Origin of the sequence: Devosia sp. Root685 (assembly GCF_001427875.1) — a bacterium.
Lineage (GTDB): Bacteria > Pseudomonadota > Alphaproteobacteria > Rhizobiales > Devosiaceae > Devosia.
Genome location: NZ_LMHK01000001.1, coordinates 1,363,280 through 1,478,622 on the forward strand (window position 1 = coordinate 1,363,280; position 115,343 = coordinate 1,478,622).

Annotated in this window: 106 protein-coding genes, 1 tRNA gene and 3 pseudogenes (2 of these 110 running past the window's edge); 52 read left to right on the forward strand and 58 right to left on the reverse strand. The window is 62.2% G+C overall.

Annotated elements, in window-relative coordinates; translation table 11 throughout:
- Positions 1-1,148, reverse strand: the 5' portion of a protein-coding gene (locus ASD83_RS06530) for a molybdopterin-dependent oxidoreductase (RefSeq protein ID WP_244489115.1). Its footprint begins 934 nt before the window's first position; only the first 1,148 of its 2,082 coding nucleotides appear in the window; it begins with the start codon at positions 1,146-1,148; its stop codon lies beyond the left edge, outside the window.
- A gap of 163 nt (positions 1,149-1,311) precedes the next feature.
- Positions 1,312-1,929 carry a hypothetical protein gene (locus tag ASD83_RS06535; RefSeq protein ID WP_056309007.1) on the reverse strand — a complete coding sequence of 206 codons (618 nt, stop codon included), beginning with the start codon at positions 1,927-1,929 and terminating at the stop codon, positions 1,312-1,314.
- Positions 1,930-2,266: 337 nt separating this feature from the next.
- On the opposite strand from ASD83_RS06535, the gene ASD83_RS06540 reads away from it, so the two are divergent.
- Entirely contained in the window at positions 2,267-2,905 is a 639-nt protein-coding gene (locus ASD83_RS06540; RefSeq protein WP_056309009.1) for a YqiJ family protein, read from the forward strand.
- A complete protein-coding gene (locus ASD83_RS06545; RefSeq protein ID WP_082560986.1) occupies positions 2,905-4,773 on the forward strand; it encodes a flotillin family protein in 1,869 nt (622 codons plus the stop codon). Before ASD83_RS06540 ends, ASD83_RS06545 begins: the two co-directional genes overlap by 1 nt.
- A gap of 219 nt (positions 4,774-4,992) precedes the next feature.
- On the opposite strand, the gene ASD83_RS06550 is transcribed toward ASD83_RS06545, so the two are convergent.
- Entirely contained in the window at positions 4,993-6,570 is a 1,578-nt protein-coding gene (locus tag ASD83_RS06550) for an MDR family MFS transporter (RefSeq protein ID WP_056309011.1), read from the reverse strand.
- 141 nt (positions 6,571-6,711) lie between these two features.
- On the opposite strand from ASD83_RS06550, the gene ASD83_RS06555 reads away from it, so the two are divergent.
- Positions 6,712-7,320 carry a MarR family winged helix-turn-helix transcriptional regulator gene (locus ASD83_RS06555; protein ID WP_056309942.1) on the forward strand — a complete coding sequence of 203 codons (609 nt, stop codon included), beginning with the start codon at positions 6,712-6,714 and terminating at the stop codon, positions 7,318-7,320.
- A gap of 58 nt (positions 7,321-7,378) precedes the next feature.
- On the opposite strand, the gene ASD83_RS06560 is transcribed toward ASD83_RS06555, so the two are convergent.
- Positions 7,379-7,705 (reverse strand): hypothetical protein, encoded by a 327-nt coding sequence (locus ASD83_RS06560; protein WP_056309012.1) that lies wholly within the window; start codon positions 7,703-7,705, stop codon positions 7,379-7,381.
- Between the two features lie 165 nt (positions 7,706-7,870).
- Here ASD83_RS06560 and ASD83_RS06565 point away from each other — a divergent pair, with 165 nt between their 5' ends.
- Positions 7,871-9,088: an MFS transporter gene (locus ASD83_RS06565; protein ID WP_082560987.1), complete on the forward strand. Its 1,218-nt coding sequence runs from the start codon at positions 7,871-7,873 to the stop codon at positions 9,086-9,088.
- A 54-nt stretch (positions 9,089-9,142) separates the two neighbouring features.
- On the opposite strand, the gene ASD83_RS06570 is transcribed toward ASD83_RS06565, so the two are convergent.
- From ASD83_RS06570 to ASD83_RS06585, 4 genes are all read right to left on the reverse strand, one after another.
- Positions 9,143-11,038, reverse strand: coding sequence for a DEAD/DEAH box helicase (locus tag ASD83_RS06570; RefSeq protein ID WP_056309944.1), 1,896 nt, complete (start codon positions 11,036-11,038; stop codon positions 9,143-9,145).
- A 410-nt stretch (positions 11,039-11,448) separates the two neighbouring features.
- Complete coding sequence (locus tag ASD83_RS06575) at positions 11,449-11,655, reverse strand: tautomerase family protein (RefSeq protein ID WP_056309016.1); 207 nt, start codon at positions 11,653-11,655, stop codon at positions 11,449-11,451.
- Positions 11,656-11,741: 86 nt separating this feature from the next.
- Positions 11,742-12,164 carry a nucleoside-diphosphate kinase gene (gene ndk, locus ASD83_RS06580; protein ID WP_056309018.1) on the reverse strand — a complete coding sequence of 141 codons (423 nt, stop codon included), beginning with the start codon at positions 12,162-12,164 and terminating at the stop codon, positions 11,742-11,744.
- A 453-nt stretch (positions 12,165-12,617) separates the two neighbouring features.
- A complete protein-coding gene (locus ASD83_RS06585; RefSeq protein WP_056309020.1) occupies positions 12,618-12,995 on the reverse strand; it encodes a hypothetical protein in 378 nt (125 codons plus the stop codon).
- A 364-nt stretch (positions 12,996-13,359) separates the two neighbouring features.
- Between ASD83_RS06585 and ASD83_RS06590 the strand changes: the two genes are divergently transcribed.
- The 4 genes from ASD83_RS06590 to ASD83_RS06605 all read left to right on the forward strand — a co-directional run bounded on the left by ASD83_RS06590 (position 13,360) and on the right by ASD83_RS06605 (position 17,486).
- Complete coding sequence (locus ASD83_RS06590; protein ID WP_056309022.1) at positions 13,360-15,228, forward strand: ABC-F family ATP-binding cassette domain-containing protein; 1,869 nt, start codon at positions 13,360-13,362, stop codon at positions 15,226-15,228.
- The gene (locus tag ASD83_RS06595) at positions 15,225-15,653 is read left to right on the forward strand and encodes a cupin domain-containing protein (protein WP_056309023.1); all 429 of its coding nucleotides are present in this window, start codon (positions 15,225-15,227) and stop codon (positions 15,651-15,653) included. The genes ASD83_RS06590 and ASD83_RS06595 overlap by 4 nt, the downstream gene beginning before the upstream one ends.
- Positions 15,654-15,730: 77 nt before the next feature.
- A complete protein-coding gene (locus ASD83_RS06600; protein WP_056309026.1) occupies positions 15,731-16,591 on the forward strand; it encodes a DUF4344 domain-containing metallopeptidase in 861 nt (286 codons plus the stop codon).
- A gap of 76 nt (positions 16,592-16,667) precedes the next feature.
- The gene (locus tag ASD83_RS06605; protein ID WP_056309028.1) at positions 16,668-17,486 is read left to right on the forward strand and encodes a DUF4344 domain-containing metallopeptidase; all 819 of its coding nucleotides are present in this window, start codon (positions 16,668-16,670) and stop codon (positions 17,484-17,486) included.
- Positions 17,487-17,532: 46 nt separating this feature from the next.
- Here the strand turns inward: ASD83_RS06605 and ASD83_RS06610 are convergent, their stop codons facing one another.
- Together ASD83_RS06610 and ASD83_RS06615 are read right to left on the reverse strand one after the other, a co-directional pair.
- Positions 17,533-18,150, reverse strand: a complete 618-nt coding sequence (locus ASD83_RS06610; protein WP_056309030.1) for a YitT family protein — start codon at positions 18,148-18,150, stop codon at positions 17,533-17,535.
- Complete coding sequence (locus ASD83_RS06615; RefSeq protein ID WP_056309033.1) at positions 18,147-18,593, reverse strand: DNA polymerase III subunit chi; 447 nt, start codon at positions 18,591-18,593, stop codon at positions 18,147-18,149. The genes ASD83_RS06610 and ASD83_RS06615 overlap by 4 nt, the downstream gene beginning before the upstream one ends.
- A 171-nt stretch (positions 18,594-18,764) precedes the next feature.
- Between ASD83_RS06615 and ASD83_RS06620 the strand changes: the two genes are divergently transcribed.
- From ASD83_RS06620 to rsmA, 6 genes are all read left to right on the forward strand, one after another.
- Positions 18,765-19,835, forward strand: a complete 1,071-nt coding sequence (locus ASD83_RS06620; protein WP_056309035.1) for an LptF/LptG family permease — start codon at positions 18,765-18,767, stop codon at positions 19,833-19,835.
- Complete coding sequence (locus ASD83_RS06625) at positions 19,832-20,902, forward strand: LptF/LptG family permease (protein WP_056309037.1); 1,071 nt, start codon at positions 19,832-19,834, stop codon at positions 20,900-20,902. The genes ASD83_RS06620 and ASD83_RS06625 overlap by 4 nt, the downstream gene beginning before the upstream one ends.
- Before the next feature lie 29 nt (positions 20,903-20,931).
- Positions 20,932-23,205, forward strand: coding sequence for an LPS-assembly protein LptD (locus tag ASD83_RS06630; RefSeq protein WP_056309038.1), 2,274 nt, complete (start codon positions 20,932-20,934; stop codon positions 23,203-23,205).
- 150 nt (positions 23,206-23,355) lie between these two features.
- Positions 23,356-24,252, forward strand: coding sequence for a SurA N-terminal domain-containing protein (locus tag ASD83_RS06635; protein WP_156385784.1), 897 nt, complete (start codon positions 23,356-23,358; stop codon positions 24,250-24,252).
- Positions 24,253-24,391: 139 nt separating this feature from the next.
- A complete protein-coding gene (gene pdxA, locus ASD83_RS06640) occupies positions 24,392-25,390 on the forward strand; it encodes a 4-hydroxythreonine-4-phosphate dehydrogenase PdxA (protein WP_056309040.1) in 999 nt (332 codons plus the stop codon).
- Positions 25,387-26,229, forward strand: coding sequence for a 16S rRNA (adenine(1518)-N(6)/adenine(1519)-N(6))-dimethyltransferase RsmA (gene rsmA / locus ASD83_RS06645; protein WP_056309041.1), 843 nt, complete (start codon positions 25,387-25,389; stop codon positions 26,227-26,229). The genes pdxA and rsmA overlap by 4 nt, the downstream gene beginning before the upstream one ends.
- Positions 26,230-26,632: 403 nt before the next feature.
- Here rsmA and gmk read toward each other — a convergent pair whose 3' ends face one another.
- From gmk to fabD, 7 genes are all read right to left on the reverse strand, one after another.
- Positions 26,633-27,271, reverse strand: a complete 639-nt coding sequence (gene gmk, locus ASD83_RS06650) for a guanylate kinase (RefSeq protein ID WP_056309043.1) — start codon at positions 27,269-27,271, stop codon at positions 26,633-26,635.
- Positions 27,272-27,283: 12 nt separating this feature from the next.
- Positions 27,284-28,168, reverse strand: coding sequence for a YicC/YloC family endoribonuclease (locus tag ASD83_RS06655; protein ID WP_244489116.1), 885 nt, complete (start codon positions 28,166-28,168; stop codon positions 27,284-27,286).
- Positions 28,165-29,277 carry an endolytic transglycosylase MltG gene (gene mltG / locus ASD83_RS06660; RefSeq protein WP_056309047.1) on the reverse strand — a complete coding sequence of 371 codons (1,113 nt, stop codon included), beginning with the start codon at positions 29,275-29,277 and terminating at the stop codon, positions 28,165-28,167. Before mltG ends, ASD83_RS06655 begins: the two co-directional genes overlap by 4 nt.
- Before the next feature lie 152 nt (positions 29,278-29,429).
- On the reverse strand, positions 29,430-30,698 hold the full coding sequence (fabF, locus tag ASD83_RS06665) for a beta-ketoacyl-ACP synthase II (protein ID WP_056309049.1): 1,269 nt from the start codon (positions 30,696-30,698) through the stop codon (positions 29,430-29,432).
- Positions 30,699-30,719: 21 nt separating this feature from the next.
- Positions 30,720-30,956 (reverse strand): acyl carrier protein, encoded by a 237-nt coding sequence (locus ASD83_RS06670; RefSeq protein ID WP_035083768.1) that lies wholly within the window; start codon positions 30,954-30,956, stop codon positions 30,720-30,722.
- A 373-nt stretch (positions 30,957-31,329) separates the two neighbouring features.
- Entirely contained in the window at positions 31,330-32,067 is a 738-nt protein-coding gene (gene fabG, locus ASD83_RS06675; protein WP_056309051.1) for a 3-oxoacyl-[acyl-carrier-protein] reductase, read from the reverse strand.
- A 16-nt stretch (positions 32,068-32,083) separates the two neighbouring features.
- A complete protein-coding gene (gene fabD / locus ASD83_RS06680; protein ID WP_056309054.1) occupies positions 32,084-33,034 on the reverse strand; it encodes an ACP S-malonyltransferase in 951 nt (316 codons plus the stop codon).
- A 124-nt stretch (positions 33,035-33,158) separates the two neighbouring features.
- On the opposite strand from fabD, the gene ASD83_RS06685 reads away from it, so the two are divergent.
- The 11 genes from ASD83_RS06685 (at position 33,159) to ASD83_RS06735 (ending at position 44,397) form a co-directional block, all read left to right on the forward strand.
- Positions 33,159-34,610: a GGDEF domain-containing protein gene (locus tag ASD83_RS06685; protein WP_056309056.1), complete on the forward strand. Its 1,452-nt coding sequence runs from the start codon at positions 33,159-33,161 to the stop codon at positions 34,608-34,610.
- A gap of 246 nt (positions 34,611-34,856) precedes the next feature.
- Positions 34,857-35,255, forward strand: coding sequence for a 30S ribosomal protein S6 (gene rpsF / locus ASD83_RS06690; RefSeq protein WP_056309057.1), 399 nt, complete (start codon positions 34,857-34,859; stop codon positions 35,253-35,255).
- An 18-nt stretch (positions 35,256-35,273) separates the two neighbouring features.
- The gene (gene rpsR / locus ASD83_RS06695; RefSeq protein ID WP_035083777.1) at positions 35,274-35,528 is read left to right on the forward strand and encodes a 30S ribosomal protein S18; all 255 of its coding nucleotides are present in this window, start codon (positions 35,274-35,276) and stop codon (positions 35,526-35,528) included.
- 220 nt (positions 35,529-35,748) lie between these two features.
- The gene (rplI, locus tag ASD83_RS06700; protein WP_056309059.1) at positions 35,749-36,315 is read left to right on the forward strand and encodes a 50S ribosomal protein L9; all 567 of its coding nucleotides are present in this window, start codon (positions 35,749-35,751) and stop codon (positions 36,313-36,315) included.
- Positions 36,316-36,548: 233 nt separating this feature from the next.
- A complete protein-coding gene (locus ASD83_RS06705) occupies positions 36,549-38,033 on the forward strand; it encodes a replicative DNA helicase (RefSeq protein WP_056309061.1) in 1,485 nt (494 codons plus the stop codon).
- 2 nt (positions 38,034-38,035) lie between these two features.
- Complete coding sequence (gene alr, locus ASD83_RS06710) at positions 38,036-39,163, forward strand: alanine racemase (RefSeq protein WP_056309064.1); 1,128 nt, start codon at positions 38,036-38,038, stop codon at positions 39,161-39,163.
- A gap of 72 nt (positions 39,164-39,235) precedes the next feature.
- The gene (locus ASD83_RS06715; protein WP_056309066.1) at positions 39,236-39,790 is read left to right on the forward strand and encodes a DUF1697 domain-containing protein; all 555 of its coding nucleotides are present in this window, start codon (positions 39,236-39,238) and stop codon (positions 39,788-39,790) included.
- Positions 39,790-41,190 (forward strand): DNA repair protein RadA, encoded by a 1,401-nt coding sequence (gene radA, locus ASD83_RS06720; RefSeq protein ID WP_056309068.1) that lies wholly within the window; start codon positions 39,790-39,792, stop codon positions 41,188-41,190. Before ASD83_RS06715 ends, radA begins: the two co-directional genes overlap by 1 nt.
- Positions 41,191-41,380: 190 nt before the next feature.
- A complete protein-coding gene (locus tag ASD83_RS06725; RefSeq protein WP_082560989.1) occupies positions 41,381-42,016 on the forward strand; it encodes a CvpA family protein in 636 nt (211 codons plus the stop codon).
- Between the two features lie 141 nt (positions 42,017-42,157).
- Positions 42,158-43,663 carry an amidophosphoribosyltransferase gene (gene purF, locus ASD83_RS06730; RefSeq protein ID WP_056309946.1) on the forward strand — a complete coding sequence of 502 codons (1,506 nt, stop codon included), beginning with the start codon at positions 42,158-42,160 and terminating at the stop codon, positions 43,661-43,663.
- Positions 43,663-44,397 carry an SDR family NAD(P)-dependent oxidoreductase gene (locus tag ASD83_RS06735; protein WP_056309072.1) on the forward strand — a complete coding sequence of 245 codons (735 nt, stop codon included), beginning with the start codon at positions 43,663-43,665 and terminating at the stop codon, positions 44,395-44,397. The genes purF and ASD83_RS06735 overlap by 1 nt, the downstream gene beginning before the upstream one ends.
- A 171-nt stretch (positions 44,398-44,568) precedes the next feature.
- On the opposite strand, the gene ASD83_RS06740 is transcribed toward ASD83_RS06735, so the two are convergent.
- From ASD83_RS06740 to ASD83_RS06750, 3 genes are all read right to left on the reverse strand, one after another.
- Positions 44,569-45,861, reverse strand: coding sequence for a hemolysin family protein (locus tag ASD83_RS06740; protein ID WP_082561065.1), 1,293 nt, complete (start codon positions 45,859-45,861; stop codon positions 44,569-44,571).
- Positions 45,862-46,050: 189 nt separating this feature from the next.
- Entirely contained in the window at positions 46,051-47,502 is a 1,452-nt protein-coding gene (der, locus tag ASD83_RS06745; RefSeq protein WP_056309075.1) for a ribosome biogenesis GTPase Der, read from the reverse strand.
- 24 nt (positions 47,503-47,526) lie between these two features.
- Positions 47,527-48,279, reverse strand: coding sequence for a tetratricopeptide repeat protein (locus tag ASD83_RS06750; RefSeq protein ID WP_056309078.1), 753 nt, complete (start codon positions 48,277-48,279; stop codon positions 47,527-47,529).
- 160 nt (positions 48,280-48,439) lie between these two features.
- Between ASD83_RS06750 and ASD83_RS06755 the strand changes: the two genes are divergently transcribed.
- A complete protein-coding gene (locus tag ASD83_RS06755) occupies positions 48,440-49,573 on the forward strand; it encodes an acyltransferase family protein (RefSeq protein ID WP_056309080.1) in 1,134 nt (377 codons plus the stop codon).
- On the opposite strand, the gene ASD83_RS06760 is transcribed toward ASD83_RS06755, so the two are convergent.
- Positions 49,574-50,164, reverse strand: a complete 591-nt coding sequence (locus ASD83_RS06760) for a 2'-5' RNA ligase family protein (RefSeq protein ID WP_156385788.1) — start codon at positions 50,162-50,164, stop codon at positions 49,574-49,576.
- Positions 50,165-50,442: 278 nt separating this feature from the next.
- Between ASD83_RS06760 and ASD83_RS06765 the strand changes: the two genes are divergently transcribed.
- A complete protein-coding gene (locus ASD83_RS06765; protein ID WP_056309083.1) occupies positions 50,443-50,937 on the forward strand; it encodes a GNAT family N-acetyltransferase in 495 nt (164 codons plus the stop codon).
- Positions 50,938-50,996: 59 nt separating this feature from the next.
- On the opposite strand, the gene guaA is transcribed toward ASD83_RS06765, so the two are convergent.
- Positions 50,997-52,568: a glutamine-hydrolyzing GMP synthase gene (gene guaA, locus ASD83_RS06770; RefSeq protein WP_056309085.1), complete on the reverse strand. Its 1,572-nt coding sequence runs from the start codon at positions 52,566-52,568 to the stop codon at positions 50,997-50,999.
- A 150-nt stretch (positions 52,569-52,718) separates the two neighbouring features.
- On the opposite strand from guaA, the gene ASD83_RS06775 reads away from it, so the two are divergent.
- A complete protein-coding gene (locus ASD83_RS06775; RefSeq protein WP_056309087.1) occupies positions 52,719-53,942 on the forward strand; it encodes an acyltransferase family protein in 1,224 nt (407 codons plus the stop codon).
- Here the strand turns inward: ASD83_RS06775 and ASD83_RS06780 are convergent.
- From ASD83_RS06780 to guaB, 5 genes are all read right to left on the reverse strand, one after another.
- Positions 53,935-54,417: a TspO/MBR family protein gene (locus tag ASD83_RS06780; protein WP_056309088.1), complete on the reverse strand. Its 483-nt coding sequence runs from the start codon at positions 54,415-54,417 to the stop codon at positions 53,935-53,937. The two genes, ASD83_RS06775 and ASD83_RS06780, sit on opposite strands and share 8 nt — an antisense overlap.
- A gap of 152 nt (positions 54,418-54,569) precedes the next feature.
- Positions 54,570-55,856: an RsmB/NOP family class I SAM-dependent RNA methyltransferase gene (locus tag ASD83_RS06785; RefSeq protein ID WP_056309090.1), complete on the reverse strand. Its 1,287-nt coding sequence runs from the start codon at positions 55,854-55,856 to the stop codon at positions 54,570-54,572.
- Positions 55,857-55,859: 3 nt separating this feature from the next.
- Positions 55,860-56,294 (reverse strand): MAPEG family protein, encoded by a 435-nt coding sequence (locus ASD83_RS06790; protein WP_056309092.1) that lies wholly within the window; start codon positions 56,292-56,294, stop codon positions 55,860-55,862.
- 21 nt (positions 56,295-56,315) lie between these two features.
- On the reverse strand, positions 56,316-56,534 hold the full coding sequence (locus tag ASD83_RS06795; RefSeq protein WP_056309094.1) for a DUF2188 domain-containing protein: 219 nt from the start codon (positions 56,532-56,534) through the stop codon (positions 56,316-56,318).
- 70 nt (positions 56,535-56,604) lie between these two features.
- Entirely contained in the window at positions 56,605-58,107 is a 1,503-nt protein-coding gene (gene guaB / locus ASD83_RS06800) for an IMP dehydrogenase (RefSeq protein ID WP_056309095.1), read from the reverse strand.
- A gap of 356 nt (positions 58,108-58,463) precedes the next feature.
- On the opposite strand from guaB, the gene ASD83_RS06805 reads away from it, so the two are divergent.
- Both ASD83_RS06805 and ASD83_RS06810 read left to right on the forward strand, forming a co-directional pair.
- A complete protein-coding gene (locus ASD83_RS06805; RefSeq protein ID WP_082560991.1) occupies positions 58,464-59,849 on the forward strand; it encodes an MFS transporter in 1,386 nt (461 codons plus the stop codon).
- Between the two features lie 31 nt (positions 59,850-59,880).
- A complete protein-coding gene (locus ASD83_RS06810; protein WP_056309952.1) occupies positions 59,881-61,266 on the forward strand; it encodes an MDR family MFS transporter in 1,386 nt (461 codons plus the stop codon).
- 112 nt (positions 61,267-61,378) lie between these two features.
- Here ASD83_RS06810 and ASD83_RS06815 read toward each other — a convergent pair whose 3' ends face one another.
- Entirely contained in the window at positions 61,379-62,107 is a 729-nt protein-coding gene (locus ASD83_RS06815) for an RlmE family RNA methyltransferase (protein ID WP_056309097.1), read from the reverse strand.
- Positions 62,097-63,269 (reverse strand): Ppx/GppA phosphatase family protein, encoded by a 1,173-nt coding sequence (locus tag ASD83_RS06820; RefSeq protein ID WP_244489117.1) that lies wholly within the window; start codon positions 63,267-63,269, stop codon positions 62,097-62,099. The genes ASD83_RS06815 and ASD83_RS06820 overlap by 11 nt, the downstream gene beginning before the upstream one ends.
- A 237-nt stretch (positions 63,270-63,506) precedes the next feature.
- On the opposite strand from ASD83_RS06820, the gene ASD83_RS06825 reads away from it, so the two are divergent.
- Positions 63,507-63,580 (forward strand) — tRNA-Gln (locus ASD83_RS06825).
- Positions 63,581-63,708: 128 nt separating this feature from the next.
- Here the strand turns inward: ASD83_RS06825 and ASD83_RS06830 are convergent.
- The 11 genes from ASD83_RS06830 to ASD83_RS06880 all read right to left on the reverse strand — a co-directional run bounded on the left by ASD83_RS06830 (position 63,709) and on the right by ASD83_RS06880 (position 76,188).
- Positions 63,709-64,452 carry an amidohydrolase family protein gene (locus ASD83_RS06830; RefSeq protein WP_162249128.1) on the reverse strand — a complete coding sequence of 248 codons (744 nt, stop codon included), beginning with the start codon at positions 64,450-64,452 and terminating at the stop codon, positions 63,709-63,711.
- A 4-nt stretch (positions 64,453-64,456) separates the two neighbouring features.
- Entirely contained in the window at positions 64,457-66,355 is a 1,899-nt protein-coding gene (locus ASD83_RS06835; protein WP_056309101.1) for a bifunctional sugar phosphate isomerase/epimerase/4-hydroxyphenylpyruvate dioxygenase family protein, read from the reverse strand.
- A gap of 10 nt (positions 66,356-66,365) precedes the next feature.
- A complete protein-coding gene (locus ASD83_RS06840; protein ID WP_056309103.1) occupies positions 66,366-67,190 on the reverse strand; it encodes an SDR family NAD(P)-dependent oxidoreductase in 825 nt (274 codons plus the stop codon).
- A 3-nt stretch (positions 67,191-67,193) separates the two neighbouring features.
- Complete coding sequence (locus ASD83_RS06845; RefSeq protein ID WP_056309105.1) at positions 67,194-68,189, reverse strand: C-terminal binding protein; 996 nt, start codon at positions 68,187-68,189, stop codon at positions 67,194-67,196.
- Complete coding sequence (locus tag ASD83_RS06850) at positions 68,186-69,052, reverse strand: isocitrate lyase/PEP mutase family protein (RefSeq protein WP_056309107.1); 867 nt, start codon at positions 69,050-69,052, stop codon at positions 68,186-68,188. Before ASD83_RS06850 ends, ASD83_RS06845 begins: the two co-directional genes overlap by 4 nt.
- 52 nt (positions 69,053-69,104) lie before the next feature.
- Positions 69,105-69,788: a GntR family transcriptional regulator gene (locus ASD83_RS06855; protein ID WP_056309109.1), complete on the reverse strand. Its 684-nt coding sequence runs from the start codon at positions 69,786-69,788 to the stop codon at positions 69,105-69,107.
- 5 nt (positions 69,789-69,793) lie between these two features.
- Positions 69,794-71,296 (reverse strand): tripartite tricarboxylate transporter permease, encoded by a 1,503-nt coding sequence (locus ASD83_RS06860; RefSeq protein WP_056309111.1) that lies wholly within the window; start codon positions 71,294-71,296, stop codon positions 69,794-69,796.
- A 12-nt stretch (positions 71,297-71,308) separates the two neighbouring features.
- The gene (locus ASD83_RS06865) at positions 71,309-71,767 is read right to left on the reverse strand and encodes a tripartite tricarboxylate transporter TctB family protein (protein WP_056309113.1); all 459 of its coding nucleotides are present in this window, start codon (positions 71,765-71,767) and stop codon (positions 71,309-71,311) included.
- 50 nt (positions 71,768-71,817) lie between these two features.
- Positions 71,818-72,795 carry a Bug family tripartite tricarboxylate transporter substrate binding protein gene (locus ASD83_RS06870; protein ID WP_056309115.1) on the reverse strand — a complete coding sequence of 326 codons (978 nt, stop codon included), beginning with the start codon at positions 72,793-72,795 and terminating at the stop codon, positions 71,818-71,820.
- A 176-nt stretch (positions 72,796-72,971) separates the two neighbouring features.
- On the reverse strand, positions 72,972-74,324 hold the full coding sequence (locus ASD83_RS06875) for a sigma-54-dependent transcriptional regulator (RefSeq protein WP_082560994.1): 1,353 nt from the start codon (positions 74,322-74,324) through the stop codon (positions 72,972-72,974).
- Complete coding sequence (locus ASD83_RS06880; RefSeq protein WP_056309117.1) at positions 74,317-76,188, reverse strand: ATP-binding protein; 1,872 nt, start codon at positions 76,186-76,188, stop codon at positions 74,317-74,319. Before ASD83_RS06880 ends, ASD83_RS06875 begins: the two co-directional genes overlap by 8 nt.
- Positions 76,189-76,367: 179 nt before the next feature.
- On the opposite strand from ASD83_RS06880, the gene ASD83_RS06885 reads away from it, so the two are divergent.
- The 3 genes from ASD83_RS06885 to ASD83_RS06895 all read left to right on the forward strand — a co-directional run bounded on the left by ASD83_RS06885 (position 76,368) and on the right by ASD83_RS06895 (position 79,404).
- Positions 76,368-77,336, forward strand: coding sequence for a tripartite tricarboxylate transporter substrate-binding protein (locus ASD83_RS06885; RefSeq protein ID WP_056309119.1), 969 nt, complete (start codon positions 76,368-76,370; stop codon positions 77,334-77,336).
- 91 nt (positions 77,337-77,427) lie between these two features.
- Positions 77,428-77,889, forward strand: coding sequence for a tripartite tricarboxylate transporter TctB family protein (locus ASD83_RS06890; protein WP_056309121.1), 462 nt, complete (start codon positions 77,428-77,430; stop codon positions 77,887-77,889).
- 9 nt (positions 77,890-77,898) lie between these two features.
- The gene (locus ASD83_RS06895; RefSeq protein ID WP_056309123.1) at positions 77,899-79,404 is read left to right on the forward strand and encodes a tripartite tricarboxylate transporter permease; all 1,506 of its coding nucleotides are present in this window, start codon (positions 77,899-77,901) and stop codon (positions 79,402-79,404) included.
- Between the two features lie 57 nt (positions 79,405-79,461).
- Here the strand turns inward: ASD83_RS06895 and ASD83_RS06900 are convergent, their stop codons facing one another.
- The 3 genes from ASD83_RS06900 to ASD83_RS06910 form a co-directional block, all read right to left on the reverse strand.
- On the reverse strand, positions 79,462-79,881 hold the full coding sequence (locus ASD83_RS06900) for a DUF1284 domain-containing protein (protein WP_056309125.1): 420 nt from the start codon (positions 79,879-79,881) through the stop codon (positions 79,462-79,464).
- Complete coding sequence (locus ASD83_RS06905) at positions 79,881-80,423, reverse strand: biotin transporter BioY (protein ID WP_413813490.1); 543 nt, start codon at positions 80,421-80,423, stop codon at positions 79,881-79,883. Before ASD83_RS06905 ends, ASD83_RS06900 begins: the two co-directional genes overlap by 1 nt.
- Before the next feature lie 146 nt (positions 80,424-80,569).
- On the reverse strand, positions 80,570-81,187 hold the full coding sequence (locus ASD83_RS06910) for a GntR family transcriptional regulator (RefSeq protein ID WP_056309127.1): 618 nt from the start codon (positions 81,185-81,187) through the stop codon (positions 80,570-80,572).
- 145 nt (positions 81,188-81,332) lie between these two features.
- Here ASD83_RS06910 and ASD83_RS06915 point away from each other — a divergent pair, with 145 nt between their 5' ends.
- From ASD83_RS06915 to panC, 6 genes are all read left to right on the forward strand, one after another.
- Positions 81,333-82,313 carry an NUDIX hydrolase gene (locus ASD83_RS06915; RefSeq protein ID WP_056309129.1) on the forward strand — a complete coding sequence of 327 codons (981 nt, stop codon included), beginning with the start codon at positions 81,333-81,335 and terminating at the stop codon, positions 82,311-82,313.
- A 108-nt stretch (positions 82,314-82,421) separates the two neighbouring features.
- Complete coding sequence (gene nadA / locus ASD83_RS06920) at positions 82,422-83,417, forward strand: quinolinate synthase NadA (protein ID WP_056309131.1); 996 nt, start codon at positions 82,422-82,424, stop codon at positions 83,415-83,417.
- 10 nt (positions 83,418-83,427) lie between these two features.
- Positions 83,428-84,993, forward strand: coding sequence for an L-aspartate oxidase (locus ASD83_RS06925; RefSeq protein ID WP_056309133.1), 1,566 nt, complete (start codon positions 83,428-83,430; stop codon positions 84,991-84,993).
- Positions 84,990-85,859: a carboxylating nicotinate-nucleotide diphosphorylase gene (gene nadC / locus ASD83_RS06930; RefSeq protein WP_056309135.1), complete on the forward strand. Its 870-nt coding sequence runs from the start codon at positions 84,990-84,992 to the stop codon at positions 85,857-85,859. The genes ASD83_RS06925 and nadC overlap by 4 nt, the downstream gene beginning before the upstream one ends.
- Positions 85,860-85,978: 119 nt before the next feature.
- Entirely contained in the window at positions 85,979-86,764 is a 786-nt protein-coding gene (panB, locus tag ASD83_RS06935; protein ID WP_200946465.1) for a 3-methyl-2-oxobutanoate hydroxymethyltransferase, read from the forward strand.
- A 33-nt stretch (positions 86,765-86,797) separates the two neighbouring features.
- The gene (panC, locus tag ASD83_RS06940; protein WP_156385796.1) at positions 86,798-87,646 is read left to right on the forward strand and encodes a pantoate--beta-alanine ligase; all 849 of its coding nucleotides are present in this window, start codon (positions 86,798-86,800) and stop codon (positions 87,644-87,646) included.
- Between the two features lie 32 nt (positions 87,647-87,678).
- On the opposite strand, the gene ASD83_RS06945 is transcribed toward panC, so the two are convergent.
- Both ASD83_RS06945 and ASD83_RS06950 read right to left on the reverse strand, forming a co-directional pair.
- Positions 87,679-88,704 carry an aldo/keto reductase gene (locus ASD83_RS06945; protein WP_056309139.1) on the reverse strand — a complete coding sequence of 342 codons (1,026 nt, stop codon included), beginning with the start codon at positions 88,702-88,704 and terminating at the stop codon, positions 87,679-87,681.
- 134 nt (positions 88,705-88,838) lie between these two features.
- The gene (locus tag ASD83_RS06950) at positions 88,839-90,104 is read right to left on the reverse strand and encodes a Glu/Leu/Phe/Val family dehydrogenase (RefSeq protein ID WP_056309141.1); all 1,266 of its coding nucleotides are present in this window, start codon (positions 90,102-90,104) and stop codon (positions 88,839-88,841) included.
- Positions 90,105-90,286: 182 nt separating this feature from the next.
- Between ASD83_RS06950 and ASD83_RS06955 the strand changes: the two genes are divergently transcribed.
- The 8 genes from ASD83_RS06955 (at position 90,287) to ASD83_RS06990 (ending at position 98,014) form a co-directional block, all read left to right on the forward strand.
- A complete protein-coding gene (locus ASD83_RS06955) occupies positions 90,287-90,670 on the forward strand; it encodes a nucleoside diphosphate kinase regulator (protein ID WP_156385798.1) in 384 nt (127 codons plus the stop codon).
- A 341-nt stretch (positions 90,671-91,011) separates the two neighbouring features.
- A complete protein-coding gene (locus tag ASD83_RS06960) occupies positions 91,012-91,497 on the forward strand; it encodes a GNAT family N-acetyltransferase (RefSeq protein WP_056309146.1) in 486 nt (161 codons plus the stop codon).
- Positions 91,498-91,500: 3 nt separating this feature from the next.
- Positions 91,501-92,523: a glycoside hydrolase family 3 N-terminal domain-containing protein gene (locus ASD83_RS06965; RefSeq protein ID WP_056309147.1), complete on the forward strand. Its 1,023-nt coding sequence runs from the start codon at positions 91,501-91,503 to the stop codon at positions 92,521-92,523.
- A gap of 34 nt (positions 92,524-92,557) precedes the next feature.
- Entirely contained in the window at positions 92,558-94,213 is a 1,656-nt protein-coding gene (locus ASD83_RS06970; protein WP_056309963.1) for an ABC transporter substrate-binding protein, read from the forward strand.
- 215 nt (positions 94,214-94,428) lie between these two features.
- Positions 94,429-95,406 carry an ABC transporter permease gene (locus tag ASD83_RS06975; RefSeq protein ID WP_056309148.1) on the forward strand — a complete coding sequence of 326 codons (978 nt, stop codon included), beginning with the start codon at positions 94,429-94,431 and terminating at the stop codon, positions 95,404-95,406.
- Positions 95,407-95,409: 3 nt separating this feature from the next.
- Complete coding sequence (locus tag ASD83_RS06980; RefSeq protein WP_056309149.1) at positions 95,410-96,297, forward strand: ABC transporter permease; 888 nt, start codon at positions 95,410-95,412, stop codon at positions 96,295-96,297.
- Positions 96,294-97,112, forward strand: coding sequence for an ABC transporter ATP-binding protein (locus ASD83_RS06985; protein WP_056309150.1), 819 nt, complete (start codon positions 96,294-96,296; stop codon positions 97,110-97,112). The genes ASD83_RS06980 and ASD83_RS06985 overlap by 4 nt, the downstream gene beginning before the upstream one ends.
- Entirely contained in the window at positions 97,109-98,014 is a 906-nt protein-coding gene (locus ASD83_RS06990; protein WP_056309152.1) for an ABC transporter ATP-binding protein, read from the forward strand. The genes ASD83_RS06985 and ASD83_RS06990 overlap by 4 nt, the downstream gene beginning before the upstream one ends.
- Positions 98,015-98,202: 188 nt before the next feature.
- On the opposite strand, the gene ASD83_RS06995 is transcribed toward ASD83_RS06990, so the two are convergent.
- The 13 genes and pseudogenes from ASD83_RS06995 to ASD83_RS07050 all read right to left on the reverse strand — a co-directional run bounded on the left by ASD83_RS06995 (position 98,203) and on the right by ASD83_RS07050 (position 111,182).
- Positions 98,203-98,988 (reverse strand): MetQ/NlpA family ABC transporter substrate-binding protein, encoded by a 786-nt coding sequence (locus tag ASD83_RS06995; protein ID WP_056309154.1) that lies wholly within the window; start codon positions 98,986-98,988, stop codon positions 98,203-98,205.
- Between the two features lie 29 nt (positions 98,989-99,017).
- Positions 99,018-99,692, reverse strand: a complete 675-nt coding sequence (locus tag ASD83_RS07000) for a methionine ABC transporter permease (RefSeq protein WP_056309156.1) — start codon at positions 99,690-99,692, stop codon at positions 99,018-99,020.
- A complete protein-coding gene (locus ASD83_RS07005) occupies positions 99,685-100,761 on the reverse strand; it encodes a methionine ABC transporter ATP-binding protein (RefSeq protein WP_274532566.1) in 1,077 nt (358 codons plus the stop codon). The genes ASD83_RS07000 and ASD83_RS07005 overlap by 8 nt, the downstream gene beginning before the upstream one ends.
- A gap of 152 nt (positions 100,762-100,913) precedes the next feature.
- A pseudogene (locus ASD83_RS21225) lies at positions 100,914-101,111 on the reverse strand (hypothetical protein); the annotation flags it as partial.
- A 1-nt stretch (position 101,112) separates the two neighbouring features.
- Positions 101,113-101,598 (reverse strand): annotated as a pseudogene (locus ASD83_RS21230) (IS30 family transposase); the annotation flags it as partial.
- Positions 101,599-101,612: 14 nt separating this feature from the next.
- Positions 101,613-102,232, reverse strand: a pseudogene (locus tag ASD83_RS21525) (transposase); the annotation flags it as partial.
- A 60-nt stretch (positions 102,233-102,292) separates the two neighbouring features.
- Entirely contained in the window at positions 102,293-103,132 is an 840-nt protein-coding gene (locus tag ASD83_RS07020) for an NAD(P)H-binding protein (protein WP_056309161.1), read from the reverse strand.
- Positions 103,133-104,365, reverse strand: coding sequence for an acyl-CoA dehydrogenase family protein (locus tag ASD83_RS07025; protein WP_056309163.1), 1,233 nt, complete (start codon positions 104,363-104,365; stop codon positions 103,133-103,135).
- A 59-nt stretch (positions 104,366-104,424) separates the two neighbouring features.
- A complete protein-coding gene (locus ASD83_RS07030) occupies positions 104,425-106,047 on the reverse strand; it encodes an ABC transporter substrate-binding protein (protein ID WP_056309165.1) in 1,623 nt (540 codons plus the stop codon).
- Positions 106,048-106,377: 330 nt separating this feature from the next.
- The gene (locus ASD83_RS07035; protein ID WP_056309166.1) at positions 106,378-107,439 is read right to left on the reverse strand and encodes an aldo/keto reductase; all 1,062 of its coding nucleotides are present in this window, start codon (positions 107,437-107,439) and stop codon (positions 106,378-106,380) included.
- Between the two features lie 67 nt (positions 107,440-107,506).
- Entirely contained in the window at positions 107,507-109,207 is a 1,701-nt protein-coding gene (locus tag ASD83_RS07040; protein WP_056309167.1) for an ABC transporter ATP-binding protein, read from the reverse strand.
- Positions 109,204-110,196: an ABC transporter permease gene (locus tag ASD83_RS07045; protein ID WP_056309168.1), complete on the reverse strand. Its 993-nt coding sequence runs from the start codon at positions 110,194-110,196 to the stop codon at positions 109,204-109,206. Before ASD83_RS07045 ends, ASD83_RS07040 begins: the two co-directional genes overlap by 4 nt.
- Complete coding sequence (locus tag ASD83_RS07050) at positions 110,193-111,182, reverse strand: ABC transporter permease (protein WP_056309170.1); 990 nt, start codon at positions 111,180-111,182, stop codon at positions 110,193-110,195. The genes ASD83_RS07045 and ASD83_RS07050 overlap by 4 nt, the downstream gene beginning before the upstream one ends.
- A 299-nt stretch (positions 111,183-111,481) precedes the next feature.
- Between ASD83_RS07050 and ASD83_RS07055 the strand changes: the two genes are divergently transcribed.
- The 4 genes in view from ASD83_RS07055 to ASD83_RS07070 are tightly spaced (at most 15 nt apart) and all read left to right on the forward strand, a layout consistent with a single transcriptional unit that may run on beyond the window.
- Positions 111,482-112,522, forward strand: coding sequence for an ABC transporter substrate-binding protein (locus ASD83_RS07055; RefSeq protein WP_056309172.1), 1,041 nt, complete (start codon positions 111,482-111,484; stop codon positions 112,520-112,522).
- 15 nt (positions 112,523-112,537) lie between these two features.
- Positions 112,538-113,758 carry an acyl-CoA dehydrogenase family protein gene (locus ASD83_RS07060; protein WP_056309174.1) on the forward strand — a complete coding sequence of 407 codons (1,221 nt, stop codon included), beginning with the start codon at positions 112,538-112,540 and terminating at the stop codon, positions 113,756-113,758.
- 10 nt (positions 113,759-113,768) lie between these two features.
- Positions 113,769-114,803 (forward strand): ABC transporter substrate-binding protein, encoded by a 1,035-nt coding sequence (locus ASD83_RS07065; RefSeq protein ID WP_056309175.1) that lies wholly within the window; start codon positions 113,769-113,771, stop codon positions 114,801-114,803.
- A protein-coding gene (locus ASD83_RS07070; RefSeq protein ID WP_056309178.1) for an FAD-dependent oxidoreductase crosses the window boundary here: on the forward strand, positions 114,800-115,343 show its 5' end (the start). 704 nt of this gene lie beyond the right edge of the window; the window shows 544 of its 1,248 coding nt (coding positions 1-544); the start codon lies at positions 114,800-114,802; the stop codon falls past the right edge of the window. Before ASD83_RS07065 ends, ASD83_RS07070 begins: the two co-directional genes overlap by 4 nt.

Below are 115,343 nucleotides of genomic sequence, written 5' to 3' on the forward strand. Positions count from 1 at the left end.
ATCATGGCATGAACCGGGGCGCCATTCTGGAGCGCCGCGGCATTGCCGGTGAGGATGGGACCAACCTCGGACATGTCGAGAAGGCGCGGTGTGCCCTTTTGCAGATGCGTGCCTTCGAGCCGGGATTTATCGAGCCCCCAGGTGCCGGAATTTGAATGAAAGGCGCCGCCGCCGCGGTGTTGCCATGCGCCTGTCATCGCAGGGATGGAGAGCGCGGCGTGCATGGCTGTGGCGCCATTGGTCTGGCGGGAAAAGCCATAGCCGAGGCGGAAGAAACTGCGCGGGGTCGAGCCAACGAGACGGGCGAAGGCTTCTATTTCGGCGACGGACAAGCCGGTGATTTCAGCGGCCCATTCGGGGGTGCGCGTCTGCAAGTGCGCTTCGAAATCGAGCGAGAAATCGGTGTAGCGGGCCATATAGGCGCGGTCGGCGAGGTTTTCGCGCAGGAGCACGTGCATCGTGGCCGCTGCCAGGGCGCCGTCAGTGCCGGGGCGGACGACGAGGCCCATATCGGCCTGGTCCATGGTGGCGGTGCGGTAGATGTCGACGACCACGATTTTTGCGCCGCGCGTTTTGCGGGCCTTCATGGCGTGGGTCATGACATTGACCTGGGTGTGCACAGCATTGGTGCCCCAGATGACGACGCAATCGCTTTCGGCCATCTGCTCGGGATTGACGCCGCCGAGAAGGCCGGTGCCGGCTATATAGCCGGGCCAGGCGAGGCCGGTGCAGATGGTGTCGTATTGGTGGGAATAGCCACGGACGGCGCGGAGGCGCTCGATGCCGTCGCGATGCACATGGCCCATGGTGCCGGCATAAAAATAGGGCCAGATGGATTCGGGGCCGTGCTGCTCTTCGATGGCGAGGAAGCGGGTGGCGATTTCGTCGAGGGCTTCATCCCAGGAGATGCGCTGCCACTGCCCTGCCCCTTTGGGACCGATGCGGCGCATGGGATGCGTCAGGCGCTCGGGATGGTGGATGCGTTCGGCATAGCGGGCGACTTTTTCGCAGATGACCCCGGCCGTATAGGGATCGTCCTTAGCGCCGCGCACGCGGCCCACCTTGCCATCGGGCAGAATATCGACATCGAGCGCACAGACCGAGGGACAGTCGTGTGGGCAGACGGAGCGGATAGTGTGGTGGGGCATGGGGGCGTTCATGGGGCCAAGGTATTAGAGGCGGGCGGCCCGGACAATCGCATTGTGGTGATGGCTGGGATTTGCGGGGGTGATGGGGTGGTAAGAACCCCCCACCTGGCCTCCCCCTGGTAGGGGGAGGGACGGATCGAGTTTGACGCGATGCTTGTGGGGCTTACGCTGCGAAGGCCTTGGTGGCTGTTTCGGCATTGCGCATGGCGCGGGTGGCGGCGTGTTTGGCGAGTTGGGCGGCGCCGCCGTGGAACTGGGAGAAGGTGATGCGGCCCGAAGTGCCGGTGATGGTGATGCCGCGCCAATTGGGGCTGACCGAGCGAACGTCGGCCCAAACGAGCGTGGTTTGACTGCCTCTGGCGGTGCGCTGCGTCACCTGGCGATTGTCCCAGCGGGTATTGGTGAAAAGCCCGGCAAGGCCAATGCCCACCGAACCGGCCGCGAGGAGTAGGACGGCGAGATAGGTGGCGATCAGTTGCGTGGTATCGGCCGCATCGCCCATGAAGATGACGGCAAAGAGCAGGACGGAAGCAAGGGCAGCCGAGCCGTAGCAGGCAAAATACTCGACCAGCGAGGGCCGCAATTCGGACCAGCCGCCTTCGACCGTGATGCCCTCTTCGGGCTGGATCAGGCGCAGGGCCAGAAAGGCGGCATAGCCGAACGCCACCACGCCGGCGGCGCGCGAGAGCGGCAAATGACCCGTCATGGGCAAATATTTAAGAGCAATAAGAAGGGTAATCACGAAAAGCGGCAAAGCCACTTCCTGCCAACGCAAGGGCACGCTTGTATCTCCGTAGATGCGGGGCCGGTGACGCAATATCGGCGAGTGAATATCGTGAAGAGTACAGGGGCAAAGTGATTTGACCATTCACATTTCCGCCATGACCCCGGTACCGGCTTCGAGGACCGCGAGATGTTGCGAATGGGCAACCTTGTCCTTTGATTCAAATGGCTCAAACAGTGAATCAAGCACTTGGCATTGCGATTCCACCGGGCGAGACAACATATTGAAACGGCATGAATATTTGTATGCCGGGCCCGTTCGGCTCGCTGCGGCTTGACCCTATGGGCGGGCCAGCCAATATTGGCGGCCTATACGCGGCTTGGGGGAGGCTGGAATGGATCTGTTTGCGGCCGAAACGGCGCCCTTTGCCGTCGCGCTCGGTTTGACCCTTGCCATCGCACTGATCGAACTGGCCGGCGTGCTGATCGGGCTTAGCCCCAGCGAAGCGATCGACGGCACCCTGCCCGATGCCGATGCGGACGCTTCCGGGATCGAACTCGGACCGCTGAGCCAGTTTCTCAACTGGCTCAGTTTTGGGCGGCTGCCGGCGCTGATCGTGCTTATTCTCGTTTGCACCAGCTTTGGGCTCGGCGGGTATATCGTGCAGGAAGCGATGCGGCGCATTTTCGGCTTTGCGCTGCAGCCGGCTATTGCCAGTGCGCCTGCCGCGGTATTTTCGCTGTTTGCGACGCATCATGTGGGTCACTGGCTCGGAAAGCTGATGCCGCGCGAGGAGACCGACGCGGTGAGCACGGCGGACTTTATCGGCCGCGTCGCGACGGTGTTCCGCGGCACGGCCAGCAGCGGCAAGCCGGCGGAGGCCAAACTCACAGACATTCATGGCAAGACCCACTATGTGCTGGTCGAGCCTGACGATAACAAGCAATTGCTGTCCGAGGGTTCGGAAGTGGTGCTGGTGCGTCGTGAGGGACACATTTTCCGGGCCATCGTACGGCTCAAGCCCGTGCAGTGATGGCCAAGATCAAAACGCCGGCAACCGGCGATCCTTCCGACCCGCCGGTCTTGCACGACGTGTCCCCTATTCCCGAACAACCCGTCACCCCGCTTACCCTTCAGACGACAGGCCCCGCCCCCAGCAGCCAGGAGACTTTCGCCTTGTCCCAGACCATTCTCGATATTCTGATCGTCATTGCCGTCATTCTCGTGGCGCTTTTCGCCATCGGCCTGATCGTGTCGCGGCTCTATCGCCGCTCGTCCAAGGAAGTCAGCTTCGTGCGCACCGGCTTTGGCGGGCAGAAGGTGATCATGAATGGCGGTGCGCTGGTTTTTCCGGTGCTGCATGAGCAGATCCCGGTCAACATGAACACGCTGCGGCTCGAAGTGCGGCGCGCCAATGAGCAGGCGCTGATCACGGCGGACCGCATGCGTGTCGATGTGCAGGCGGAGTTTTATGTGCGCGTGCAGCCGGTGGTGGAATCGATCGCCAATGCGGCGCAGACGTTGGGCCGGCGGACGATGGAGCCGGCGGCGCTGAAGGAGCTGGTCGAAGGCAAATTCGTCGACGCCCTGCGTGCGGTGGCCGCCGAAATGGCGATGGAGGAACTGCACGAGCAGCGCGTTAATTTCGTGCAGAAGGTGCAGGCGGCGGTTTCCGAAGACATTCTCAAGAATGGTCTCGAACTTGAATCGGTGTCACTGACCGGGCTCGACCAGACCAATCGCGAGTTCTTCAACCCTGACAATGCGTTCGACGCCGAAGGTCTGACCAAGCTGACGCAGGCGATCGAGGAGCGGCGCAAGACGCGCAACGATATCGAGCAGGAAACACAGGTTCTGATCGAGCGCAAAAACCTCGATGCCGAGCAGCAGAAGTATCAGATCGCCCGCGACAAGGAATTTGCCCGGCTCGAGCAGGAGCGCGAAATCCAGGTGCGCATGGCCGAGCAATCGGCGCTGATCAAGCAGCAGCAATCGGAACGTGAGCGCGAGGCGGAAGAGGCCCGTATTCTGGCCGCGCAGCAGGTGCGGCAGGCTGATATCGCCTCAGGGCAGATCGTCAAGGAGCGCGAGATCGCGACCGCGCTGGCGGTGGAAGCGGCGGCGGTGGACAAGGCCAAGCAGATTGCGCTGGCCGAGCAGGCACGCGATATCGCCGTGTCGATCAAGAGCAAGGAAAAGTCGGTTGCCGATGCCGCGGCTGACGAAGCGCGCGCGCTGGCCGCAAAGGCAGCGGAAGAGGTGACGACCTCGCGCCAGACGGCGGTTGCCGAGCGCGAAAAGGCCATTCAGCTGATCGAAGCGCGCAAGGCGGCCGAGCAGCAGGCAATTAGCATCACCGTGGCGGCGGAGGCGGAAAAGGCAGCGGCGGCGGATCGGGCCGAAGCCATCCGCATTGGGGCGGAAGCCGAGGCCGAAAAGCAGCGCGTGGGGGCCAAGGGCGCGGCTGACGCCGAACTGCTGCGCGCCGAGGCGCTGGCGGCGACCTACAAGGTTGAGGCCGAAGGCAAGCGCACGATCAACGAGGCCAGCAATACGCTTTCGCCCGAGCAGATCGCCATGCAGGTGCGGATCAAGCTGATCGAGGCCCTGCCCCAGATCATCGCCGAGAGCGTCAAGCCGATGCAGAATATCGACGGGATCAAGATCCTGCATGTTGATGGGCTGAACGGGTCGAGCGGCAATGGTGCGGGTGAGGCCGGCAGCGGGGTTCCCGCCGGTGGGCTGGCGGATCAGGCGGTTGCGGCAGCGCTGCGCTATCGCAGTCAGGCGCCGCTGATCGATGCGCTGATGAGCGAATTGGGATTGTCCGGCGGGACGCTCGATGGGCTGGCGAGTTCGGTGACGCAGGCGGCGCCTGTGGAGCCGAAGGGGCGGAAGTAGACTCTAAAGCCCCAAGGCCACGGGGCTGCCCTCTGACTTGATCCAAAGCAGCCCCATGTTGGCAATTTTCCTCCGCGTCATTCCCGCGAAAGCGGGAATCTCTCTCTGTGTTCGAAGCAGAGATTCCCGCTTTCGCGGGAATGACGTGGTTGCAGGGGGAGAATGGCCCTCGGGTCAAACCCGGGGGCAGTGCGTGGGTGGGGGCGTTGGGGCCCTGCCCTACGGCGTCACTGTTGCCGGGGCGCCGACCACGGAGGCGGCGGCTTCTTCTTCGGCTTTTATCTCGGCTTCGGGTTCCTGGCGCAGCGTGTTGGCCAAAGGACGTTCTTCGAGGAGGAAGGTCAGGCAGAAGGCAAGGATGGCGGCGCCGGCTGCGGTGAAAAAGACCGGATGGAGCGCACCGGCAAAGGCTTCAAGAACCATGTTGCGGGTCGCTTCTGGCAAGGCCGCGACGGCCTGGGCGCTAAAGCTGCTGGCGCCGCCTCCCGCTGGCATGGCTTCGCCGAGGCGGGCGGCAAGACCGCTCGTAAAGATGGCGCCGAAGACCGATACGCCGATCGAGCCGCCGATCTGGCGGAAGAGCGTGGTGCCGGCCGTGGCGGCGCCGACGACTTCGCGAGCCACGGCGTTCTGTGTGGCGGTGACGCTGACGCTGTTGACCGGGCCGATACCGGCGCCAACCAGGAACATATAGATGGCGACAAGCCAGGCCGGCGTATCGAGCTGCATATTTCCCAGCAGCATCAGGCCCACGACCAGCACGAAAGTCGAAAGCCGCGGCAGGATGCGATAGCGGCCGGTGCGGGTCATGAAGAAGCCCGACAGGGTCGAGGCGCCGATGAGGCCGACCATCATCGGCACGAGTTGCATGGCGGATTCAGTGGGCGAAATGCCCTTGGCGAGCTGCAGATACATGGGCAGGAAGGTGATCGAGCCAAACATGGCCATGCCGACGAGGAAGCCGATGGCATTGGTCACCGCAAAGGTATTGTTGCGGAACAGCGAGAGCGGCAAGACCGGCTCCTTGGCACGGGATTCAACCCAGAGGAAGGTGCCGAGCGCAGCAAGCGCAAAGACGACGAGGCCGATGATTTCAACCGAGGCCCAGGCAAAGGTATTGCCGCCGAGCGAGGTGGCGAGCACGAAAGCGGTGAGGCCGCCGGAGAGCAGGACGAAGCCGGCATAGTCGATGCTGTGGGAAACGCGATCGGCGCGCGGCTTCAGGGCGACGGCGATGACCGCCAGGGTGAGCAGGCCGAGCGGCAGGTTGATGAGGAAAATCCACTGCCAGGAAATGTGCTCGACAATGACGCCGCCAAGCAGCGGGCCGACAACCGTGGCGACCCCGAAGACGGCGCCGAACAGGCCCTGCACCTTGCCGCGCTGACGCGGAGGAATGATGTCGGCCACGACGGTCATGGCGACGACCATGAGGCCGCCACCGCCGAGGCCCTGGATGGCGCGGGCGAAAATGAGAAAGGTCATGGAACTGGCCATGGCCGAGAGGACGGCACCGATCAGGAAGATGACGATGGCCGCCTGCAGCACGATCTTGCGACCATAGAGGTCGCCGAGCTTGCCATAGATGGGGGCGACGACGGTGGAACTGAGGAGATAGGCGATGACCACCCAAGTGAGGTGATCAAGGCCGCCAAGCTGACCGACAATGGTGGGAAGAGCTGTGGAAACAATGGTTTGGCCGAGCGAGGCGAGAAGCAGGGTGACGGCGACGGCGCCGATCACCAGTCGGGTTGACTGGTCCTGCGGCGCTTCGGCCGGTTGAATGGGGTCTGACATTGGGGCAATCCTCAAAATAGAGAGGGTCGGCGTCCAGCGTCGGCCCTTGCGGAATGAAATCTGAAGGCATAAATGTGCTCATAGCAATTACATGTCAATGGCATGCAATTGCCATAAGCATGCAAAATGATGGGGGCTGCCATGCCGCTCAAAGACCAGAACGAGATGAACACGGTTCTGTTGCAGGCCGGGCACGATGCGGAAACTGCCGAGGCGGTGCTGGCGATCGACGCGCTGATGCAGAAGTGGCGGCGGCGCGCGCAGAAGCGCGAATTGGGGAACCGGGCATTGGCCCATCTCAAGATCGGGCTCGATCTGGCGCAGTTCGACGTGCTTATCGCCATTGCCGGGCCGACCGAGCCCGACGAGGCCCCGGGCGAAACCATGGTCGCGACAGTGGCCGAGCGGGTCAATATCGACCCTTCGCGGGCCAGCAGGCTGGTGAGCGAAATGGTGGACCAGGGCTACGCGCGCCGCGCCGTGAGCCAGGCCGACGCGCGGCGGACGATTATCGAACTTACCGACCGCGGGGTGGCTGTGGTCGAGGCGGTGCGGGCCTATAAATTCCTCGTCATGGGCGATTTCCTGGCCGAGTGGAGCGCCGAGGATCTGGCGGCCTTCGTGCCCCTGCTCAAGCGTTTTGGCAGCTGGATGGATGGCATCGACCCAGCGGCGGAAAAATATGCGGACGAAATCGCCGCGCTGGCCGAGGGCATTGCGCGGGCGGGAGTGCAGGTTGAGCTGGCATAAGGGGCACTAACGGTTCAGTAGACCTCACCGTGAGGGCTACTGGGGTCGCCTAGACCAGCTAATGCTTGCGCATGTCGTATTCGGCGGCGGCTTCGCCGGAGACCGGGTCGGTGAGGCCGAGGTCGCCGCCGAGGTCTTCGAGCATTGGCCGCAGGCCGTCGAGGGACTTGATCATGGCGGGGCGGGCTTTGACGATGCTGTCAAAACCATCCCACTCGCCCAGGACGCAATAGGAGCGGTCACCGGTCTTGACGAGGCTGAAGCGGCGCATGCCGGCCGCCTTGAGTTCGTCTCCGACCGATTTCAGCAAGGCATCGTGATGGGCAATAAACGCGTTTTCAGAGCCGGGTTTTACCCGCATACGCACGATATTGTAGGCCGTCATGGAGGGCCTCCCATGTTGAGCGCCCAGGCCCACGGGACCTGACGCGGAACGCTATTCTACTCCTCCTGAACACCCGATCACAGCGGATTTCAGGTGAGTGCAATCGATTTCGTTGGACGAATTGCGGGGCGAACGCTAGGTCTTTGCGCTCTCTGGGAGGGGACAATGACTGGGACACCACGCCTGCCGGTGACGGCACTGCTCGGAACGAACATGTTCTTTTCGGGCGTCACCTATGCCGCCACCATGCCCTATGCCTCGCTGGTGGGCGTGGACACGCTGGGCATGTCGCCGGGCTGGTTTGCCTCGGTTATGAGCGTGGGAGCGGTGCTGGGAACCTTTGTCTCGCTGGGGCTGGGCTATCTTTCAGACAAGCTGCCGGACCGGCGCCTGCTGGTGCTGATCACCGCCCTTGCCGGCGTTATCGGCCATGGGATGATCTATCTCTGGCCGACGCAAGTGAGTTTCATGCTGGTCATGGCCTTGATCATGCCGGTTGCCGGGGCCTGTTATGGGCAGTGCTTTGCCTTTGTGCGCGTCTATTATCTGAGGCACCAGCCGGCGCGGGCGGATTTTATGGTGACGGCCATGCGTACGGTCTTCACGCTGGCCTGGATTATCGTGCCGCCGGTCGCCGGCTGGGTGGCGGCAAAGTTCAGCATTTTCAATGTCTTCCTGATGTCGTCGCTGAGTTATGCGGCGATGGGATGCATCTTTGCGCTGCTGGTTTCGAACAAGGCGACGGCGGTACAGATGCCGGCGCCGGTGCGGGCCGAGGGGGCGTCGCTACTGTCGACTTTCGCCCTGCCCTTTGGCACGCTGGCTGGATTGATCGGGCTGGTGGTGATGACGGCGGCCATGCGTATCCTCACCTTTACGGTGTCGCTGTTCATCGTCACCGATCTCGGCGGGACGGTTACCGATGTGGGGTTTTATGCCGGCATTACCGCCGCGGTCGAAGCGCCGTGCATGCTGCTCTTGGCCTATCTCACGACCAGGTTCAGCAAGGAAACCCTGCTGGTTGCAGCGGGGATCGTGATGGCGGTGTTCATTGGCCTAGTCAGCATTTTGACAAGCATGACAGCACTTTACTGGCTGCTCATTCTCAATGGGCTGGGGACAGCGGCGCTGATGAGCATCAATATCGCCTACGTGCAGGATGCGATCAAAGGCCGGGTGGGGCTTTCCACCTCGCTCGGCGATGTGGTGGCGATTGCTGCTAACCTATTGGGCGCAAGCGCTTTTGGTCTGCTGACCACGGGCGGGAACTATCGCTTTGCGCTAATGGTGGCGGCCGGTGTTTCGGTCGCCGGGGCCGCCATCATGGCATTTGGGAATTTGTCGCGGCTGGGAGAACTGCGGCAGGTCGAGCAGGCCGGATAGCGTTTTAGCCATAGTATAAATCCCCGCCCGAAGGCGGGGATAGATTTTTGGCGATCAGTCTTGGGCGCGCGGCTTTTTGTGGTCCTTGGACTTGGGTTTTGGTGCGCCCTCACCAGCCGGCTTGGACCATTTTGGCTTGCCCTTGTTCTTGTCAAAGGGCTTACCTTCCTTTGGTTTGAAGGACTTAGCGGGGCGGACCGACACGTCGGGCGAGACCGTAAAATCGTCTGGCCGGAGGTTGCTGGAGCCGTAACGCTGCTTGCGATCGGCGCGTTCCGGACGGGCAGCGGAGGGATCATAAGCTACCGGAGGACCAGGTGGACGGCGCTTGGATTGGGGTTTTTCTTCCATCGGGCCGTCTATGGCGGAGATGTAGACGCCCTTTTCGCCGGTGCCGTTCTTGGCAACGCTTTTGAGGAAACTATCCACTTTATCCGCGGCCACCTCGAAGATGGTTTCGGTATCGAAAATGCGGATGGAGCCGATGGCGCCCTTGGTGACGTTGCCGGCCTTGCAAATCATGGGCAAAAGCCAGCGTGGCTCGGCTCTTTGCTTGCGGCCGACGGTGACCTTGAACCAGGTGCCGCCGGCGAAAGCTTCGCGGGTGCGGGGCTCGCGCTTGTCGAAATCGGTGACGAGAGTTGCCGAGATATCCTCGGGGATCGGACGGGCGGTGAGCTGCAGGCGCAGGTATGCCGCAGCCAGGGCTTCAGGTGCCCATTTGGTTAGCAGACTGTCCACACTTGGACGCTCGTCTTCGGTGATTTCGTCACTGAGAAGTGGATTTGTGAGAATGGACTCGCGATAGCGCGCTTCAATCGAGTCGGCGGTCGGCGGCGCGATGAATTCGGCTTCGATTTTCGCGGTGCGCAGGATCGACTGGGCGACGCGTTTGCGGCTGCTCGGCGTGATGATGACGCAGGTGCCCTTGCGACCGGCGCGGCCGGTGCGGCCCGAACGGTGCAACAGCGTATCGGCATTCATCGGCAGTTCGGCGTGAATGACGAGATCGAGATTGGGCAGATCGATGCCGCGGGCAGCAACGTCGGTGGCAACGCAAATCCGGGCGCGGCCATCGCGCATGGCCTGGAGGGCGTTGGTACGCTCGGCCTGGGTCAGTTCGCCCGAAAGGGTGACGACATCGAAGCCGCGATTGTGGAGGCGTGCCGAGAGATGTTTGACGGCTTCGCGGGTCGAGGCGAAGACGATGGTGTTGGTGCTTTCGTACCAGAGGAGCGTGTTGATGACGGCGTTTTCGCGCTCGTCGGCCGGCACGACCATCAGCTTATAGTCGATATCGGCGTGCTGCTGGCCGGAGCTGGTGGCGGTGATGCGCAGGGCATTGCGCTGAAACGTTTCGGCGAGGCGCGCGATCGGTTTTGGAACCGTGGCCGAGAACAGCAGAGTGCGGCGTTCTTCGGGCGCGGTTTCGAGGATGAATTCGAGATCTTCGCGAAAACCGAGATCGAGCATTTCGTCGGCTTCATCGAGCACGACAGCGCGCAGCTCGGACATATCGAGGGCGCCGCGGGTGATGTGATCGCGGAGGCGTCCGGGGGTACCGACGACGATGTGCGCACCATGCTGGAGGGCGCGGCGCTCGGTGCGGGCATCCATGCCGCCGACGCAGGAGACGATGCGGGCGCCCATTTCGGCATAGAGCCATTCAAGCTCGCGCTGCACCTGCATGGCCAGTTCGCGGGTTGGGGCGATGACGAGGGCAAGCGGCACTTCGGCGCGCGGGAGCTTTTCGGCGCCGTTCAGCATGGTCGGGGCAATGGCCATGCCGAAGGCGACAGTCTTGCCCGAGCCGGTCTGGGCGGAGACGAGGAGATCGCGGCCATCGGCCTCGTCTTCGATGACGGCGGACTGAACCGCGGTGAGGTTCTCATAGCCCTTGGCGGCCAGAGCGGCGGCGATGGGAGCAAAGATGTTTTCAGGCAAGGACATAAAGGGGCTTTCGTAAAGCGGAATAGCCCCGGTGAGCGCGATGTCCGTTCCCAAAGAGGCGGGCATCTTCGCTGGCAAAAGGGCTTCTCAGGTGATGGCTTCTCTAGCGCAAAGAATAGGGATCGCCGGCCATGTCTGCGCATTCTAGCACAAACAATGAAAAAGGCCGCCCGGCTGGGCGGCCCAATCTGGTGTGGTCTCTAGCGGCAAGACCCGCATTTCGCAAGGCTTACGTCTGCATGAGGGGCAAGGCCCCTCCGCATGGCTCGTTCGCAGATGTCTTTGTCATCCGCCGCTGTCATCCCGGGCTTGAGCCGGGATCCATTTTGAGATCTCAGGATGGGCCCCGGCCTGCGCCGGGGTGACAACCGAGGGTGGAGAAGCTGCGTCGGCCCATTAGAGCGTCGGCCTTACTCCTTGGGCTGCTTGCGCAGCTCGGAGACTGGCTTGCCCTTAAAACCCCAGTTTTCGAGCGGCACTTCGTCGATGACGACGAAGGTGCTTTCTGGTTTCTTGTTGAGCACGCGGACCATGATCTCGGTAATGCCCGCGATCACTTCAGCCTTTTGCTCAGCCGTGACACCGTCTTCGAGAATGCGGACATTGACGTAGGGCACCGGCCCCTCCCATGGGTCGTGGCGTAAGTCGCTCAAATCGCTCCACCGGAGCGATTTGCCGGCCAGCAAAAGCTGGCCGTCGCGTCTTACCCAACCAGCTCTTCAGCGGTGAAGAAGTACTTGATTTCTTCGGCAGCGGTTTCCGGAGCGTCGGAACCGTGGACCGAGTTTTCGCCGACGGAGAGGGCGAATTCCTTGCGGATGGTGCCGTCAGCAGCGTTTGCCGGGTTGGTGGCGCCCATGATTTCGCGGTTCTTGAGGATGGCGTTTTCGCCTTCGAGAACCTGAACGACGACCGGCGACGCGATCATCTGCTCGACGAGTTCGCCGAAGAAGGGGCGTTCCTTGTGGACCGCGTAGAAGCCTTCGGCCTGGGCGCGGGTCATGTGGATCTTCTTGAGCGCGACAGGACGCAGACCCGCGTCTTCGAACTTGGTCAGGATCTTGCCGATGAGGTTACGGCGGACGGCATCGGGCTTGATGATGGAGAAGGTGCGTTCAATCGCCATGGCGGAAGAGATCCTGATTGAGTTTGGAAAGGTGGCGCCTTTTAGCGGGAGAGTTTGACGGAGGCAAGACGGGGGTATGCGCCGGGCGATGTGCTGGCGCTGAAATGCGGGGGCACGCCCTCGTGGTTCGAGGCTTTGCTCTGCAAAGCACCTCACCATGAGGGCTACTGGGGACCATGGGGGCCACGGGGAGGTGAGGGCACAAACTTCGTCCAAACGCGATGTCACCCCGGCGAAGGCCGGGGCCCATCTCGCGATCTCAGGATGGGCCCCGGCCTTTGCCGGGGTGACAGCCGGTGGGTGGGGCCAGGATGCAGCAAGGTCTCCTCACCCGGCGCTGCGCGCCTGCCATTCGAGCGTAGCTCTCATGGCCTTCTCACCTCAAACTGCTCCAGCGGAGCGATTTGGCTTGCGGGACAGTTCGAAGTCCCCCGAGGGAAAGGTGAAGAAAGGCTAGTCCTGCTCGACACCCGCCGAGCCGGTGCCGATGACCTGGCCTTCTTTGCCGGTGAGGGTGACGTCGATGCGGGAGATGATGTGGTCGGCTTCGATGGCGTATTTCACCTCGTGTTCCTTGATCTGCATGGTGCAGACTTCGGCGGTGGAGGTGACGGGGAAGTTGACCGCGAGGGTGCCATCGGTGAGGTCGCCGAGTTCGGCGCGGCCGATGTCGTCGCAGGCGCCGCTGTCGAATTCGAAATCGATGAGCACCTGGAATGGATTGATGCGGGTGGCATCGAGATCCCTGAGCGGCTGGCTGTCCTGAGCGAGGGTGGGAGCGGCGAGACCGATGGTGGCGGCAAGGGCGAAAGCGAGGCGGGCGTCAAACATGTGGGCGTCCTTTTTGGCTCGGTGACTAGGGTGTGCGGGTATTCACGTGATGACGGGCTGCAAACGCCGACTTCCTGCGCTTCCGGTGCTCACGTACCAAACGTACGCTGCGCGCCGGTTCTCGAAAACCGCCGTTTTCGCCTCGCCCTGACATGAATCCCCACACACTCTGATGCAGAAATGTCTGTCTCAGCTATTGGATGCATGAAATTGGGCGACAGATTGGCGCGGCGCGGGCCGAGCCTGTTGCTATAAGGAAGCCTTAACTCTATCCAGCAGCGAACACTTTGTCGCAGGCCCCCTGCCCCACGCAGGACGTTGTTGCCTGCGAGCCCTATTGCTCTGACCGATCGTTTTGCCCGCCATGTTGACCATTTCCAATCTCACCTATCGCATCGAAGGCCGCGAGCTGTTCGAAGAGGCCTCCGTGGTCATTCCGACGGGGTCGAAGACCGGCTTTGTCGGCAAGAACGGCACGGGCAAGACGACGCTGTTTCATCTGATCCAGGGCAATATCCACCTTGATTCAGGAAATATCGAGCTAAACAAGAAGGCGCGTATCGGTGGCGTGGCGCAGGAAGCGCCGGCCGGCGAGGAAAGCGTGCTCGACGTGGTGCTGGCGGCCGACAAGGAGCGCACGGCACTGTTGGCGGAGGCGGAGACAGCGACCGACGCGCACCGGATTGCCGAGGTTTATACGCGGCTTGCCGATATCGACGCCTATTCGGCCGAGGCGCGGGCTTCTTCGATCTTGAAGGGGCTTGGGTTCGAACAGGACCGGCAGAACGGGCCGACGCGGGAGCTATCGGGCGGTTGGCGCATGCGCGTGGCGCTGGCGGCGGTGCTGTTTTCGCAGCCCGACCTGCTGCTGCTCGACGAGCCGACCAACTATCTCGATCTCGAAGGGACGTTGTGGCTCGAAAAATACCTCGCCACCTATCCCTATACCGTTTTCATGATCAGCCACGATCGTGACTTGCTCAATAAGTCGGTCAATTCGATCGTGCATCTCGAACACCGGAAGCTGACCTTTTACAAGGGCAATTACGACACGTTCGAAAATACGCGCCGCATGCAGATGGAACTGCACAACAAGAGCCGCGACCAGGCGCTCGATCAGGTGGCGCATCTGCAGAAATTCGTCGATCGCTTCAAGGCCAAGGCGACCAAGGCCAAGCAGGCGCAATCGCGCATGAAAATGATCGAAAAGCTGCGGCCGCCGGCGGCGCTGTTCGACGAATTTTCGGCGCCATTTACGTTCCAGCAGCCCAAGGCGGAAGCCGCAACGCCGATGCTGACGCTGGACGGGGTTTCGGCCGGCTATGGCGACAAGACCATTTTGCGCAATATCACTATGCGCATCGATCCCGATGACCGGATTGCGCTGATCGGGGTCAACGGCAACGGCAAATCGACGTTTGCCAAGCTCCTCGCGGGCGATATCCAGCCGATGGCCGGGCAATTTCGCAAGGGCAAGAAGCTCGAAATTGCGCACTTTGCGCAGCACCAGATGGACAAGCTCAAGCCCGAATGGACGCCATTCGAGCATGTGGTCGACATGATGCCGACCGATAGCGAGGCCAAGCGCCGCTCGCGCCTGAGCCAGATGGGGCTGACCAAATCGCGCATGGACACCAAGGCCAAGAACCTTTCGGGTGGTGAGCGGGCGCGCCTGTTGATGGGGCTCATCACCTTTGGTGGGCCGGGGATGATGATCCTCGACGAGCCGACCAACCATCTCGATATCGACAGCCGCGATGCGCTGGTGCATGCGCTCAACAATTATGAAGGCGCGGTGCTGATCATCAGCCATGATCGCCATCTGATCGAAGCAACCTGCGACACGCTCTGGATTGCCGAGGGCGGCACGATCAAGGAACTGGACGAGGACCTCGACAGCTACCAGCGCAGCATTACCTCCAACAAGGAAGGCAAAGGCGGCGGCGGGAGCACTGGCGCGCGAAAACTTTCGAAGCAAGAGGCTGCGGCGCGGCGGGCCGAGCTAGCGCCGATCAAGACTTCCATTAAGGATGCGGAAACCAAGATTGCCCGTTTGAAGGTGGAAATCGAAAAGATCGAGGCGCAACTGGCCGACCCGAAAGTTTACAACGGGCCTGCCGATCGCCTGATTGCGCTGGGCAAGGACAAGGCGCGGTTTGGCGCCGACCTCGAAACAACCGAAGAGCAATGGCTGGCGCTGAGCGCCGAGCTGGAGGAAGCGGAGCGCGCATGAACAGGCTCGCCGCCAAGGACGTCATCTATACGCTCGGCATGCAGCGCCACCCCGAAGGCGGGTGGTATGCCGAGACCTTCGTTGACATCGAAGGCGAGACCGGACGGGCGCATTCCACCGCCATCTATTATCTGCTCGAAGCGGGCGACCTGTCGCACTGGCACCGGGTCGATGCGGTCGAGGTGTGGCACTATTACGCCGGTGCGGCGATGGAATTGAACCTGTCGGACGGGATCACGATCGACCCGCATGTGCTGGGATCGGACCTGACCGGCGGGCAGAGACCGCAGGTGGTGGTGCCCAAAAACGTGTGGCAATCGGCCAGATCGCTGGGGGATTGGACGCTGGTCGGTTGCACGGTGGCGCCGGGGTTCCGGTTTTCGGGCTTTGAAATGGCGGCGAAAGATTGGGTGCCGGGGCGTTAACGACGGCGTTGGGGTCGCGTTGACAGTGACGCGGCATTGGCATCTTCTGGCAATATCAATAAGCCGAAAGGCAGTTCATGCGTCGCTTGTTCGTTCCGATCGTGGTCGCTCTCCTCAGCCTGACGATGGGGGCGGCAGAGGCGCAGGACATGACGGGCTACACCAAGCAGCAGCGCTCGGACACCATCCGCTTTGCCGCCAATAACAGCCTGTTCGTGCTCTATCACGAAATGGGGCATCTGCTGATCGACCAGCTTGGCCTGCCGGTGCTGGGGCGCGAGGAAGACGCGGCGGACAATATCTCCACCTGGACATTGCTCAACAAGCGGACGGAAGCGGCGGAGAAGACGCTGGCTGACGCGGCCGAGGGCTGGCTGCTGACGGGCGTCGCCTATCGCAGCGGCAAATATGAAGAGGATTTCGCGGCGGCGCATAGCCTCGACAAGCAGCGGGCCTATCAGATCGTCTGCCTGATGGTGGGGAGCGATGACACCGCGTTCAAGCCGATCGCCAACCAATATGCGATCGGGCGGGACCGGCAGGAAAGCTGCTATTGGGACTATGAACTGGTCAATCGCAGCCTCAAGGCCGTGCTGGAAAACCATGTGGCCGAAGCCGGCAATTCAACGGTGAACGTGACCTATCACGATGCCGGCGGACGGCTGAAATTTGCCGCGGACGCCTTCCGCTCGAGCGGGGTTTTCGACGAAGTCGCCGAAGAGGTGCGCAAGAAATACAATCTGCGCCGGCCTGTGCGGTTCAACGCGAAGCGGTGCGGCGAGCCGAATGCCTATTACGACCCCGATACGACCGAGATCATCTTCTGCTACGAGCTGATGAAGGATTTTATGGAGCTTTATCAGGCGGAGCTTCCCGAAGCCGTGGCCCCTCCTCCCGTGCTGTCCGGCGCCGGCAAGGAAAAAGGCGGCAGCAAGTGAAATTGCAGTTGTCTCGGCCTTAACCGGGGCTGGAATAGTCTAGAAGCGTCAAAACCCCCTCTTGGAGTTCTCTCCCATGATTTCGCTGCGCAAGACGGCGGCCGTTTCCGTGTGCCTTGCTCTCCTCGGTGCGCCCGCCATGGCGCAGGACGAGGATCAGGTGCTCGCCGATTCCATGGATTTTGCCATGCATGACGCGCTCTACACCATGTATCACGAGGTCGGCCACATGCTGGTGGGCGAGCTGGGGCTGCCGGTGCTCGGCAAGGAAGAGGACGCGGCGGATTCCCTCGCGACCATCTGGCTGCTTACGGACGACACCGACGACGACAGCTGGAATGCGCTGATCGATGCTGCCGATGGCTGGTATTTCAACGCGGTCAAATCGACCGGATCGGGCGTCGAGGATTTCTCCTATTTTGACGACCATAGCCTCGATATTCAGCGCGCCTATGCCATGGTCTGCATGATGGTGGGCGCGCAACCCGATGTGTTCGGGGAGACGGCGGATAATTACGATATCAGCGCGGATCAGCAGGAGGCCTGCGCCGGCACTTATGAGCAGGCGGTAACGTCATGGGATGCGCTGCTCGCGCCGCATCTGGTCGAGGACGAACAGGGCGCCGAGATCGAGATCATCTACGATGACGCGGGCGAATATGAGGAATTTGCCGAAGAGCTGAAATCGCGCGGCATTCTCGAGCATGCGGCAAAGCTGGTGATGGACTGGTATGTACTGCCCGAGCCCGTAACGTTCCGGGCGGCGCAATGTGGCGAGGCCAATGCCTATTTCTCGCCGGGCGAGCGCGAGATCACCTATTGCTACGAATTGGCCGAGCACATGTTCTATCTGTATCTCTATGACATCGTCGGATGGAGCGACACGGCGGAGTAGGCGCTTCCCCCCGCACTGTCGTGGGTGGCTGGGGGAATAGGGCGCGCTAGCTGAAGCCGACGTAGCGGCCGGGTTTGTGGTTGAGGGCGACGATGATGTTGAGGACCAGTGCGCCGAGGACGGAATAGAGCACCCGGTCGAGCGGCAGGACGAAGAAGGCGGCGCAGAGAATGGCGGCGTCGACGCAAAGCTGGAAATAGCCGGCGCGGATGCCGAAATTTTCCTGAAGATAGAGCGCCAGGATATTGATGCCGCCGACGCTCGCCTTGTGGCGGAAGAGCGAGAGAATGCCGAGGCCGATAAGGCCGCCGCCGACGAGCGAGGCAAAGAGCGGATGGATGTCGCTGATGCCGATCCAGCCCGGAATCTGGCCCGAAAAGTAGGATACGAGCCCGACGCAAATGATGGTTTTTACCGCAAAGGGCCAACCCATGCGGAGGAACGCCAGAGCGTAAAACGGCAGATTGATGGAGAAGAACAGCCAGCCGAAGGGAATGCCGGTAGCGTATTGGAGGAGCAGCGCCAGGCCGGCCGTGCTGCCCGTTGCCAATTGCACCTCGGAGTAAAACGCGATGCCGAGCGAGACCAGCATGGTGCCGATAAGCATGGCGAAGAGATCTTCGGGCAGTGTGTGGCGGCTTGGGGACGCCAGATCCGGCGTCATGCCTTTTTCACCCAGCGGCCATCGCCTTCCTGTTGCCAATAGGTGACCTCGTTGCCATCGCGGAGGGCGCGCCAGGCCTGGCGGGCTTCGGTGACGGCGTCGGGGTCGTGGCCGGAAAACATGTAGACGATGCGCTTATAGCCTTCCGCGGATTGCGGCACGGCGCGATCGACGAAGAAGCGGACGCTGGCCTCGTTGGGATTGTCGGCTTCGGTGGTCAGGAGGATCGGCTGGTGCGGATCGGTTTGTTCACCGGCCATGCCATGGGGCAGGAAAGAATCATCGCGATAGGTCCAGAGCAGGGAATCGAGGACTTCGGCGCGTTCGCGCGACCCGGATTCGACGACGGCGCGCCAGCCCCGCTCCAGCGTCTTTTCGAGAAGCTGCGGCAGGACCGATTCCAAGGGACGGACTTCGAGGTGATAGAAGAGAACTTCGGCCATGGCGGCACATTATCGAGGCGGCGCGCAGAGCGCCAGCGCGGCAAGCGGGCAACAGGCGCGCGCGAATTGGGGTGTGCACAATCCGCGCAATTGTATCGAAGGATGGTTTGGCCCATTGTCTGAAAAAGTGCGGGCCAAATGGGCGCCGCAAAAGGATTCTAGCGTAGCGGCATGAGACGTCTGACCACTTATCTGGCACGCCTTTTTGCCACGGATGCCCTGATCCTGACGGCAATCCTCTGCGTGTTGCTGTGGCTGGTGAACTGCCTGAGGCAATTCGAACTCATTTCGGTGAAGGGTCAGGGATTCGGCACCCTGGCGGTGCAGGCGCTCTATACGATGCCGCCGCTGGCCATGGCGTTTTTCTATATCTGCGTCGGCATCGGCATGATCCGGGCGCTGAGTGCCCTGCAATTGAGCCGGGAACTGCACATCATCCACGCGACCGGCTCGACGGGTGGCATCTGGCGCGGTGCGGCCGCGGTGATTGTTGCCGGCATCGTCGTGGTGATGCTGCTGTCGCACTGGCTCGAACCCTGGGCCAATCGCAAATATGTCGATCTCGCTTCCGAAGTGGCGGCTGATCTCGTCAGCTCTACCCTGCGGCCGGGGCGGTTCACTCAGGTCACGCCGGGGGTGATCCTTCTTATAGGCGGGCGCGAGGCGGGCGGGGAAATCACCGACTTCTTTGCCGACGATCGCCGCATGCCCGATTCGCGCCGCACCTATATTGCCGAGACGGCGCGGGTATCGAGCGACGGGGAAAACTACGTGCTCGAACTGCGCAACGGCATGCTGCAATATGTGCAGGATGACGGGCGCTATTCGGAAGTGCGCTTTGCCCGCTATGACCTCAGCGTTGCGAGTATTTCGCAGGCGGTTGCCGGCGGCGACTCGATGGCCGAACGCAATAGCTTCGACATTATCGGCGAAGCCGTCAGTACCGGGTTTCTGTCGCAGGAGGCGACCAATCGATTGCTCGACCGCTCGGCCGAAGCGCTGCGGGTGATTGCCATCGGGCTTTTTACGCTCGCTCTTGGGGCCTTTCCCAGCGGTTCGCGGGCGCGCATTCCGATGCCGATCGAAGCCATCGTGCTGCTGGTGGCCTTTGCCGAACGCGGCGTCGGCACCTATAGCCCGCTCGGCATCGGCACGGGCTCTGTGCTGCTTATCCTGATTTCGGGCGCGGTATTGGCCTTCCGGCTCTGGCCGCGGCGGCCGGTTGCGCTGGTGAGCGCATGACCAGAATCGATTGGCTGGTGCTCAAGCGCCTCGCGAGCCGCATCGGCATGACGGTTTTCATCTTTTACGGACTAATCGCGCTGGTCGAATCCCTCGACACCTGGCGCTTTACCGTCGTCTCGGAGCGGGACGGGCTTTTGATGGCTCTCGTGATGGTGGCGATGAGCGCGGTGCGCTGGACCATCAAGACCCTGCCGGTGACGGTGCTGATGGGGGCGATCCTTGGCCTCGCCGATCTCAAGGCGCGGCACGAATTGACGGTGATCAAGGCGAGCGGCATTTCCATCTGGCGGGCGGTGCGCGCGCCGACGACGGTGTTGCTGCTGGTCAGTTTCGTCATTTCCATTGGAGCGGAAACGGTCAGCACGCAGATCAATCGCGGGCTTTACCCCACCCCGCCGGGCCTTGCGGCCCTGCTGACGCCGCCGGGCGAAATCTGGCTCGAACAGGAGGGCGACGGGATCAAATATGTGATCATGGCGCGCGCCATGGCGCCGGGGGGCGCCGAGCTCAACGATGTGACGCTGTTCCATCTGGGGAGAACTGACGTTCCCCGCATCGAGGCGGAGCGGGCCCTGTTGGAAAACGGCATGTGGCGCATGCCCGTGGCGCTGGCGCGAACGCCGGAAACGCCGCCCTATACGATCTTCGACTATGAAGTGCCGACCGCCTCTACCCCGGCCGAAATCAGCCTGAAACTGGCTTCGGTCGAGGACATGACCTTCTTTGATATTCTCGATCTGCTGGGCAAGGGGGTGGCCGATCCGCTGGTCAAATCGGCGGCGACGATGCGGCTATACAAACTTCTGTCGCTACCACTTGTGCTTAGCGGCTCGCTGTTCATTGCCTTTGCGTTTACCGCAGGTTATCGAAGGGGCACTAGTCTAGGTCCTGCGGTCCTTTATGGCATCGTGCTCGGATTTGTCGTGTTCGTGATTACCGAGATGGCCGACCGCGCGGGGTCGACTGGCGTTCTCGATCCAACTTTCGCGGCAGTCGGACCGGCATTGGTAGCCATTGTGATTGGTGTAACGGTGCTACTGCACAAGGAAGACGGACGGACGTGACGCGAAGCCGGGGACATGGAAGAGGCCTGATGCGTGCCCTGCTGCTGGGCGCGTCTCTTTGCCTTTTTGCGCTGCCCGCCGCGGCGCAGGGTCTTGTTCCCGCTGACTTTTTCAATGCCCCGATTGATCCGGCCGCGCCTACTGGCGTCGAGGCCAATGTGCTGACGTTTGACGCCAAGACCAATAGGATCGAGGCTTCCGGCGGCGTCGTGCTGAAATCGAGCGGCTATATCGTGACCGGCGAGAAGCTGGTCTATGACCGTACGGCCAATTCGGTGAAGATGGCCGGCGCCGTCACGGTGACCGATCCTTCGGGCAATGTGATGGAGACGACCGATCTCGACATTACCGGAGGCATGAAACAGGCGTTTTTCAATGCCCTGACCATTACCGCCTATGACGGATCGCGCATTACCGCTGATAGCGCCGATTATGACTCGGTGCTGCAGAGCATTTACAACAATGCCAGCTATGCGCCCTGCGGCGAATGCATCGATGGCAAGGGCCGCCGTATCGGCTGGTCGGTCAATGCCAGCCGGATCGTGCATAATTCGGAAGACAATTCGGTCACCCTCGAAAATTCGACGCTGTACCTGCTCGGTATTCCGGTCGCCTGGGTGCCCTATCTTTGGCTGCCTGATCTCAGCGAATCCGCGCTGTCGCGGGCGCCGCGGCCGACCTTCAGCTATGATGAGCAGACGGGCGCCGGCATCGGGGTATCAGTCAATGTCTATGGCAATAAGTGGACCGATGTCTGGCTGAGCCCGAAATTCTTCTCGCGGCAGGGTTTCCTGCTGGGCGCCGAATGGGTGCAGCGGTTCGACAATGGTTCGTTCCAGGTCAAGGTTTCGGGGATCAACCAGTGGGATCGCAGCGCCTTTGCGGGCGAAGTCGGCGACCGCGACTGGCGCGGGGCGATCCAGACTTCGGGCGCGTTCACGCCTGTCGAGCATTGGGAAACGGGCTGGTCCTACACGGCCTTTACCGATGCCAATTATCTCAGTGACTATGAACAGACGACGGCCAAATCGTCGATCAATCAGGTCTATGCGACCCATGTCAGCGAGCAGACCTATTTTGACATTCGCCTGCAGCAGTTCAACCAGCTCGGCAATGTGACGGAAGCGAGCCAGAATGCGCAGGGCGCGAACCTGCCGGTGACGCGGTTCGAGCATATCATCGATCTCGAAGACGATATGGGGCGGCTGGCGTTCGAGGGGCATTTGCGCAATGTCGTGCGCAATGCGGACAGCCAGACTGCTGCCAATGGCGTTCCCTATATTTACGGCTATCAGGGCAACAAGACGCATGCGACGTTGCAGGCGAGCTGGCAGAAGCAGATCATCGGTGGCGGTGGTTTCGTCTTCACGCCCTATGTCGGGGCGCGCGCGGACTTCTCCTATTATGACGGCAAGAGCGTGCTGCTGCCGGGCGAAGCGAGCCTGTTGAGCGCGACGCCGATTGCCGCGATCGATGTGCGTTATCCGCTGATGGCAAGCAATGGCGCGGATGTGCATATCATCGAGCCGATTGCGCAGCTGGTCTATCGCGGGTCGGACACGACCATGCTTGGTATCACCAATGACGATGCGCAGAGCTTCGTTTTCGATGACACCAACCTTTTCAGCTACAATCGCTTCTCTGGCTATGACCGGCAGGAGACGGGGCTGCGCGCCAATATCGGCGGGAGCTATCAGGCCAATTTCGACAATGGCAGCTATCTTGAACTGATTGGCGGACAATCGTTCCAGCTGGCAGGGGCCAATGCATTCTCGAGCGTGGACCATGCCAATACGGGCGTCGGCGGCGGTTTGGGCACGGACGCATCCTATGCGGTGCTCGGGGCCTATGGCTCGTTCACGCCGGGCCTGACCTTTGGCGCCAAGACGCAGGTCGATACGTCGGCCTGGACGCTGGCGCGGTTTGGGGCGGGCGCGAGCTATAGCGCGGACGGGTATGGGGCAACGCTCGACTATCGCTATATCGGCGCCAATCCGGGGCTGGGGCAATTGCTCGACCAGCATGAGATCGTGGGCGGGCTGACTATTCCGGTGGCGGACTATTGGAGCCTCAAGGGCAACGCGGCCTGGGACCTCAGTGCCAATAGCTGGCTGCAGGTGGGCGGTGGCGTGGTTTATGACGACGGCTATCTGATGCTCGGCGCCAATGCGCAGCGTAACGGACCGACGCACACCTCGCCCAATTCGACCAGCGTGCTGGCCACTTTTGCCATCAAGGCGCCGGCCGGGCTGAACCTTGGCTATGGCGGTGCGGTGCCCACACCGGGTTTCCTCGCGAACTGAGTTTTGACGGCAGCTTTACGCCGGCGCCATCATGTCCCCTCACGACCACGTGGATTGCCCATTCGGATTTTGGCCGTATTGTTTGGGCAATTGACAGCACCTGTTTCGGGCCGCATTGATGCGGCAAAACTTTACAATGCGGACCTGACGATGACCTTTGCATTTATGCGGCGCGCCACCGGCGCCATGATCCTCGGCCTCGTGCTGGCGACGGCATCGGCCCTGCCCAGCTTCGCGGCAACCATTGTAACGGTAAACGGCACGCCGGTGACCGACGTACAGGTCGATCAGCGGCTGCGCCTGTTCGCCATGGAAGGCAACAAGACCGGCCGCAAGGGCGCGACCGATCAGCTGATCACCGAAGCCATCCAGATGAACGAAGCCAAGCGCCTCGGCATCAATGTTTCCAATGCCCAGGTTGACGAAGCGCTGCTGCAGATTGCCCGCAATCTCAAGGTGAGCCAGGACCGTCTGGTCGAAATGCTCGGCCAGGGCGGCGTTGGTGCAGATACGCTCAAGGATCGTCTGCGCGCCGCCATCGCCTGGAACGCCATTGCCGAGCAGGCCGTGGTTCCCAATGTGCAGATTTCCGACCTCGAACTCGACCAGCAGGCCGCGGCCCGCCTCGCCGATTATCAGGGCTTTGACTATATCCTCAAGGAGATCGTCTTTGTGGGTGCAGGCGCCAGCGGCCGCACGGCGCAGGCCAACAAGTTCCGTTCGAGCTTTGCCGGTTGCGACAGCGCCGTGCAGCTTTCCCTCGCCTATACCGACGCTGCCGTGGTCGATATCGGCCGCCGCCATGCGACCCAGCTTCCCGAGGCTATGGCCAAGGAACTGGCCGGCATGAATGTAGGCGGGATCACCAAGCCGCGCGTGGTCGAAGCCGGCGTTTCCATGCTCGCCATCTGCGAAAAGACCCAGGCGCAGGACCTGACCTTCATGAAGGACGAAGTGCGCGCCGAAGTGGGAAGTGGCAATATGCAGAAGGAAGCTGCGGCCTATCTCGAGCAGCTGCGCAAGAACGCCAAGATTATTTATAACTAATGGTTTGAGCCGGGCGACACCCGCCCGGCGTCATTCCCGCGAAAGCGGGAATCCCTGTTTCAGCGCCCAAACAGAGATCCCCGCTTTCGGGGGGATGACACCGAGGGTGAAATGACCTCCCGGTGGAAATGGGCGCAAAATGAAGCCGCTGGCGATCAGTATGGGCGAGCCCGCGGGGATCGGCCCGGATATTTTTCTTTCCCTTTTTGCGCAGCGGCAGGCGCTTGGGCTTCCGGCTTTTGTCGTGTTTGGGCATGCCGGGTTTCTGGCTGCGCGGGCGAAGCGGCTGGGGCTCGATATCGACATTGCGGTGACGCGGCCTGTTGATGCGGGCGCGGTTTTTTCGCGTGCGCTGCCCGTGGTCGATCTTGCCGGGACGGTGCCGGACCGGCCGGGGCAGCCGGAGCCGGAAGCGGCGCGCGTGGTGATTGCGGCGATTGAAGAGGCGGTAGCGAGCGTTCAGGCAGGGGAATGCCGGGCGCTGGTGACGGCGCCGATCCACAAGGGCGCGCTTTATCATGCCGGATTTACGCATCCGGGGCATACCGAGTTTCTGGCCGCACTTTGTGCCACGGGGGGCGTGGAGCCGCTGCCGGTGATGATGCTGGCGCATGAGGAATTGCGGACGGTGCCGCTGACCATTCATGTGCCGATCAGGGATGTGCCGGGGCTGATTTCGGAAAAGCTGATCATCGAGACGCTGCGGGTGATGGCGCGCGACCTGAAAAGCCGGTTCGGGATTGCGGCGCCGCGGATTGCTGTCGCGGGGCTCAATCCGCATGCGGGCGAAGGCGGGGCCATCGGGCGCGAAGAGATCGAGATCATCATCCCCGCGCTGGAGACGGCGCGGGCGGAGGGGATTGTGGCCGTGGGGCCCCTGCCCGGCGATACGCTGTTTTTTCCCCGACATTGGCGGCAATATGATGCGGTGCTGGCCATGTATCATGATCAGGCGCTGATCCCGATCAAGACGGTGGCGTTCGATGCCGGGGTGAATGTCACCCTCGGCCTGCCGATCGTCAGGACCTCGCCGGACCACGGAACGGCGTTTGACCTGGCCGGGACGGGAAAAGCCTCGACATCGAGCTTTTTGGCGGCCATAGCCATGGCAGACAAGATGACGGCCGAGCCTTTATGAGCCAGATCGATACGCTTCCGCCGCTGCGCGAGGTCATAGCCACTCACGGCCTGCAGGCGAAAAAAGAACTCGGGCAGAATTTTCTGCTCGATCTGAACCTGACCGCGCGCATTGCGCGGGTCGGAGGATCGCTCGAAGGCGTGCGCGTGATCGAAGTGGGTCCCGGGCCGGGTGGCCTGACGCGGGCGCTGCTCGCCGAGGGTGCGCGCGAGGTGATCGCCATCGAACGCGATGCGCGGGCGCTGCCGGCGCTGGCGCAGATCGCCGAGGCCTATCCGGGGCGCCTGACGGTGATATCGGGCGACGCGATGGAAATGGACTACCGGCAACTTGCCGATGGCCCGACGCGGATCATTGCCAACCTGCCCTATAATATCGGCACGCCGCTGCTGACGGGCTGGCTGACGCTCGAACCATGGCCGCCGTTTTTCGAGAGCATGACGCTGATGTTTCAGCGCGAAGTGGCCGAGCGGATTTGTGCGCGGCCCGGCGAGGACCCTTATGGGCGGCTGGGTGTGCTTGCGGGGTGGCGCAGCGAGGCGCGGATTGCGTTCAATGTCGGGCGACAGGCCTTTGTGCCGCCGCCCAATGTTACCTCGGCCGTGGTGCATCTGGTGCCCAAGCCGGTGGAAGAAGGCTTGGCGGTCAAGCATGTCGAGCAGGTGACCAAGGCCGCCTTCGGGCAGCGGCGCAAGATGGTGCGGCAATCGCTGAAATCGCTGGGTGTGCCGGTCGAAGGGTTGCTTACTGCTGCCGGGCTCAAGGGCGACGAGCGGGCCGAGGATTTGCCTATCGAGGCGTTTCTGGCCATGGCGCGGGCGCTGCCGGGGCTGAGGTAGAGGCTGTCATCCCGGGCTCGACCGGGGATTCATCCTAAGATCTCGAGACGGGCCCCGGCTTAAAGCCGGGGTGACAATCGCGTTTGTGGGTGTATCAGGCGAAGGATGCGGTGCGCTGGAGTTGGAAGGCGGGACAAACGGGAATCGGTGCGAGGGGCATCGGTCGTTTGGGGGAACGGCAACGGGTCTGGACTGGCGTCATGGATGGAAGGTAACCGGGCGTGCTGGTGTGTCTTGCCAACCCCGACCTGACTCACCCCTGAGGGGGCGAGGGGACGAAAGAACCATGCCGCCGTGGCACTGAAGCATCGGGGCACGCCCGCGTGGTTCGAGGGGCGGCTATGCCGCCCACCTCACCATGAGGGCTACTGGGGTCGGGGCGAAGCCTACTGCCGGCTAACGCTCAGTCCGGACTGATCTGATTTTGTAAATCGCGGACAAAATTGTCGAGATCGAGCTGGCGTTCGCGGTTGAGGCGGGCTGAGGCGAGGATGGCGCGGACGCGGGCGACGGAGAGTTCGAGGTCTTCGTTGACGAGGACGTAGTCGTATTCGTCGTAATGATCCATCTCGTTGCGCGCATTCTTGAGGCGCTTTTCGATGGTGCCGACGCTGTCCTGGGCGCGGCGTTCGAGGCGGGCGCGCAGTTCCTTGATCGAGGGCGGCAAGATGAAGACCGTGACCATGTCGGCACGGCACTTTTCATAGAGCTGCAGGGTGCCCTGATAGTCGATATCGAAGAGGATGTCGTTGCCGTTGGAGAGCTGTTCTTCGACGAGGGCGCGCGGGGTGCCGTAGAAATTGCCGTGCACTTCGGCGGATTCGAGGAGGCCCCCATCGCGGCGCATCGCTTCGAAGGTCGGTACGTCGATGAAGTGATAGTGCTTGCCGTCGATTTCATCGGTGCGGCGGCCGCGGGTGGTTACGGAAACCGAGAGCTTGATATTGGGATCGGCACCGAAGAGGGCGCGCGAAATGGAGGACTTTCCGGCGCCCGAGGGGGAGGCGAGGACAAGCATGACGCCGCGGCGCTGAAAATCCATGTTTGAGGCACTCTATTCGATGTTCTGGACTTGCTCGCGTAGTTGATCGATCACCGCCTTGAGGTCAAGACCGATGGCGGTGAGTTCCACGGCGTTCGATTTGGAACAGAGCGTATTGGCCTCGCGATTGAATTCCTGGGCGAGGAAATCGAGGCGGCGGCCGACGGCACCGGAGCCGGAGAGAAGCGCGCGGGCGCCGGCAATGTGGGCGCGGAGGCGGTCGATCTCTTCCTGGATATCGGCCTTGGTGGCCAGAACAAGCGCTTCCTGGGCGAGGCGATCGGGCGAAATATCGGCTTCCTGACGCAGGGCCTCGACCTGTTGGGCGAGGCGCGCAGAAATAGCATCGCGCGAGCGGCTGGGATGGGCGTCGGCGCGGGTGACGAGTTCAGCAATGGTATCGAGCTGGCGGGAGAGGGTTTCGGCGATGCGGGCGCCCTCCTCCAGCCGGGATTGCTGCAGGGCGGCAGAGGCCTCGCGCACGGCCGCCATGAGCACGGGCTCGAGGCCTTCCTCGTCGAGGTCGCGGTTTTCCTCGACCACGAGCACGCCGGGCAGAGCGAGGATGCCATCAAGGCTCGGGCGGCTCGCATCGACGCGTTCGGCGAGCGTTGAAATTGCCGCGAGGATGGTTTCAAGCGCGGCTGGGTTGACCGAGACGGCGCCGGTGGCGCCCTGCCGGTCGAGCGTCACCGCGGCATTGACCGAGCCGCGGGAGAGCGCCTGGCCGAGGGCCTGACGGATGGGAATATCGAAGGCGTCGAGGCCGGGGGCGAGGCGGGTGCGGATATCGAGACCGCGACCGTTGACCGATTTCAGCTCGACCCGGAGGCGGGCCGGGCCGAACATGGCGTCGGCCCGCGCATAGCCGGTCATGCTGGCGATGCGGCAGGTCACTCGGGGGCGCCTTCCGTGCCGTTGGCCTCTTCGGCTTCAAGGGCCTGGCGGGCGGCCTCGGCGTCTGTTTCTGCCTGTTGGGCCGCTTCGCGCTCGATCTCGCGATAGCGGGCGACGTTCTTCTGGTGCTCGGCATAAGTCTCGGCAAAGACGTGCCCATCGCGGGGCGAGGCGCCCTTGGCGACGAAGTAGAGATAGTTGTGGCTATCGGGGTGGGCGACGGCGCGCAGGGCCTCGATGCCCGGATTGGCGATGGGGGTCGGGGGGAGACCGTCGATCTGATAGGTATTGTAGGCGGTCTTTTCCTCGATCTCGGAGCGGCGGAGGCCGCGTTCGAGCTTGGTTTGGCCAAGCGTGATGCCATAGATGATCGTCGGGTCGGACTGCAGGCGCATGCTTTGCTTGAGGCGATTGACGAAGACGGCGGCAACTTGCGGACGCTCTTCGGCGACGCCGGTTTCGCGCTCGACGACGGAGGCGAGGATCAATAGTTCAGCAGGCGACGCCAGCGGCAGGTCGGCCTGACGGCCTGCCCATGTCTCGGCGAGCGCTGCGGTCATGGCGGCCTGCATGCGGTCGATGACTGACTGGCGGGTATCGCCCGGCAGATAATCGTAGCTGCCGGGCAGGATGGAGCCTTCCGGCGGCAGGTTATCGATGCTGCCGCTGAGGCGATCATCGGCATTGACGCGCTGCACGACTTCCCAGGAGGTCCAGCCTTCGGGAATGGTGACGGCATAGCGGATCGGCGTGCCGGTGGTCAGCTCGCGCAGAATTTCGGACATGCTGGCATTGGCGGGGATGGTGAAATCGCCCGCCTTGACGGTGGTGTTCTCTTCGACGCGGGCGCCGAACTGGCGGAAAATCAGCGCATTGGAGATAAAGCCCTGCTCTTCGAGGCGGCTCGCCGTGGTGGTCAGGGTATTGCCGCTTTCGACGCGGAAGACGCGCTCTTCGTTCGAAGGGCCATCGCTATAGTATTGCTGCGCCACGAAAAGGAAACCGCCGCCAACGACGACGAGGCCGATGACGAGCAGGGTAAGAAGGGCGTTGAGCACATCGACAAGGCCATTGGACGAGCGGCGGCGGCGTTTACGGCGGTCGTTCATCTTAGAGAATCACCTCATGGCCAGTCAGCGGTTGTGCCGATCTTGTTGTTGTAAAGCGGCGGGGCAGCGGCATTGTTTGCAATGGATTTGAATAAAAACAAGGGGCACGTCGCTTTGTCCAAGCGACGTGCCCCTCTTGCAGTTGAAAAAAATCAGGCGACCTTGCGCATGACCAAGGTGGCATTGGTGCCGCCAAAGCCGAAGCTGTTGGACAGAGCCACGTTGATTTCCTTCTTGAGTGCCACTTTGGGCACCAGATTGATCGGCGTTTCGACAGAGGGATTGTCGAGATTGAGCGTCGGCGGAGCGATGCCATCGCGCATGGCGAGAAGGCAGAAAATCGCTTCGACGGAGCCTGCAGCGCCGAGAAGGTGACCGATGGCCGACTTGGTCGAGCTCATCACCGACTTTTCGGCGGCCGCACCGAGGACGCGGGAAACCGCGCCCAGTTCGATCTCGTCGCCCAAGGGCGTCGAGGTGCCATGGGCGTTGATATAGTCGATATCGGCAGGCGAAATGCCCGCACGCTTGACTGCCGCGCTCATGGCACGGAAGCCACCATCGCCATCGGGCGCGGGTGCGGTGATGTGATAGGCATCGCCCGAAAGGCCATAGCCGATCACTTCGCCATAAATCTTGGCGCCGCGAGCCTTGGCGCGCTCATAGTCTTCGAGCACGACAATGCCGGCGCCCTCGCCCATGACGAAGCCATCGCGATCCCGATCATAGGGGCGCGAAGCGGCGGTTGGATTATCGTTGAAGCCCGTCGAAAGCGCCCGCGCTGCGGCAAAGCCTGCCAGCGAAATGCGATTGACGCAGCTTTCCGCGCCACCCGCCACCATCACATCGGCATCGCCCAGCGCGATCAGGCGGGCCGCATCGCCAATGGCGTGCGCCCCAGTCGAGCAGGCGGTGACGACGGAATGGTTCGGTCCCTTGAGACCGAAACGGATGGAAACGTGGCCGGAGGCCAGATTGATCAGGCGACCCGGAATGAAGAAGGGGCTGATGCGGCGCGGGCCTTTTTCGTGGAGGGTGATGGAGGCATCATAGATGCCGCCAATCCCGCCAATGCCCGAGCCGATCAGAACGCCTGTGCGTTCCTGCTCTTCCTGCGTCTTGGGCTCAACCCCGGCATCCTGGATGGCCTGGGTGGCAGCGGCCATGGCGTAGACGATGAAATCGTCGACCTTGCGCTGTTCCTTGGTTTCCATCCATTCGTCGGGATTGTACTTGCCATCGGCATAATCCCCGCGGGGCAGCCGGTGGGCAATCTGGCAGGCGATATCGTCGACCTGGAATTCGTCGATACGCTTGGCTCCACTCTTGCCTGCAAGAATATTGGCCCACGTGGCCTCCACTCCGCAACCAAGGGGCGTGACAAGCCCCATTCCGGTGACGACGACTCGGCGAAGTTCCATGTCTAACCCTGCCCGTCCAGCTTAGCTGGTGGCCTTGGTCAGGAAGGAGACAGCGTCTCCGAAGGTCTGGATCGACTCGGCAGCATCGTCCGGGATTTCGACCGAAAATTCTTCCTCGAAAGCCATAACCAGCTCGACCTGATCGAGCGAGTCAGCGCCCAGATCGTCGATGAAGCTGGCCTTTTCAACGACCTTCTCGGCGTCCACATTGAGGTGTTCCACAACGATCTTGCGGACCCGATCAGCGACATCGCTCATATTTGACTTCCCTTTTCAGAAATCGAAGTTTCGTTTCGCTTCTTATTGGCGCGAAGCCAATTCATCAAGCTCGGTTTTGACTTGCACAGAGGCAATGTAAGCGGCCTTTTCGGCGCTCGCAAGGCGAACCGGCAAGGGTTAACGGGGCGCGATTAGCATGTTTCCCTAGCCATTGCCAGCAGCGGCAGGCATGGTTTCCAAGGGTTTAAGGCTTTATTAACGGGCGGATTGCCCCGCGCTTGTGACTCCACCCCCTCCCAGCCTCCCCCATCGAGGGGGAGGTGCCTATCGAGTTTGAGACAAGATCAAGTCACGCCCACAGTCCCTTCACCTCCCCCTTGATGGGGGAGGCCGGGAGGGGGTGCCTTCTGCCTTAGATCATCGCCATGCCGCCGTTGACGTTGAGCGTGTGGCCCGTGACGTAGGCGGCGGCGTCGCTCGAGAGGAAGACGGCGCAGGCGGCGACTTCCTGGGGGGTGCCGAGGCGGGTGGCCGGAATGGTGGAAAGAATGGCGTCGCGCTGCTTGTCGTTGAGTTCATCGGTCATGGCCGAGGCAATGAAGCCTGGGGCGATGGAATTGACCGTGATATTGCGGCTCGCCACTTCATAGGCCAGCGCCTTGTTCATGCCGATGAGACCAGCCTTGGAGGCGGCATAATTGCCCTGGCCGGGATTGCCCATGACGCCGACGACCGAGGAAATGCCGATGATGCGGCCAAAGCGCTGCTTCATCATGCCACGCAGCACGGCGCGGTTGAGATGGAAGGCGGCGGTGAGATTGACCGCGATAACCTCGTCCCACTCCTCATCCTTCATGCGCATGAAGAGATTGTCGCGGGTCATGCCGGCATTGTTGACGAGAATATCGAGGCCGCCCATGGCTGCTTCCGCTGATGGCACGAGCTTGTCGACATCGTCGAGCTTGGAGAGATTGCACGGCAGGATCGGGCATTCCTTGCCGATCTGCTGGGCGGTCTCTTCAAGCGCGCCAACGCGGGTGCCGGACAGGGCCACGGTGGCGCCGGCAGCGGCCAGCGCCTTGGCGATTTCGCGGCCGATGCCGCCGCTGGCGCCCGTGACCAAGGCGCGCTTACCGGTCAAATCGAACATGTTTTTATTCCCTGGTTCAGGCGGTGACGGCCGCGACGAAGGCGTCGATATCGGCGGGGCCGCCGACGGCATGGGTGGTGACATCGGGGGCGATGCGCTTGGCAAGGCCGGTAAGAACGCGGCCGGTGCCGAGTTCGACGAGCTGAGTGACCCCGCCCTGCCCGGCAAGCCAGGTGACGGTTTCGGTCCAGCGGACGACGCCGGTGACCTGCTCAACAAGACGCTGACGGATTTCGGCGGGGTCGGAGATCGGGGCCGCCAACACATTGGCGACGAGCGGCACGACGGGGGCGTTCATCTGCACTTCGGCAAGCGCAGAGGCCATGGCGTCGGCAGCGGGCTGCATCAGGGAGCAATGGAAGGGAGCACTGACGGGCAGCAGCAGGGCGCGCTTGGAGCCCTTGGTCTTGGCGATTTCGACGGCGCGCTCGATGGCGGCGAGGGCGCCAGAAATAACGACCTGGCCGGGCGCATTGTCATTGGCGACCTGGCAGACTTCGCCTTGCGCGGCTTCTTCGGCAACAGCGCGGGCGGTGTCGAGATCGAGCCCGAGAAGCGCGGCCATGGCGCCGTGGCCAACGGGAACAGCCTTTTGCATGGCCTGGCCGCGGGTACGGAGGAGACGGGCCGTATCAGAGAGAGAGAAAGTGCCAGCGGCGCAGAGGGCGGAATATTCGCCGAGCGAATGGCCGGCGACGAATTTGGCATGATCGGCCAGACGGACGCCGCGGCTTTCGAGCACGCGGAGCACGGCAATGCTTGAGGCCATCAGGGCGGGCTGGGCATTTTCGGTGAGGCGCAGGACGTCTTCGGGGCCCTCGAACATGGTCTGGGACAGCTTTTGCCCCAGCGCGGCATCGACTTCATCGAAGACGGCGCGCGCTTCGGGGAAGGCATCGGCCAGTTCCTTGCCCATGCCGACGGCCTGGCTGCCCTGGCCGGGAAAGGTGAAAGCGATGCTGGTCATGACGGCGTCTCCGGGGTTGCGGACATTGCGAGGCGTTTGCCGAGTGTATTTGGCTGAGTCAAGCAATCTCTCTTAAGGGATTTTGCGGGAGAATTATGCGTCAGTGCGATTTTTTGGAGGCACCATGGATAGTTCAGCCGCGGGGGTTTCCACAAATTCGGGCTTTGCCAGGCCGCTCATTGCCGCCGCCCTGACGGCCGCGATCGTCTTTGCCCTGGCTTTGCTCGGTATCCATAGCAGAACGGCGTTCGACCTTGCGAGCCTCTGGCCCGCCAATGCGGCATTGCTCGGCATTCTCGCCATTTATCCCAAGACAAATTCGGCTTTGACCTGGGTGCTGAGCGCGCTGGCCTATATGGCGGCGGATCTGCTTTCGGGCGGGGACCTGCTGCGATCGGCGGCGCTCAACGCGACAAATCTTGTGGGCGTAGCAACGGGGCTGGCACTGATCCGGCTTTGGGCGTCCCGATTTTTCCCGATGACACGGCCATCGAGCGTTGTCCGGCTCTCCGTCGTGGTGCTTGCCGCGTCGCTCGCCTGCGGAATTGCCGGCGGCTTCGTCGCCGGACCACTTTTGGGCCTCGACCGGTTGGAGGGCTTCTTTCTCTGGACCGCCTCCGAGGCTGTGAATTACGCCATTTTCCTGCCGCTGGTGATGGGCGGCCGCCTTATCAAGGCGCGCAAATCCGCGCTGGCGGACGAGAAGGATGGCAGTCTCGCCGAAAAGGCCACGGCAATCGCGGCGCTGGCCGCGTCCTGCGGCCTCATGCCATTCGTGGGCGGCGCTGGGGCGCTGGTGCTGTATCTGCCTGCTTTCATCTGGTGTTCGACGCTGTTCAGCCCGCGGATCGCGCTTGTTCTTTCCGGGCTCGCGGCCATGTGGGTCTTGTTTGCCGTGCCCGTCGGCCTCATTCCGCTTTATGTGGATAATGTGCCTCTGGATTCGCCCTGGGATCTTGCGTCCTTCCGGATGGGCATTGCCTCGCTCGCGCTGGGCTCACTCGCCATGGTGATGCTGAACGCTTTCTGGCAGGAAGCGCATGACGAAATCGAGCATCGCGCCAATCATGATTTTCTGACGGGCCTGCTCAATCGCCGGCAGTTCAACGCGACGGCCGAGGCGAGCCTCGTACGGCAGCGGGACGGCACGCCGAACGTGGCCTTGGCGGTGGATGTCGACCACTTCAAATCGATCAACGATACGCATGGGCATCCGCTGGGGGATCATGTGCTGCAGGTTGTGGCGGGTCTACTTACGGCCGGGCTGCGCAAGGGCGATATTCTGGGCCGGCTGGGGGGCGAGGAATTTGCCATCATCCTGCCCGGCGCGGGGATCGAGGAAGGCACAAGGGTCGCCGAGCGGATTCGCGAAGCGATTGCCGCCGAAACCCTGCGGCATGGCGAAGTGGCCATTGCCACCAGCGTCAGTATCGGGCTTGTCGAATTCCAGGCGCCGGCCAACCTGCCGCGCATGCTCAGCCTTGCCGACGAAGCGCTTTATGAGGCCAAGAATGCCGGCCGCAACCGCGTCGTTGCCCACAAAAGCGCCGCCCTGTTGAAGGCTGCCGGCGCCTGAAGCTTGCATTTGGGTGCCTTCTATTCTATAGCCGCCGCAGCAATTCGTTTGGCCGGGGGCTGAACGGAGGGTTTTTCCTTTTGAACGATAAGGCTCTCTGAGCCCCAACGTTGGGAAAGATAGGACGCTCACCCGTCCGGCCTCCCGTGTTCCCGCTCTTTGCAAGACTGCTTTGACGCCTTTCCAGGCTTTGAAGGGGCTCCGCGCCAGGCATTGCGTATGACAACTGAAAGGAAGGCGCACTCAATGGCCCTTTACGAACACATCTTCCTGGCGCGCCAGGACGTTTCGCAGCAGCAGGTTGAAGAACTGACCACTGCGCTGACCGAAATCCTGTCTCAGGGTGGCGGCAAGGTTACCAAGAACGAATATTGGGGCCTCAAGGGTCTCTCCTACCGCATCCGCAAGAACCGCAAGGCTCACTACACCCTGCTCAACATCGACGCTTCCGCGCCGGCAATTGCCGAAATGGAACGCCAGATGCGCATCAATGAAGACATCCTGCGCTTCATGACCGTGCGCGTCGACGAGCTGGAAGAAGGCCCGTCCGCGATGATGCAGAAGCGCGATCGCGATGACCGCGATGGTGGTGGCCGTGGCGAACGTGGTGCCCCCTCGGGCGACCGCCGTCCCCGCCGCTTCTAAGATAAGGAACGCATAGCCATGGCTATTAAAGACCTCACCACTTCCCAGGCCCGCCGTCCGTTCCAGCGCCGTCGCAAGACCTGCCCGTTCTCGGGCGAAGGCGCGCCAAAGATCGACTACAAGGACGTGCGCCTGCTTTCGCGCTACGTTTCCGAGCGCGGCAAGATCGTGCCGAGCCGTATCACCGCCGTTTCTGCCAAGAAGCAGCGTGAACTGGCTCGTGCGATCAAGCGTGCCCGCTTTATCGGCATCATGCCTTATGCTGTGAAATAAGCTCGCTGGGACGGCGATCTAGCGGCGTCCGCCTGCGCTTCCGGTGCTCACGTACCAATGTACGTTCCGCTCCGGTTCTCGGCGAACACCACTATCTCATCCGTCCCAACGGCTTCTTTCCCGCATAAGTGCCCTTAACCAGCAGGGCAAATCGCTGGGGTCGCAGATGGTCTGCGGCTCCTAACCGTCTTCAAGACGGGACAGCCAAAGGAATAAAGACATGAAAGTCATTCTGCTCGAGCGTATCGGTCGCACCGGCACCATCGGCGACGAAGTCAATGTGAAGGACGGTTTTGCCCGTAACTTCCTCCTGCCCCAGGGCAAGGCTCTGCGCGCCACCGAAGCCAACCGCAAGCGTTTCGAAAACGAGCGCGTGCACATCGAACAGCGCAACGAAGAGCGCCGCACTGCCGCTGCCGGTATCGCCGAAGGCCTCAATGGCCGTTCGGTCATCATCATCCGTCAGGCTGGTGAAACCGGCCAGCTCTACGGTTCGGTCGCAGCCCGCGATATCGTCGAAGCCCTGGCTGTCGATGGTTACATCGTTCAGCGCAACCAGGTCGACCTTGCCGATCCGATCAAGACCGTTGGTGTCCACACCGTGCCGCTGACGCTGCATGCTGAAGTCGCCGTCTCGATCACCGTCAATGTTGCCCGTTCGGTTGACGAAGCCAACCGTCAGGCCGAAGGCGAAGACGTCACCGTCCACACCTTCGAAGCTGACGATGACGGCGATTTCGCCGCCGGCCAGAAGGACGCTGCTTCGGACGACCGTTTCGAAGAGTAGTCCTTGCGGACTGAAATTTGAAAAGGCCGGGCGAAAGCCCGGCCTTTTTGTTTGGGGACGTGCTAGAATCGGTCACGCGCAGGCCATGATCGAATGGCAAGTAACAGAGTGACTATTCCCCGTTGTTCACAGAGTTCACACGGCGAAAAGAATCTTAACTCCTTGAGGGATAGGGCGGTGGGACTCCGACCACTCCCCCGTGGTTAGAAAGGTTAACACCCCCGAGGATCACGATGGCTGAGATCGCACGGCTTCACCCGGCCGAAGACAAGTCGTTTCGCGTCGCCCCACACAATGTGGAGGCGGAACAGGCGCTGCTCGGCGCTATCCTGATCAACAATGAAGCGTTTTACCGGGTCTCGGATTTCCTGGAGCCGGAACATTTTTATGAGCCCGTGCACCGGGACATTTATGAGATCACCAGCAAGGTGATTCGCGCCGGTAAATCGGCGGATCCGACGACGATCAAAACCCACCTGCCCGACCAGCTCCTGCCCGAAATGACCATGGCGCAATATCTGGCGCGGCTCGCCGCAGAAGCGACGACCGTCATCAATGCCGGGGACTATGGGCAGGCCATCTATGACCTCGCCATTCGCCGGAACCTGATTCTAGTCGGCGAGGAAATGGTTTCGGTCGCCTATGAGTCCGAGGTCGAAATGACCCCGAACCGGCAGATCGAAAAGGTGGAAGGCGAGCTGTTCCAGCTGGCCGAAAAAGGACGCTATGACGGCGGCTTCCTCAGCTTCAGCACAGCGCTCAGCGCCTCCATCCGCATGGCGGGCGAGGCCTTTCAGCGCGATGGCGGGCTTTCGGGCGTCGCGACGGACCTTCATGACCTCGATCGGCAGATGGGCGGCTTGCAGCGCTCGGACTTGATCGTGCTCGCTGGCCGCCCTGCCATGGGCAAGACCTCGCTCGTGACCAATATCGCTTATAATGTTGCCAAGAACTGGCGCGGCGAGGTGACGCCGGACGGGCACAACAAGACGGTCAATGGCGGTGTCGTCGGGTTCTTCAGCCTCGAAATGAGTTCCGAACAGCTCGCGACGCGTATTCTGGCCGAACAGGCGGAAGTTTCCTCGTCCGACATTCGCCGCGGGCGTATTCACGACAGCCAGTTTTCCAAGCTGGTGGACGTGTCGAACATGATGAGCAAGGTGCCGCTCTATATCGACGATACGGGCGGCCTGAGCGTGGCGCAGCTTGCCGCACGGGCGCGGCGGCTGAAGCGGCAAAAGGGGCTCGATCTGCTTATTGTGGACTACCTGCAGCTCCTCTCGGGGTCCTCGAAGGCCTCGAGCCAGAACCGCGTGCAGGAACTGACCGAAATTACGACGACGCTGAAGGCACTGGCCAAGGAGCTGGAAGTGCCTGTTATCGCGCTGTCCCAGCTTTCCCGTCAGGTCGAGTCGCGAGACGACAAGCATCCGCAGCTTTCCGATTTGCGCGAATCGGGTTCTATCGAGCAGGACGCGGACGTGGTGATGTTCGTTTACCGCGAAGAGTACTATCTCAAGAACAAGGAGCCCAAAGAGGGGACGCCAGAGCACATCAGCTGGCAGACGGAAATGGAGCAGGTGCATGGCAAGGCGGAAGTCATCATTGCCAAGCAGCGCCATGGCCCTACAGGAACGGTGCAGCTGAGCTTTGAAGCCCAGTTCACACGCTTCGGTAACCTCGCACGGGCAGACTATCTACCGGAACGCATGGAATAGGTATGAAGCTGACCTCGGGCCTCGGGAGCCAACTGACTGTCGATCTCGGGGCACTCGCCCGAAACTGGAACGCCCTCGACAAGGTGAGCCAGGGCGCGCTGACGGCCGCGGTCGTCAAGGCCGACGCCTATGGCACCGGCATCGAAATGGCGGCGACGGCGCTTTATGCGGCCGGCGCGCGGTTCTTTTTCGTGGCAACCCCCGACGAGGGCATTGCCGTGCGCACGGCCCTGCCCAGTGCCCATATTTTCGTGCTCAACGGGCTCTATCCAGGCGCCGCTAATCTTTATATCCGGCAGAATCTGATGCCGGTCATTTCCTCGATGGATATGCTCGAAGAGTGGCTCAACAAATGTGTCGAGCGCAACGAGGCCTATCCCAGCGCCTTCCACTTCGATACCGGCATGAACCGGCTTGGTTTCAGGCTCAATGAGGCGGTGATCGTGCGCGAACGCATCGCGCGGCTGAGTTATGCGCCGCAGATGGTGATGAGCCACCTCGCCTGCGCCGATGTTCCGAGCCACGAAAAGAACCGCACGCAATTGGCGCTGTTCGGCTCGGTGCTAAACCAATTTCCCGGCATTCCGGCCTCGCTCGCCAATTCCGCCGGACTGATGACGGGGCGCGACTATCACTTCCAGATGGTGCGGCCGGGCATTGCGCTTTATGGCGGCCGCGCCGTCATTGGGCGGAAGAACCCAATGGCAACCGTCGTGACGCTGCATGCCCCGGTTTTGCAGGTGCGCGAAGCGCGGACCGGCGAAACGGTGGGCTACGGAGCCTCCTATTCGCTCTCGCGCGACAGCCGGCTGGCGGTGATCGGGCATGGTTATGCCGATGGCTTTTTGCGCGCCATGTCGGGGACCAATGCGCGGCCCGGCGCCAAGGTCTATGTGCGCGGAAAGCTCTGCCCGGTGATCGGCAAGATTTCCATGGACCAGACCATTGTGGACATCACCGAACTGGGCCCCAACCTGCCCAAACCCGGCGAGGGTGTCGAAGTGCTTGGCGCCAATGTCAGTGTGGACGAGCAAGCCGATGTCGCGGGCACCATCGGCTATGAACTCCTCACCGCGCTCAAGGGCCGCTATACGCGCAACTATGTGGGCAATGGTTATTTGCCCGAATAGTTTGTTCTCCGTTCGTTCTTGAACGACTGATACAAAGCTGCTAGCGTTTTCGCCAACAAGGAATCGACCGGATTGGCGCCGAACCCAAGCACATATGTGATCCTCCTGCGCGCCATCGGGCCGGTGACGCACAAGCTCATGTCCATGACGCAGTGGCGCGAGGCTGCGGTGGCCGCCGGGTTCGTGGCTCCGGAAACGCTGGTCAATACGGGCAATATGATTGCCGGGTTTGATGGGACCGAGGCGGCGGTGGTGACGACAACGGTTGGCGTGCTGCGCAGCTTTGGGCTGGGCGAAAATGTCGTGCCGGTGGTGCGAAAGCCGGCACTACTGCACAAACTGATGCAGGCCGATCCGATTGCCGAGGCGGCGGCGGAGCGGCCAAACCAGACGGGGGTCTATTTCTTCGCCAGCAAGAAACCGGATTTCGACTGGCTGAAGCGCTATGACGGGCCCGAGACGGTGCATGTGGTGCATGATCATCTGATCGTCGATTTTACCCAGGACGTTGGCCAATCGGGGCGCTTGATCCGCCAGATCGACAAGAATTGCGGGACCAACACGTCCCGGAACTGGAATAGCGTGCGGCGCATTGCCGACCGGTGCGCAGCGCGAGAGAACGCCTAGTGGCCAAGAACAAATCCAACTTCGTTTGCCAATCCTGCGGCGCGGTGACCTCCCGCTGGCAGGGGCGGTGCGACGCCTGCGGCGAATGGAACACCATTGTCGAAGAAATGGTCGACAGCGGCATCGGGGCGGGACCCAAGGCAGCGAAATCGGGCGGACGGCCGGCCAATCTCATGCCGCTCTCGGGAGAAACGGAAAGCGCGGCGCGCGTCATAACCGGGATCGCCGAACTCGATCGCGTCACCGGCGGGGGCTTTGTAAAGGGTTCGGCGCTGCTGGTGGGTGGGGATCCCGGCATCGGCAAATCGACATTGCTGCTGCAATCGGCGGCGGCGCTCGCCAACAAGGGCAAGCGCGTCATCTATGTGTCGGGCGAAGAGGCCGTGGCGCAGGTGCGGTTGCGGGCGCAACGGCTGGGGCTCGGCGAGGCCGATGTGCTGTTGGCGGCGGAAACCAATGTCGAAATCATTTTGGCGACGCTCGAGAATGGGCCGCCGCCCGATCTCGTGATCATCGATTCGATCCAGACGCTGTGGACCGACCGGGTGGAAAGTGCGCCCGGCACCGTCACCCAGGTGCGCACGTCGGCACAGGCGCTGACGCGGTTCGCCAAGAAGAGCGGCGCGGCGGTGGTGCTGGTGGGGCATGTGACGAAAGACGGGCAGATCGCGGGGCCGCGTGTGGTGGAACACATGGTCGATGCGGTGCTCTATTTCGAGGGCGATTCGAGCCATACGTTCCGCATTTTGCGCGGCGTGAAGAACCGCTATGGCGCGACCGACGAGATCGGTGTTTTCGCCATGACCGAACGCGGGCTCGAACAGGTGGCGAATCCCTCGGCGCTGTTTCTCGACCAGCGCGACGAGGACGCGGCGGGCTCGGCGGTCTTTGCCGGCATGGAGGGGACGCGGCCGATCCTGATTGAAATCCAGGCGCTGGTGGCGCCCTCCCCGCTCGGCACGCCGCGTCGGGCCGTCGTTGGCTGGGATACCTCGCGGCTCTCGATGGTGCTGGCGGTGTTGGAAACGCGTTGCGGGGTGCGGATCGGGGCCAATGATATCTATCTCAATGTGGCGGGCGGCCTGAAGATCAACGAACCGGCGGCGGACCTGGCCGTGGCGGCAGCGCTGATTTCCTCGCTGACGGGATCGCCGCTGCCCAAGGAGGCCGTCTATTTCGGCGAAATTTCGTTGGCGGGCGGGGTAAGGCCGGTGTCGCATGGGGGGCTGCGGCTGCGCGAGGCGCAGAAGCTGGGCTTCCAATCGGTGGTCACCGGGCGCGTCAATAATATGGACAAGACGAACGGCTTCGAGGTCACGGAATTTTCGCAATTGTCGGAAATGGTCGGGCGAATTGCGGCCAATGGCAAGAAGCCGGCGGCCGAGCCGGAAGGCTGGTAAAACAAAGCGCATGCCCTTTGTTCTCTTTTTGGCGCATGTCTTTTCCCGAAACCGGCATCCACTTTCGGGCGACGTGCGCAGAATCTCTGAAAGTTCGTGTTACTGCGACCCTCGTGGCCTTGGCAGGGGCGTTCAAAGTCGTTAATGGTCGCGGCAACAGGCCGACGGCAAGTGGAGCTAGCGAAGACATATGCTGACAGCGTTTGACGTTGGTGTGGGCGTCCTGGTGTTGATCTCGGCCATTCTGGCAACGGCCAGGGGCCTGACGCGCGAGGTTCTCTCGCTGGCGACCTGGGCCGGCTCGGCCGCCATCGCCATCTATATGTATCTCTATCACCCCGATATCGCGCAGCAGTATATCGCTGAAGAAATCGTGGCCAATATTGCGACGGTCGTCGTCAGCTTCATCGTTTCGCTGATCGTGCTGCATCTGCTGACGATGCGCATTGCCGATTTCGTGGTGGATAGCCGCATCGGGCCGATCGACCGGACGCTGGGCTTCATCTTCGGGGTCTTGCGCGGTGTGCTGATCGCCATCGTCATCACCATTTTCGGCGTCTGGTTGCTCGGCACCAACCTGCCGGAATGGGCGCGCAATTCGCAATCGCTGCCCTATCTCGACAATATGGGCAAGACCCTGATCTCCATGCTGCCCGAAGGGCTCGAGCAGCAGGTCAATGACATTCTCAAGGGCGGCGGCGCCGACCTGACCTCGGACCCCGAGGCGCCCACCGCGCCGCAGGAAACCGTGCCGCCTGTCGATCCGACGATCGATGGCACTGTGGACCCGACCGAAGCACCGGTCGACGGCCAGACCCAGACCTGATCCGGGACGGGCGCCACGCGCCCGCCTCAGGCCTGACGCCCAATTCTGTCATTGGTCGCCGGCCCCAAAATGCGCTATTGGCGTGAACCAAGAGACCGGCTCGGCCGGCGCTGACCGCTTTGGCGATTGGTGAGCAGAACGATATGGAGAAGTTCGGTGACCCACCCGAGCGACGACGATTTCGATCTTGAAGGCGACACGCTGCATGAAGAGTGCGGCGTGTTTGGCATTTTGGGGCATAGCGATGCTTCGACGCTGACCGCGCTGGGACTGCATGCGCTGCAGCATCGCGGCCAGGAAGCCGCTGGCATCGTCAGTTTTGACGGGCGTCAGTTCTACCAGGAAAAGCGCATGGGGCTGGTGGGCGATCACTATACGGACCCTGCCCTTCTCGCCAAATTGCCCGGCACCATGTCGATCGGCCATACGCGCTATTCGACCACCGGCGAAGTGGCGCTGCGCAATGTACAGCCGCTATTTGCCGAGCTTGAGGCCGGTGGCATCGCCATTGCTCATAATGGCAATTTCACCAATGGCTTGACGCTGCGGAAGCAAATCATCGCGACGGGCGCTATCTGCCAGTCCACGTCCGATACCGAAGTCGTGCTGCATCTGATCGCGCGCTCGCGTCACTCCTCCACCACCGACCGTTTCATCGACGCCATAAGGCAGATGGAAGGCGGATATGCTATGCTGGCACTGACGCGGACCAAGCTGATTGCGGCACGCGACCCCGTGGGCATCCGCCCGCTGGTTATGGGCGAACTGGACGGCAAGCCGATCTTCTGTTCGGAGACCTGCGCTCTCGACATCATCGGCGCGAAATACGTTCGCGACGTCGAGAATGGCGAAGTCATCATCTGCGAAATCCAGCCCGATGGCTCGATCTCGATCGAAGAACGCAAGATGGCCCGCAAGGCGCCGGAACGGCCGTGCCTCTTCGAATATGTGTATTTTGCCCGCCCGGATTCCATGGTTTCGGGCCGCAGCGTCTACAAGGCGCGCAAGCATGCCGGGATGAATCTGGCCAAGGAAGCGCCGGTCGAGGCGGATGTCGTGGTTCCGGTGCCCGATGGCGGCACGCCGGCGGCGATCGGCTTTGCCCAGCAGAGCGGCATTCCGTTCGAATTGGGGATTATCCGCAATCACTATGTGGGCCGTACCTTTATCGAGCCGACCCAGCAGATCCGCGCCTTTGGCGTGCGGTTGAAGCATTCGGCAAACCGGGCCGAGATTGCCGGTAAGCGCGTGGTGCTGATCGATGATTCCATCGTGCGCGGCACGACGTCGGTGAAAATCGTGCAGATGATCCGCGATGCCGGGGCGACGGAAGTGCATATCCGCGTCGCGAGCCCGATGATTTTCCATTCGGACTATTATGGCATCGACACGCCGGACCCGGACAAGCTGCTGGCCAACCAGTATCATGACCTCGACTCCATGTGCCGGTTCATCGGGGCGGACTCGCTGGCTTTCCTGAGCATTGATGGGCTTTACGAAGCCGTGGGCGGGGAGAAGCGCAACAATGCGGCGCCGCAGTTCACCGATCATTATTTCACGGGCGACTACCCTACCCTTCTCACCGACCTAAATGGTCGCTCCAACAACGATCCCAAGCAGATTTCGCTGCTCAAGGAAGCGGGTTAATGACTGAAAATACCGAACTGACCGGCAAGGTCGTGCTGGTCACCGGCGCGTCGCGTGGCATCGGCTATGCGGCGGCCCTCGAGGCGGCACGCCGCGGCGCCCATGTGATCGCCGTGGCGCGCACCGTGGGCGGGCTTGAGGAACTCGACGACTCCATTCAGGAAGTGGGCGGCTCTTCGACGCTGGTGCCGTTCGACCTGCGCGATGGCGATGCCATCGACCGGTTGGGCGCGGCCATTTTCGAGCGCTGGGGGCATCTTGATGGGCTCGTGGCCAATGCAGGCCTCCTGGGGACACTGAGCCCGGTGCCGCATCTGAAACCCGATGAGTTCGACAAGGTCTTTGCGATCAACGTCACGGCCAATTATCGGCTGCTGCGCTCCCTAGACCTGCTGCTGCGCCAGTCGGCGGCGGGGCGCGCGGTCTTCTTGTCGTCGAGTTCGGCGCGGTCGGCCCGGCCATTCTGGGGGCTTTATGCCGCGAGCAAGGCGGCGCTCGATGCCATGGTCAAATCCTATGCCGGCGAAATGAACACCACCAATGTGAAGACCAATGTCTTCTATCCCGGCGCCGTGCGCACGGCGATGCGGGCCAAGGCCATGCCAGGCGAAGACCCGGACACCCTGCCGCAGCCGAGCGATATTGCGCCAAAGATCGTGGATTTGCTGAGCCCGGGCGTGACGGAGAATGGCAAGCTTTACGATGTGACCAAGGGTGTGTTCGAGGAGCTTTGAGGGGCCGACTACCCGGGCGCGCCGGAGGGCCTGTGCCACGCCCCCGTGGTTCGAGGCTTTGCTCTGCAAAGCACCTCACCATGAGGGCTACTGGGACGTCCTACCTGCCCGCCGGTCCGATGTCCCAGCCAAGAAAAAGGCCCCGGAGCGATCCGGGGCCTTTTTGATTGGTTATGCGCCTTCGCTGGGCTGGAGGGGCGAGACCAGCACCTTGTCGATGCGGCGGCCATCGAGGTCGACGACCTCGAAATGCCAGCCATCACGCTCAAAGCTTTCGCCGGTCGCCGGGAGGCGGTTCAGCACCGAGAGGATGTAGCCGGCGACGGTCTCGTAGCGGGCGTCCTTGGGCACTGAAATCTTGAAGCGCTCGGAGAAATCATCGACCGGCATCCAGCCGGCGACGAGCCACGAGCCGTCCTGGCGCTGCACGATGGCCGGATCGTCGCCCGGCTCTTCGTTGTAGACGCCGGTGATGACTTCAAGCACGTCGCCAAAGGTGACGATGCCTTCGAAGTGGCCGTATTCATCGACCACCAGCACCATCTTGAGGCTCGACTGGCGGATCGCTTCCACCACGTCGAGAGCGTCGGCATGTTCCATGACGACCGGAAGCGGCTTGACCAGTTTGCGCAGGTCCGGCTGCTGTCCGGTCGCAAGAGCGGGTAGAAGATCGGCCAGAATCAGAACGCCGAGAATAGAATCGGCATTGCCTTCCTGCACCAGCACCTGGGAGTGCGAAGTGCCGAGGATGATCTTGAGATTGTCCTCAAAACTGTCTTCGACATCGATGGAAACGACATCGAGACGGGGAGTCATGAGGCCACGCGCCGAACGGTCGGCAAGGCGCATGACGCCCGAGATCATCGAGTGTTCTTCGGTTTCGAACACACCGGCCGAGGTTGCCTCGGCGATGATGGTGCGAACCTCTTCTTCGGTCACCTGCTCTTCGCTCTGGCCGCTCTGGCCGAGAAGACGAAGCACCAGCTTGCCCGACACGTCGAGCAGCCAGACGATGGGCGAGCCGACAAGAGCAATGATGGCCATGGGCTGGGCCACATAGGAGGCCACCATTTCGGGATTGCGCAGGGCGATCTGCTTGGGCACCAATTCGCCCAGAATGAGCGAGCCGTAGGTGATGACGACCACAACAAGGCCCACGCCGCCGACATCGGCGATATTGGCTGGCACGCCGATCTCGGCAAGCCAGACGCTGAGGCGCGAGCCGAGCGTAGCGCCGGAAAAGGCGCCCGAAAGGATACCAACGAGGGTGATACCGATCTGTACGGAGGAGAGAAACTTGCCGGGATCATCGGCCAGTTTTATGGCCGTGGCTGCGCCTTTGTTTCCTTGGTCGGCCATGACCTTGAGGCGAGCGGAGCGAGACGAAACAACGGCCAGTTCGGACATTGCCAAGGCGCCGTTCACGAGAATCAGAACGACGACGATGAGGATTTCTTGAAGCAACAAAGTGCAAAGTTGACACGCCGCGACCAATGGCGGGGTGCTACGACGCGGCTACTATAGGGCAAGGCGCCCGCATGTGAATAGGCCAATAGACTGAATTGGTGGGGACGAAATTTATCCCCAGCCCTTTGTCACAAGCGGAAAAGTCGCCATGTTTCCGGCAACGGGGCCGGAAACATGGCTTTTGGCCTATTTCTTATCGGCGTAGGGGTTTTTCCCGCCGCGCAGCCACAGGCGAATGGGCGTTGCGGGCATGTCAAAACTCTCGCGCAGCCCGTTGATCAGGTAGCGCTGATAGGACATGGGCACGACTTCGGGGCGCGAGGCGAAGACGATGAAGCTCGGCGGCCTCGTCTTGGCCTGGGTCATATAGCGCATCTTGAGGCGGCGGCCGGAGACGGCGGGAGCGGGATGGCTCTCGGTCATGGCGGCGAGCCAGCGATTGAGCTTGGCGGTCGAAATGTGGGAATTCCAGACGCGCTCGACCTGGAAGATCGCCTGCATCAGCTTGTCGATATTGCGGCCGGTGAGGCCCGACAGGGTGACCAGCGGAATGCCGCGCACCTGCGGCAGGAGCCGCTCGCATTCTGCGCGCAGCTCGGCAAGCTTGGCGTTCTTGTCTTCGATCAGGTCCCATTTGTTGAGGGCGATGACCATGGCGCGGCCTTCGCGCTCGACGAGATCGGCAAGAGCCAGATCCTGTTTTTCGAAGGGAATGGTCGCATCGAGCAGCAGCACGACGACTTCGGCATATTGGATGGAGCGCAGGCTATCGCCGACGGCCAGCTTTTCGAGCTTTTCGTGGACGCGCGAGCGGCGGCGGATGCCGGCCGTGTCGACGAGATTGATCACGCGGCCTTCCCATTCCCAGGGAACGAGAATGGAATCGCGGGTGATGCCGGCTTCGGGGCCGACGAGCACGCGGTCTTCGCCGACCATGCGATTGACAAGGGTCGACTTGCCCGCATTGGGGCGACCGATAATGGCGACGTTGAGATAACGGCGCGGATTCCAGCGCAGCGTCGCCTCGTCGCCCTCGCCTTCGAGCATGTCGGGGGTGATATCGACATCGACCTCGGGCAATTCGTCGAGATCGCCTGATGCTTCCGCCTCGGAGGCGGCCTGGGCTGCCTGCTTTGCTTCGGCCACATCGATGGCGGCAGAAACGATGGAATAGAGTTCGGAAAGGCCGAGGCCGTGTTCGGCCGAAAGGGCTATTGGTTCACCAAAGCCGAGCTTGAAGGCTTCGACGAGGCCGTGTTCGGCGGCCTTGCTTTCGGCTTTGTTGCCGACGAGGTGGACGTCCTTGCCCGCCTTGCGCAGGACCTGGGCAAAGCGCTGGTCGAGCGGCACAACGCCGGCGCGGGCATCGATCATGAAGAGGATCACGTCGGCTTCGCGGATCGCCAGCTCGGTCTGCTGGCGCATGCGGTCTTCGAGGCTGCCGTCGGTGACATCCTCGTAACCGGCCGTGTCGAGCACGCGGAAGGTCAGATCGGCAATATGGCCCTCGGCCTCGCGGCGGTCGCGCGTGACGCCGGGCGTGTCATCGACGAGCGCGATCTTGCGGCCGACGAGACGGTTGAAAAGGGTCGACTTGCCGACATTGGGGCGACCGACAATGGCTACTGTGACCGTCATGGTCGCTCCCGAGCTGGTTCTATTTTACTGCGCTGCGGGCGCAGGCGTCGCCTCGTCACCATCGACGATGGTCTCGATGGCATCGGCGGCGACTTCGGCGTCGGAGGTGGTGTCTTCGGCAATCAGGCCGGCCGAGGTCATCTGGGCGATGTAATAGGCCACGCGATTGCGAATGCCATCCTGGGCCAGGGGATCGTTGAGCACAGCTTCAAAGCTCGCCTTGGCGGCGGTTGCATCGCCGGCCTTGAACTGAGCCAGGCCGATCAATTCGCGGGCAACGCGGCGCATTGGATTGTCATCCATTGCAATGGTGCCGATGCGAGCTTCGACATCGGCGAGGGTGCCGGTATCGACGAGAATGGTGGCGGCCTGCAGCAGAGCCAGTTCGCGCAGGCGCACATTAGACTGGTCATTGGCGAGCGCATCATAGGCAGCAACAGCACCGGCCGTGTCGCCGGACTTGGCAAGCAGCGAAGCCTTGGCGAATTCGGCGAGGACCGGATAGCCGCCCGAACCATTGGCGGCGAGCGTATCGAGCTCGGCCTGGGCGGCGGCAAGGTCGTCCTTATTGGCGCTGGCGAGGGCTGTGTAGAGCTCCTCGGACGAGCGGGCTGACTGGCTGTTGGTGTACCAGGCCCAGCCTTCGTTGACCGCGACGACGGCAACAATGGCTACGGCCGCGCCGATGACGAAGGGCGCAATACGGCGCCAAAGCGCCCGCATGCGATCGGAGCGGAGCTCCTCGTCAACTTCACGGAAAATATTGTCCTCGGCCATGGCGGTCTCTGGTCTCAAGCAAATCCGGGGCACGTTTATCACGCTGCCCCCGGAATGCAAATTGCACGGCGCAAAACCGAGGTTATTAACCGCTGTCATGGCATTAATGTCTGTATGTGCCGCGGATGGGCTAGATTGCAGCCGTGGCAGAGGCCTTCAAATGAGTGCCAGGCGCGACCAGAGCATCGATATGTTTCGCGGGATCGCCATCCTGCTCGTCGTGCTGTTTCATTTTACCGCCCGCCTGCCCGCCTATGCGCTCAACATCACCGAGGGCGCGCCATGGCCGGTGTTTTTTGGCTGGGTCGGGGTCTATTTCTTCTTCATCATCTCGGGCTACTGCATTTTCATGACGCTGGAGCGCTCGGCGACGGTGGGCGTGTTTCTGGCGCGGCGCATATCGCGGATTTATCCCGCTTTCGTCGCGGCCGTTCTCATTCTCTTCGTCTTCGGGCTCGTCGCCTATATTCCGTCGGTTCCGGAAGCAAAGTTCCATGTGATCCCGCCGAACCTGCTCGATGTGGTGATGAACCTGTTTTTCATCGGCGAGATCGGGGAATGGGTCGATGGCTCGTTCTGGTCGATTGCGGTCGAGGTGAAATTTTATCTGCTCGTGGCGCTGCTGGCGGGCATTTTTCATGACCGGGTGCGGTTTACGCAGGTTTTCGCTGGGCTGGCGCTGGTGATGGCGCCGATCTGGGCGGTCTCAACGCTGTTTTCCGATTTCGGCAGCGGGCCGGTGACACCGCAATCGCTGCTGAAATTTCTCGCCATCGCGCCCTATCTCAGCTTTTTTGCCGTCGGCATTCTGGGGCGGCAGTTCGAGGCGGGTACGCCGGGCACGGGCAGGCTATTGGGCGCCAATGTCGTTGTTTCGACCCTTGTAGTGTGGATTGAAGCCTATTCGTTCGAACTGCATGACGGCTGGCTGACCGCAACAGTCTGTGCGCTGGCCTATCTGGTGCTGGTGGCGCTGTTCCTGCGCTTCGTGCGCGGCAAGCCCATGCCGTCGGTGCCGGGACTATCGTTCGGCATCGCCCAGATCGGGCTTCTGAGCTTTTCCTGGTACCTGATCCACGAGAATGTCGGGATCAGTCTGCTGACCCTGCTCGACCTCTATATGCCGGCGCAGGTGGCGCTATGGGTGACCATCGCCTCCACCTTCATCATGGCCCTGGTCTTCGCCAATCTCTTCGAATGGCGCTTCCGCAAGCCGGTGGAAGCCGCCGCCATGGCCCTGCTCGGCTGGCTGCATCGCCTAGTGGCGCCGGTCCTGCCAAAGCCCATTCCCTAATCACAGCTTGAGCGGCCAGGAGGCCAGATAATCAGGCCGCATCGTGCCCGTCGCGGTATGCACCAGACAGAACCGGTCGATATGCAGGCGAAGCGGGCGCGGCAAAGTCCGCGTCGGCAACCGCCCCGGCGCATAAAAGAGCGTAATATGCGGATTGAAGGCGCTGCGGCCCGTACGCATGCCGGCCTCCTGCATTCGGCGCCGCAGGTCTTCATAGAGCGCCAGAGCCTCGCGGGGCAGGTCGGAACAGCACAGCACGGTCGGCGCGGGGCCGCGCCGCGCCTGCTCGCGTCCGCCGTCCCAGGTCTGGACCCGATCGAAAACCAGATCGAAGGGCGGGCGACGGACGGCTTCCCCAATCATCAGCGCCTCCTCGGTCTCTTCCGGCGCCAATTGTTGGCCCCGCTGCAGGCCATTGAGCGAAATGTGCAGCCGGGCGGCGGCAACGATGCGCCGCGCGAACTGGCCGCGCGCCAGGTCCCGAGCATAACGTTCGATCCGGACCGCAATGTCCGGCGGCGGGTAAAGCGCAAAATAGGTTCGGTGCTCGACGGGGCTCGGCGTCGCGCCGAACAGATCGGGTTCTTCCATGACTGCCACCATGTTCATGTTTTGTTCACTCAACCACAGGAGCGGATCGGGAGTCAATCGCGGCCGAGACGCGTGGTGAATTTGTGAGCGAAGGAACAGTTAGGGAAGGCTTTGGGTCGGGATTGCCAACAGCCTGCGGCTCACCTAATTTTCCGGCCATGATTGTGGGGATCCTCTAGGCGTCTTGCTTGAGACGCGTGATCGCAGCCTGTCCGTATTGCGTGATCCGCGATGCGGCGCTGGTTTGCGCATTTGGGCTTTCATAGAGGTTCACTACATTGAAAATCAGAGCAGAGCGAGCGGCCGACGTCGCCGCCATCAGCACGACCACCACCGCAGCATTCAAGACCGCGCCCTATAGCAGCGGGACCGAGGCGCGCATCATTGAAAATCTCAGGGCAGCTCAGGCGCTGACCCTGTCCCTCGTTGCCGTCGATCAGGACGACATCGTCGGCCATGCGGCATTCTCGCCCGTGAGCTTTCCCGGCGCAAAGGGCGACTGGTATGGCCTTGGACCGGTCTCCGTCCGTCCGGACAGGCAGAGCCGAGGAATCGGCAAGTTGCTCATCGCGGCCGGGCTCGACCAACTCCGGTCACTGGGGGCCACGGGTTGCGTTGTCCTGGGCGATCCCGATTATTACGGCCGGTTCGGTTTCGAGAGCGATCCTGACCTGACCTATGGCGGCGCGCCATCGCCCTATTTTCAGCGCCTGATCTTCGCGGGCCCGCTTGCCAAAGGCGACGTCACCTTTCACGCTGCATTCGGGGCCTAGATAAAGCGAAGGCGGTCCAATCCGGACCGCCTTTCATCGTCTCTAGGCGCCGCAGGAGGTCATTCCCACTCGATCGTGCCCGGGGGTTTGCTGGTCACATCATAAACCACGCGGTTGATGCCGCGGACTTCGTTGATGATGCGGGTAGCGGTACGCCCAAGGAAGTTCATGTCGAACTGGTAGAAATCGGCGGTCATGCCATCGACCGAGGTCACGGCGCGGAGGGCGCAGACGAATTCGTAGGTGCGGCCATCGCCCATGACGCCGACGGTCTGGACCGGGAGAAGAACGGCGAAAGCCTGCCAGATCTTGTCGTATTGGCCCGACTTGCGGATTTCATCGAGATAGATGGCGTCGGCCTGACGGAGGATGTCGAGCTTTTCGGGCGTGATGCCGCCGGGGCAGCGGATGGCAAGGCCCGGGCCCGGGAAGGGGTGGCGACCGATGAAGCTGTCGGGGATACCGAGTTCGCGGCCGAGGACGCGGACTTCGTCCTTGAACAGTTCGCGCAGCGGCTCGACGAGCTGCATGTTCATGCGCTCGGGGAGACCGCCGACATTGTGGTGGCTCTTGATGGTGACCGAGGGGCCGCCGGTGAAGGACACGCTTTCGATGACGTCGGGATAGAGCGTACCCTGGGCGAGGAACTGCGCGCCGCCGAGTTTCTTGGCTTCTTCCTCGAACACTTCGATGAAGAGGCGGCCGATGATCTTGCGCTTGGTTTCGGGGTCGGACTGACCTTCGAGTTCACCGAGGAACAGCTTTGCCGCGTCCACGTGGACCAGTGGGATATTGTACTGGTCGCGGAACATGGTGAGGACCTGTTCGGTCTCGTTGAGGCGCATCAGGCCGTGATCGACATAAATGCAGGTGAGCTGGTCACCGATGGCTTCATGGATCAAGACGGCCGCGACGGAGGAGTCGACGCCGCCGGAGAGGCCGCAGATAACCTTGCCCGTGCCGACCTGGGCGCGGATCTTTTCGATCATCTTCTGGCGATAGGCGGACATGCTCCAGTTCGACTGCAAGCCGACGACCTTGTGCACGAAATTGGCCAGGAGCTTGCCACCATCGGGCGTGTGCACCACTTCGGGGTGGAACATGGTCGTATAGCGTTTTTTGGATTCGTCGCCGGCAATGGCAAAGGGCGCATTGGGTGATGTTGCCATCACCTTGAAGCCCTCGGGTAATTCCGTCACGCGGTCGCCATGACTCATCCAGACCGGATATTTGCCACCAACTTCCCAGACGCCATCATAAAGGGCGCTCGGCTCAAGCACTTCGACATCGGCGCGGCCGAACTCGCGGTGATGACCACCTTCGACCTTGCCGCCAAGTTGCAGGCAGAAGGTCTGCTGACCGTAACAGATGGCAAGGATCGGCAGGCCGGAATCGATGATTGACTGTGGAGCGCGCGGGCTGCCCTCGTCGGTGACAGAGGCGGGGCCACCCGAGAAGACTACGCCTTTAGGCTGTAGGGCCGCAAAGGCCTCTTCCGCCTTGTTGAAGGGATGGATTTCGCAATAGACACCGGTTTCGCGAATGCGTCGTGCAATGAGCTGCGTGACCTGCGAGCCGAAGTCGACAATCAGGATGGTGTCTTGGGCGGGGGCGGTGTCTGGGTGCGTCATGGCGAGGCTTTAGCGCCAGCTAAAAGATTCCGCAAGCGCTGGTGCTGCAAGGCTGGACTGACGCTGCAGCAAACGACACAACGACGCTCCGCGGGATCGACCAGCGCGATGAGGCGTTAGGGCGGAGAGACCGGTTTTGGGACGTAGTCGATGACCAATGACAACCGATTGCTCTGTGCGGACTTTTTGCGCGCGACCGCCTGCCTTGGCGTGCTGCTGCATCACCTTGCCTTTCGCATGGACATGAATGCGGTGCCCGACGCTGCGGAGCCGGTACTGCGGTTTCTGGTCTATGGCAGCTTTGGCGTGACGGTATTTTTTGTGCTGAGCGGCTTTCTGCTGGCACGGCCGTTCTGGCTGGCGCTCGATGCGGGCAAACCCATGCCGTCGCTGAGGACCTATGCACTGCGGCGGCTGGCGCGGATCGTGCCGGGGTTTTGGCTGGCGCTGGTGGTGAGCCTAGTGCTCGACCTGTGGCTGGGCGGAAAATTGCTCGATGGCGAGCGGATCATTCGTTTTGTCGCCGGGCTACTTCTGGTGAGCGACTGGCATTGGGTGACGCTGTTTCCGGTCGATAATAATGGGCCGCTGTGGTCTATCGGATTTGAGGTGACGGCCTATCTGCTTATGCCGCTGGGCATGGCGGCGGTATTTGCGCTCAGGGCGCGGCAATGGCCGGCGCGGCTGGCCTGGCTGGGTGTGATCGCCGTCGCGCTCCTCGTGCATGTCATGGTGGTGCAATGGGCGCCGATCGACGAGGTGGAGCGCGGCTGGAACCATGGGCTCGTGGGTGGCGCCAAGGCATGGATGCCGCGGTTTAATCCCATCGGGTTTTTCGCGATTTTCGCCGTGGGATCGCTGGCTGCCGGGGTGCAGGTGCTGATCCAGAACCGGCGCGGGATTGGCATGGACGTCATTGGTGGCCTAGCCGTGCTGGCGACGGCGCTCATCATGGCGCTCAATATCGGCGGGTTGACGGAAGGCTTTGGCTGGCTCGGCATTCCCTATGCCTTTCCGGTCATGCCGCTGGCAGTCGGCATTGCGCTCGCCACCCTGCCCTCTTCGCTCTATCTCGGGCGGCTGCTCGACAACGCCCTGGCGCGGTTCATCGCGCGCATCTCGTTCGGCATTTATGTCTGGCACTTCGTGATCATGTGGCTAATCGAGAAGCTTGCACGCGGCTCGTTTCGCACCTCAGGCGCCGATGGCTGGGCGACATGGTTACAGACAAGCGGGATGGTCTTGGTGATCACGACGGTCGTCGCGACGCTGAGTTTTTATCTGCTGGAGCAGCCGATGGTCCGCTGGGCGCGAAAATTCGAGCGGACCGGCAGGAAAGAGGGCGAACCTGCCGGCGCCAAAGCGATCAGTTGAGAATGCCGATCGAAAGATTGAGCAGCGTCGCGAAACTGACCCAGGCGAGGTAAGGCAGGAACAGCAAAGCGGCGAGGCGATCGCGGTTCCAATTGACGAGAATGAAGCCGACGATGGCGAGCCACATCACAACGATGATGGCGAAGGCAGGCCAGATCATCTGGCCGATGAACCAGACCGGCGACCAGGCCCAGTTGAGCGCCATCTGGCCGTACCAGAGTTTAGACGAGGTGCTGGTGGGGCTCTGCATAAAACTGCGCCAGCCGGCGATGGCGATCAGCACGTAGAGGCTGAACCAGACGGGTCCAAAGATCCGGTTGGGCGGGTTGAAGGGTGGCTTGTTCAGCGTCTCGTACCAGGTGCCGGGAGCGGATTGGGTGCCGATCAGGGCACCAACGCCGATGACGACGATAAGGAAGGTCGCGAGGACGATCCAGGAGCGCGGTGTTTGATAGTCGGTGGTGGTGGCGGACATGGGTGAGCCCTTTGTTCTTGGACAACTGTTCCTTGAACGAAGGGCGAAGCGCAGTGGTTCACTCAGTCGCGGCGTCATTCCCGCGAAAGCGGGAATCTTGTGGCGCTGAGTAGGGATTCCCGCTTTCGCGGGAATGACGCCGGGATGGGGAGCTACGCCTTGCGGATCAGGTGGCAGTAGAAACCGTCCGTGCCCGTACGGTGCGGCGTCAGGAGGATGCCACCGCCTGACGTGGCGAGGCCCGCCGGCAGATCGGTGACCAGCGTGCTGCGCCAGGCTTTTGCGATATCGACGCTCGAGAGTTCGGGATGCGCGGAGAGGAGCGCGGCGATCTGGTCGTCGTTTTCTTCCGGAAGGATGGAGCAGGTGATGTAGACCAGCACACCGCCGGGTTTGACGTAGCGCACCGCTTCTTCGAGGATGGCAGCCTGGTCGGCCTGGCGCTGGGCCAGAAGTTCGGGCGTAAGCTTCCACTTGGTGTCGGGGCGGCGCCGCCAAGTGCCGGTGCCGGTGCAGGGCGCGTCGATGACGACGCGGTCCATTTTGCTCACGAGATCGTCGAGGGCGCCGGGATGGGGCGCACGAACCTGGGCGTTGCGGACGCCATTGCGCTTCAGGCGATCATAGATCGGCGCAAGGCGATTGCGGTCGCTGTCATAGGCAAAAATCTGGCCCTTGTTGCCCATGGTCGAGGCGAGCGCCAGCGTCTTGCCCCCTGCCCCGGCGCAAAGATCGAGCACCTGTTCGCCCGGCTGGGCGCCGGCAAGGGCAGATACCATCTGGCTGCCCTGATCCTGCACCTCGAACCAGCCTTTGAGATAACCCTCGTCGGTCGTGACATTGGGCGTGCGGGCATCGCGCGGGCCGGCGGGCATGGAAAAGCCCATGAGGGCGTAGGCCGTCGGCTCGGGCGAGAAGCGGGCCAGCGATTTGGCCACTTTCTCCGGCGTTGCCTTAAGGGCATTGACGCGCAGATCGAGCGAGGGGCGGCCGGCCATGGCTTGCCCTTCGGCTGCGAGATCGTCGCCAAAGGCGCGCTTGAGCGAGGGCAGCAGCCATTCCGGTGCGTCTGATTGGGTGGCCTCGTCGGCGGCGTCGAGGCTGGCGGTTGCGCCCGCAATTTCTTCGGCGCTCAGCGCTTCGGGGGCGTGGCTATCTGCGGCGAAGGCGGCGTTGAGCGCTTCGGGCGCCTCGTTCCAGTCGCGCAGCACGGCGGCGAGAACGAGGGCGCGCGGCGTGTCGGCGCCCATGGCAAAGGCATAGGACGAGCGGCGGCGCACCGCGTCGTAGACGAGATTGCCGATGGCGGCGCGATCGCCCGCCCCGGCAAAGCGATTGTTGAGCCCCCAGGCCTTCAGCGCCTCGGAAACCGGCCGCTTGCGGTTTTCGACATCGGACAGGACTTCAATGGCGGCGGCGATACGGCCGGGCAGGCGCATGGATCAGATACTCGGGGCGAGAAAAATGCGAAGGGTGAGCCATAGCCAGAAGATGACCAGCACGGCAAGCCCGGAGCAATAAAGCGCAAAGCGCTGATGGAGACGATTGGTGGTGACGTGGATGGCCGCGTGGAAAAGGCGCAACACGACGAAGGCCCAGGCAAGGAGTGTTTCGAGCCAGCCGATGGTGCCGAGATGGAGCGCGACAAGCGCGCCGACGAAGAACAGCACCGGCAACTGGAACTGATTATCAAAGCTATTGGAAAGCAGCCGCGCCTTGAGGGGATAGGCGGTGCGTTCCACGGCGATATCAGCGGCTTTGATCTCGCCGCTCATGACGCGCGGCACACGTTCGCGGCCAAGCCAGAAAAGCAGCCCAATGGTCAACAGAACCTGCGCTGCAATGGCGAGGAGGAAGAGTTTTTCAGTGAAGGGCAATTCAGTCTCCGGCGGGCAGCGTCATCGGTTCGCGTCCTCGCTGGATCGCCAGACCGTCTCCGCCGTTGTTTCGGGATCCTGCACGATGACTTCGGCCTCAGGGTCCCCGGCCCCGCGCGCGTCGTCAATGGCCGACTCGATGGCGGCCTCGCGGGTCTTGAATGGGGCTGAAACGCTGCCGCGATTGGTGTGCTGCCAGCAGCCGTCGCGCAGATAGACGATGAAATGACTTTCGCTCATGGGCTCCTCCGTTTTCTGACAACGAAGGAGAGTGACGGCGCGTTGCATAGGCCCGCGCCGTCGCGATGGGTTAGCGGCCGCTGCGATAGTTCGGGGCTTCGCGGGTGATGGTCACGTCATGGACGTGGCTTTCATTGAGCGCCGCGCCGGAGATTTTCACGAAAGTGGCGTTCTCGCGGAAATCCTTCAGCGTGTGCGCGCCGGTATAGCCCATGGAGGCACGGAGACCGCCGGCGAGCTGGTGGAGCACTGCGCCCGCTGCACCCTTATAGGGCACCTGGCCTTCGATGCCTTCGGGGACCAGTTTCATCTGGTCGCGCACATCCTGCTGGAAGTAGCGGTCGGCCGAGCCGGCACCCATGGCACCGACCGAGCCCATGCCGCGATACGATTTATAGGAGCGGCCCTGGTAGAGGTAGACTTCGCCGGGGCTTTCATCGGTACCGGCCAGGAGCGAGCCGACCATGACGCATGAGGCACCCCCTGCGAGGGCTTTCGCCATATCGCCCGAGAACTTGATGCCCCCATCGGCGATGACAGGCACGCCCTGCTTGTGGCCTTCTTCGGCGCAGGACATGACGGCGGCAAGCTGCGGCACGCCAACGCCAGCGACGATGCGCGTGGTGCAGATCGAGCCGGGGCCAATGCCGACCTTGACCGCGTCGGCGCCGGCATCGATCAGGGCCTTGGTGGCTTCGGCCGTCGCGACATTGCCAGCGACGATGCGGGTGGAATTGCTCTCGCGCTTGACGCGCTCGACGGCCTCGGCAACGCGCACGGAGTGGCCATGGGCGGTATCGATGACGAGAAGATCGACGCCGGCGTCGATCAGCGCCAAAGAGCGCTCAAAGCCAGCATCGCCGACGGTCGAGGCGGCAGCGACGCGGAGGCGCCCCTGTGCGTCCTTGACGGCGTTGGGGTGGAGCTGCGCCTTTTCGATGTCCTTGACGGTGATGAGGCCAATGCAGCGATAGTCTGCGTCCACCACCAGCAGCTTTTCGATGCGGTGACGATGCAGCAAGACCTTGGCTTCTTCCTTGGAGACGCCTTCACCGACGGTGATGAGGTTTTGATGCGTCATCAGCTCGGAAATCGGCTGAGCGGGATTGCTGGCAAAGCGCACGTCGCGATTGGTGAGAATGCCGACGAGCTTGCCGATGGCGCGACCGCCGGAGCCGCCGTTCTGGACGACGGGAATGCCGGAAATGCGGCTCTTCTGCATGAGGCCAAGCGCATCGGCGAGAGTGGCGTCGGGGCCGATGGTGATGGGATTGACCACCATGCCGCTTTCAAAGCTCTTCACCATGCGGACCTGTTCGGCCTGTTCGGTGGCGGTGAGGTTCTTGTGGATGACGCCGAGGCCGCCGGCCTGGGCCATGGCGATGGCCATATTGGCTTCGGTGACCGTATCCATGGCCGAGGAAATGATCGGCAGGTTGAGCGCTATGTCCTTGGTGACATAGGTCGAAATGTCGGTTTCGGTGGGCAGGATATCGGAACGCGCGGGCTGGAGCAGCACGTCGTCGAACGTCAGAGCCGCGTCGCCGGTAATGGTGGTGATAATCTTCGCCAAGGCCAGACCCTTCCTGCCTTCTGAACAGTGTCAGATAAATTGGAATGTGAACCGGCGGAGAGAACTCGCGGGTTCAGGTTGGCGAGGGTCAATAGCATCGGCGCCCCTGCTTGCATAGGGGCGATACCGGGGGCAGCAATGCGCGGGGCTATCTAGCTCAGCGGCCAAGCCGGTGATATCAGGAAAAGGTTTGGCGGTCAGACTTCTGCCGAGGCGACCATTCAAGGGTTGGCCAAACCCGTTGGGCGGCGGGAAATTCCGGCCATTTTTGCCCAATAATCATTGGCCAAGCCTAAATCTTGGGCTCATAGTGCCCGGGCTGCATTCCTCCTTGCACGATTCCCGGTTCTAGACTTGTGATCCGCGTTACCCCGCTCATTCTTGCGGTCGCCCTGTTCATGGAACAGATGGACTCGACCGTCATCGCCACATCCCTACCCGCGATCGCCACCGATATCGGTAGCGATCCGATTGCGTTGAAGCTGGCACTGACGGCCTATTTCGTGGCGCTCGCCATTTTCATTCCCTTGAGCGGATGGATGGCCGACCGGTTCGGCGCCAAGAACATTTTCAGGCTCGCGATCTTCGTTTTCATGCTCGGCTCGCTCGCCTGTTCATTCGCGTTCTCGCTCGAAAGTTTCGTGCTATCGCGCTTTTTCCAGGGCATTGGTTCGTCGATGATGACGCCCGTGGGGCGCCTCTTGCTGGTGCGCTCGACGCCGCGCAACGAGCTGGTTTCGGCCATGGCCTGGCTGACGGTGCCGGCGCTGGTGGCGCCGGTTACGGGGCCGCTGATCGGCGGGTTTCTCACCACCTATCTCAGCTGGCACTGGATCTTCTGGATCAATATTCCGATCGGCATCATCGGCATCATTCTCTCGGGCATTTACCTCAAAGTGCCTGACGAGCGGACGCCGCGGCCGGTCGATCTCATCGGCTTTTTCATCGCCTCCGTGGCCTTTTCGGGCACGGTTTTCGGGCTTTCTGTGATCAGCCTGCCCGCCCTGCCGATCATCTATGGGTATCTAACCATTGCTGTGGGGGTCACGGCCGGCATCCTCTATTTCCTTCATGCGCGGCGCACCCCATATCCGCTGCTGGACCCAAAACTGTTCCGGCACAAGCTGTTCCGTTCGTCGATTACCGGTGGCTCGATGTTTCGCATCGGGGTCGGAGCCATGCCGTTTTTGCTGCCGCTGATGCTGCAGCTGGGTTTTGGGCTCAATCCGTTCCAGTCCGGCGCCATCACCTTTGTTTCGGCCATCGGCGCCATCATGAGCAAATTCGTGGCCGAGCGGGTTTTTGCGCGCTTCGGTTTTCCACGCGTCCTCGCCTTCGCCTCGATTTTCGGCGGCCTTCTTATGGCGGCGCAGGGCCTGTTCACGGCTGAAACATCAACCCCGGTGATGATGGCCGTGCTGCTCGCAGGCGGCGTCTTGCGCTCGGTGTTCTTCACCGGCACCAATGCGCTTGGCTATGCCGACATCTCCGACGAAGAAGCGAGCCAGGCGACTGCCATCGTCGCGGTGTGCCAGCAGCTTTCGGTGGCGTTCGGCGTCGCGGTTGCCGGCGCCATTATCGAAATCACCAGCCACTATACCGGCGGCCACCTGTCGCTGCTCAATTTTCAGATCGCCTTCTTTGCGGTAGGTGGTCTCAGTGCCGTGGCGAGCCTTGTTTATCTCGCCCTCCCCAAGAATGCCGGCGCCGACGTTTCAGGTCATCGCGCCTACAAGGAGTAGCGGACCGGCCAAAACCGGACCGAAAAGCCAAGTGTCTAGATCCACACCCCTCATTCTGGCCACGGCCCTGTTCATGGAAAACATGGACTCGACGGTGATCGCCACCTCGCTTGCCGCCATTGCCGCCGATATCGGCACGGACCCGATTTCGCTGAAATTGGCGCTGACCGCCTATCTTGTGGCGCTCGCCATCTTCATTCCAATCTCAAGCTGGATGGCTGACCGGTTCGGCGCGCGCCGCGTGTTCCGCGTCGCCATGCTGGTCTTCATGATCGGCTCGATCTGCTGCGCCCTTTCGGGCTCGCTGGCTCAGTTCGTCGGTGCCCGCTTCCTTCAGGGCATGGGCGGCGCCATGATGGGACCAGTCGCTCGCCTCGTGCTGGTGCGGGCAACGCCCCGCCATCAGTTGGTGGATGCGATGGCCTGGCTGACCATTCCGGCGCTGATCGGGCCCATTGTCGGCCCGCCATTCGGCGGTTTCCTCACCACCTATTTTTCCTGGCACTGGATTTTCATCATCAATGTGCCCATCGGCGTTCTGGGCATTATCCTCGTCGGCTTCGCCCTGCCCAATGAACACCGCAACAAGCCGCGCAATATTGATGGACCGGGCTTCGTCATGGCCGGGCTTGCCTTCGCGCTATTCGCCTTCGGGTGCTCCGTGGTGAGCCTGCCCGCCCTACCCCCGGTCTATGGCGTCATCGCCGCGATCGCGGGCATGGTGCTCGGCGCCTTCTACACCCGCCATGCGCTGCGGACCGAATTTCCGCTGCTCGATCTGCGACTGCTCGCCGTGCGCAATTTCCGTATCGCCATCGTTGCCGGCACCTTCTTCCGCCTTGGCCAGGGTGCGACACCCTTCCTCTTTCCGCTCATGCTGCAGCTGACCTTCGGACTCTCGCCCTTTGAAAGCGGCATGGTGACCTTTGTCGGCGCCATCGGTGCGCTGGCGGCAAAGTTCGTGGCCAACTGGATGTTCGCCCATTGGGGGTTCAAGTATCCGCTGGTCTGGTCGACGGCCATTTCTGCCGCTGGGATCGTCGCCATGGGGCTCTATACGCCCGAGACGCCGATCCCGCTGATCCTCGCCATCCTGACGTTCACCGGCTTCTGGCAATCGACCTTCTGGACCGGTTCCAACGCCTTCACCTTTGCCGATATCGAGGACAAGGACGCGGGCCAGGCCAATGTGATCAGCCAGGTCTGGGGCCAGCTGATGTTCGCCATGGGCGTGGCGCTGGGCGGCGGCACGCTGGAACTGGTGCATCGCCTGCGCGGCGGGGACGAACTGGCGCTGATCGACTTCCACATTGCCTTTTATGTGGTGGCAGCGGTGGGGCTCGTGGCGACGGTGCTGTTCATGACCCTGCCGAAGAATGCCGGGCACCAATTGCTGGGCAAGCCGCGCGCGCATTGAGGGGCTATCCACGGTGTCATTGCCGCGAAAGCGGAACCTCTATTTCCCTAAACGGAGATCCCCGCTTTCGCGGGGATGACATCGTGTTTTATTGGAAGAACGGGGAACGACGCTATTCCTCGTCCGCCTCGACATCGGCCTGAGCCTTAAAACCCTTGGCCACCAGGTAGGCCTCGGCGGACTGGCTGCGGCTCGCGGGAGGTTTTACGTGCATCGTGGTCTTGAAGTGGCGCTTGAGCATGTGCAGCAGCTCGTGTTCCGTGCCGCCCTGGAACACCTTTGCGACGAAAGAGCCGCCGGGATTGAGCACCTGGATGGCGAAATCGGCAGCGATCTCGATCAGGTGCACGATGCGCAGGTGGTCGGTCGGGCGATGGCCGGTGGTCGGCCAGGCCATGTCGCTCATCACCACATCGGCCTTGTAGCCACCCATGGCGGCGATCAACTGGGCTGGCGCGTCCTCCTCGGTGAAATCCTTTTGCAAAAGGATAACGCCGGGAATGGGGTCCATTTCGAGGTAGTCGATGCCCACGATCAGCGGATGCTCGGCCGTAGAGCCGACGGCCTTGGCCGCAACCTGCGACCAGCCGCCCGGTGCCGCGCCGAGATCGACGACGCGCATGCCCTTTTTGAAGAGCTTTTGCTTTTCGTCGATTTCCTTGATCTTGAAGGCGGCGCGCGAGCGATAGCCTTCCGCGCGGGCACGGGCCACATAGGGGTCATTGAGCTGCCGCTGCAGCCATTTGGTAGACGAGGTCGTCCGGCCCTTGGCCGTCTTGAGCCGGATTTTGAGGTCCTTGTCGGACTTGCGGCCACCGGTGCCGAGCGCCTTATCCACCATTTGCGTTTCTCCGCTTGGGGCGGCTCGGCCGCTTGTGAACCTTATCTGCATCCATGAGCGAAATCAGGATGCCTTCGCGCAGGCCGCGATCAGCCACACGCACCCGCTCGGTCGGCCATTCGCGCCGGATGGCTTCAAAAATGGCGCAGCCGGGCAGCACGAGGTCAGCGCGATCCCGCCCGATGCAGGGATGCGTGACGCGACGATCAAAGGGCATGTTGAGGAGGACGCGCATGATGTCGTCGACTTCCTGGCTCTTGAGCCAAAGCCCATCGACCTTCTGACGCTCATAGCGTTCAAGGCCGAGATGGAGCCCGGCCAGCGTCGTCACCGTGCCCGAAGTGCCGATCAGATGCACAGGATGGGTCGCGATCATCTGGCGGAGCTTTTCGCGGCCGCGGAACTGTTTCAAGTGTTCGGAGACGAAACCGACCATGGCTTCGAACACGTCGGGCGTTACGTTGACCCCGCCAAAGCGCTCGGCAATGGAGACGACGCCGACCGGCAGCGACTGCCAGGAGCGAATCGAGGCCGACATGCGCCCCTGCGAGCGCGGCCGGCCGCCGCGGAAATCGAGCCAGGCAAGTTCAGAGGACCCACCGCCGATATCGAACATCAGTGCGCCCTGCGCCGTCTCATCGATGAGATCGGCGCAACCGGTCACGGCCAGTTCGGCCTCGGTGCGGCGGTCGACGATTTCAAGCTCGATCCCGAGCTCTTCCTTCACCCGGCCAAGAAATGCCGGGCCGTTCTCGGCGGCGCGACAGGCTTCGGTGGCGATGAGACGCATGCGCGTTGGCTGGTGTTCACGCAGCTTGTTGCGGCACTGCTTTAGCGCTTCCATGGTGCGTTCCATGGCCGCATCGCCGAGGCGCCCGGTCACCGAGACCCCCTCGCCCAGACGGACGATACGCGTAAATCCGTCGAGCACGCGAAAACCGTGCTCGTGCGGACGCGCAATAAGAAGGCGGCAATTATTGGTGCCGAGGTCGAGCGCCGCATAGAGCGGGCCGCGTGCGCGCCGGGGCGCATGGCTTGTCCGCGACTCCGCCACAGCTGGCGCAGCCGTACCCCTTGCTTTCCGATCCTGAGCGGAAGGCGTGCGGAGCGCCGTGCCGGTCCGGGCGACCGACAAGGCAGCGGACCGATTCGGATCGGTCACCTGATTCTCCTGACGCTGCGCGGTCGCTGGCCGGTATTTCCGGCCGCGCCCGAAGCGCAGCTTTGGTGTTGCATTGTTGAAAAGACGGTACTTCAATGGGACCTTGAGCGCAATGCACACATTGGCTGGGCAAACTTGCTCCATCCCCGCTTGCAATCCGCTTCTGCTTTGTCTAATGAGAACCCGCGCCGCCAACGAGGCCCTGCTTTGTGGGACGGCCAAGCCAGCAGGCTCTGCTGGGGAATAGTTCAATGGTAGAACAGCGGACTCTGACTCCGTCGATCTTGGTTCGAGTCCAGGTTCCCCAGCCAATCCCTCCTAAGTCTGATATCGCAATAAATCGTTTGCCTTCGCGGAAGGCCGGGGCGTATTTGCGTTGAGACGGCGGAAGAACTTGCGCCCGGGCAGCCTTGCCGGGGACCGGGTGACGCCAGAGTGTTCAGCCAAGCAGATCGCTGGCATTCTGCACGATGCGGTCTGCAATATCAGGGCCCGCGACCTTATTCAGCCATGCCAAGCCATGTTGAACCCCCGTCGAACCCGGCCAGTTGCTCGCCCAGATGCAGCGGGCCGCGTTGGCTAGAATGAGCCGTCGCGCCATTTCGTCAAATTTCGGATCCTGGTCATCTGCCGGCGCCGACAGCGAGATCCAGGTTCTGCCCGCAGCCATGGCCGCGATAAGCCTGGCGGCGGTTTCATCGCTCCGGTCGAGGGTCGCGGGGTAGACATCGATCACTAGCCGGGCCGGCAGCGAGGCCAAGAGGTCAGCGTGCCGGACGAACTGCCCGGCGGTGATCTGGAACTTCAAGACCCAATTGAGGTCCGCGGCCTTCGCAGCCAGGCTCGAAACGTCATGCCACGATAGTACCCCGCCGGGGAACATCATGAAGCGAACGCCGCGAACACCCTGCTGATGGAGCGCCAGCAGGCTGGAGGGGGGCGTGTCGGGCGGAACCACAACAATGCCCCGGGCCCGGTCGCCGCAGGTGTGCAGCGCATCAAGCAGCACGGTGTTGTCGAAGCCGTAGGCAGTCGGTTGCGACAGCACGACATGGGTGGTCCCGACCGCTTCGCTGGCGCGACGATAGTCCTCGAGCGAAGCCGCATCCGGCTTTGACAATGCAGTGGGCGCAAGCGGCCAGCCCTGGCGATAGATGTGGATGCCGGCGTCCCAGATCGCCATCTCGTCAGCTCGCGGCGACATCGCGGGGGATAGCGGACGAATTGACCAGCCGGCGTTGCGCCGCGATGCGGAAGATGGCGTTGGACGCCCCATAGCCATCGTAGCCGAGGCGTTCCACGATTTCGAAGAAAAACGCCCCGTTCAGGAGCGGGCTATAGAGCTGCAAGTACCGGCCATGGGCGTCCTCATCGAACAGGATCTGGTATTGCTTCAACCTGCCGACAAAGTCGGGATCGAGGCCAAAACGCGCTTCGATATCATCGTAGTAGTTGGGCGAAATCTGCAACGCGGCAAAGCCGTTTTCGAGTAAACGGGCCGCGGTGGCGAAGATATCAGACGTCGCGAAGGCCACGTGCTGCGTTCCCGCTCCAAAGGTTTCGGCAACGAATTGTCCGGCCATGGTGGTGCGGTTTTCTGCGCCGTTCATGGTAATGCGCAGGCTGCGCGAGCGGTTCTCGACCACCTGGCTGCGCACCAGTCCGGATGGGTCGATGATGTCCACGAGCGGGGTCTTGGAGACATCGAAAATCGAATTGTAGAACAGCAGCCAGGTCAGCATTTCGTCGTAAGGCATCGACTGGGCGAGATGATCGATCCCCTCAATCCCCGCACTGTTCGGAGCGGTCGAGGTGACGGGATCGAACTCGCGTTCCCAGACTTTGCCGAGATCGCCCTTGTCGTCGAAAAAGTAGATCAGTCCGCCGCCAACGCCCCGAATTGCCGGTAAAATCGTCTCGTCGCTGCCCGCTTGCTGGCTGAATGGCAAGGCCCCCAAGGCGCGGGCGCGTTCCATCGCTTCAGCGGCATCCTCGACCCTTACACCGAAGGCATAGGCCGATAGGCCACGGGCGAGATAGGTGCTGTGGGCCAGCCCGTTGAGGTCGGTGTTGATGACGAGATTGACAGCGCCCTGCGAATATCGGGCGACCTGCTTGGTCTTGTGCTGTCCGGAATGGCGGAACCCCATGGCCGTCAGCAGCGCAACAAGGCTCTTTGCCGAGGCCGGGTCGGCGGTGAACTCGATGAATTCGACCTGCTCCACCGCGATCGGGGCGGGCATGGCCGGCATGTCGATGCTGATTTGCGGCTCAGCCCGGCGCACTTGATCCATCAGATTGACCAGCGAGCGCTGTCCGTCGATCGCCACGGCGCGATTGCTGGCAGCGCGAAACTGGTCGTTGAAAATCTCGAGCGACAGCACGCCATCATAGCCGGTGGCACGGACCGCGCGCATGAAGTCCAGAACCGGCAAGTCGCCTTCGCCAGGCATGTTGCGATAATGCCGGCTCCAATAGAGCAGATCCATGTCAAAGGCGGGCGCATCGGCAAGTTGCACGATAAAAATCTTGTCGGCAGGAATCGAGCGAATGGAATTGACGTCGATCTTGCGGGACAGAGTGTGGAAACTGTCGAGGATAAGACCGATATTGGGCTGGTCGGCGCGGCGAACCACTTCCCAGGCGTCCCGGTGGTCGTTGATGTGCCGCCCCCAGGCGAGGGCCTCGTAGCCGACGCGCAGGTTGCGTTTGGCGGCTCGCTCCCCCAATTCGAAGAAATCGGCGGCGATCCGGTCGATGCCGCCGAGCGCCGCCGAGGACGTGCTCGAGCAGATCAGCATCAGCTCCGCGCCAAGCTCGCCCATGACATCGAATTTACGTTCGGCGCGGTCAAAGGCGCGCTTGCGGTAGGGTTCGGGCATGCCCTCGAAATCGCGAAAGGGCTGGAAGAGGGTGAGCGCCAGGCCAGCATCGCGCACCATCTGGCCGACATCCCGCGGGGAGGCGTCATAGACCAGAAAATCGTTCTCGAAGATTTCGACGCCATAGTAACCCGCGCGCGCGATGGCGCTCAGCTTCTCGCGCAGGTCGCCGCTGATGGAAACCGTGGCTATCGAGGTCTTCATGACGAGCTTCCTAGGCGTTGAAGGGGACGATGGGACCGACGTCCTCGCCCGGATTGCCGTTGATCGAAAATCCGCCATCGACCAGCCAGTTGACGCCAGTGATGAAGCCAGAGCCCGGCTCCGCCAGGAAGCGGATGACGCGCGCGATCTCGCCTGGCTCCGCCCATCTACCGACAGCTGCCCCATCTGCGAACATTGCGTAATCAAGCGTTCCGGCTGCAATCTTGTCGCGCAACACGTCGGTCAGCACATAGCCCGGAGCGATGGCGTTGACGGTAATACCACTGCGCGCATTTTCGAGGGCCAGGCCGCGTGTCAGCCCCCCGATTGCCGCCTTTGCAGTGGAATAGGCGGTGCGTCGTGCAAGTCCGACATGACCGATCACAGAAGACAGATTGACGATCCGCCCAAAACCGTGCTCGCGCATGCGCGGAATGAAGGCCGCCGCAACCTGTGCCGCTCCGCTGACATGGACAGTGAGCATGCGCACCAGATCGCTGGCTGGCAGCATATGGTGGTCGGCGCTCTGGCGTTGCATGATGCCGGCATTGTTCACCACAATACTGACGCGGTCGAAGGCGGAGAAAGCCGCCTCCCGCGCTTTGACCACACTGGCCTCGTCGGCGACATCCATTTTGACCCCAAGGACCCTGACACCGAAGCGGTTTTCCAAATCACGGGCCAGTGCCGAGGCGTCGGCCAAATCAGCCAGGACGAGATCGGCACCGTGGGATGCCATCTCGATAGCGGTGGCTTGGCCGATGCCACCCACCGCATCCGTTATGAGCGCAACCTGGCCAGCGAGGCTGCGGTCGACATTCATGATGTCTGCCACCCTCTATTCCGCCGCGACCGGGCCGCGCGCAATGTCGCGTACGGCGGGATTGGCGAGGTAGGTCGGCTCCCTTCCCTGCAATACATCGACTACATTCTGCGCAGTCTTGGTGCGGATTTCGTATTCGGAATCCTCGGAGTACCAGGCGGCATGGGAGGAGAGCACGACATTGTCCATGCCCAGCAGCGGATGACGGGCGCCCACCGGCTCGGTCTCGAAAACGTCGAGCCCGGCGCCGGCAAGCCGGCCTTCCTGCAGCGCCGCGATCAGTGCCGGCTCGTCGATCACCGGGCCGCGCGCCACGTTCACCACAATAGCGGTCGGTTTCATCAGGGCGAACTGGGGGGCCGACATGATGTGGTGGGTCTCGGCCACCAGAGGCACGTGGATCGAAAGGTAATCCGACTGCCGGCAGAGGGTTTCGAGATCAACCAGTTCGACGCCCAATGCGCGGGCACGTTCGGCATTGGCATAGGGATCGTGCGCGATGATGCGCACGCCAAAGCCGGCCATCTTGAGCGCAACCTTTTGGGCAATATTGCCAAAGCTGAGCAGTCCCAGCGTCCGGCCCCGCACGCGATAGAGCGGCTTGACGACGGTATAGTCCCACTTGCCGCCCTTGACGGCCTTGTCGAACTTGGTCAGCCCGCGAACGAGGCTGAGCAGCATGGCGATGGCGTGGTCGGAAACCTCTTCCAGCGACCCATCGGGAACATTGCCGATATAGATGCCGAGGTCGGTCGCGGTGGGGACGTCGATCGTATTCAGCCCGATGCCGTAGCGCGAAATGATGCGGCAACGATCAAGCGTGCCAATGACCTTGGGCGTCAGCTGGGCATATTGATTGATCACCGCGTCGGCGCCGGCGCAGGCGGCAATCAGCGCATCTTCGCTCTTGGCCTGGCAGGCGGTCAGCTCGAACCCGGCACGGGCGAGAACCTCGCGCTCGGGCGCCAGATCGGGAAATTCGTAGTCGGTCAGGACAATCTTGAAGGTCATTTCTGCGCCCCGTAGCGGTCGTCGAGCGACTGGTGGAAGCCGAGGCCCACGATGTCGGTGAATTCGGCATAGCTGTGCTGGCTGCTTGCATTGGCCGGGGTACCGGCACGCTTGAGATTGGCCAAGGCGTCGGCCACGGCGCGCGTGGCGGTGAACAGAGCCGTCACGGCGTAGAACACCACGGTGAACCCCATGTCTTCGAGGTCCTTGGCGGTGAGAGCCGTGGTCTCGTTGCCATCGACGATGGAGACGACCTTGGGGCCCTGCACAGCCTTGGCGACGGCTTCGATTTCGGCGATTTTCTTGATACCGTCGACGAAGACCAGATCGACACCGGCATCCTGATAGAGGTGGGCGCGGCGGATGGCTTCCTCGGCGCCCACTGCGGGCATGGCATCGGTACGGCCGATGATGATCAGGTCGTCGTCGCCGCGCGATTCAATCGCGGCCTTGAGGCGCAGCACATTTTCCTCGGCATCCATCAGTTTGATGCCGGCCATCTGGCCACAGCGCTTTGGGGCAACCTGATCTTCGAGGTGAATGGCGGCCACACCGGCCTGAATATATTCGCGCACCGTGCGGTGAATATTGGAAGGGCCGCCATAGCCTGTATCGGCGTCGGCAATCACCGGGATCGAGGTGGCACGCACCATGTTGCGCGCGTGCTCGGTCATTTCCGTCTGGGTGAGCAGGCCGATGTCGGGCATGCCGAGACGGCTGGCCGTCGCGCCGAAACCGGTCATGTAGATGGCATCGAAGCCGGCCTGCTCGACAAGCCGAGCGGTGATCGAATCCGGAGCGCCGGGCGCCATGATAATTCCGGGCTGGGCCAGGCGGGCCTTGAGTTTTGCAGCTTGGTTCATAAATTCGTTTCCAGAATAAGGGGGGCCATCCGGCCCCGGTAGAGGCGCGGGCTCAGACAGAAATCTGATCGGAGCCGTCTTCACCCTCGGAGAGGGCGGCCACGTAGATTTCGCCGGTTCTGTCGACATGGGCCGTCATAAGATGCTGAAAGCCCGCGAAATCCTCGGCGGCCACCAGCTCTATGAAGCTCTGGTGTTCGCCAAAGGAGAGTTCCCGCAGATGTTCGAGGGGTCGGGTCAGGTGCGTCCGCAGCGCGGCGATCTGGCCCGAAACCAGCTGATAGGCGTCCTGCACATAGGGATTGCCGGACCAGTCGACGAAAGCCTGATGAAAGTCGGTATCGAGCTGTCCATAAGTCACCGCATCGGATTGCCGCATGGCGGTTCCCATGGCGTCGGTGACTTCGCGCAGCCGTTTCGTCAGCGCCGCCTTGTTGCGCTTGACCGCAAACGCCATGGCGTTGACCTCGATCATCTTGCGATATTCGCAGATGCGCACGACGTCCTGCGCCGTTGGGGTAAAGACGTAGCTGCCGCGCTTGGACTGAATGACCACCAGCCCCTGCTGTTCGAGCTGGATCAGCGCGTCCCGCACCGGCGTGCGGCTGACGCCGAAGCTTTCAGCGAGCTTTTCCTCGGCAATATTCTGACCGAGCCCGATTTCCCCATCGATGATCGCCTTGCGCAAGCGAACGGCGACCATCTGCGACAGCGATTTAGGCTGTTCGAGCTTCATCTCTTTCACGATGTGACCTCCGACCGCCGCGATTTGCGATAAATCTTGATGATGAGGGGAGCGAACCACAATGCCAGCGTCATCACGCCGAGCACGCCCGCAATGGGCCGCTCGAAAAAGACCAGCGGGTTATTGTCGCCCTTGATCAGGGAAGTGATGAGATTGCGCTCGACGAGCGTCCCCATCACCAGACCCAGAACCGCGGGCGCGACGGGTATGTCGTTCTCTTCCATCAGGTAGGCGAAGCACCCGACGACGATCATGATGATGATCGAGGTGATCGAAATATCGATTGAGAAAGAGCCGACAATGGCAAATCCGAGGATAAGCGGGGCCAGTGCGGTCTTGGAAATCTTGAGCACCGGCGCGGCCAGTACGATGGCGAGGATCCCGAGCGGCACCATCAGCAGGTTGGCGAGCATGAACACCATGAAGATGGCATTCACTTCGACGGCATTGTTGATGAACACCATCGGGCCGGGATTGAGGCCTTTGACATAAAGCACGCCAATGACGATGGCGGTGATGGAATCGCCGGGGATGCCGAACACCATGGCCGGCACATAGGCGCCGCTGAGCGCCGAATTGTTTGCCGCGCCGGAGTCCACAAGGCCTTCTTCATAGCCCGTGCCGAATTTTTCCGGGTTCTTGGAGAATTTCTTGGACACAGCATAGGTGATCCATGCCGCAATATCGGAACCCGCGCCGGGCAGGATGCCGATCAGCGTGCCGAGGACCGAGCCGCGAGCCAGGTTCAGCCGGAATTTCCACAGTGTCTTGCCCAGGCCATCGAAAAGCTCGGAAATCCGCGAGATCGACTTGGCTTCTTCCTGCTTGTCGCGATGAACGATGGCGCGAATGATTTCGGGAACGGCGAAGAAGCCGATCAGCGCCGGGACGAAGGAAACCCCACTCAGCAGCGATTCCTGGCCATAGGTGAAGCGCGGAAAGCCCGAACTGCCATCGAGGCCAACCGACGCCACCAGCAGGCCGAGGCACAGCGACATGACGCTTTTGACGACGGAGCCGGTGCCCAGCATGACGGCCGCGCTCAAGCCCAGCAGCGCCAGCCAGAAATATTCGAACGAGGTGAAGTTGAGCGACACTTCGGCCAATTGCGGCGCTGCAATCATCAGCACCAGCGTGCCGAAAACGCCGCCGATGGCCGAGGTGATCACGCATAGCCCGAGCCCAAGCCCGGCCTTGCCGCGTTGCGAGAGCTTATAGAGATCATCGACATAGGCCGCCGACGCGGCAGTGCCGGGAATGCGGATCAGGGCGGTGGGAATGTCGGAGGCAAAGATGGCCATGGCCGACATGGTGACGATGGCACCAATGGCCGGCACCGGGGCCATATAGAACGTGATCGGCACCAGCATGGCGGTCGCCATGGTGGCCGAAAGGCCGGGGACCGCGCCGATAAAGAGGCCGAATAGCGCGCAGGCCATGATGACCATGAGCGTAAAGGGATCAAAGACCAGCGGCAGGGCAGCGATGACATTATCCATGACGCGCGCCTCCTAGAACAAGGGACCGGTGGGCAGCGGCACGAGCAAAAGCTTGGCCATGCCGTAATAAACGGCGCCCACAAAGACGAGTGAAACCACGATCCAGCGCGGCGAACGGTGACCGAGGAGCATGTAGAGCGCGATGAGAAGCACCGCGCCGCCGATCAGGAAGCCGACCTGCTCGAAGAAAATGGCCAGTACGAGCGTGCCAATCACAGCGACAAAAGCGGCCAGAGCGCGGTCGCGATGGCGCCAGCCTTCGTTGAACGTGGCCAGACGCCCCATGCCCGCAGCAAGGCCAGCCCGCCCAATGATTGCGCCGCCGATAACGAACATGACGCCGAAGACGAGCGGAAATGTACCTGGGCCGATCGCCTGGCCCGGCATGGACGGAAAGCTCGCCGCCTGCCAGATTACGCAGGCTCCGAGCACGATGAAGAGCAGGCCGAGCAGCCCGTCGTGAATACGCATGATAAAGCTCCCAGAGGGAAAGGGGCCGCGCGGAGCGGCCCCTAACGGGCTTATTTCGCCAGACCGACGGCTTTGAGCGTCGTGCCCATCTGGGCATCGGAATTGACCATGAAGGTCTCGAAGTCGGCCCCGGGCGTCCACTGCGTGGCATAGCCGCGAGCCGCCATGAACTCGGTATATTCGGGCTGTTCGACCACCTTGCCGATGGCGGTCTGCAGGCGCTCGATGATCGCAGGATCGACGCCCACGGGGGCAACGATACCGCGCCATGAACCCATGGCGAAATCGACGCCGGTGCTTTCGGCAAATGTCGGCAGGTCAGGCGCACTTGCACTGCGCTCGGCCGCAAAGATCGCGATCGGCTTGATACGGCCGGCGTCCATCAGCGCCTGCCCCTCGGGCAGCGAAGCGGTGGCAAAGTTGACGCCGCCGGCGGCAAGGTCCTGCAGACCCGGAGCCGCGCCTTCCGATGGCACCCAGGCGACGCGCTCGACCGGAATGTCCATGGCGTTGAGCATGCCGGCGACGGCCAGATGGTTCACACCACCTTGTGCCGAGCCCGACGCCTTGAGTTCGCGATCGCCACTGGTCTTGATCGCTTCGAGCAGCGCTGCGACATCGGCATAGGGACCATCGACACGAACAAAGATCGCGGCCGGATCGGCGTTGTAAAGCCCGATGGGGGTGAACGACTTGTAGTCGATCTGGGTCAGGCCCTGATAATGCATGCCGCCGATTTCGAGTGTTGCGATGCCGATCGTGTAGCCATCCGCGCGCGCATTGGCGATGGCCGAATGACCCACGACGCCCGAACCGCCAGTGCGATTTTCGACCGGCACGGGAACGCCAAGATCCTTTTCGAGCAGCGTCGCGATCAGGCGCGCAGTCGCGTCAGTGCCGCCGCCAGCGCCCCAGGGAACGATCATGGTGACGGGCTTTGTCGGATAGTCCTGAGCCACAACGGCGGGAGCCGCGGTCGAGGCACCGAGGGCAACGGTGAGGGTGACGATCAACGACGAGAGTTTCATAAGTCCTCCATTGGGATCGCGCTCTGATTGAGCGTCTTGATCCATACCGTATACTGTATACAACAGAACCGGCTGTCAAGGTTTCGGTCGGGCGCTGGATTAAGCGCAAGCGCATCGGACCTTAAAGTCCTTCCGACATTGGTTTTTCTGCCGAGGATGGCCTTGGGGGCGACGCGTTAGCGGCGCACACCCAGTCTCGACATTTTTTCGCTCAACGTCCGGCGCGGGACCTGCAGGGCCTCGGCGGCGGCGCTGATCGAGTCGTTGTGCCGGGTCAGTTCGGTCTCGATCAGGTGCCGTTCATAGGCCGCCACGCGTTCGGCGAGACCGCCATTGGCTGCCGGCACATCGCGCGTCGCGGGTCCGATGATCGCATCGAGCGAGCGGCCCGTCGCATCGAGGCCGATGGCGAAGCGGTCGGCTGCGGCCTTCAACTCGCGCACATTGCCCGGCCAGTTGTGATGCATCAGCGCCTGAATATCGGCCGGGTGCAATTGCGGCGCGGGCCGCCCGAAACGCTGCGCCGCAGCGCCGAGGAAGTGATGGAAAAGGAGAATGCAGTCCTCGCCTCGATCCCGCAGCGGCGCCAGCGTGATCGTTGCGAGATTGAGCCGATAGTAGAGATCGGCCCGAAAGCGACCCGCCTTGCTCTCCTCGGCAAGATCGACCTTGGAGGCAGCGATGATCCGCAGATCGAGCGGGATTTGCTTGTTGGAGCCCACCCGCTCCACCACCCGCTCCTGAATGACCCGCAGTACCTTGGCCTGCGCCAGAAGCGGCATGGATTCGATTTCATCGAGCAGTAGCGTGCCGCCATTGGCATATTCGAATTTGCCGACGCGCTGCGCCCCTGCCCCGGTAAAGGCGCCGGCCTCGTGGCCGAACAGTTCGCTCTCGATCAGTTCGGCGGGAATGGCCGCACAATTGACCGCCACGAACGGGCTTTTTGCGCGCGGCGAAAAGTCATGGAGGCAGCGGGCGACAACTTCCTTGCCGGTTCCCGTCTCGCCCAGAATGATGACGTCGGTCGGAATATGCGCCAGTTCGCGGACCGTATTCCGCAATTGCTCCATCGGCGGCGAATTTCCGACGAGCCGCGCCGCCAGCTCCGCCTCGCCACCGTCAAGCCGGCGCCTCAAATCGGCAATCTCGCGTTTCAGCGCCACCTGATCGGCCGCCCGCTTAAGGCTCGCGACCAGTTCGTCGGGCACATAGGGCTTTTGCAGGAAATCGAAGGCGCCCTGCCGCATGGCTTCGACGGCCATGGGCACGTCGCCATGCCCGGTGATCAGGATCACCTCCGAGGGCACCATGCGCTCGCGCACTTTGCGCAGCAGATCAAGCCCGGAGAGGCCCGGCATGCGCACATCGCTGAGAATGACATGGGGGCGAATTTCGTCGAGCCGCTCCAGCGCCGAAGCCGCATTATCAGCGACATGGGTCGTAAAGCCGGAGAGCCGCAGCCACTGCTCAAGGGCCGTGCGGATCATTTCTTCATCGTCGACGATGAGCACGCTCGCGTCAGTCAATGCGTTCTCTTTCAATTTTTGCCGCGGCCCCAGCCAGCGGCAAAGTCACGGTAAAACTCGCGCCCCGCCCGGCCGGGCTGACAGCGCTGATGCTGCCGCCGAGATCGCGCACGAGGCCATAGGAAATCGATAGCCCAAGCCCCAACCCCTCGCCGGGGCCCTTGGTCGAATAAAAAGGATCAAAAATGCTCGGCAGCGCCTCGGGCGGAATGCCGGCGCCGGTATCGGTGACGACAACGCTCACCTGCCGCGCCGCGCTCTCTACGCCGATCGAGAGCACCCGCAATTTTTGCCCTGCCATGGAATCGGCCGCATTGGTGAAAAGGTTGATCAGCACCTGCTCGATATGGACCGGATTGCCCATCACCCTCAGCGGCACGGTGGGGTTTCGATATTCGACATCGATCCCCAATTGCCGCAGCTTGTGATCGACGAGATCGAGCGCATTGGCGATGACCATTCCGAGATCGGCTTCGATCGGCGCGGGCGGCTGTTTTCGCGCAAAAGTCTTCAAATGTCCCGTGAGGGCGGCGAGCCGGTCGACAATTCTGTCGATCTGCCCAAGCACCGAGCCGATCTCCTCATCCTGCCGCCTTGTCGCCAGCAGTTTTGCGCTCGCCAGATGCGTCGTCAGCGCCGCGACCGGCTGGCTCACCTCATGCGCAACCCCGGCAAGGGCCTGTCCCAGACTCGCCAGTTTCGCCGCCTGCACCAGATGCGCCTGCACCTGCCGTTCGGCATCCTCGGCGCGAATGCGTTCGGAAATCTCCTCGCGCAGCGCCTCGTTGGCGATGTGCAAATCCTCCGTGCGCTCGGCCACGCGCTGTTCCAGCCGCTCATGCTCGGCAAGGCGCTGCGCCACCAGCCGCCGCCGCTGTGCGAGAAGTGCGAGGATCATCAAGAGCGCAGCAACACTCAGACCCGCCGCCGTTGCCGCAAGCCACGCATCGCGAAACAGCGGCCCGGTGGGCGTAAAGGAAATGATCCGCCACTGATGCGCCGGGAGCCGCAATTCATCGACCATGAACACGCCCGAAATATCGGCGTCTTCCCCGGCGATATAGGCGAAATTGGCGCCGCGCGACGGCCAGATCGTCGAAGCGACAGGCACTTCGCGCGCACCCTGCGGCCCATAGCGCAATTGCGGCGCGATGCGTGCGTAGTCGCCTGGCCCCTTGGGCGCAATCGGCCGGTAGCGCCAGTCAGGGCGGGTCGAGAGAATGGTGATATTGTTGACATCGACGATGCCGATCAATTCGCCCGACCGCCACCAATTGGCTTCGATCTCACCGAGATTGATCTTGGTGACGGCGACGCCAAGCGGCCCGTTCTCGCCATCGATCCGCCGCGCCAGAAAATAACCTGCGACCCCCGTCACCGTGCCCACGGCATAAAATTTGGCGTCGCCATCGAACATCGCCTCTTCGAAATAGGGCCGATAGGCGAGATTTTCTCCCACGAAACTGTCATAGGCCCACCAGTTGGACGCGGCGACCACATGGCCATCTTCGGCCATGACGAATAGTTCACCCGCCCCCGCCGTATCGTTGAGCCGCGACAGAAAACCGTTGGCCAGTTCACGCCGTTCGGCATTGTCCGGCTCGGCCAGAACCGCCCGCACCTCGGCCGCCAAGGCCATACTCGAGGGCAGATAATGAAAGCGCTCGATGATCGCTTCGAGCGTCCGATCAAACAGCACCAGACGCCGCTCGGCCTGTTCACCCACACTGCGGATGGAGCCGGCCAGCGTCATTTCGAACGCCACCCAGCCGCTCGCGACCACCGCCAGCGCGGCGGCGGCGATGAGCAGAAGCTGGCGGCGTCCCAGCAATTCGCGCAGACCAAAACGGCTCGGCATATCCATGATTGGCAAGAAATTGCCATCCTCTGGCGGGTATCTTGGCAATTTTCCGCCAACTTTGCCAGCGCGTCTTGCGAAAATTGCAGGTCTGGCCTGCAATTTTGATTTGGCACGCCCTTTGCAAAGCTGGGACTAGACCGGCGGAGGAGCCGGCTACAAGATCATCCTCGGGAGGACATCCAATGAAAAAGACTATCGCCATCCTGGCTCTCGCCACGCTCGCCATGTCCGGCACTGCCTTTGCCCAGGCCTATCCGACCAAGCCGATCACCGTCGTGGTCCCCTTCTCCGCTGGTGGTCCGACGGACACTGTCGCGCGCCTTGTCGCCGAAGTGATGAGCGGGGATCTCGGCCAACAGGTCGTGGTGCAGAATGTGGGCGGCGCCGGTGGCACGCTCGGCGCCGGTCAGGTCGCCACCGCCCCGAACGATGGCTACACCCTCTTGCTGCACCATATCGGCATGTCGACGGCCCCGACGCTCTACCGCAGCCTGCCCTATGATCCGCTGACCGACTTCGCCACCATTGGCCTCATCACCTCGGTGCCGATGACACTCGTTGCGCGCAAGGATTTCGAGCCCAACACGCTCGAAGAACTCCTGGCCTATATCAAGGCCAATGGCGAGAACGTCACCTATGCCCATGCCGGCATCGGCTCGGCCAGTCAGCTGTGCGGCATGCTGCTGATGGAATCAACCGGCACGATCATGACCACCGTGCCCTATCAGGGCGCCGGCCCGGCCATGACCGACATCATCGGCGGCCAGATCGACATGATCTGCGACCAGACCACCAACACCACCTCGCAGATTCAGGCAGGCGAAGTGAAGGCCTATGCCGTGACCTCGCCCGAGCGCCTAGCCAACCTGCCCGACGTCCCGACCACCAAGGAAGCCGGCCTCGATCTCGAAATCGGCGTCTGGCATGGCCTTTATGCGCCTGCGGGCACCGACCCGGCCATCATCGAGCGTCTCGAAACCGCGCTGCAGGTCGCGCTCACCAATGAGACGGTGATCGCCCGCTTCGCCGAACTCGGCACTGTCCCGGTCACAGCCGAAGAAGCGACACCCGAAGCTCTCACCGAGCTACTGACCAGCCAGATCGAACTCTGGCGCGGCGTCATCGAAGCCGCCGGCGTCTACGCCGAGTAAGTTTTCGCGATCGGCACACGTCACGCGACCCGCGGTTTTCTGCGGGTCGTCCCCGACGCACATCCATCTGTTTCATTTTGGGGAGGCGGCCATGCTGGCCAAGTTTTCACTCCGGGATCTCCTGGCAGGCGGCATATTCGTCCTCGCCGGGGCCTATTTCGCGCTCGAAGCGCTGAATTATGATGTCGGCACGCCCTTCCGCATGGGGCCAGGTTTCATGCCGCTGTTTTTGGGCGCCGTGCTCGCCGCTCTCGGCATCGGGGTCGCCGGCGCCGGCTGGCAGAAGCCGGACCGGGAAAAGCCACTGCCGCCCTCATGGCGCGGCATCGCGCTCATTATCGGCGTCGTGATCTTCTTCGGCGCCACCATTCGCGGCCTGGGCTTCGTGCCCGTGGTCTTCGTCGCCGCCTTCGCCTCCGCCATGGCCAGCCGGCTCAATTCCCCGCTTTTCGCCGCCCTCCTTGCCGTGGGGCTCACGGTTCTCTGCACGGCCATCTTCGTCATCGGCCTCGGCATGACCGTGCCGTGGTTCGGACCCTGGCTTGGTCAATAGGAGCGTCACATGGATATCATCGGCTTTCTCGGCCTGGGCTTTTCCGTCGCCCTAGACCCCATCAACATTCTCTACTGCTTCATTGGCGTGCTGCTCGGTACCCTGGTCGGCGTGCTTCCCGGCATTGGCCCCACCGCCACCATCGCCATGCTGTTGCCGATCACCTTCTCGCTGTCGCCGGCCGCCGCCTTGATCATGCTCGCGGGCATTTATTACGGCGCCCAATATGGCGGCTCCACCACCGCCATTCTGATCAACCTGCCCGGCGAAAGTTCATCAGCCGTCACCGCCATCGATGGCTACCAGATGGCCAAGCAAGGCCGCGCCGGCCATGCGCTGGCCACCGCCGCTCTTGGTTCCTTCTTTGCCGGTACGGTGGGCACGCTGCTCCTCGCCTTCTTCGCCCCGCCCCTTGCCCGAGCGGCGCTGAATTTCGGTGCCCCTGAATATTTTGCGCTCATCGTCCTTGGCCTTCTCGTCTCCATCGCCTTGGCGCATGGCTCGATCCTCAAGGCTCTGGCCATGATCGTGCTCGGCCTCCTCCTCGGCATGGTCGGTCAGGATATCTATACCGGCACCCCGCGCTTCACCTTCGGTGTGCGCGAGCTCTATTCCGGCCTCAACTTCGTTTCCGTGGCCGTCGGCATTTTCGGCGTCGCCGAAATCCTGCGGAACCTCGAAAACGAGAAGGGCCGCGACGTGATGGTCAAGTCGGTGAGCAATCTCTGGCTCGGCAAGGAAGAGTTCAAGCGCATCATCGCTCCGGTTATCCGCGGCACTGCGCTCGGCTCCGTGCTCGGCATCCTCCCTGGCGGCGGCCATATCCTGGCGTCCTTTGCCTCCTATTCGGCCGAAAAGCGCCTGTCGAAAAACCCCGCCGAATTTGGCCATGGCGCCATCGAAGGCGTCGCCGGTCCGGAATCGGCCAACAATGCTGCCGCGCAAACCTCCTTCATCCCGCTCATGACCCTGGGCATTCCCGCCCACCCGGTCATGGCGCTGATGGTCGGCGCCTTCATTCTCCAGGGCATCACCCCCGGCCCCAATGTCATCAACGATCAGCCCGCGCTGTTCTGGGGCATCATCGCCTCGATGTGGATCGGTAATCTGCTCCTGGTAATGCTCAACCTGCCGCTGATCGGGCTCTGGGTGAAAATGCTCAGCATTCCCTATCGCGCGCTGTTCCCGGCCATCGTGCTCTTTGCCTGCATCGGCTGCTACTCGATCAACCAGAACATTTTCGACGTCTTCGCCATCGGTTTCTTCGGCATTCTGGGCTACGTGCTGATCCGCCTCGGCTGTGAGCCAGCGCCGCTCTTGCTCGGGTTCGTCCTCGGGCCACTCCTTGAAGAGCACCTGCGCCGCGCCATGATCATCTCGCGCGGCGATCCGATGATCTTCCTCGAACGCCCGATCTCGGCGACGCTTCTTGGCCTCGCCCTCCTCGCCGTGCTGATCGCGATCCTGCCCTCGATCCGCAGGAAGCGTAAGGAAGTGTTCGTCGAAGAGGATTGATCTGGCAAAAAAGCGGGGTTGGCGAAAGACCTTCCGCCAACCCCGATATCCGCTCGATCAGCTAACGAGCGTCCCGGCAAAACCATCCGAGGCGATGGCGCTACACAAGTCGCTCCACTCGCAGCCGGCACAGGCCGCGCGTGTCTGCCCCGCGCGAAACGCCGTGCGCCAAGCGACAAGCAGTTCGGGCCCGACCTCGATCGTGGCCCCGGGCTCTATCCCTGCCCCCAACAGCCGGCCGATATCGTCAGCCGCCTTCCCGTCCCGCTCGATGACACTCTCGTTTCGGCAATGCGCGGTCGCGTCGGACAAAAGCGGCGCGCAGATATCGTCGGGCCCATCGACGATCAGCACATTTTCACCCGCCGACAATCGCCCGGCGATTGCATCATAGTTCCGCGTGAAGTCGGCGGAGTAGCCTTTGCCCACATAGGTCAGCAGGCAAAGGAGATGATGCGGGCGAAGTCTGATGGTCATCAGCGCTTTGCGGATTGCCTTCGGGCGAGCACGTAAAGAAGCGCCGCACCCAGCACCGACTTGAGAAGCCCCCCGATCAGGAATGGCAACACGCCGAAGGTGAATGCATCTTCCAGACCAATGGCAATGGCGAGCCAAAGAGCGCCCAGAGCCAAACACGTCGCGTTGCCGAACACCATGCTCAAAAAGGCGAGCGCGGGCCGATTGCCGTTCCAGCCGCGCTCGGCAAGCCATCCGGTCAGCGCCGCGACGAGCGGAAAGGCAAAGAGATAGCCCGCGGTCGGCCCGACGAAATGATGCGCCCCTGCTGCACCACCCGACAGCACCGGCATGCCCAGCGCTGCTTCCATCAGCCATGCAATCACGGTCAGCGTGCCAAGACGCCAGCCATAGACGGCCCCGATCAAGGTCACGGCCAGCGTCTGCATGGTAACCGGCACTGGCACCATCGGCACCTCCACATAGGAGGAAGCGGCGAGAAAGAGCGTGCCCGCAACAATGGCCCCCGCCTGCCAGAGGAGAGGTTTGTCCTGGATGCCGATGAGGGCGGGCGCGACGGACTTGTCAGTGATCAATCTATGGTTCCTTCATAATTATAGATAATTTCAGCTATCTATCGCTAAATGAATCCATAGATAGATCGCCCTGGCAAGAGCGCGCCTATCCTAAGACCGAAATGAATTGCAAATTACTGGGGAGAGCGCCCGCCGAGGAGCACGTGCCGCTTCAGGATCAGTGCCGCATTCTCCACCTGTCCAGCCCGCAATGCGGCAAGAATCGCGCTGTGGTCGCGGTCAGTCGGCGCCTCCCATTCGGCGCTCCAACCGGAAAAGAGAAAGCGGGCACTGGCTGCTTGCAGATCGTCGATGGATTTGAGCAACCTCGGCATGCCGCAGGGCGCCAGCAGGGTCCGGTGAAATTTGCGGTTCGCCTGCTCCCAGGCCTGCACATCGGGGGCATTGTCGCCCTCGTCGTTGATTTCCTGCGCCTCGTCAAGGATTGCGCGCGTCAGATGTGGCGCCGCATTTTGCAGCGCCAGAACCTCCAGCGCCGCCCGCATTTCGGCGACTTCGCGCACCTCGGCGCGGGAAAACCCGGCCACGCGCACGCCGCGCCGCGGCTCGCTCACCGCCAGCCCCTGCGCCTCAAGGCGCCGGAAAGCTTCGCGCACCGGCACATGGCTTGCCCCGAACTCTTCGGCTACGTGATCCTGGCGCAGCGGCGTGCCCGGTTCGAGCGCTCCAGCGATGATCCGATCGGCCAGTATTTTGGCGATCTGGTTGGCGAGGGTATCGTCTTTGGCCATGGTCCTGGGGAGATAAGCTGAGATCGCGCGAATGAAGCGGTTTTGTCATACACCGGTCGGAAATCGCGTGCACGCCTTGATCGGCGAAACTTGCCGAGGACCGGCTTCTCCGTGATAGTGCACCCACATCATGCAAGATAGAAAAATGCCTTCGTCCCAATCCGATAGAAGCAGCGCTGCAACTGACGTTGAAGGTCTGGCGCTCTTTGCCGAACTCAGCGCAGTCATCATTGCCGCCAGCGTGGATGGGCCTTTGGTTCTGGTGCGCCCGGGCGTCCCGGCGGACACCTTGCCTGCCGGGCCGCTGCAGTCCGGGCATCGCACACTCGAAGCCGGTCTGCGGGCCTGGGTGAGCCAGCAGACGGACCTGCATCTGGGCTATGTGGAGCAGCTCTATACCTTTGGCGATGCCGACCGCATCGACATGCCGGGTCGCGGCAGCCGGGCCCTCTCGATTGCCTATCTCGCTTTGGTGCGAGCCCTGCGGGCCTCGGCGCGCAGCGGTGCCCGCTGGCAAGATGTCTATACCTATCTGCCCTGGGAAGATTGGCGCGACGGCCGCCCCGCAGCGCTCGACGGTATCGAGGCCTATTTGAAGGCCTGGGCTGCAAAAAGCCCCGCAGAGACCGGCGCTCTGCGAGAAAAGCGGGCAGCATTGGCCTTCGGATTGGGAACCGACAGCTGGAGCGACGAACTGGTGCTCGATCGCTATGAACTGCTTTACGAAACCGGCTTTGTCCGGGAAGCGCGGCAGGATGGGGAGCCGCCACCGCCCTGCCCCGTGGTCGATCACCCGATGGGGCTCGACCACAGGCGCATCCTCGCCACCGCGCTTGGGCGCCTCCGCGGCAAGATCAAATACCGCCCGGTGATCTTCGAATTGATGCCCGAGAGTTTTACGCTCCTCGACCTGCAACGGACCGTGGAAGGCCTTTCAGGCGTAAAACTGCACAAGCAGAATTTCCGTCGCCTGGTTGAAACACAGGGCCTCGTCGAGGAAACCGGAGAATTCCAGACCGAAACCGGTGGCCGTCCGGCGCGGCTGGTGCGCTTCCGCCGCGAAGTGCTGCTCGAGCGCCCCTCGCTTGGCCTGCGCATGTCCGGCGCGCGACGTCCATCGCTTTAGCGCTTGACGCGACCTTATACTCAGTCCTAGCATAAGCATGACCGGCGCACAGACGCCGGTTTCGTTTAGACCGCTAATACTCAGATTGAGTATAATGGAGGACTTCCGTTGCACGCACCTGACTCCCCGGCTGGCACGCTGCCTTTGCCTTTCGTCTATGACCGGGTGCGGCACCATGTTCCCGCCTTCGAGTGGCCGCTGCTTGCCGTCGATGTCGAAGCGATTCTGCGCCTCAAGCGCGAGAAGAACGCCACGATCCTCGCGCACAATTATCAGGCGCCGGAAATCTTCCACACCGTTGCCGATATCGTGGGCGACAGCCTGGCGCTGGCCCGCGAAGCCGCCGCGACGGATGCCGATATCATCGTCGTGGCCGGGGTGCATTTCATGGCCGAGACGGCCAAGCTCCTCAATCCGGACAAGCGGGTCTTCATTCCCGATACGCGCGCCGGTTGCTCGCTGGCCGATTCTATCACAGCCGAAGACGTGCGCGCGCTGCGCCGCCGCTATCCCGGCGTGCCCATCGTCACCTATGTGAACACCTCGGCCGCCGTAAAGGCCGAGTCCGATATCTGCTGCACCTCGGGCAATGCCCTCAAAATCATCCGCTCGCTGGGCGTTGATCGCGTCATCATGCTGCCCGACGAATTTCTCGCCCGCAACATCGCCGCGCAGGCGCCCGAAATCGAGGTGATCAGCTGGGCCGGCCATTGCGAAGTGCATGAACTCTTCACGCCCGAGGACATTCGCGCCGTGCGCGAGAGCTATCCCGGCGTCACGGTGATGACCCACCCCGAATGCCCGCCCGAAGTAGTGGCCGAGGCCGATTTCTCCGGCTCGACGGCCATGATGGCTGACTTCGTTGCCGAAAAACGCCCGCAGCGCGTCGCGCTCGTCACCGAATGCTCGATGGGCGACAACCTCGCCCAGCAGTTCCGCGATGTCGAATTCGTCAAACCATGCAATCTCTGCCCTCATATGAAGCGCATCACGCTGGGCAATATCCGGTCGGCGCTCGAACAGGAGCAGCACGAGGTGCATATCGATCCGCTGCTGGCCGAACGGGCGCGCGCCGCGGTCGAGCGTATGCTGGCGGTCGTTTGAGGTCACTGACATGTCCCAGCGCGACCAAAACCCGGTCATCGTCATCGGCGGCGGCATAGCGGGGCTGGCCACGGCCCTGCGCCTTTGGCCCTTACCCGTCGTGCTGATTGCCGCCGCGCCGCTCGGGCGCGATGCGGCCACGGCCCTCGCGCAAGGCGGCATTGCTGCCGCACTTGGCCGCGACGACGCCCCGCGCCTCCATGCCGACGACGCAATCGCGGCCGCCGCCGGCCTCGGCGATCCCGATGTCACCCGGCGCATAGCCGATGCGGGCCCCGCCGCCATAGCCTGGCTTTTGGAGCAGGGCATAGACTTTGACCTCGCCAGCGACGGAAGCGAAATCGCCCTTGGCCTTGAAGCCGCCCATTCGCGCCGGCGCATCGTCCATGCCGGCGGCGACCGGACCGGACGGCGCGTCATTGACGGCCTGATCAAGGCCGTGCGCGCCACGCCTTCCATCGCGGTTCTCGAAGGGCGGGTGCTCGACCTTGCCAGGACCGAACATGGCCGTGTCGCCGGGGTCGTCTATATGCCCGCAAACCGGCGGCCATCCGACGCGGTGCTTCTGCGCGGCCGCGGCGTCGTATTGGCAACCGGCGGCATCGGCGGCCTTTATGCTCACACGACCAATCCCGTGAAAGCCACTGGCACAGGCGTCGCCCTCGCCGCCCGCGCTGGCGCCGTTTTGCGCGACCTCGAATTCGTGCAGTTTCACCCCACCGCCATCGCAATCGGACGGGACCCAATGCCGCTCGCGACCGAAGCGCTGCGCGGCGAAGGCGCTATCCTCGTCAATGCGCGCGGCGAGCGCTTCATGGAGACCATAGCCGGCGCCGAACTGGCGCCGCGCGATATCGTCGCCAGTGCGGTCTTCCGGCAGATTACCGCTGGCGAGGACGTCTTTCTCGATACCCGCCCGGCTCTCGGCCAAGCCGTTCACACGCGCTTCCCCGGCTTTTCCGCCCTCTGCGCGTCTGGCGGGCTCGATCCCGCCAGCCAGCCGATCCCGATCAGACCGGCAGCGCATTACCATATGGGCGGCGTCAAGGTCGGCGCCTCCGGCCAAACCACGGTTCCCGGCCTCTGGGCCTGCGGGGAAGTTGCGTCCACCGGCCTCCACGGCGCCAATCGGCTCGCCAGCAATTCCCTCCTCGAAGCGGTCGTCCAATCCGCCTCGATTGCCGAAGACATAAAGAGCCGCACTTTCCTTGAAGCAGCGTGTCTGCCCCCCTCTCCCGGACTGTCTTCGCCGGGACAAGCCCATGCCAGCCTGCGCCGGCAGATGGATCGCGATGTCGGCGTCGTGCGCGATGCCGCGGGGTTGCAGCGGGCAGCACGGGACTTCTGGTTTGAGGTGAATGCAAACCCCGCCCGAGGCGCGGATACCGCGCTCGTCGCCTTGCTCATTGCCATCTCGGCAGAGCGCCGCCACGAAAGCCGTGGGGCCCACCAAAGAGCCGACCACCCTCGCCTGTCGACCACCCCGCGCCACACTGAAATAACGCTGACCGAAGCCCTCGACAGCGCCAGGGAACTGGCCGAAAGCCGGACCCTCGCCATGGAAGCCGTTGCATGAACGAGACTTTTTCGTCCCTTACCCTGCCCCGCCTCATCACCGAGCCGATCGTGCGCGCCGCCCTCCTCGAAGATTTTGGCCGCACCGGCGACATCACCAGCGATGCCGTCATCCCCATCGAAGCCACGGCCCAATGCGCCATCGTCGCCCGCGATCCGGGCGTCGTCAGCGGCGTTGATCTCGCCTGCCTGGCCTTTTCCCTGATGGACCCTTCCATTGCAATATCGGTGCTGCGGCCCGATGGTAGCCCCATTGCGCCCAGCGAGACGGTCCTCCGCGTCTCAGGATCGGCCCGCGCCATTCTCGGGGCCGAGCGCGTCGCTCTCAATCTCCTCTGCCGCCTCTCCGGCATCGCCACCGCCACGGCCGAACTGGTCGAAGCCGTGCGCCCCTATGGCCATGCCCGCATTGCCTGCACGCGCAAGACCACGCCCGGCCTCCGCGCGCTCGAAAAATCAGCCGTGCGTGCCGGCGGCGGGGCCAACCATCGCTTCGGTCTCGACGACGCCATCCTGATCAAGGACAATCACATCGCCATAGCCGGTGGCGTGCGCATCGCCGTGGAACGCGCCCGCGCTGCGGCCGGCCATCTGGTCAAGATCGAGGTCGAAATCGACCGGCTCGATCAGTTAGACGAGGCTCTCGCCGCCGGCGTCGATGCAGTCCTCCTCGACAATATGGACATCCCGACCCTCAGCGAAGCCGTCCGCCGCACCGGCAACAGCGCGATCAAGGAAGCCTCCGGCCGGATCACGGCAAAGACCGCCCCCGCCATTGCCGCAACCGGCGTCGACATCATTTCGGCCGGCTGGCTAACCCATAGCGCGCCAATTCTCGACCTCGGTTTGGACATCGCGGCCCCATAATACCTATATAGGGCTGGGAGAAGCGTTGATGTCTAGGTATCAACGCGTCGCGTCCAAGGACGCAGGTTTTAAGCACAGCCGTGGAGACCACGATGTCAGTCCCATCAGCAACCAAACGATTGACCACACGCGATATCGGCAGGCTGCGCCAGCGCGCCGAGCCCATCGCCATGCTGACCGCCTATGACAGCGTCATGGCAGCGCTTGTCGATCAGTCCGGCGTGGACATGATCCTCGTCGGCGATAGCCTCGGCAATGTCGTGCTCGGGCATGAAACGACGCTAAAAGTCACGCTGGACGACATGATCCGCCATGCGGCGGCGGTTGCCCGCAGCACCGAACGCGCGCTCGTCGTTTGCGACATGCCCTTCGGCACGACCATTGATCCCGACACGGCGCTCCGCAGCGCCGTAGAAATTCTCCAGCAAACGGGCGTGCAAGCGGTCAAGATCGAAGGTGGCCTTGCCATGGCGCCTGTCATCAAGCGCCTGACCGATTATGGCATTCCCGTCATGGCCCATATCGGGCTCATGCCCCAGTCCGTGCACCAACTGGGCGGCTATCATATGCACGGGAAAGCAGCGGAATCGGCGGAACGCCTATCGCAGGAGGCCCGGGCGCTCGAAGAGGCCGGCGCCTTTGCCATCGTGCTCGAATGCATCGTGCCCGACGTTGCAAGAGCGATCACGGCTGAACTCTCGATCCCCACCATCGGCATCGGCTCGGGCCCCGATTGCGCCGGTCAGGTGCTGGTGATCAATGATCTCATCGGGCTGAACACACGCCCGGCCCCAAGCTTTGCCAAGCCCAGGGCGGACGCGGCCGGCCTCGTGCGGACCGCCGTGGCCGATTATGTCGCCGAGACCAAGGCCTCGACATTGCAAAAGCGGGTCGGCGCAGCCTGAAGCCAGCCCGCCCGACCCATCTGGAACACTCCTATGATTATAGTTCTTCGCACCATTTCCGAGCTGCGGGCCTGGCGCAACGCGTTGCCGCCCGGCAGCCGACTTGGCCTCGTTCCCACGATGGGCGCTCTCCACGCCGGCCATATCAGCCTCGTGGATCTCGCCCGGACGCATTGCGATACGGTCATCACCAGCATTTTCGTCAACCCGCTGCAGTTCGGCCCCAAGGAAGATCTCGCGCGCTATCCCCGGCCGATCGAAAACGACATCGCCATGCTCGAGGCGGCCGGCGTCGATGCGCTGTTTCTGCCCGAATACGGCGAAGTCTACCTCCCCGACAATTCGACCTATGTGGTCGAGGAAGCCGTTTCCCTTCCCCTCTGCGGCGCCCTGCGCCCGGGCCATTTCCGCGGCGTCGCTACCGTGGTGCTAAAGCTCTTCAACCTGACCCAGCCGCATTTTGCCTTCTTCGGTCAGAAGGATGCCCAGCAATGCGCCGTGATCGAGCGCATGGTCAGGGACCTCAACGTGCCCGTCGAAATCGTCCGCGGCGCCATCGTGCGTGAAGAGGACGGATTGGCAATGAGCTCGCGCAACGTCTATCTCGAACCCAGCCAGCGTGCCCTGGCGCCGCTGCTCTACCAAAGCCTTCTTGCCGCCTCCCAGGCATACGCTGCCGGCGAACGCGACGCCCAAAAGCTCGAGGCCATCGGGCGCGCCCTATTGGGCGATCAACCCGGCATCGAGGTTCAATATTGGGAAATCCGCGACCGCCAAAGCCTTGCGCCCATCCACACTATAGGCCCCGACGGCTGCCTTATCGCCCTGGCAGCCTATCTCGGCAATACGCGCCTGATCGACAATCTGATCCTCGGAGCCTGAGTTCCGGCGAGAGCAGGTCTACCTGCCCGCGCCTACCACCAGCGCGGATGCCCCGGCGTCATGCCGTGTGTCGTCGCCGCTTCGATTGCGGCGATTTCCTCAGGCGCAAAACTCAGGTTGTTGAGCGCGCCGAGATTGTCCTGCAATTGCCCCAGCGTTCGGATGCCGATGAGCGCCGAGGTCAGTTCGGGCCGCCGCAGCACCCAGGCCAGCGCCATCTGCGGCAGGCTCTGGCCGCGCGCCCGGGCGATGGCGCCAAGCTTGCCGACGGCATCGAGCGTTTCGGGCTTGATCCGGTCGGCCTTGAGGAATGGATTATTGCTGGTGCCCCGCGCACCAGCGGTGTCGCCGCCATTATATTTGCCGGAGAGAACGCCCTGCGCCAGGGGCGAAAAGGCGATCATGCCGATGCCGAGTTCGCCGCAAGCGTCCACGGTCTTGTCGTCTTCGATCCAGCGATTGAGGATGGAATAGCTCGGCTGATGCAGGATGCAGGGCACGCCGAGGTCCTTGAGAATGGCGTGGGCGGCGCGCGTCTCGGCTTCGGGATAGTTGGAAATGCCGACATAGAGCGTCTTGCCCTGAGCGACGAGCGTTGCAAGCGCGCCCATGGTTTCTTCGAGCGGCGTCTTGGGATCGAAGCGATGGGAATAGAACACATCGACATAGTCGAGGCCGAGGCGTTTCAGGGATTGGTCGGCCGAAGCGATGAGGTTCTTGCGGCTGCCCCATTCGCCATAGGGTCCGTCCCACATCTGATAGCCGGCCTTGGACGAGATGATCAGCTCATCGCGATAGGGCTTGAAATCGCGCGCCATCACCTGGCCGAACAATTCCTCGGCCGAGCCGGGAGGCGGCCCGTAATTATTGGCAAGATCGAAGTGGGTGATCCCCGCATCGAAGGCCGCGCCGAGCATTTCGAAGGCCGATGGGTAATCGCGCGCGCCGCCGAAATTCTGCCAGAGCCCGAGGCTGATCACCGGCAGTTTGAGGCCGGAACGGCCGGCATTACGATATTGCATGGTCTCGTAGTGACCAGGAGCGGCGCGATAGGTCATGATACGTCCAGGAGTGATGGGGCGCCGGGCAGCGCTGGAAGCCAACCCTCTACAACGGCAGCCCAATTCTGCCCAGCCATGACGACAAATAGATGCACCCCGGCCTGAAGCCGGGGCGCAATTGGATCGAGGTGCTAACCGGCGAAAAACGGCTGCGTGCCATGCGCCTCGATGGCATTGGCAAGCCGCCCCAGCGCGTGGATATAGGCCGCCGACCGCGCCGGGACTTTGCGGGACTGCGCGATATCCCAAACCGCCCGTCCCTCGCGCTCGACGATCTTGAGGAGCCGCGCATGGATCTCTTCGAGGTCCCAATAATAGCCCTGACGGTTCTGTACCCATTCGAAATAGGACACCGTCACGCCGCCGGCATTGGCGAGAATATCGGGCAGGACAATGACGCCCTTGTCGTTGAGGATCTTGTCGCCATCGGGCGTTACCGGACCATTGGCGAGTTCGAGCAGCACCTTGGCCTTGATCGTCCCGGCATTGTCCTTGGTGATCATGTCCTCAAGCGCCGCCGGCACCAGGAGATCGACCTCCACCGACAGCAATTCATCGGCCGAGATGACGTGCGCGCCCAGTTCGGACGCCATGTCGGCAACGCGGCGCCCCGCTTCCTTGCCAGCGATCAGCTTTTCGACATCGAGACCGCCGGGGCGATAGATGGCGCCGGCCGAATCCGACACCGCAATCACCGAATTGCCATCGGCAGCCGTCAAGCGCGCATAATATTGCCCGGCATTGCCAAAGCCCTGAATGGCGACCGTATGGTCCTTGTCGAGCCCGAGTTCGGTCGCCAGATGCCGCACCAGATAAAAGCCACCGCGCGCCGTCGCGTCATTGCGGCCGAGCGACCCGCCGAGCGCAATCGGCTTGCCGGTGATCACGCCGGGCGAAACGACGCCCTTGATCTGGTTATATTCGTCGGCCATCCAGCCCATGATCATGGCATTGGTATAGACGTCGGGCGCCGGAATATCGCGATCCGGTCCGATCGTATTGGCAAAGGCCTGCACATAGGCGCGCGACAGGCGCTCCAATTCCGACTTCGAAAGCTGATGCGGATCGACGCGCACCGCGCCCTTGCCGCCGCCATAGGGCAGGTTCATCACCGCGCATTTGAAGGTCATCCAGAAGGCGAGCGTTTCGACTTCCTCGATGGTGGAATCGGGGTGGAAGCGGATGCCGCCCTTGGTCGGGCCGCGCGTATCGTCATAGCGGCAGCGCCAGGCGAGGAACGATTTTCGCGAGCCATCGTCCATGCGGATCAAGAGTCGCGTCTTGGTGGTTTCGCGCGGATATTTGAGTTTCTCGATGACATCCTGATCGATCTTGAGGTGGTTGGCGGCCTCTTCGAGACGGAGAAGGGCGCGATCTAGCAGGGTGTCGTCGGACATCGTGGTTCCTAGCGATCATGAAATGTGCATCGTGCATAAAAATGCATCAGCAAACTTCCATATCAGATTGCTTAGGTCAATAATCCTGACGCTTACTGACCAGAATATATTCTTGCCGCCTATTGACTGTGCATTTCTGTGGCCAGAATATCGCGAAACCTCGTTACCCCGGTCCGATCACCGTGTTCCCTTCGCTTCCTCTGCCTGAAATTCTCATCAACTCAGACGATTACAACCGCGTCATGGTGCTGGCCGAACGCTCGTTCGCCTCAATGCCCTATGTCTCGGCCTATCTCGAGCGCGAATTGAAGCGCGCGGCGGTCTGCGATCCGTGGGATCCGGCTGGCGTCTCGATGGGTCAGCGCGTCATGTTCCGGCTCGATGACGACGGCCAGGTGCGGCTTGGCCGGTTGACCTATCCCAATCGCCCCTTTGGCGAGCGTGGCAATGTGCCCATTCTCGGCCCGGTCGGCGCCGCGCTGATCGGCATGCGCAAAAACGCGTCCATCGAATGGCTCGACAACGGCCGCCTGCGCACGCTGACCGTGCTCGACTACGGCTGGTAACCACCGCCTCGTCCGGAATAATGCATTCCAACGAATAAGACGATCCGAATATAATATTACCGCACAACGCCTCTCTGTGGCTTGACGTGCCGCAGCGAGAAATCCGCCCCGCGCGATTTTCTACTGATCGCCTGCCCAAATATGCGTCATTCCCAACCTTATTTGCCGCCCGCGACAACATCCTTCCACAGGCACGCCCCTTTCGGAATAGAATATTCCGTCAATCGTTGACACATGGAATATTCGCTCCTAGCATCCCCTAACGATACGGAATGGTGTGTGGAGGCATGCCGTCGAATAGTGCATCGTGGGACTTGCCGATAGGGAGCGGCACACAAGACATGGACCTGCTCGTCAATCTCTATAGTCGCAAGCTCGAAGAGCTGCGCGAGCGCACCCAGAACGTGGAGGCGACCATTCGCGTCGCCCTGCCGCCCGAGCAGCACATCATCAAGGATTGGGTTCGCACCCATTTTTCCGAATACTGGGTCAGCGAAGTCAGCGCCGCCATGGCGCACCAGCCGCCCGGCTGCCTTGTCGCCGCCGTCGATGGCCAGCTCGTCGGCTTTGCCTGCTATGACGCGACGGCGCGCGGCTTTTTCGGCCCCACCGGCGTTTCCGAAGACCAGCGCGGCAAGAATATCGGCCTCGCGCTCTTCTATCACACCCTCGCCGCCATGAAGGCGCATGGCTATGCCTACGCCGTCATTGGTTCGGCCGGCCCGGTCGATTTCTACGTCAAGGCGGCCAGCGCCATGCCGATCCCGTCGGATAATGAAGACATCTATCAGGGCCTGTTGCGCATCAAGAAGCCGGAAACCAACTAGACCATGAGCACAACGCCCCTCGCCCTTTTCGTCGGCATGCCGGGATATGAACTCTCGGCCGACGAGATCGCGTTTTTCCGCGAGACCAATCCCTTCGGCCTCTTCCTCTTCAAGCGCAATCTCGACAATCCCGCCCAGATCAAGCGCCTCGTCCACCAGTTCAAGACCGCCGTCGGCCGCGACGATGCTCCGGTCTATATCGACCAGGAAGGCGGCCGGGTGCAGCGCCTCGACAATGGCAATTGGCCGCTGTTTAGGAGCCTCGGCCAATTCGGCGCCCTCGCCCGCAAGGACCTTCAGACGGGCAAGCGCGCCCTGCGCCTCTCGACGCTCGCCATGGGCTCCATGATGAGCGAGCTCGGCCTTGGCAGCGGCACCACGCCAGTCGTCGATCTCGCCCGCAAGGGCACGCATGACGTCATCGGCCAGCGCTCCTTTGGCGATGATCCCGATCTCGTCACAGCCATGGGCCGCGTCGTCATCGATGCCATGCTCGAAACCGGCTCCATGCCGATCATGAAGCACATTCCCGGCTATGGCCGCGTCACCGTCGATCCGCATTTCGATTGCCCGGTGGTCGATGCCGAGGTGGACGATCTCAGGCAGACCGATTTCCGCCCCTTCATCGCCCTCAAGGATTCTCCGTGGGCCATGGTGGCGCATCTGGTTTTTACCCAGATCGACAAAGACCTCCCCGCCTCCGTGTCATCAGCCGTCTGCGACCTCATCCGTCGCGACATCGGCTACGATGGCGTTCTTATAACCGATTGCCTCACCATGGAGGCGCTCAAGGGAACCTGGCCGGAACGCGTGCGCGCTGCGCTCGATGCCGGCTACGATATTGCCCTCCATAGCCAGGGCGATCTCGCTGCCAGCGAAGCGGCAGCCAAGGCGGCGGGGCCGCTGAGCAGCGAAAGCCTCGCCCGTATCGACCGGGCCAATTTGCGGCTCGGCAAGTCTCGTGTGGACGTGAGGGCGCTCCATGCCGAGGTGGAAGACATTTTCAGGGAGAACGGACTTGCCTGAGGCAGGGTCGTATTCAAAGGAGAGAACGAACATGCTGAAAACTACGCTGATCGCAGCCGTTTCGGTTGCGACCCTGGCCATGGCGGCACCCGCCAGCGCCCAGAATGTGCTGACCCTCAGCTCGGAACAGACCACGACCTTCGTGCGCAATTTCAACCCATTCGGGCAGACCTCGGCGCGCTATACCACGCTCGATTTCATGTATGAGCCGCTGGTCGTGTTCAACCGCCTCAAGGGCAACGAACCCAATTTCCGGCTCGCCGAAAGCTATGAGCTGGCCGACGATCTCAAATCGATCACCTTCGTTTTGCGCGATGGCCTCAAATGGTCCGACGGCGAAGCGCTCACCGCCGACGATGTGGTCTTCACCTATGACTACATCAAGAAATTCCCGGCGCTCGATTTCATCTCGGTTTCGGCCCAGCTCGCCTCGGTCGAAAAAATCGATGACCGCACGGTCAAGTTCAATCTCAACGAGCCCAATTCGCTGATCGCCAATACCATTGTCGGCATGCCGATCGTGCCTGAGCACATCTGGGCCGACATTGCCGATCCGGTGACCTTCGCCAACGAAAATCCGGTCGCGTCCGGCCCCATGACCGAGATCACGCGCTTCACCCCGCAGGTCTACGAACAATGCCGCAACCCCAACTATTGGGACGCCGACAATCTCAAGGTCGATTGCCTGCGCATGCCGCAGTTGGCCGACAATCCGCAGGTGCTCGCTGCCCTCGCCGGTGGAACGCTCGATTGGGCCACCAGCTTCATTCCCGATATCGACAACACCTTCGTCGCCAAGGATCCCGAGCACCACAAGTACTGGTTCACCCCGTCGAGCCTCGTCTCGTTCCAGGTCAGCCAGATCACGCCCGACGAGAACAACCGCAAGGCGTTCACCGATGTGAACTTCCGCCGCGCGCTCTCCATGCTCATCGACCGCCAGACCATTGTGGACATTGCCGGCTATGGCTATCCGCTGGTCAATGAAGATCCGGCCAGCCTTGGCGAACTCTACAAGGCTTTCGCCAATCCCGAAGTCGAAACCCAGTTCGGCCAATACGGCAAGTTCGACCTCGACGCCGCCGTCGCCCTCCTTGACGAGTCCGGCTATGTCGACGCCGATGGCGATGGCTTCCGCGACAATCCCGATGGCACCCCGATCGCCATCGACATCATGGTTCCAAATGGCTGGACCGACTGGATCGATGCCGTCCAGATCTCCATTGAAAGCCTCACCGAAGCCGGCCTCAATGTGAAGATGTCGACCCCGGAAGCGGCGGTCTGGACGCAGAACCTGATCGACGGCACCTATTCCATGACGCTCAACGCGCTGGCATCGGCGGCCAATCCCTACTTCCCCTATATCCGCTCGTTCAACCCCGGCGATTTCGGCAAGAGCCGCTTCACCGCGCCGCACTGGGAAAATGCCGAGGTCATGACGCTGCTTGACCAGTACACTCAGTCCAAGGACCCGGCCGAGCAGAAGTCGCTCATGGACCAGCTCCAACTGATCGTGGCCGAAGCCATGCCGATCATCCCGGTCTACAACAGCCCGTCCTTCTACGAATACAATACCAGCCGCTTCACCGGCTGGGCCGACGCCGAGAACCCGAAATATTCGCCCGTCGTTTCCAACGCCAACCCGGCCCGCCTGCTGCAGTTGCTCGATCTCGATCCGGTCGCTCAGTAAACGTGCCAAAGGCGGGAGCGTTACCCTTGCGCTCCTGCCGTCTCTTATAGCTGCGCCTAAAGTAGACCTCATCCTGAGGCGCTTTGCGCAGCAAAGCCTCGAAGGGCGAGGTCGTGCCCCGATGCCTTCTGCCACGTCCCCGTGGTTCGAGGCTTCGCTACGCTCCGCACCTCACCATGAGGACTACTGGACCCACAGGGAGAAACCTTGCACCCATGACCTTCCTGCTCCGGCGTCTCGCCTTCTATCTCGCGGCCTTCATTGCCGCGGCAACCGTCAATTTCTTCCTGCCGCGCCTGATGCCGGGTGATCCCATCCAGATCATGTTCGCCAGCGCCGGCTCCGAACTCTCCCTCGAAAATCTCAACGCCCTCAAACTCACCTTCGGCTTCATCGATGCGCCGCTCGGCGAGCAATATCTGCGCTACCTGCAGAGCGTCTTCACCGGCGACCTCGGCCGCTCGATCAAGTATTTCCCCCTGCCCGTCACCGAGCTTTTGGGCCGCGCCCTCGTCTGGACGCTCGGCCTTGTCGGCATCGCGACCCTCTTCAGCTTCTGCCTCGGCACCTTCCTCGGCGTTATGGCCGCCTGGCGCCGCGGCACGATCTTCGACTCCATTGTCTCGCTGACGGCGATCTGTTCCAGCTCCGTTCCCGCCGTCGTCGTGTCGCTGATCATGCTCTTCGTCTTCGGCTATCAGCTTGGCTGGTTCCCCAATGGCTATGCCGCCGATCCGCTGCTCGATCCGGGCTTCAACTGGACCTATATCTCCAGCGTCATTCATCACGGCACCCTGCCGATGCTGACCATGATCATCGTGCTCACGGGCGGCTTTGCCGTCACCATGCGCAACAACATGATCAACCTCCTCGGCGAAGACTATATCGTCATGGGCCGCGCCAAAGGCCTCGCCGACAATCGCGTCATGCTCTGGTACGCCGCCCGCAACGCCCTGCTGCCGACCGTATCTAGCCTTGCCATCGCGCTCGGCACCGTGCTCGGCGGCTCGCTCGTCACCGAAGTGGTGTTCAACTATCCCGGCCTCGGCAACACGCTCTACCAGGCCATCATCGCCCGCGATTACCCCGTCATCCAGGGCCAGCTCCTGATCATGACCGGCGCCATGCTGATCGCCAATTTCGCCGTCGATCTCAGCTATGTGCTGCTCGACCCTCGTTTGAAGAAGGCCTGAGCCATGACGCTTTTCCGCCAGTTGCTCGGCAACAAGAAGGCCATGGTGGGTCTCACCATTCTTCTCCTCATCATCCTCGTCGCCATTTTCGCGCCCTTCCTCACCGAATATAGCCCGGTGAAGCGCGTCGGCCGTCCGCATCAGGCTCCCTCATGGGAGCATTGGCTGGGCACGACCCGTCTCGGCCACGACGTCTTCGCGCGCCTCGTCTATGGCGCCCGCGTCTCGCTCGCCGTCGGCTTCGGCGCCGGCCTTGCCATCACCATCATCGGCACGGTCCTCGGCATCATTGCCGGCTACAAGGGCGGGGTCATCGACGAGGTCATCAACTTCTTCACCAATATGGTGCTCGTCGTTCCCAACCTGCCACTCCTGCTGGTTCTCGCCGCCTTTATCGGCCAGGCGAGCCCGCTGGTGATCGCCGTCATTCTCGGCCTCACCTCCTGGGCCTGGGGTGTCCGCGTCACCCGGTCGGAAACCCTCTCCATTCGCCAGCGCGACTATGTCAAATCCGCCGAAATGCTGGGCGAACCAAGCTGGCGCATCATGGCTTTCGAGATTTTCCCGAACCTGATTTCCATCGTCGGCATCAATTTCATCGGCAGCGTCATCTTCGCCGTTATCACCGAAGCCACTTTGGAATTCCTCGGTCTCGGCGATCCCAACACCGTCTCCTGGGGCATCATGCTCTACAATGCCCAAAACGCCTCGGCCCTCTCGGTCGGCGCCTGGTGGGACCTCCTCGCCCCGTGCTTTGCCCTCGCCGTCCTCGGCCTTGGCCTCGCGCTCATCAACTTCGCCATCGACGAAATCGCCAATCCGCGCCTTCGCACGGGCGGCATGCTCAATCGCTGGACCCGCATGGTCCGTATCGGAGAGGGCAAGCTATGACCGATCCCGTCCTCTCGATCCGCAATCTCAACATCGATTACGTCGGCGCCGAAAAAGACTTCCACGCCGTCAAGGATGTCAGTTTCGACATCGCACCGGGCGAATTCTTCGGCCTTGCCGGCGAATCTGGTTGCGGCAAATCCACCATCGCTTTCGCCGTCAGCCGTCTCCACCGCCCCCCTGCCCTCATTCGCAAGGGTAGCGAAATCCTCGTCGGTGGCCGCGACGTTCTCGCACTGACCGACGACGAACTCCGGCGCTTCCGCTGGCGCGAGGTCGCCATGGTGTTCCAGAGCGCCATGAACTCGCTCAATCCGGTGCTGACCATCGAGGCGCAATTCTACGACGTCCTCAAGGCCCACAGCCGCATCAGCCGCGCCGACGCCCGTGCCCGCGCCGCCGAACTCCTCAAACTCGTCGACATTTCGCCCGACCGCCTTTCCTCCTATCCGCACCAATGCTCGGGCGGCATGCGCCAGCGCATCGTCATCGCCATCTGCCTCGCGCTCAATCCAAAGCTGCTCATCATGGACGAGCCCACCACCGCTCTCGACGTGGTGGTGCAGCGCGAAATCCTGCAGCGCATCGACGTCCTCAGGAAAGAGCTCGGCTTCTCCGTCCTCTTCATCACCCATGATTTGGGCCTGATGGTGCAGGTCAGCGACCGCATCGGCATCATGCTCGAAGGCGAGCTGGTCGAGGTCAACGAGGCCCAGACCATCTACCGCACGCCCCAACACGCCTACACAAAACGCCTCTGGGCCTCGATGCCCAAACTGCATGGCGAACAGATCCGCGAGGGAGCCCAGTCATGAGCGAACCCATCCTCGCCCTCGACAATGTCAGCAAGACCTTTGGCCGCGCCGACAACCCGGTCTATGCCGCCCGCGCTGTCTCCTTCGGCCTCCATCCCGGCCGCACGCTGGCGCTGGTCGGGGAATCCGGCTCGGGTAAGACCACCGCCGCGCGTCTCATCATGCGCGAATATACGCCCGACGAAGGCCAGCTCCTTTTCCGCGGCACACCACTCGGCAAAGCGAACGCCAAGGCGCTAAAAGCCTACCGCGCCTCCGTACAGATGGTGTTCCAGGACCCTTTCGCAGCCCTCAATCCCACCCACACGATCCGCTACCACCTCGAACGCCCGCTACGCCTCCACCAGCCCAAGCTGAACGCCAAGGAGCGCATCGCCGCCATCGAGGAGCTGCTCACCCGCGTCAAACTCGACCCGGCGCTCCTGATGCCAAAATACCCGCACGAACTGTCCGGCGGCCAGCGCCAGCGCATCAGCATCGCCCGAGCGCTTGCGGTAAACCCACAGGTCATCGTCGCCGACGAACCGACCTCGATGCTCGACGTTTCCGTGCGCCTCGGCATTCTCAACCTGCTCAATGACATGAAGGCCCAATTGGGCCTGGCGCTTCTCTACATCACCCACGACATCGCCACGGCGCGCTATGTCGCCGAAGACATCATGGTCATGTATGCGGGCCAGATCGTCGAATGGGGCAATACCGAAAGCGTGCTAACCAATCCCCAGCACCCCTACACCCGGCTGCTGCTCTCCGCCGTGCCCGACCCCGATCGCCGCTTTTCGGACACGCGCTTTTCGGAAGAACTCAACCGCATCGAGTTCATCCGGAAGCAGTCGGCGCTACCGCAGCCAGAAACGCGGGAAGTGGGCAGGAACCATTTCATCCGGCCAATGCCAGAGTAATACCAGTAGCCCTCATGGTGAGGTGGGAGGCGTAGCCGACCCTCGAACCACGGGGGCGTGCCCCGATGTTTCAGCGCCACGCCCCCGTGGTTCGAGGCTTCGCTTACGCGAAGCACCTCACCATGAGGGCTACTGGAGATATCTCGTACCGAAATGCTCCCGACGCATCGCCTCGGGAGCAGTTGTTTTTACCAGCTCGCTAGCACAGCGCCGTTGAACGTCGTCTCAACAAACGTCCGGATTTCATCCGAGTGGTACGCATCCACCAGCGCCTTGACCCAGGGCTTGTCCTTGTCTTCGGTGCGAACGGCGATCACGTTCACATAGGGACCCTTCGGGCTTTCGCGCAGGATCGGGTCGTTGACCGGATCAAGGCCAGCCTGTTCGGCAAAGTTGGTGTTGATACCAGCGGCATCGACATCGGGCAGAACGCGCGGCAGCTGGGCGGCATCGACTTCGATGATCTCGAAATTCTTCGGGTTGCCGGTGATGTCGGCAACGCTGGCGGCGGTGCCGACGCCTTCCTTGAGATCAAGCAGACCATTGTCTTCGAGCAGCAGCAACACGCGGCCGCCATTGGTCGGATCGTTCGGAATGCCGATCTTGGCGCCATCGGGCAGGTCGGCAATGTTCTCGTACTTGTCCGAATAGATGCCGATCGGGAAGTTCACCGTCGTTGCCACGGACTCGATGGCATAGCCGCGGTCACGCACCTGGTTATCGAGGTAGGGCTGGTGCTGGAACGAGTTGGCGTCGAGGTCGCCCGAAGCCAGCGCTTCGTTGGGAATGACATAGTCCGAAAATTCGAGGATTTCGAGGTCGATGCCCTCTGCGGCAAGGATCGGCTTCACGGCTTCGAGAATCTGGGCATGCGGGCCGGGGGTGGCGCCGATCTTGATGGTTTCGGCATAGGCCGGCGCCGCGATCAGGCTGAGGCCGAGGGCCACACCGGCAATGACAGTCTTGAACGACATGGGACGAAAATCCTTTCGAGGGAGGGGAGTTAGTGGCGCGAACGCTTGTCGAAGCGCCGCGCAAGGGAGTCGCCAAGGCTCTGCACGCCCTGGACGAGAACGATCAGCACCAGCACCACGGCCAACATCACGTCGGGCATGAAGCGCTGATAACCGAAACGAATACCGAGATCGCCAAGGCCGCCGCCGCCGACAGCGCCCACCATGGCCGAATAGCCGATGAGGCTCACAACGGTCAGCGTCAGCGCCAGCGTGATGGCCGGCAGCGCCTCGGGCAGCAGCACTTTTTGCACGATCTGCAGGGGGCTGGCGCCCATCGAGCGCGCCGCCTCGATCAGCCCCTGATCGACGCCGCGAATGGCGCCTTCGATCACGCGGGCAATGAAGGGCGCCGCGGCAATGGTCAGCGGCACGATGGCCGCACTGGTGCCGATGGAGGTGCCGGCGATCAACCGCGTCAGCGGAATGATGGCGACGACGAGAATGATAAACGGCGTCGAGCGCGCCGCGTTGACGATCAGCCCAAGCACGGCATTGACGGCGGGCGCGGCAAACAGCTCACCGCGCTGGCTGGTCGCCAAAAACACGCCAAGCGGCAGGCCGATCAGCGTGCCGATGACACCGGCTATGCCGACCATGTAGAGCGTCTGCACGAAGGAATCGACGAGCAGTTTCAGGATCTGGGGCGAGAACACTTCAGGCATAGCCCAGCACCTCCGTTTCGAGACCCAGTTCCCTGGAGGCGGCGAGGAGCGCGGGCAGTTTTTCAACCGCCGGCAGGCTCACCACCAGCGTGCCGAAGGGCCGGCCGGAAATATGGTCCACCTTGGCCTGAACGATGCCGAGATCGACATCGAGTTTTCGGGTCAGCACGGAAAGCCAGGGCTGCGCCGCGCCCTCCCCCTTGAACACAAGCTGCACCAGCGCTTCCTTGCCGGCCCCGGGCGCTGCGCTCAGGCGCTTGGCCAAATGCTCAGGCAATTGCGTGCCGGTAATGCTGGAGACGAAATTCCGCGTCGTCGCATGCTGCGGCCCGGTGAACACATCATAGGTCGCGCCTTCCTCGACGATCCGCCCCTCATCAATCACCGCCACCCGATCAGCAACGCCCTTGATCACCGACATTTCGTGGGTGATCAGCAGCACGGTCACGCCGAGGTCCGCATTGACCTGCCGGAGCAGCGCCAGGATTTGTTCGGTCGTTTCCGGATCGAGCGCCGAAGTCGCCTCGTCCGAGAGCAGCACCTTTGGATTGGTCGCGAGCGCACGGGCAATGCCGACGCGCTGCTTCTGCCCACCCGAGAGTTCGGCGGGATAACGATCGACCTTGTCCGACAGGCCCACGAGATCGAGCAGCGGCAAAACGCGCTTGCGAATTTCGGCCTTGGATACCCCAGCGATTTCGAGCGGCAGCGCCACATTGCCAAAGGCAGTGCGCCGCGCCAGCAGGTTAAAGTGCTGGAAAATCATGCCGATAGAGCGGCGCTCCTGCCGCAGCGCCCGTTCTTCCAGCGCCGAGATTTCCACGCCATCCACCTGCACCGAGCCGGAACTGGGCAGTTCCAGTCCATTGACGAGCCGGATCAGCGTCGACTTACCAGCCCCCGAGCGCCCGATAACGCCAAGAATTGCGCCCCTCGGCACATCGAGATTGATTTCATGAAGTGCAGTAACAGGCGCATTGGCACCGCGTGCCGCAAAGGTCTTTTCGACCCCGCGCAACTGGATAATGGCCTCATCAGAAGCCGCGCCGCTGGAGATATGATCGGTCAATTTCAGTCCGTTAAATGACGACGGAATTAGTCGGCATTTACACCAAAAAAGTCGAGGGCGACACTTCCAAACAATGGACGATATCGGGGTTTTTCGTCCACCGGTTTTGCATTGAGCGCAAAATCCGGTTTTTCGGGGGCGACCCCACCTCGTCATTCCCGCGAAAGCGGGAATGTGGATTCTCGTTTGAAGTGCAACAAGTGGCTGTAGAAGGCTTCTGCGGGTGTCTTCCAGTCAAGGCATTTTCGCGGGGTGTTGTTGTACGCGCAGAGGACTTGGGTGATCTGCCCCTTGGGTAGGGTTGCCAGGTCGGTCTTGCGCGGCAGCGGACGACGCATGCGGCCAATGGCNGGTGTTGTTGTACGCGCAGAGGACTTGGGTGATCTGCCCCTTGGGTAGGGTTGCCAGGTCGGTCTTGCGCGGCAGCGGACGACGCATGCGGCCAATGGCGTTCTCAATGCCGCCCTTCTGCCATGGCGCATGAGGATCGCAGAAGAAGGTTGCGATGCCGTGCGGGTGCAAAAGGGTGTGGCGTGCGAACTCGGTGCCATTATCGAAGGTGATCGTCTGACGCAGAGGAGCGGGCAATGCCCCGAGGATTTCTGCGATGGTGCGGGCCACCGGCTCGGCATGCTTTGAAGGCAACTCGATCGCCACGACGATCCTGGTGGAGCGCTCGTGCAGGACAAGCAGGTTTTGTCCGTAGCGCGAGAAGGCCATCAGATCGGCTTCCCAATGCCCCGGGTTCTGGCGCGCCTGGACCTCCTCGGGCCTCTGGGTGATAGGAATGCGGGCGCTGATCAGCCGGACCGGGCTGCCCCCTGGCTTGGGACGAATGCCGCGCCGCGCTNCGCGCCTGGACCTCCTCGGGCCTCTGGGTGATAGGAATGCGGGCGCTGATCAGCCGGACCGGGCTGCCCCCTGGCTTGGGACGAATGCCGCGCCGCGCTTTGCCGCGGGGGAGATAGGAGCGCCAGCCGCGAGCCTTGTGCCGCCTGATCTGGGCATGAATGAAGCGGTAGATGCTCTCAACCCCGATCGGCGCTGTGCCCTCGAGGCGAAGCCGTCCGACCACCTGTTCTGGCGACCAGCCTTGGCTCAATCGCTCCAGAACCACCGCACGCAACCCAGCATCCCGGTCTAGCCGGCTGCCGCGCCAGCGTCGCGCCCAGGCCTGCTCAGCGGCATACTCGGCTAGGTACTCCGCCTTGCCGCCATTGCGCTCTATCTCGCGCGAGATAGACGATGCCGCGCGATCCAAAGCTGCAGCGATTTGCCGGAGCGAGGTTCCAATGGACAATCCGAAATACTGAGCTGCGCATATCTTCGTCCCATGACAACACCTTAAACTGGTGTTGCACTTCGTTTGAGAACTCAGGGAATCCCTGCCCCAGAAACGGAGATCCCCCGCTTTCGCGGGAATGACGTGGTGGAGGGGGCGTTGAACCGTTACCGCCCACCGGCTCGGCACCTCCCCCTTGATGGGGGAGGATGGGAGGGGGTGCGGGAGCCACGATATCCGAGCGCGTGGCTACCCCAACTCCTCCGCCAAATAATCCTCCACACTCCGGGGCTTCCGCCCCAACACGCGCTCGACCGTATCGGTCAGCCCCGCCGCCCCGCCCTGCGCGATCACCGCGAAAAACTGCTTCACCACCTCGGCTTCAAACCCTTCCACACCCGGCGGCAGCCCCGCCACCGCCGAAGACACGCCCACCGGCCTGCCGGTAATCCGCGTCGCCAGCGCCGCAATATCGGGAATGGCCAGCGCTTCCGGTCCGGTGATCACCAGCGGGCTCGCCGCCAGTTTGGGCGCCAAAAGCTGGTTGATCGCCACATCGGCAATATCCCTGATATCGACATAGCCAACCCTCGCCCCATGCCGCGCCGCAATGGCCTCGCCACGCCTGATCTGCGCCGCGACCGCCGCGAGCGACACCTGCAACCATGCAGTAGGCCGCACCGCCACATAGTCGAGCCCGGACTGCGCCAGATGATCTTCCACCCTTTTGTGCGCATCGCCCGAAAACGACGTGCCGACGGTCCAGTCCGACCCCGAAATTTTCACGATCCGCTTCACGCCAGCGGCCTTCGCCGCATCGACCAGCGCGATCTGGTCTTTTGCGAGCCGCTCACTGATCGGCGAGAGCAGCAGCGCCCGGCTCACCCCATCAAGCGCCGCCGGCAGCGAAGCGGGAACCGAAAAGTCTCCCTCGGCGATCTCCACCCTGTCGCCATAGAGTTCCCGCGCCGTTTCAGGCCGCCGCGTCAAGACGCGAACCCGATGCCCGGCTGCGAGCAATTTCGGCGTCAGCACGCGTCCCAGTTTTCCGGTTGCGCCGGTGATCAGCAAGAGGTCCGAAAGCGGCATCTAAAACACCTTCCCTTCCTTGAGATGGGTGGTGGTGCCATTGAGCAGATAGTCGCCGACGATGCGCGACTTGTGCAGCAGCGGATTGTGGTTGAGTACGGTGCGAATATTTCGCCAGTGGCGGTCGAAATTGTACTTTCGCGACGTCGCCGAGCCGCCTCCGAGTTCGAACATGCGCTCGGCCGTGCGCGGGGCTAACTGACCAATAACCAATTGGGCTTTCGCCGTTAACAGTGTGCTAGCAATAAGGGACGTTTCGATGGCCTGAGGGTCACCAGATGCGAACGTATCGACCGCGTGTTGCAGCGCCCTGGCGCCCTCGGCAATCAGCGTATCGATCGCCAGTGAATTGGCCGCGATTTCGCCGATAACCTGTTGAACGAAATGATCTTCTCGCGCCGTAGCCGCCGGACTATGCGCCGCCGACCGGGCCTGCTTGCGCACATAGTCGATTCCATCACTCAAAACGTTGCGCACCGCCCCCGCCGCACTCGCCGCCAGGTGCAATTGCCGCAATGTCGAGCAGTGCCGGCCGACCTGATTTTCGAGGCTGCGCCTGGCGAACTCGTGCTCAAAAACCTCAACATTATCAAGCACTACGCCACCACTCGCGGTGAGCCTCTGCCCCATCCCGTCCCAATCGTCGAGGATGTTTATCCCCTCCCGATCAACCGGCAGCAGCACACCCACCGTCTCGCCGGCCTCATTGATCGCGCTAAACGACGCATAGTCGGCATAAGCCGTCCCAGTCGCGTACCACTTGCGCCCATTGAGCCGCCAAGTGCTTCCAATCTTTACGATTTTCGTCGTCACCTCACCCGGCCGCGCCGTGCCCTGCTCGGTATGCGCGCCACCAAACAGCCTGCCCTCCAGCACCCGTTCGATGGCCCCCGCATCGCGCTGATCGGCGCCGCTCAGCACCAGGTTTTCGACATAGTTGAAATGCGACCTAAGTGCATGAGCTACATTGGAATCTGCCGATCCCAAAGCCGCAATAAGCTCGATATAATCGGGCACCGAACCACCCGGCCCGCCCAGTTCCACCGGCACGCGCAACGCCCCGAGCCCGGATTCCCTGAACAACCGAAAAGCCTCGAGCGGCAGTTCGCGATTCAAATCGCGTTCCGCCGCACCCTTGGCGATTTCGGCGACGAGACCGGGAATTCGCGCCAGCAATTCCGCCCGATTGGGGCCCGGCGGCGCGGGAGATAGCTTCTGAACGATAGCGGTCATGAATAGGCTTTCAAGGAAAACAAAAGGCCTGCCAGACACTTATCTGGCAGGCCGCACGATCACGAAGCGAGGTAGATGTCGGCGCCATTGGTCCAGAGGTGCTCGGCGCCGAGCTTGAGGTTCTGCACGCGCTTGTCCGAAATGGTAATCGAGGCGGGCGTGACGATATCGAGCGTGGGCAGGTCTTCCACCACGATGCGCTGGAAATCGTTGAACAGTTGCAGGCGCTTGGCGGGATCGATCTCGACCGCCGCGGTTTCGAGCAGGCGATCGACTTCCGGGTTCTCGTACTTGGAGCCGTTGGAAAACGGCAGGCCGACCTTGAAGTTTTTCGACCAGTAAAGACGCTGCACCCCCACGGTCGGATCGTAGAGATTGCTCATGCCTTCGATAGCGATATCAAAGTCGCGATCGGTGAAGATGCGTTTCACGAAAGTCGCAAAATCCTGCGTGCGCAACTCGACCTGAATGCCAACCTTGGCGAGGGCCTGAACGAAATATTCCCCGGTCTGCTTGGGCGGACCCGATGGTTGGGTCGGATCAACAAAGAGCTTGAAGCGGAAGCCATCCGCGCCGCGCGGGTAACCCGCCTCGTCAAGCAGCGCCTCGGCTTTTGCCGGATCGAAATCGTATTTCGGCACGTCCGGATTGTAGAAGCGCGCGAGATCTGGGCTCACTGGGCCGTCGAGCCGCGTGGCGTAGCCGAGATAAATGGTGTTGACGATAAAATCCTTGTCGATCGCATGCGCGATGGCGTGACGTACCTTTATGTCGGCGAGGTAGGGGTTCTCGAGATTGAATTCGGCGCGGGCGATACTCGGCGAATAGGGCGCCGGGCGGGTGTCGACGACGAGGTTCGGATTGGCCTTGAGGCGCTCGATGTCGGTGAGCGGCACATTGGCGACCGAAACCTGCACTTCGCCCGATTCAATGGCAGCGACGGCAGCGGCGGGATCGACGATGAAGCGGATGATAAGCTGATCGAGATAGGGTTTGCCTTCGCCCCAGTAGTTTTCATTCTTCTTGAGAATGACGTGGCTGCCGCGCACCCATTCGACGAAGGTGAAGGGCCCCGTGCCCACCGGCGCGAAATTGTGCGGGTTTTCAGGGATATTGGTGCCTTCATAGAGGTGCTTGGGCACGATCGGCGCCTCGAAGCTGGCGAAGGCGGTCAGCAAGAAGGGCGCGGGTTTGGAGAGGATCAGTTCCACCTCGTGCGGGCTGAGCACATTGACCTCTTCGACCGAAGCGAAGGTGGCGCGGCCACGCGGATGGTTTTCCTTCAGCGCCAGAATGGAAAAGGCGACGTCTTCAGCGGTGAAGTCGGTGCCGTCGTGCCACTTCACGCCTTCGCGCAGCTTGAAGGCGTAGCGCAACCCATCCTCGGCCACTTCCCATGCGGTGGCGAGAAGCGGCTGCGGCTCGAAGTTTTCGTCATAGGTGAGGAGACCTTCATTGGTCTTGCCGCTGATGTAATAGGCAGCGCCGGCCGTGTGGGCGATCAGCACCAGCACCGGTGGTTCGGTGCCGATATTGATCGAGACGCTGCCACCCGGCGTCGGGGTCGCGCTCTGGGCGAAGGCGAAGCCTGGCAGGGTCGAAACCGCGGCAAGTGCGGCCGTCGAAAGCAGGAAGGCGCGGCGGGTTGGGGCGAGCACGCCACGAGGTTTGGAGGTCGTCATTTTTAGTCCTGTCCGTTGCGTGCCGCTCTAGGGAGCGACGTGTAAACTGCGCCCGATTGGGGTCGGCAAGGAGGACTGTATAATGTCTAGTTATTTTATCGAGATAATGGATTACGAACTGAGACGGTTAGCAGGAAAACACCCAGCGCCGCCGGACACCCCAGCAGAAAAATTTGGCGCAACTCCCCAAGTCAGGCACCCCTCATAACAGCGAAGGCAAGTAAACGAGCCGAATTGCAGAAGAAAATGCCTTTCTGAGCACTCGTTGCGCCCATTCTGAAACGACAAGGGCCGGCAAAATGCCGGCCCTTTTGGTTCTGGTTAATAGCGTTAAGCGACGCGCTGGGTGCGGCTGAGCGGGATGATCTGCGCAGAACCTGCGGCCGAACGCGGCACGCGGCCTTCGACCGGATGGCCCGGATCGGTAAAACCGGGCGTCGAGGGGTGGCCCGTTGCAACAAGGCTATCCACGAGCGCTTCGTCGTCGGCGTCGATCTTCACATCGAGGGCGCGGACATAGCCATCCCACTGCTCTTCGGTCCGCGGGCCCGCGATGGCCGAGGTGATGAGTTGATTGTTGAGCACCCAGGCGAGCGCGAAATCAGCGGCGGTCGTGCCTTTTGCCGACGCGTGAGCCGCAACCTTTTTGGCAACCTCGATGGATTCCTCGCGAAATTCAACGTCATGCATGCGCTTGTCGCCCCGGCCGGCACGGCTATCGGCAGGCGCAGCTTCGCCGATATTGTACTTGCCGGTGAGCACGCCACGCGCGAGCGGGCTATAGGAGACGTTGCCCAGCCCATTGGCAACGGCGGCCGGCAATTGTTCGGCTTCGGCCGTGCGGTTGACGATGTTGTAGAGCGGCTGGCTCGCAATTGGGCGATCGATGCCGAGCTGGTCGGCGAGATGCGCCACTTCGGCAATGCGCCAGCCGCGGAAGTTCGACACGCCGAAATAGCGCAGCTTGCCGGCTTTGATCAGATCGGCAATGGCGCGGACGGGCTCTTCGAGCGAAGCATCGAACACCGCACGGTGGAAATAGATGATGTCGATATAGTCGGTATCGAGATTGCGCAGCGAATTCTCGACGGTTTCATAGACCCACTTGCGCGAATAGCCGCCCTTATTGGGCTTTGGATCGCGCGAATTGACGAATTTAGTGGCGAGCACCCAGTCGTCACGGTGCTTCTTGATTCCCTTACCGACGGTCTGCTCAGACTTGCCGTCGTGATAAACGTCGGCTGTGTCGATGAAATTGATCCCCTGATCGCGCGCCTTGTCGATGATGCGGAAGGCGACGTCGTCCGGCGTCTGATTGCCGAACATCATGGTCCCCAAGGTAATCGGCGACACTTTGAGCGCGCTGCGGCCAAGATAGCGATAGTCGACCATGGAAAACTCCCTGTTCGTGGTGCCCTAGATTGGCACCATGGTCTGTTGCATTGAAGGTGGAATTAGGTCAGGAGGCGAGCGCCCTGCTCCGGGTTTCGCCACCGGCCGCAGCGGCGATCAGCGCGCGGGTGTAGTCGGTCCTGGGCTGGCGCCAGATAGTCTGGTGATCGCTTTCCTCGATGATGCGAGAATCCTTCATCACGATGACGCGGTCGGAAATGTACTGAACCACCGCCAGGTCGTGGGAGATGAAGAGATAGCTGAGACCCAGATCGCGCTTGAGATCGACCAGCAGATTGAGAATCTGTGCCTGGATCGACACGTCGAGAGCCGAAACGGGCTCGTCGCAGATGACGAGCGAAGGTTTTAGGATCAGCGCCCGGGCAATGCCGATGCGCTGGCGTTGACCACCGGAGAACTCGTGCGGATAGCGCTCGGCGGCCGAGAGCGGCAGGCGGACATGCTCAAACGTTTCGGCGATGCGCTGACGGCGTTCGGCGGCGTCGCGGATGCCATGGACGATCAGCGGCGCTTCGAGAATATCCCGGATCGATTTTCGCGGATTGAGCGAAGCGAAGGGATCCTGGAAGATCATCTGCAGATCGCGGCGGACCGGCTGGAGCTGGTTGGGGCTGAGACCGGTAATGTCCTGGCCCCGAAAGCGGATACTGCCGCTTTCGGTATTGACGAGGCGCATGATGGCCTTCGAGAGAGTCGATTTGCCGCTGCCGGACTCGCCCACAATGCCTAGGGTTTCGCCCCTGGCCAGCGTCAGCGTCGCCTTGTCGAGCGCCCGGTTTTCGCGATTACGCGTGCGATAGGTGACCGAGAGACCATCGACCTGCAGGATCGGCTCGTCGTCATTTGCGACCGGCGGCAGATCGCGGGGGACCGGCAGGCGGATCTGGTAGTCGTTTTGGCCATCGGCATCTTTGACCACGCGAATTTCGGAAAGCGTGCGCGAGGTGTAGTGCACGCCGTCTTCGAGCCGGATCGAGGCTTGGGCCAGGCCCCGCGTATAGGGGTGGCGGTCGGGCGAGAACAGGTCTGAGGCGGGCAGCTCTTCGAGCTTGTCGCCGTGATACATGACCACAACGCGGTCGCTCCAGCGCGAGACGACACCGAGATCGTGGGTGATCAGCAGCAGGCCCATGGAGAGTTTTCGGCGCAATTCATCCAGCAACTCAAGAATCTGCGCCTGGATGGTCGCGTCGAGAGCCGTGGTCGGTTCGTCGGCGATCAGCAGTTTTGGTTTGCAGGCGACGGCGATGGCGATCATCACGCGCTGGCGCTGTCCGCCGGAAAGCTGATGCGGGAAATCATCGACGCGCTTTTCGGCATCGGGGATTTTGACGAGATCTAGCAATTCGATGGCGCGGATGCGCGCTTCCTTCTTGCTCAGCTTTTCGTGGAGGCGCAGCACTTCAACGATCTGGTTGCCGATGGTGGCCACCGGATTGAGGCTGGTCATCGGCTCCTGGAAAATCATGGCGATCTCCCGCCCGCGCACTTTTCGAATGTCGCGGTCGGAGAGTTTCAGGAGATCCGTTCCTTCGAAGATGATCCGGCCATTGGGAATCTGCGCATTGCGCGGCAGGAGGCGCATCAGCGCCAGGGCGCTGAGGGACTTTCCCGAACCCGATTCCCCGACAACGGCGACGGTTTCGCCGCGATCGATGGAAAAGCTCAAGCGACGGACGGGATCGGCAGCACCGAAGCGCACGGTGAGGTTTTCGACCTCAAGAAGGCGGCTGGATGCGGGGCTCACGAGCGTTCCTCCGAAAAGCGCGGGTTGAGCGCGTCGTTAAGACCATCGCCGATCAGGTTCAGGGCGAGCACGGTGAAGACGATGGCGAGGCCCGGCAAGAAGGTGAGATACCAGGCGGTGCGGATCAGCTCGCGACCATTGCCGATCATCGAGCCCCAACTGACGACGTTGGGATCGCCCAGGCCCATGAAGCTCAGGGCCGACTCCATCAGGATAGCCGTCGCGACCATCACCGAGGCTGTGACGATCAGCGGCGGCAAGGCATTGGGCAGGATTTCCTTGAGAATGATGCGGGGGTGGCGGAAGCCGAGGCTGCGCGCGGCGACCACATAATCCTTTTCACGGATGGCACGGAATTCGGCGCGGGTGAGGCGCGCGACCATGGGCCAGCTGACGATAGCGATGGCGACTGACACGGTGGTGGCCGAGGGCTGCGCGATGGCAACGAGAACCACCAGCAGCACGAAGTTCGGCAGGGTCTGGAAGATTTCGATGATGCGCACGAGCACATCGTCGACCCAGCCACCAAAGTAGCCGGCCAGCGAGCCGACGGTGATGCCTACGCCAAGGCCAAGCGCGGTCGCGGTCAGGCCGACAAAGAGCGAGATGCGCGCGCCGTGGAAGAGACCGGCCAGCACGTTGCGGCCCATGGAGTCAGTACCGAGAGGGAAGGCAGCATCCTGGCCCGGCCAGAGGAAGGGCTTGCCAACCATGCCGAGCGGATCGCCGGGAAAGACGATGGGCGCAATGAGAGCGACAAGCGCCATCAGGGACAGAAAGACCAGGCCGAAAAGCGCGTTGGGATTGCGGAGAAAGGCGGCTAGTTCGCGGCGGCCGGCGGGGACAGACACCGTAGCGGTCCGCGTGGTTCGGGCGTCGGGCGCCTTGATATTATGCCACTGGGGCGTTTCCGACTTATCGAGCTGAGTTGCAGCGGTACGCGACTGCGCTGATGACACCACGTGCGAGACGGCGGTTTCGGTGGTCATTTCTGCTCTCCGATGCGGGGATCGAGCCAGGCCTGGGCAATATCCACCAGTGCATTGGCGAGAATGACCAGGATGGACGAGAGCAACAGGATGCCCAAAAGAACGGTGTAGTCGCGGCCCATCACGGCCTCGAAGGCGAGGCGCCCCAGGCCCGGCCAGCTATAAACAGTCTCGACAACCACTGCCCCGCCGAGCATGCCGCCGACATGCATGCCGGCCATGGTGGTGATGGGAATGAGCGCATTGCGCAGCACGTGCTTGACGGTCACGACCACGGGCGAGAGGCCCTTGGCATAGGCGGTGCGCACGAAATCCTGGTTCTTGACCTCGAGCATGGCGGCACGCGTCAGGCGAGCGTAGATGGCGACATAGAAGAGCGCGAGCGAGGTGGCTGGCAGCACCATATAGCGCGCCTTGTCGATAACAGCCGCGAAGCCGGTATAGGACGAGCCGATGGTCCCTGCCCCGCCGCTCGGCAGCCAGCCCAGTGTCACCGAGAACAGCACGATCAGCATCAGCCCGATCCAGAAGCCGGGCACGGAATAAAACAGCAGCGCGAAGATGGAGAGCAGCCGATCCGGGAGGCGGCCTGAAAAAGCCGCCATCAGCGAACCGAGCGTCAGGCCGATGAGAATGGCGATGGCCAACGCCATGGCCATGAGCGTGAGTGTGCCGGGCAGACGCTGCCCGATCAGCTCGGTCACCGGCATGCCGTAACGCGGCGAAAAGCCGAGGCTGAGCTGGGCCAGATTGCCGAGATAATTGGCGAGCTGCACGAGGACGGGATTGTCGAGGCCGAAGCGCTCGCGCAACGCCTGCATGCTTTCGACGGTCGCTGACCCCGCTTCACCAGCCATGACGTCGGCCGCATCGCCGGGGGCGAGTTGCAGCAGGAAGAAATTGAGAATGATGATGCCGAGGATGGTGGGCACCGCCTGCAGAAGCGTGCGTCGCAACGTCCTCAATATGCGCAGCAAAGCCGACATGAGCGCTTTCTCTTTCCCTCGATAGGAGCAACGGGGTCCTTGCGGCGTCCGGAGAGAGAGCGATGCTCGGCCCAGGTTCAGCCCGCGAAATTTATGTTGACTAGTTTTATAGGCTTTGTCAAATCTATGTTGGTAAATTCATCCTGACTTTTGGCGATTTCAGGAATCACCTTCTTACGGACCGGCCATTTTTAAGCAAATGCGCAAATTATTTGCCTTTTGCGAAGTGAGATGGAAACAGACAAACGCATTGGGGTGCCGGTTTGGAAAAACCTGCTCCCGCCAACAGGAGACGAGGCATGACGATCAAGAACACGATTTCCGAGATCTGGTACACGCGCTGCCCCGTGCCCACTCCGGTGGGGCTGGCGGTGCAGTTGGGCCTTTTGGAAGAGGCTTTTGCCAAGGAAGGCGTAAAGCTCAATTCGATCATCGACAGCAAGGATCGGGCGATCCGGTCGAGCCATTTCGACCACCACCTCGACTATTCCTTCCGCCACGGCGGCAATGTTCCGCCGATCCGTGCGCGGTCCGAAGGCAATCCGACGCGCCTTGTCGGCATTACCTGGACCGATGAGTTCCAGGCCATCATTACCCTGCCCACCAGCGGCATCAAAACGACCAAAGATCTGGTCGGCCGTCGCTTCGGCGTTCCGCGCCGCCCCGCCGGTATCGTCGATTTCATGGCCGCAACGGCGCTCAAAGGCCTTGTATCGGCACTGTCGCTTGAAGGCCTGCGGCATGACCAAGTGGAGATCGTCGATATCGCGCTGACCGACTCCGTCCTCGATGGTCGCGAGGGGCCACAGCTCTTTGGCCTCAGGAACCGACAGGCCTATGGCGCCGAAGTGGCCGCCCTGCTGCGCGGCGAGGTGGACGCGATCTACGTCAAGGGAACCGGTGGCATTGCGGTCGCCAATCTCATTGCTGCTCACACGGTTGCCGAGTTCGGTTTCCATCCTGATCCCAAAATCCGCATCAATTCCGGCTCGCCGCGCGTGCTGACCGTAGACGAACGACTAGCCGAAGACCGGCCAGATCTCGTCGCTCGCCTCATCGAAACCCTACATCGCGCCAGCGACTGGGCTGACGCGCATCCGGACGAAGTCCGCCGTTTCGTCGCCCGCGAAGTCGGCGCCTCGGAAGAAGTGGTCGCGGCCGCCAATGGACCGGACCTCCATAAGCATCTCGGGCTTGGCCTCGAGCCGGAACTGGTCGGCGCCATCGGTCACTACAAGGACTTCCTCTATGAGTGGGGTTTCCTCGAACGCGACTTCGACATCAACGCCTGGGTCGATCGCCGCCCCTGGGACGGTCTCAATATCCGTGCCGTCGCCTGATTTTCGAGGAAATCCATGACTATCGATTTCACCCCCCATATCGCCAGGGCTGAGCATCTCGGCCGGCGCTTCGCCCTCACCGCAGGGCACTATGACGAGACTGGCGAATTTCCCTTCGCCAATTTCGATGCGCTCCATGAGGCGGGCCTCCTCGGCCTTGTGACCGCACCTGAACATGGCGGCCTCGGCGGGGGCCTTGCCGAGGCGCTCGCCGTGGTTTCTGCGCTAGCGCAGGGCGAGCCGTCTACAGCGCTGGTGCTGGCCATGCACTATAGCCAGCACTACAGCATCCGGGCTTCGGGCAAGTGGCCGCAGCATCTCATCGAGCGCGTGACCAGGGCCAATCGCGAAGGCGTGGCCCTGCTCAATTCGGCACAAGTCGAGCCACGCGTCGGTTCGCCTTCGCATGGCAGCCTGCCAGAAACGGTCGCGCGCAAAGTCGGCAATCAGTGGCGCATCACTGGCCACAAGACCTATGCGACCGGCATTCCGCTGCTCAAATGGGTGTCCGTGCTCGCCGTTACCGACGAGCCAGAACCGCGTCTCGGCTCGTTCCTCGTGCCGACCGATGCCGATGGCATTCGGATCGAAAAGACCTGGAATGCCACCGGCATGCGGGCAACCAACAGCCATGACCTGATCCTCGACGACGTCGCTATCGACATAGACGATATCCTCGATATTGCCCCGGCCACCGAAGGCCTGAAACGCGACGAACGGCTTGGCGCGTGGTATTTTACCCTGGTTCCAGCGATCTACGACGCCGCCGCACGGGCCGCGCGCGACTGGCTGGTGGATTTCACCAGCACCCGCGCGCCGGCCAGTCTCGGCGCGCCCCTTTCGAGCGTACCGCGCATTCAGGATGGCGTCGGCCAGATCGAGGTGTGGCTCGCGACCAATCAGCGCCTGCTGCGCACGATTGCCGAGGATTTTGACGCCGGCCGGCCCTTCGGCTCGGATTCGGCGGCCGCCAAGCATGTGGTCATCGAGAATGCCATTCTCGCAACGACGCTGGCGCTCGATCTCGGCGGCAATCCCGGCATCAGCCGCGATAACCCGCTGGAGCGGCACCATCGCGACGCGCTCTCGGGAAAAGCCCATGCGCCGCAGAACAACATGATCCGCACCATTTTGGCCAAGAGCGCCTTCGGCCGCTACGCGGCCCGCAAGGACGAGCCGGTGGAGCCGGTTGCCGTGCGCCTGCCGGCGCGTCCACGCCTTGTTGCAAATGCCTGAGGAACCCGAGATGAGCCAGGAACCGAAATCCGTCTGGTATACGCGTTGCCCTGCCCCAACTCCGCTCTCCATCGCGGCCCAGCTTGGCTGGGTGGACGAGGCCTTTGGCGCCAAGAGCGTCAACGTTGCCTCGATCCGCGACAGCAAGGACCCAGCAGTCCGCCAGAGCCATTTTACCCACGCGCTCGACTGGTCTTTCCGCCAGGGCGGGAATATCCCACCGATCTGGGCGCGTTCGGGCGGACGGGAAACCCGCATCGTCGGCATCACCACGACCGATGAATTCCAGGCCGTCATCTCATTGCCGGCCACGAGGATCAAATCCACCAAGGACCTGAAGGGCCGTAAGGTTGGCGTGCCACGCCAGGCGGCTGGAATCGTCGATTTCCAGCGCGCCACGGCGCTCAAGGGGGTGGTTTCGGCGCTTTCGCTTGAAGGCCTGACGGCCAAGGATGTCGAGATCGTCTATCTCGATGCGCGGGAACCGGCTCTGCTCGAAATCGGCAATGCGGCCTTCCTTGGCCTCAAGCGGCGCTATCCTTATGGCGAGGAACTGTTGGCCCTCGCTCGCGGCGAGATCGACGCCTTTTTCGTCAAGGGGGCCGAAGGGCTGGTGCTGGCCAACCAGATCGGGGCGACCATTGTTTCCGAATTCGGCTTCCATCCGGACGCCCGTATCCGCATCAACAATGGCACGCCGCGTCCGCTGACGGTCGATGCGAAATTTGCCGATGAGCGGCCCGATCTCGTGGCTGAACTCGTGGCAGTGGTCGATCGCATCGGTGCCTGGGCCGAGGCTCATCCCGAGGATACGGTGCGTTTCATCGCCCGGGAAATCGGCGTTGCCGAAGAAGCGATCTGGGCCGCCAATGGTTCGAACGTGCACCGGCACCTGGAACTGACGCTCGAAGACGAGCAGATCGACGCCCTTTCCCATTTCAAGGATTTCCTCCTCGAATGGGGCTTTATTCTCGCCGACTTTGACGTCGCCGCCTGGATCGATCCGCGCGCGCTCGATGCCGCTCGGCATAGAGAGGCCGCATGACCACTCCGTTCGTCGATATCGCCATTATTGGCGGCGGCCCGGGCGGGCTGGCGCTCGCCCAGGGGCTCAAGAAGAACGGCATCGAGGCAGCCGTTTTCGAGCGGGATGCCGTACGCGCCGACTATGTCCAGGGGTTCCGACTGCGCTTGAGGCAACGCGGCCTTGATGCGCTGGAGGCCAATCTGCCACCGCATCTCTTCGAAGCGTTCCTGGCCACGCTTGGCCGGGCGCCAACCGAAAACACAGCGCTCGACGAGAATTTCACCCCGGTGGACAGCGGTGCCTGGGCCCGCGGCGCCGAGGACACCCATGTCGAAAAGTCGGTAAGCCGCATCACCTTGCGGCAGATCCTGCTGTCGGGCCTCGAAAATGCGGTCCAGACCGGCAAGCAGTTTCTGCGCTACGAGATCGAGCCGGAAGGTACGGTGCTCTCGCATTTTGCCGACGGGTCGCAGATACGCTCCAATATTCTCGTCGGTGCCGATGGCGCCGGCTCGGCGGTTCGGCGGCAATTGCTACCCGATCTCAAGAGCATCGACA

Coding starts and splice junctions, on each gene's coding strand:
- ASD83_RS06540 (WP_056309009.1), top strand. CDS start 2,267: ATGGATCTGTTTGCGGCCGAAACGGCGCCCTTTGCCGTCGCGCTCGGT.
- ASD83_RS06545 (WP_082560986.1), top strand. CDS start 2,905: ATGGCCAAGATCAAAACGCCGGCAACCGGCGATCCTTCCGACCCGCCG.
- ASD83_RS06550 (WP_056309011.1), bottom strand. CDS start 6,570: ATGTCAGACCCCATTCAACCGGCCGAAGCGCCGCAGGACCAGTCAACC.
- ASD83_RS06555 (WP_056309942.1), top strand. CDS start 6,712: ATGCCGCTCAAAGACCAGAACGAGATGAACACGGTTCTGTTGCAGGCC.
- ASD83_RS06560 (WP_056309012.1), bottom strand. CDS start 7,705: ATGACGGCCTACAATATCGTGCGTATGCGGGTAAAACCCGGCTCTGAA.
- ASD83_RS06565 (WP_082560987.1), top strand. CDS start 7,871: ATGACTGGGACACCACGCCTGCCGGTGACGGCACTGCTCGGAACGAAC.
- ASD83_RS06570 (WP_056309944.1), bottom strand. CDS start 11,038: ATGTCCTTGCCTGAAAACATCTTTGCTCCCATCGCCGCCGCTCTGGCC.
- ndk (WP_056309018.1), bottom strand. CDS start 12,164: ATGGCGATTGAACGCACCTTCTCCATCATCAAGCCCGATGCCGTCCGC.
- ASD83_RS06585 (WP_056309020.1), bottom strand. CDS start 12,995: ATGTTTGACGCCCGCCTCGCTTTCGCCCTTGCCGCCACCATCGGTCTC.
- ASD83_RS06590 (WP_056309022.1), top strand. CDS start 13,360: ATGTTGACCATTTCCAATCTCACCTATCGCATCGAAGGCCGCGAGCTG.
- ASD83_RS06595 (WP_056309023.1), top strand. CDS start 15,225: ATGAACAGGCTCGCCGCCAAGGACGTCATCTATACGCTCGGCATGCAG.
- ASD83_RS06600 (WP_056309026.1), top strand. CDS start 15,731: ATGCGTCGCTTGTTCGTTCCGATCGTGGTCGCTCTCCTCAGCCTGACG.
- ASD83_RS06605 (WP_056309028.1), top strand. CDS start 16,668: ATGATTTCGCTGCGCAAGACGGCGGCCGTTTCCGTGTGCCTTGCTCTC.
- ASD83_RS06610 (WP_056309030.1), bottom strand. CDS start 18,150: ATGACGCCGGATCTGGCGTCCCCAAGCCGCCACACACTGCCCGAAGAT.
- ASD83_RS06615 (WP_056309033.1), bottom strand. CDS start 18,593: ATGGCCGAAGTTCTCTTCTATCACCTCGAAGTCCGTCCCTTGGAATCG.
- ASD83_RS06620 (WP_056309035.1), top strand. CDS start 18,765: ATGAGACGTCTGACCACTTATCTGGCACGCCTTTTTGCCACGGATGCC.
- ASD83_RS06625 (WP_056309037.1), top strand. CDS start 19,832: ATGACCAGAATCGATTGGCTGGTGCTCAAGCGCCTCGCGAGCCGCATC.
- ASD83_RS06630 (WP_056309038.1), top strand. CDS start 20,932: ATGCGTGCCCTGCTGCTGGGCGCGTCTCTTTGCCTTTTTGCGCTGCCC.
- ASD83_RS06635 (WP_156385784.1), top strand. CDS start 23,356: ATGACCTTTGCATTTATGCGGCGCGCCACCGGCGCCATGATCCTCGGC.
- pdxA (WP_056309040.1), top strand. CDS start 24,392: ATGAAGCCGCTGGCGATCAGTATGGGCGAGCCCGCGGGGATCGGCCCG.
- rsmA (WP_056309041.1), top strand. CDS start 25,387: ATGAGCCAGATCGATACGCTTCCGCCGCTGCGCGAGGTCATAGCCACT.
- gmk (WP_056309043.1), bottom strand. CDS start 27,271: ATGGATTTTCAGCGCCGCGGCGTCATGCTTGTCCTCGCCTCCCCCTCG.
- mltG (WP_056309047.1), bottom strand. CDS start 29,277: ATGAACGACCGCCGTAAACGCCGCCGCCGCTCGTCCAATGGCCTTGTC.
- fabF (WP_056309049.1), bottom strand. CDS start 30,698: ATGGAACTTCGCCGAGTCGTCGTCACCGGAATGGGGCTTGTCACGCCC.
- ASD83_RS06670 (WP_035083768.1), bottom strand. CDS start 30,956: ATGAGCGATGTCGCTGATCGGGTCCGCAAGATCGTTGTGGAACACCTC.
- fabG (WP_056309051.1), bottom strand. CDS start 32,067: ATGTTCGATTTGACCGGTAAGCGCGCCTTGGTCACGGGCGCCAGCGGC.
- fabD (WP_056309054.1), bottom strand. CDS start 33,034: ATGACCAGCATCGCTTTCACCTTTCCCGGCCAGGGCAGCCAGGCCGTC.
- ASD83_RS06685 (WP_056309056.1), top strand. CDS start 33,159: ATGGATAGTTCAGCCGCGGGGGTTTCCACAAATTCGGGCTTTGCCAGG.
- rpsF (WP_056309057.1), top strand. CDS start 34,857: ATGGCCCTTTACGAACACATCTTCCTGGCGCGCCAGGACGTTTCGCAG.
- rpsR (WP_035083777.1), top strand. CDS start 35,274: ATGGCTATTAAAGACCTCACCACTTCCCAGGCCCGCCGTCCGTTCCAG.
- rplI (WP_056309059.1), top strand. CDS start 35,749: ATGAAAGTCATTCTGCTCGAGCGTATCGGTCGCACCGGCACCATCGGC.
- ASD83_RS06705 (WP_056309061.1), top strand. CDS start 36,549: ATGGCTGAGATCGCACGGCTTCACCCGGCCGAAGACAAGTCGTTTCGC.
- alr (WP_056309064.1), top strand. CDS start 38,036: ATGAAGCTGACCTCGGGCCTCGGGAGCCAACTGACTGTCGATCTCGGG.
- ASD83_RS06725 (WP_082560989.1), top strand. CDS start 41,381: ATGCTGACAGCGTTTGACGTTGGTGTGGGCGTCCTGGTGTTGATCTCG.
- ASD83_RS06735 (WP_056309072.1), top strand. CDS start 43,663: ATGACTGAAAATACCGAACTGACCGGCAAGGTCGTGCTGGTCACCGGC.
- der (WP_056309075.1), bottom strand. CDS start 47,502: ATGACGGTCACAGTAGCCATTGTCGGTCGCCCCAATGTCGGCAAGTCG.
- ASD83_RS06750 (WP_056309078.1), bottom strand. CDS start 48,279: ATGGCCGAGGACAATATTTTCCGTGAAGTTGACGAGGAGCTCCGCTCC.
- ASD83_RS06755 (WP_056309080.1), top strand. CDS start 48,440: ATGAGTGCCAGGCGCGACCAGAGCATCGATATGTTTCGCGGGATCGCC.
- ASD83_RS06760 (WP_156385788.1), bottom strand. CDS start 50,164: ATGGAAGAACCCGATCTGTTCGGCGCGACGCCGAGCCCCGTCGAGCAC.
- guaA (WP_056309085.1), bottom strand. CDS start 52,568: ATGACGCACCCAGACACCGCCCCCGCCCAAGACACCATCCTGATTGTC.
- ASD83_RS06775 (WP_056309087.1), top strand. CDS start 52,719: ATGACCAATGACAACCGATTGCTCTGTGCGGACTTTTTGCGCGCGACC.
- ASD83_RS06780 (WP_056309088.1), bottom strand. CDS start 54,417: ATGTCCGCCACCACCACCGACTATCAAACACCGCGCTCCTGGATCGTC.
- ASD83_RS06785 (WP_056309090.1), bottom strand. CDS start 55,856: ATGCGCCTGCCCGGCCGTATCGCCGCCGCCATTGAAGTCCTGTCCGAT.
- ASD83_RS06795 (WP_056309094.1), bottom strand. CDS start 56,534: ATGAGCGAAAGTCATTTCATCGTCTATCTGCGCGACGGCTGCTGGCAG.
- ASD83_RS06815 (WP_056309097.1), bottom strand. CDS start 62,107: ATGGTGGATAAGGCGCTCGGCACCGGTGGCCGCAAGTCCGACAAGGAC.
- ASD83_RS06830 (WP_162249128.1), bottom strand. CDS start 64,452: ATGGCGATCTGGGACGCCGGCATCCACATCTATCGCCAGGGCTGGCCG.
- ASD83_RS06835 (WP_056309101.1), bottom strand. CDS start 66,355: ATGAAGACCTCGATAGCCACGGTTTCCATCAGCGGCGACCTGCGCGAG.
- ASD83_RS06845 (WP_056309105.1), bottom strand. CDS start 68,189: ATGACCTTCAAGATTGTCCTGACCGACTACGAATTTCCCGATCTGGCG.
- ASD83_RS06850 (WP_056309107.1), bottom strand. CDS start 69,052: ATGAACCAAGCTGCAAAACTCAAGGCCCGCCTGGCCCAGCCCGGAATT.
- ASD83_RS06855 (WP_056309109.1), bottom strand. CDS start 69,788: ATGAAGCTCGAACAGCCTAAATCGCTGTCGCAGATGGTCGCCGTTCGC.
- ASD83_RS06860 (WP_056309111.1), bottom strand. CDS start 71,296: ATGGATAATGTCATCGCTGCCCTGCCGCTGGTCTTTGATCCCTTTACG.
- ASD83_RS06865 (WP_056309113.1), bottom strand. CDS start 71,767: ATGCGTATTCACGACGGGCTGCTCGGCCTGCTCTTCATCGTGCTCGGA.
- ASD83_RS06870 (WP_056309115.1), bottom strand. CDS start 72,795: ATGAAACTCTCGTCGTTGATCGTCACCCTCACCGTTGCCCTCGGTGCC.
- ASD83_RS06880 (WP_056309117.1), bottom strand. CDS start 76,188: ATGGATATGCCGAGCCGTTTTGGTCTGCGCGAATTGCTGGGACGCCGC.
- ASD83_RS06885 (WP_056309119.1), top strand. CDS start 76,368: ATGAAAAAGACTATCGCCATCCTGGCTCTCGCCACGCTCGCCATGTCC.
- ASD83_RS06890 (WP_056309121.1), top strand. CDS start 77,428: ATGCTGGCCAAGTTTTCACTCCGGGATCTCCTGGCAGGCGGCATATTC.
- ASD83_RS06895 (WP_056309123.1), top strand. CDS start 77,899: ATGGATATCATCGGCTTTCTCGGCCTGGGCTTTTCCGTCGCCCTAGAC.
- ASD83_RS06900 (WP_056309125.1), bottom strand. CDS start 79,881: ATGACCATCAGACTTCGCCCGCATCATCTCCTTTGCCTGCTGACCTAT.
- ASD83_RS06910 (WP_056309127.1), bottom strand. CDS start 81,187: ATGGCCAAAGACGATACCCTCGCCAACCAGATCGCCAAAATACTGGCC.
- ASD83_RS06915 (WP_056309129.1), top strand. CDS start 81,333: ATGCCTTCGTCCCAATCCGATAGAAGCAGCGCTGCAACTGACGTTGAA.
- ASD83_RS06925 (WP_056309133.1), top strand. CDS start 83,428: ATGTCCCAGCGCGACCAAAACCCGGTCATCGTCATCGGCGGCGGCATA.
- nadC (WP_056309135.1), top strand. CDS start 84,990: ATGAACGAGACTTTTTCGTCCCTTACCCTGCCCCGCCTCATCACCGAG.
- panC (WP_156385796.1), top strand. CDS start 86,798: ATGATTATAGTTCTTCGCACCATTTCCGAGCTGCGGGCCTGGCGCAAC.
- ASD83_RS06945 (WP_056309139.1), bottom strand. CDS start 88,704: ATGACCTATCGCGCCGCTCCTGGTCACTACGAGACCATGCAATATCGT.
- ASD83_RS06950 (WP_056309141.1), bottom strand. CDS start 90,104: ATGTCCGACGACACCCTGCTAGATCGCGCCCTTCTCCGTCTCGAAGAG.
- ASD83_RS06960 (WP_056309146.1), top strand. CDS start 91,012: ATGGACCTGCTCGTCAATCTCTATAGTCGCAAGCTCGAAGAGCTGCGC.
- ASD83_RS06965 (WP_056309147.1), top strand. CDS start 91,501: ATGAGCACAACGCCCCTCGCCCTTTTCGTCGGCATGCCGGGATATGAA.
- ASD83_RS06975 (WP_056309148.1), top strand. CDS start 94,429: ATGACCTTCCTGCTCCGGCGTCTCGCCTTCTATCTCGCGGCCTTCATT.
- ASD83_RS06980 (WP_056309149.1), top strand. CDS start 95,410: ATGACGCTTTTCCGCCAGTTGCTCGGCAACAAGAAGGCCATGGTGGGT.
- ASD83_RS06985 (WP_056309150.1), top strand. CDS start 96,294: ATGACCGATCCCGTCCTCTCGATCCGCAATCTCAACATCGATTACGTC.
- ASD83_RS06990 (WP_056309152.1), top strand. CDS start 97,109: ATGAGCGAACCCATCCTCGCCCTCGACAATGTCAGCAAGACCTTTGGC.
- ASD83_RS06995 (WP_056309154.1), bottom strand. CDS start 98,988: ATGTCGTTCAAGACTGTCATTGCCGGTGTGGCCCTCGGCCTCAGCCTG.
- ASD83_RS07000 (WP_056309156.1), bottom strand. CDS start 99,692: ATGCCTGAAGTGTTCTCGCCCCAGATCCTGAAACTGCTCGTCGATTCC.
- ASD83_RS07020 (WP_056309161.1), bottom strand. CDS start 103,132: ATGCCGCTTTCGGACCTCTTGCTGATCACCGGCGCAACCGGAAAACTG.
- ASD83_RS07025 (WP_056309163.1), bottom strand. CDS start 104,365: ATGACCGCTATCGTTCAGAAGCTATCTCCCGCGCCGCCGGGCCCCAAT.
- ASD83_RS07030 (WP_056309165.1), bottom strand. CDS start 106,047: ATGACGACCTCCAAACCTCGTGGCGTGCTCGCCCCAACCCGCCGCGCC.
- ASD83_RS07035 (WP_056309166.1), bottom strand. CDS start 107,439: ATGGTCGACTATCGCTATCTTGGCCGCAGCGCGCTCAAAGTGTCGCCG.
- ASD83_RS07045 (WP_056309168.1), bottom strand. CDS start 110,196: ATGACCACCGAAACCGCCGTCTCGCACGTGGTGTCATCAGCGCAGTCG.
- ASD83_RS07050 (WP_056309170.1), bottom strand. CDS start 111,182: ATGTCGGCTTTGCTGCGCATATTGAGGACGTTGCGACGCACGCTTCTG.
- ASD83_RS07055 (WP_056309172.1), top strand. CDS start 111,482: ATGACGATCAAGAACACGATTTCCGAGATCTGGTACACGCGCTGCCCC.
- ASD83_RS07060 (WP_056309174.1), top strand. CDS start 112,538: ATGACTATCGATTTCACCCCCCATATCGCCAGGGCTGAGCATCTCGGC.
- ASD83_RS07065 (WP_056309175.1), top strand. CDS start 113,769: ATGAGCCAGGAACCGAAATCCGTCTGGTATACGCGTTGCCCTGCCCCA.